The sequence below is a fragment of the Streptomyces sp. NPDC005533 genome (assembly GCF_042871845.1).
Taxonomy (GTDB): Bacteria; Actinomycetota; Actinomycetes; order Streptomycetales; family Streptomycetaceae; genus Streptomyces.
On the sequence record NZ_JBIAJH010000017.1, the window covers coordinates 56118 to 169277 of the forward strand.

The following is a 113160-nucleotide window of genomic DNA, read 5'->3' on the forward strand; positions in this document are numbered from 1 at the left end:
GTCGATGTCCATGATCTTCAGGAAGCGGATTACGGGGCTCAGCACGTCGTCGTGGTGGATCCGCAGGTTGTAGACCCCGCCGATCGCCATCTGCGCGGCCATGCGCTCGAAGCCGGGCATGCCGTGTCCGGGCATCCGGAAGTTGACCACGACGTCCCGCACGGCCTCCATGGTGAGGTCCGGGGCGAGCTCGAAGGCCGCGCCCAGCAGGTTGCGGTAGAAGACCATGTGCAGGTTCTCGTCCTGCGCGATGCGCGCCAGCATCCGGTCGCAGACCGGGTCACCGGACTGGTGGCCGGTGTTGCGGTGCGAGATGCGGGTGGCGAGCTCCTGGAAGGCCACGTACGCCACCGAGTGCAGCATGGAGTGGCGGTTGTCGGACTCGAACCCCTCCGACATGTGCTGCATGCGGAACGCTTCCAGCTTGTCCGGGTCCACGGCGCGCGAGGCCAGCAGGTAGTCGCGCATCACGATGCCGTGGCGGCCCTCCTCGGCCGTCCAGCGGTGCACCCAGGTGCCCCAGGCGCCGTTGCGCCCGAAGAGGGTGGCGATCTCGTGGTGGTAGCTGGGGAGGTTGTCCTCGGTCAGCAGGTTCACGACCAGCGCGATCTTGCCGATGTCGGTGACCTTGGACTGCTGCGGGTCCCAGGCCTCGCCGTCCTCGAAGAAGCCCGGGAAGTTCCGGCCGTCGCTCCACGGGACGTACTCGTGGGGCATCCAGTCCTTGGTGACCTTCAGATGGCGGTTGAGCTCCTTTTCGACCACTTCTTCCAGCGCGAACAGCAGCTTGGCGTCGGTCCACGCCTCCGAGCTGCCGAGGTGGGGAGAGGTGATCGTCACGGGTACTCCTGGGTGCAAAGCGAATTACCTACGGTTCCGTAGCCTACGGAGTCGTAGGTTAAGCGCGACATCAAGGCCAGCCAACCCCCGGGCAGGTGTATGTCCAGTTACATCCAGTTATCTGTGCAGTTTACGGGGGGTGCGAGAGGCCCCGGAAGGGGCAAAATCACGCCGTCAGGTGGATCGAAATTTTTACTTTTGACGCCCGGAACGGGTTCCGCTTCGCCGCCGCCCGCGGCGCGGGGCGTCCGCGGGCGGCGGCGAAACGGGCTCGCTCACCCGTGCCAGAGGGTCTCCCGGACCTCCTCGGCCGTGGTCGGCCGCAGCTCCCCGTCCATCAGCAGCCACCGGGTGATGCCGATCGACTCCAGGAACGGCACGTCGTGGCTCGCGACCACCAAGGCGCCCTCGTAGGACTCCAGCGCCCCGGTCAGCTGCCGCACGCTCGCCAGGTCGAGGTTGTTCGTCGGCTCGTCGAGCATGAGCAGCTGCGGGGCCGGCTCCGCCAGCAGCAGCGCCGCCAGCGCCGCCCGGAACCGCTCGCCGCCCGACAGGGTGCCGGCCGGCCGGTCCGCCCGGGCGCCCCGGAAGAGGAAGTGCGCGAGCCGTGCCCGGACCAGGTTGTTCGTGGCCTGCGGGGCGAAGCGCGCCACGTTCTCCACGACCGACCGGCTCTCGTCGAGCACGTCCAGCCGCTGGGGCAGGAACCGCGTGGTCACATGCGTCACCACCTCCCCGGACTCGGGCGCGAGCTGCCCCGCGACCGTGCGCAGCAGCGTGGTCTTGCCCGAGCCGTTGCGGCCCACCAGGGCGATCCGCTCCGGCCCCCGCAGCTCCCACTCGCCCGGTACGCGGGCCCCGTGGACCAGCCGCAGATCGCTCAGGGTCAGCACGCGGCGGCCCGGCGGGACCTGCGTGGCGGGCAGCTTGATGCGGATCTCGTCGTCGTCGCGCACCGCCTCCACCGCCTGGTCCAGCCGCTCCTTCGCCTGCGCCAGCTTCTCGGTGTGCATGATCCGGTGCTTGCCGGCCGACTCCTGCGCCGCCCGTTTGCGCGCGCCCATCACGATCTTCGGCTCGCGCTTGTTCTCGTACATCTTCTGGCCGTACCGCTTGCGGCGCGCCAATTTGACCTGTGCGTCGGCCAGTTCGCGCTTCTGCCGCTGTACGTCGCCCTCCGCGACGCGGACCATCCGCTCGGCCGCGTCCTGTTCGGCGGCGAGCATCTCCTCGTAGTCCGTGAAGTTCCCTCCGTACCAGCGGACTTCGCCGTCGCGCAGGTCGGCGATCTGGTCGACCCGCTCCAGCAGCTCCCGGTCGTGGCTGACCACGAGCATCACCCCGGACCACGACTCGACCGCCGCGTACAGCCGGCCCCGGGCCCGCAGGTCCAGGTTGTTGGTGGGCTCGTCCAGCAGCAGGACGTCGGGGCGCGCGAGCAGCAGGGCAGCCAGCCGCAGCAGCACGGACTCGCCGCCCGAGAGCTCGCCGACGGTGCGGTCCAGGCCGATCCCGGCGAGACCGAGCTGGTCGAGCGCGGCCAGGGCCCGCTCCTCCACGTCCCAGTCGTCGCCGACAGCGGTGAAGTTCGCCTCGGTGGCCTCGCCCGCCTCGATGGCGTGGAGGGCGGTGCGGGCGGCGCGGATGCCGAGGGCCTCGTCCACGCGCAGCGCGGTGTCGAGGGTGACCGTCTGGGGGAGGTAGCCGACCGAGCCGGAGACGGACGACTGCCCGCCGGACGGGGTCAGTTCACCGGCGATCAGCTTCAGCAGGGTGGACTTCCCGCAGCCGTTCAGGCCGATCAGACCGGTGCGGCCGGGGCCGACGGCGAGCTGGAAACCGTCGAAGACGGGAGTGCCGTCGGGCCAGTCGAAGGACAGGGCGGAGCAGGTGATGAATGCAGGGGCGTGGCTCATGGAGGCCTCCAGGTTGCGTGAGTGGTGCGTGCAACGCGGGGAGACAGCCGACGCTCAGCCGGTGACGACGGGGGTCACGGTGGTCGGTGGTCGGTGTCTCGGACCTCAGAAGAGCAACGTCCTACTCCGTTTCGACGGCAATGGGTCGTCAACGAAGCTACGGGCGGCCGGAGCCGCCCGCAATCGAATAACCGGCGGGCCCGGTTCAGCAGGTGTCGCGCATCAGCTCGGCCAGGCTGTGGTCCATGTCGAGGTAGAGGTGCTCCAGGCCCGGCGGCACCACGGTCGCCGCCCGCTCCAGGAAGCGGTGCAGCTCGGCCGTCAGCATCAGCACGATCGCGACGCCCTCCGCCGCGTGGAACTCGATCGTCGTCCGGTCACCGTCGTACGGGCGCACCCGTACGTCGCCACGGCCCGACGGGCGGTCCAGCCCGGACTCCAGCAGCTCCCGCGAGAAGGTCCACGACACCTCGATCCCCTCCAGCGTCGCCGGGGCGGGGAAGGCCATCCGCACGGCGAACGGATCCGCACGGTCGTAGCAGAGGGTGACGGGAACCGTATCGACCTTCGGCGCGGTGGCGACCAGACGGGCCTGTGCGGCCTGCTCGATGACAGTGATCAAGGCTCACTCCCTTGCGGCGGATCTGCTGCCGGACTTTGGGGTGGAGCCCGGCAACCCGATAGACGCCGGAATCGGCAAATCCGTGCATGGGTCGTTGCGTGAGCTGTGTCACCGATTGGCCGGAACCCAACTGTGTGATCGCACAGAGTGACCGCCAGAGGGAAGCAGCCCGAAGGACGGCCGGTGGTTCCCGCAGGACCCGGACGGGCCGCAGAAGGGCTGGTTACCGCTCACTCCACAGGCCCAAAGCACGGCCGGGGAGGCACTCTGGACGGCGAAACGGGGGTGCGTTAGCTTCCGGCGCCATGAGACTTCTGCATGTGGGAGCGGGCCTGTTCGCGGCAGCCCTGGTGGCGGTGGGGGCGCCGGCCGCCCCCGCCCGGGCCGGGACGGCCCCGGCGAGCCTGTCCGGGGAACCGTCCGAACGGTCCCAACCGTCCGCCGGGGCCGCGGTGGCGCAGGACTTACGGGGCGCCGGCTGGGAGTTGAAGGAGACCGGGAAGACCGCACGCTTCCGGGGGCTCGCTGCGGTCAGCCGCAGCACGGCCTGGGTGGCCGGCTCGCAGGGCACCGTGCTGCGCACCGTGGACGGCGGCCGCAGCTGGCAGGACGTGTCGCCGCCCGACGCGGTCGCGCAGGGCCTGGAGCTGCGCGACATCGAGGCCTTCGACGCGCGGCGCGCGGTGGCCCTGTCCATCGGGGAGGGCGAGGCCTCCCGGGTGTGGCGCACCGAGGACGGCGGCGCGACCTGGACCGAGACCTTCCGCAACCCCGACCCGCGCGCCTTCTACGACTGCCTGACCTTCTTCGACGCCCGGTACGGACTGGCGATGAGCGATCCGGTGGACGGACGGTTCCGGATCCTGTCCACGGACGACGGCGGGCGGAACTGGCGGGTCCTGCCCGCCTCGGGCATGCCCGACGCGTTGCCGGGCGAGGCGGGCTTCGCCGCGAGCGGCCAGTGCCTGGTCAGCGCGGGCCCGCGCGACGTCTGGCTGGCCACCGGCGGCGGGGCGAGCGCGCGGGTCCTGCACTCCGCCGACCGCGGCCTGCACTGGCGGGTCACCGAATCCACCGTCCCGGCCGGCGACCCGGCACGCGGGGTCTTCGCCCTCGCCTTCCGCGACCGTACGACGGGCCTCGCGGTAGGCGGCGACTACCGCACCGGGCAGGCCTCCCCGCAGGCCGCGGCCGTCTCCTCCGACGGGGGACGCAGCTGGCGGCAGGCGGCGACCCCGCCGTCGGCGTACCGCTCGGGCGCGGCGTGGTTCCCGTACGCCCGCGGGACGGCCCTCGCGGTGGGACCGACGGGCACGGACGTGACCACGGACGGCGGCCGCAGCTGGCGGGCGCTGGAGCCGGGCTCCTTCGACACGGTCGACTGCGCGGCGGACACCGGGTGCTGGGCGGCGGGGGAGAAGGGCCGGGTGGCACGGCTGGAGCGCCGCTGACCGGCGCGTCCTGCGCCGGGCGGACCCTCCACCGGTCGCACCGGCGTGCCGGCGAGGTCCGGAAGGGACGGCCTAGGTCGTCTCTTTCGGATCTTGTCGGCCTTGCCCGCGGTGGCTGGTGCCGTGCATGGCAAGGCGGAGGGGCGCCCGTGTACTGGACGTACGGGGGCGCTCCGACAGCGCGGCCAGGTGCGGTGCCGGTCGCACCGGCGTGCCGGCAAGGTCCGGAAGGGACGGCCTAGACCACCGGGTTCTCCCGCACCGTGGCCAGGTCCGCCGAGGTCTTCGTGGCGAGGAACTCGGTGATGCGGTAGGAACAGACGCCCGCCACCGTGAAGGGGTCCTCGGCCGCGATCTCCTCGATCTCGGCCCGGGACACCCCGCCGGCCAGGATCACGCCCCCGTCCCGGGGGACCTTGCGGCCCGACGCGAGGAAGACGCCCGCGGCGTAGTGGCCGTCCAGCCAGGCGATGTGGGCGTCCATCTCCTCCTCCACGGCCTCGACGGGTGCGGTGTAGGTGAGCTCCATGACGAACATGATCGTCAGGCTACTCTCACTCCATCATGACGAGTGTGAAGACTCCCGCCGACGAGGTCGAAGCCCGGGCGATACAGGACGAACTGCGCCATCGGGTCGTGCTCACCGAGTCCGGCCCGCCACCGGGCCACGGGCTGGTCACAGGGGTGGACGTGGCCTACGACGACGAGCGCGACCTGGTCGCCGCCGCGGCCGTGGTGCTCGACGCCGCCACCCTGGAGGTCGTGGAGGAGGCCACCGCCGTCGGGCACGTCAGCTTCCCGTACGTGCCCGGGCTGCTGGCCTTCCGCGAGCTGCCGACCGTACTGGCCGCCCTGGACGCCCTGACCACCGGGCCCGGCCTCGTCGTCTGCGACGGCTACGGCCTCGCCCACCCGCGCGGCTTCGGCCTCGCCTGCCACCTGGGCGTGGTGACCGGGCTGGCGACGATCGGCGTCGCGAAGAACCCGTTCACCTTCACCCATGAGGAGCCGGGCGCCCGGCGGGGCGACGCCGCCGCGCTGCGCGCGCCCGACGGGGCCGAGGTCGGGCGCGCGCTGCGGACGCAGGACGGGATCAAACCGGTCTACGTCTCCGTCGGGCACCGGGTCTCGCTGGACAACGCCTGCGCACACGCCCTGGCCCTGAGCCCCCGCTTCCGGATCCCCGAGACCACCCGGCACGCCGACTCCCTGTGCCGCCGCGCCCTGCGCGAGGCCACCGCCTGACGCACCGGCACCCCACCGCGCGTCAGCGGGCGTCGGCCACCCGGAAGGTGATCCCCGCCTTCTGCAGGCGGTCGAGGAGGGCGTCGCCCATCGCCACCGCCGTCGTCAGCTGTCCGGCGGCGTCCGGCAGGGCGTCGTGGGCCAGGCACAGCGCCGACTCCGCCAGCATCTTCGCCGTCTCCCCGTAGCCCGGGTCGCCGCCCGACACCTCGGTGAGCACCCGGCGGCCGCCGCCCTCGCCCACGAAGCGCAGGCTGAACCAGCTGCGCGCGCGGCGTTCCGCGTCCGGTCCGGAGCCGGGCTCCCAGCGGTTCATCAGCCACTGCCGGGCCGGCGGCACCTGGGCCAGGGCCACCGTCGCGCCCAGCGCCGCCGTACCGCCGACCGCGACCGGGAGGTGCTTGACGGAGGCGTAGTGGCGGTAGCGGAAGTCCGGGCCGTACCGCTCCAGGGCGGCCGCGGACCGGGCCACGATCCGCGGGTCGAGGGTGGGCAGGGGCAGCGCCCACGTGCCGGTCTCCCGGCTGAACCGCGGCGCGCCCGCCGGCCCGCGGGCCCGCCGCCCGAGCAGCCGCGGCTCGTGCAGCCGGCGCCGGCGGGCGGCCGCCAGGGTCTGGGGGCCGCGGGACAGCGCGGTCAGCGCGGAGGCCAGGGTCCCGCCGGAGAAGAGGGCGTTGGACCGGACGAACCCGTCGACCGTCAGCGGCACCCCCTCCGGCAGCTGCCGGACCGTGAAGTACGCCCCGAGGTCGGCCGGGATCGAGTCGAAGCCGCAGGCGTGCACGAGGCGCGCCCCGGTCTCCCGGGCCCGCGCGTCGTGCTCCACGTACATCCGGTCCACGAACTCCGGCTCGCCGGTGAGGTCCACGTAGTCCGTGCCCGCGCGGGCACAGGCGGCCACGAGCTCGGCCCCGTACCAGACGTACGGTCCCACGGTCGTGGCCAGCACCCGCGTGGACGCGGCCAGTTCGCGCAGGGCCCCGGCGTCGGCGGCGTCCGCCCGCAGCAGCGGCAGCGTCGCGCACGCCGGATCGATCGCGGCCAGCCGCTCGCGCAGCCGCTCCAGCTTCGCGAGGTCGCGGCCGGCGAGGGCCCACCGGCAGCCGGCGGGCGCGTGGGCGGCCAGGTACTCGGCGGTGAGCGCCCCCACGAACCCGGTGGCGCCGAAGAGCACGACGTCGTAGGCCCGTTCCGGCCGGTCCTGCGGGACCCGTGCGTTCATGAGCGCTCCTCCCGGGTGGGTTCGGTGTGTCGGTGTGTCGGTGTCGGTGGGGCGGGTCGTGTCGGTCGTGCCGGTGGCCGAGGCTAGCGTGACGCCCCGCCGTCCGCGCGGGCAGGTGGGGCGGGAACCGTCCCCTGATACGCGCAGCGCCCCGGGAACGGCCTTGCGGCCGCGCCCGGGGCGCTGCGGGAGCCACCTGTCGGTGGGTCAGCCCTGCTGGTACAGGCCGAAGAGGTCGACGACGAGGTCGATGTCCTCCCAGCCCTGGTTCCAGAAGTCGACGATGCCGTTGCTCCCGGTGCTCGCCTGGACCAGGTTCGGGACGGTGTCGCCCTTCGTCCAGTTCAGGTTCGAGGAGTTGGGCGGCGTTGGCCAGAACTCGGTGCCGTTGTCGTAGTCGTCCATCGAGTTCGGGTCGGGGGTGACCGTGAGGAACCCGTCGCCGTTCGTGTTGGTGACCGTGGAGTTCATCACGAAGCCCGTGATGCTCGGCGCGTTGTACGAGAGCGGCATGTAGACGTAGCTACGGGCGCCCAGCGGGCCCCAGGCCCAGGTCGCCGCGTCGCGGGTGTCGAGCAGACGCTCCGGCTCCAGCGGCACGAAGGCGCTCGTGCTGTCCTTGCTGTAGAAGCCCACGACGTCGACGACGACGTCGGTGCCCGCCCAGGCGCCGTTGAAGACGCTGATCTTGCCGTCCGCGCCGACGGGCACGATCACCGAGTTGGCGATCGTCTGACCGGGGGTGAAGTTCAGGTTGGACGCGGTCGGGGTGGCGCCGCCGCCCGGGAAGACCGACAGGTGGCCGGATTCCTTCGGGTTGGTGACGGTCACGTTCAGCGCCACGGCGGTGATGCCCTGGGGCACGCCGCGCAGGCCGCTGATCTGGGTGGAGAAGGTCTTGCGGCCGCCGAGCTGGCCCTTGACCGTGCCGAGGCCCTCGCGGGTGTCGACGAAGCGGGACGGGGTGATCGGGGTGTAGCCGCTGGACTGCGTGGAGCTGAAGTAGCCCGTGACGTCCGCGATCAGGTCGACCGACTGGCCGCCGCGGTTGGCCAGCTCGACGTAGCCGTTCTTGCCGACCGGCACGATGACCAGGTTCGGGACGGTCTGACCGGCCTTGAAGTTGACGTTCGAGGTGGTCGGACGCTCGGTGCCCTCGGGGAACGCCGTGATGTGACCGGCGCTCGTGGTGTTGGTCACCGTGATGTTGAGGACGACGGCGGTGACCCCGGCGGGGATCGTGCCGTTGCCGCCGACCTTCACGCGGGTGGAGCTGTACGGGGCGACCTTGCCCTTGACCGCGCCGGTCCCGTCACGGGTGTCGAGCAGGCGGGTGGGGGCGTACGGGGTGAAGTCGGAGCCCTGGGTGACGAACGCGACCTCGTTCACGGCCGAGACGGCGTTGGCGGTGTCCTTGACGGTGACCTTGACCGTGTAGGAGCCGACCTCGGCGTAGGTGTGGGCCGTGGTCAGCGTCGTGTCGCCGGACGCGCTCAGCACGTCCGTCTTGCCGTCGCCCCAGGCGATGGTGACCTCGAGCGTGCTGGGGGCGCTCGTGATGACGGTGTCCAGCTCGACCCCGTGCGCCGTGGTGCCGTACGCGTACACGCCGACCGCGAGGTCGGGGTTGGCGGCGACGGACTGCGCCTGCGGGGCGGCGGCCGCCCCGGTCTTCCCGGCGGGCAGGGCCTTGCGGACCGAGCGCTCGGCGGGGCTGGTGAAGGCGTGACCCTTCGACTTGGAACCCTTGGTCTTGCCCAGGTCCAGGTCGGGAACGGTCGCACCGTGAGCGTCGGGCTGGGCCGGGTCGGCGTGCGCCACGCCCGGGATGAGACCCACGCCTGCTGCTATTGCGGCAGCGGAAATTACAAGTCGGCGACTGCGCACCGGCCCCCCATGATTTCTGGTTGAACGCTTGAACAAGTTCGAAAGCGTGTTCAGAGTACACAGCCGCACGGGGATTGATCAGGGGGGTGGCCCTACATCTTGGACTCGCTTGCGCCGATCCAAACATCAGGCGCCGACCGATACCGGCCCAACCCCGCCCGGGGGCTTGTGCTGGGTGGAACACGTTCCTAGCATCACCGGTGTTACATCAGTTGTGTCACACAGTCGCACACCACGGACACCGTCCACGGACACGATCCACGGACACCATCCACACGGAGACGCTGGGGGCTCGATGGCAGTGACAGGCAACGGCGGCGGGGAAGCGCGCGGGCGGGGCCCGCTCGCCGGACTGCGCGTCGTCGAGCTGGCGGGCATCGGCCCCGGCCCCTTCGCCGCCATGCTCCTCGCCGACCTGGGCGCGGACGTCGTGCGCGTGGACCGGCCCGGCGGCGGCGGGCTCGCGGTCGATCCGGCCTACGACCTCACCAACCGCGGCAAGCGCTCCGTCATGGTCGACCTGAAGTCCGCCGACGGGCCCGCCCGCGTCCTGGACCTGGTCGAGCGGGCGGACGTCCTCGTCGAGGGCTTCCGCCCCGGGGTCGCCGAACGGCTCGGCGTCGGCCCCGCCGACTGCCAAGCCCGCAACCCGGGGCTCGTCTACGGGCGGATGACCGGCTGGGGCCAGCAGGGCCCGCTCGCGCAGAGCGCGGGGCACGACATCGCGTACATCGCCGTCACCGGCGCCCTCGGCATGATCGGCAACCCGGGGGAGCCCCCGGCCGTCCCCGCGAACCTGGTCGGGGACTACGCGGGCGGCTCGCTCTACCTGGTGATCGGGGTCCTCGCCGCCCTCCAGCACGCCCGGACCACCGGCACCGGCCAAGTCGTCGACGCGGCCATCGTCGACGGCACCGCCCACCTCACCGCCATGATCCACGGGATGATGGCGGCCGGCGGCTGGCAGGACCGCCGCGGGGCGAACCTGCTCGACGGCGGCTGCCCCTTCTACGGCACCTACGAGACCTCCGACGGCGGGTACATGGCGGTCGGCGCGCTGGAGCAGCAGTTCTACGACACCTTCGTGGAGCTCCTCGGCATCGCGGACCGGGCCCCGGCCCGCAAGGACCTCGCCCGCTGGGGCGAGCTGCGCGAGGTGGTCGCCGCACGCTTCAGGACCCGTACGCGCGAGGAGTGGACGGCGGTCTTCGAGGGCACCGACGCCTGCGTGGCGCCCGTGCTCTCGCTGCGCGAGGCCCCGCACCACCCGCACCTGGCCGCCCGCGGCACCTTCACCGACTTCGGCGGGATCACCCAGCCCGCGCCGGCGCCCCGCTTCTCCGCGACCCCGGCCGCCGTCGCCGGCGGCCCGGCCCTGCCGGGGGCCCACACCGCATCCGTGGCCGCCGACTGGGACGTACCGGCACTGCTCCCCAAGGACGTCTGATGGAACTGTCGATGATGCTCGACTACGCCGGTGACCCGCGACAGGCGGCGGACCGGGCGGCCGAGCTGGAGGCGGCCGGGCTCGACGCCGTGTGGGTGGCCGAGGCCTGGGGCTTCGACTCCCCGACGATCATGGGCTATCTCGCCGCACGCACCGAGCGGATGAAGATCGGCTCGGCCATCCTCAACGTCTACTCGCGCACCCCCGGCCTCATCGCCCAGACCGCCGCCGGCCTGGACGCGCTCTCCGGCGGCCGGGCCCTCCTCGGCCTCGGCGCCTCCGGCCCGCAGGTCGTCGAGGGCTGGCACGGGAAGCCGTACGACAAGCCCCTCGGCCGCACCCGCGAGACCGTCGAGCTGTGCCGCAGGATCTGGCGCCGCGAGACGATCGACCACCACGGCATCACCGACATGCCGCTGCCCCCGGAGCGCGGCAGCGGGCTCGGCAAACCCCTGAAGATCCTCACCCGGCCCGTGCGCGACGCGATCCCCGTCTACATCGCCTCCCTCGGCCCGGCCAACGTACGGATGACCGCCGAGATCGCGGACGGCTGGCTGCCGACCCTCTTCATCCCGGAGAAGGCCGCCGCGGTGTGGGGCGGACCCCTCGCCGAGGGCGCGGCCAAGCGGGCGCCTGAGCTCGGCCCGCTCCGCACCGTCGCGGGGGGCCTGCTCGCCATCGGCGAGGACGCGGCCGCCGTACGGGACCTGGCGCGCCCGCAGATCGCCCTGTACGTCGGCGGCATGGGCGCGGTGGGCAAGAACTTCTACAACGACCTCGCCGTGGCCTACGGCTACGAGGAGGAGGCCCGGACCATCCAGGAGCTCTACCTCTCCGGCCGCAAGCGCGACGCGGCCGCCGCCGTACCGGACGAGTTCTGCGAGCTGATGACCCTGTGCGGGCCCGAGGGCTACGTGCGCGAGCGCGTCGAGGCCTTCCGGGAGGCGGGCGTCACCATGCTCAACGTCACGCCCGTCGGGCCCGAGCCGGCCCGGCTGATCGAAACCGTCAAGAACTGGCTTTAGGGAGCCGACCGATGAAACGCCAGATCTTCGACGCCGACCACGAGGCGTTCCGCGAGACCGTGCGCACCTTCCTCACCAAGGAGGTGCTGCCGCACTACGACCAGTGGGAGAAGGACGGCATCGTCAGCCGCGAGGCCTGGCGGGCCGCGGGCCGGCAGGGGCTGCTGGGCCTCGCCGTCCCCGAGGAGTACGGCGGGGGCGGGAACACCGACTTCCGCTACGCCGCCGTGATCGCGGAGGAGTTCACCCGCGCGGGCGCCCCGGGGCTGGCCATCGGCCTGCACAACGACATCATCGGCCCGTACCTGACCTCGCTCGCCACCGAGGAGCAGAAGCGCCGCTGGCTGCCCGGATTCTGCTCCGGGGAGACCATCACCGCCATCGCGATGACCGAGCCGGGGGCGGGCTCCGACCTCCAGGGGATCCGGACCACCGCCGAGGACCGCGGCGACCACTGGGTGCTGAACGGCTCCAAGACCTTCATCTCCAACGGCATCCTCGCCGACCTGGTGATCGTGGTCGCCAAGACCACCCCCGAGGGCGGGGCGCACGGACTGTCGCTGCTGGTCGTCGAGCGCGGCGCGGAGGGCTTCGAGCGCGGCCGCAACCTCGACAAGATCGGCCAGAAGTCCCAGGACACCGCCGAGCTCTTCTTCCACGACGTCCGCGTCCCGAAGGAGAACCTGCTCGGCGAGCCGAACGGCGCGTTCGTCCACCTGATGACGAATCTCGCACAGGAGCGGATGGGCATCGCGATGGCCGGCATCGCGGCCGCCGAGCACCTGCTGGAGATCACCACGCAGTACGTGAAGGAGCGGGAGGCCTTCGGCCGTCCGCTGTCCAAGCTCCAGCACATCCGCTTCGAGATCGCCGAGATGGCCACCGAGGTCGCGGTCACCCGGACCTTCCTCGACCGGTGCATCACCGACCACTCGAACGGCGAACTGGACCACGTGCACGCCTCGATGGCCAAGTGGTGGGCCACCGAGCTGCAGAAGCGGGTCGCCGACCGCTGTCTGCAACTCCACGGCGGCTACGGATACATGACCGAGTACCGGGTCGCGCGGGCCTTCACCGACGGCCGCATCCAGACCATCTACGGCGGCACGACCGAGATCATGAAAGAGATCATCGGCCGTTCCCTCCTCGGCTGAACCTCCCCCGCAACCCTTCCGCCCAGAACACTCCGAAAGGCTTGACCAGTGAGCACCGAAGCTTACGTATACGACGCGATCCGCACCCCGCGCGGCCGCGGCAAGGCCAATGGCTCCCTGCACGGCACCAAGCCGATCGATCTGGTCGTCGGACTCATCGACGCCCTGCGCGAGCGCAACCCCGGCCTGGACCCCGCCGCCATCGACGACATCGTGCTGGGCGTCGTCGGCCCGGTCGGCGACCAGGGCTCCGACATCGCCCGGATCGCGGCCATCGCCGCGGGCCTCCCGGACACCGTGGCCGGCGTACAGGAGAACCGCTTCTGTGCCTCCGGCCTGGAGGCCGTCAACCTGGCCGCCGCCAAGGTCCGTTCCGGCTGGGAGGACCTGGTCCTCGCGGGCGGCGTGGAGTCCATGTCCCGCGTCCCGATGGCCTCGGACGGCGGCGCCTGGTTCAACGACCCGATGACGAACTGGGACGTCAACTTCGTCCCGCAGGGCATCGGCGCCGACCTGATCGCCACCATCGAGGGATTCTCCCGGCGGGACGTGGACGAGTACGCCGCCCTCTCGCAGGAGCGCGCCGCCGTCGCGATCAAGGAAGGCCGCTTCGCGAAGTCGGTCGTCCCGGTCACCGACCGCAACGGCCTGGTCGTCCTGGACCACGACGAGTTCGTCCGCCCCGGCACCACCGCCGACACCCTCGCCAAGCTGAAGCCCTCCTTCGCGGACATCGGCGAGCTCGGCGGCTTCGACGCCGTCGCGCTGCAGAAGTACCACTGGGTCGAGAAGATCGACCACGTCCACCACGCGGGCAACTCCTCCGGCATCGTCGACGGCGCCTCGCTCGTGGCCATCGGCTCCCGTGAGGCGGGAGAGCGGGGCGGGCTGACCCCGCGCGCCCGGATCGTCTCGGCCGCCGTGTCCGGCTCCGAGCCCACCATCATGCTCACCGGTCCCGCCCCCGCCACCCGCAAGGCCCTCGCCAAGGCCGGCCTGACCATCGACGACATCGACCTGGTCGAGATCAACGAGGCGTTCGCCGGCGTCGTGCTGCGCTTCGTCAAGGACATGGGCCTGTCCCTCGACAAGGTCAACGTCAACGGCGGCGCCATCGCGCTCGGCCACCCGCTCGGCGCCACCGGCGCGATGATCCTCGGCACGATCGTCGACGAGCTGGAGCGCCAGGACAAGCGCTACGGCCTCGTCACCCTCTGCGTCGGCGGCGGCATGGGCGTCGCCACCATCGTCGAGCGACTCTGAACCGTCCTGTCCCCAGACCCTCCTCCGCACGGACCGACACGAAAGCAGTGACCATGAGCGAGTCCACCACGATCCGCTGGGAACAGGACGAGACCGGCGTCGTCACCCTCGTCCTCGACGACCCGGACCAGTCCGCGAACACGATGAACCAGGCCTTCAAGGACTCCATCGCGGCCGTAGCCGACCGCGCCGAGGCCGAGAAGGACTCCATCCGCGGCATCATCTTCACCTCCGCCAAGAAGACCTTCTTCGCGGGCGGCGACCTCAAGGACATGATCCGGCTGCGCCCCGAACACGCGCAGCTCGCCTTCGACACCGGCACCGAGATCAAGGCCTCGCTGCGCCGCATCGAGACCCTCGGCAAGCCCGTCGTCGCCGCGATCAACGGCGCGGCCCTCGGCGGCGGTTACGAGATCTGCCTCGCCTCCCACCACCGCGTGGCCCTCGACGCCCCCGGCTCCAAGATCGGCCTGCCCGAGGTCACCCTCGGCCTCCTTCCGGCCGGCGGTGGCGTCACCCGCACCGTCCGCCTGATGGGCATCGCCGACGCGCTGCTCAAGGTGCTGCTCCAGGGCACCCAGTACAGCCCGAAGCGCGCCCTGGAGAACGGCCTGGTCCACGAACTGGCCGAGACCCCCGAGGACATGCTCGCCAAGGCCCGCGCCTTCATCGACGCGAACCCCGAGTCGAAGCAGCCCTGGGACGTACCCGGCTACAAGATCCCGGGTGGTACGCCGTCCAACCCGCGCTTCGCCGCGAACCTCCCGGCCTTCCCGGCCAACCTGAAGAAGCAGCTGAACGGGGCCCCGTACCCGGCCCCGCGCAACATCCTGGCCTGCGCCGTCGAGGGCGCCCAGGTGGACTTCGAGACCGCGCTGACCATCGAGGCCCGCTACTTCACCGAGCTGGTCACCGGGCAGACCGCGAAGAACATGATCCAGGCGTTCTTCTTCGACCTCCAGGCCGTCAACGCCGGCCGCAGCCGCCCGCAGGGGATCGAGCCGCGCCAGGTCCGCAAGGTCGCCGTCCTCGGCGCCGGCATGATGGGAGCGGGCATCGCCTACTCCTGCGCCCGCGCGGGCATCGAGGTGGTGCTGAAGGACGTCAGCGCCGAGGCCGCCGCCAAGGGCAAGGCGTACTCCGAGAAGCTCCTCGACAAGGCCGTCTCCCGCGGCCGGAGCACCGAGGCCCAGCGCGCCGAGCTGCTCGCCCGGATCACCCCGACCGCGGACGCCGCCGACCTGGCGGGCTGCGACGCCGTCATCGAGGCCGTCTTCGAGGACACCGCCCTCAAGCACAAGGTGTTCCAGGAGGTCCAGGACGTCGTCGCCCCCGACGCGCTGCTGTGCTCCAACACCTCCACCCTGCCGATCTCCGGCCTCGCGGAGGGCGTGAAGCGGCCCGCGGACTTCATCGGGCTGCACTTCTTCTCGCCCGTCGACAAGATGCCGCTCGTCGAGATCATCAAGGGGGAGCAGACCGGCGACGCGGCCATCGCCCGCGCCTTCGACCTGGTCCGCCAGATCAACAAGACCCCGATCGTGGTCAACGACTCGCGCGGCTTCTTCACCTCGCGCGTCATCGGCCAGTTCATCAACGAGGGCGTGGCCATGGTCGGCGAGGGCATCGAGCCCGCCTCGATCGAGCAGGCCGCCGCCCAGGCCGGCTACCCGGCCAAGGTGCTCTCCCTGATGGACGAGCTCACCCTCACCCTGCCGCGCAAGATCCGCAACGAGACCCGCAAGGCCTTCGAGGCCGAGGGCCGGTCCTGGACCGAGCACCCCGCCGACACCGTCATCGACCGCATGGTCGACGACTTCGGCCGCCCCGGCCGCAGCGGTGGCGCCGGCTTCTACGAGTACGACGAGAGCGGCAAGCGCACCCGCATCTGGCCGGGCCTGCGCGAGCACTTCGCCAAGCCGGACGCCGAGATCCCGTTCGAGGACATGAAGGAGCGGATGCTCTTCTCCGAGGCCCTGGACACCGTCCGCTGCCTCGACGAGGGGGTCCTCACCTCGATCGCCGACGCCAACATCGGCTCCATCATGGGCATCGGCTTCCCGGCCTGGACCGGCGGCGTGATCCAGTACGTCAACGGTTACGAGGGCGGCCTGCCCGGCTTCGTGGCCCGCGCCCGCGAGCTCGCCGCGCAGTACGGCGAGCGCTTCACCCCGCCGGCCTCCCTCGTGGAGAAGGCCGGGCGCGGCGAGACGTACGGCGACTGATCCCGCCCGCCCCGGGCCCGCCCGCGAGCGGGCCCGGGGCGCTCACCGCCTACCGGCCGGAGTCGGCCAGGGAGGCGAACGTCGTACGCGCCTCGGCGCCGTCCGGTGCGGCCCAGCGGGCCAGCAGCCGCCCCCGGACGCGGTCCGAGGCCGGAGCGGGTCCCGTACGCAGCTCCCGGGCCAGGGTCAGGGCCAGTACGGGCCGCTCCAGCCCCACCGGGCCCACCGTGACGACGGTGCCGTCGGCGGTGTCCGTCACGAGCCCGGGACCGGTCAGGCCCGCCGGCACCCCGGCCCCCTCGGAACGGATCTCGACCGTCGGGTCGGGAACCCCGCTCCGGTTCTGGTCCTGCGCCACGGCACGGCCCGCCAGCAGCGCCAGCAACTGCTCGACCAGGACCGGGTCGTGGGCGCCGTCGTAGATCCAGCGGCGGCCCAGCACCCCGTGCTCGGAGGTGCCGACGAGGCCCTCTCCCGCGCCCTCCAGGGGCGCCCCGCGGTAGGTGAGCGGGACCAGGTAGCTCACGGGGGCGTCCCCCGCGCCGTCGGTGACCACCATGAACTCGACGCCCACCTCGCCCTCGGGGTCGTCGAGCCGGAAGCCGCCGGCCTTGGTGAGGGCGGCGGGTCCCTGCGCGCCCCGGTACCAGGGCCGCGACGGGAGCCAGTCGGCGAGGAGTTCGAGTTTGCCGGGCGACATCGTGGTGCGGTGAATGACTGCCATGTGGCCTGAACCTACCCGGATTCGGAGGCGAACGCCGCCCGCAGTTCCTCGCGCAGGGACCGCTGGAAGGCCGTCACCAGCGCCTGGACCACCATCGGCTGCATGTGCGCCGACAGCGCCTTCATCGACTCCACCCGCTCCGGATCGCTCTCGTCCCGCGTGAACGGGCCCCACACCTCGTCCCGGAACAGCCCCGTCAGCTCGTGCGCGGCCGACCTGGCGTGCTCCATCAGCACCCTGCGCGCCGCCAGGATCGTCTCGTGCGCGATCGGTACGTCGAGCAGCGCGACCCCCAGCCGCAGCAGCCCCACGTCCACCCGGAACCCGTCACCCGAGGCGGCGAGCACGTTCATCGCCGTCAGCCGCCGCACGTCGGTGTCCGACAGTGCCCGGCCGGCCCGCTTCTCCAACTCCTCGCGCGAGGCCTCCCGGGCCGCGTCCGGAGCCCAACTGGCCACCATCGCCCGGTGGATCGCCAGGTCGTGGGCGCTCAGGTCGTCGGGCAGCGCGTCCAGATAGCGCTCGATGGCGGACAGGGTCATGCCCTGGTGCTGCAGCTCCTCGATCAGGGCCAGCCGGGACAGGTGCTCCGGCCCGTAGTGGCCGACCCGACGAGGGCCGATCACGGGAGGGGGCAAAAGCCCGCGGGTGCTGTAGAACCGTACGGTGCGCACGGTGACACCCGCCCTGGCCGCCAGCTCGTCGACGGTGAGCATCGGCTCGGGTGCCTGGTCGGCCATCGTCTGCGCCTCGCTCTCTGCTCCACAGCTTGGGTTCAACAGTATTGCTGTCGCACCAACGATGTGAAACGGCCAGGAGCTGCCCATGACCACGAACCTGCGACTGCCCGGACGCCCCGAGGAGATCACCCTCCCCGCCCTGCTGACCCGCAACGCCGCCGAGCACGGGGACCTGCCCGCCCTCTCGTGGCGCGCCGGCCGCGACTGCGCCGACTGGGCGACCCTCACGTGGAGCGAGGTCCGCCACAAGGTGGCCGTCCTCGCCTCCGGCTACGCCGCCCTCGGGGTCGAGCGGGGCGAGCACGTCCTGATGATGATGGGCAACCGCCCCGAGCACTGGCTCAGCGATCTCGCCCTCGTCCACCTCGGCGCCGTGCCCGTCACCGTGTACGGGACCTCCGCGCCCGAGCAGATCGCCCACATCGCCCGCCACAGCCGGGCCAGGGTCGCCGTCGTCGAGGGCGCCCGCGAACTCCTGCGCTGGGAACCGCTGCTGGCCGACGCGACCGTTCCGCTGGAGCGCCTCGTCGTGGCCGAGGCGGCCGACGCGGGCGGGCACTCCACGTACGCCTCCCTGCACGCGAGCGGGGCCCGGCTGCACCGCGCCGACGCCTTCGAGAAGGCCTGGCAGGAGACGCGCCCCGAGGACCCGCTGACCGTCGTCTACACCTCCGGGACCACCGGCGACCCCAAGGGTGTGCGGCTGACCCACCGCAACCTCATGCTCCAGGCGATCCGCCTCGACCGGCACGTGGACCTGCCCGAGCACGCCGAGCACCTCTGCTACCTGCCCTTCGCGCACATCGCCGAGCGGGTCCTCGGCATCTACCTGCCCCTGCTGCGGGCCGCGCACGTGCGGCTGTGCGCCGACCCCACCGCCGTGGCGGGGGCGGTCCGCGAACTGCACCCCGTGCAGTTCTTCGGCGTCCCCCGCGTGTGGGAGAAGCTCGCCGCCTCGGTCCGCGCGGTCCTCGCGCAGCTGCCGGAGGACCGGCGCACGGCCATCGAGGCCGCGAACGACCTGGCCCGCGCCCGGGCCGGTCACCTGGAGGGCGGCGAGGAGGCGCCGGCCGCGCTCGAGGCCTCGTACGCGGCGGCGAAGGAGCAGGTGCTGGACCCGCTGCTGCGGCTGGCCGGGCTGGACCGGCTGGTCTGGACGGCCAGCGCCACCGCGCCGATGCCGATCGACGTGGTCCGCTTCTGGGCCGGCTGGGGCATCACGATCATGGACGCCTGGGGGCTCACCGAGACGGCGGGCGTGTGCACGGTCAACAGCCCGGCCGGCTTCCGGCTCGGCTCGGTGGGCCGCCCGATCGAGGGGCTGGAGCTGAGGCTCGCCGAGGACGGGGAGATCCTCACCCGCGGCGCGACCGTCTTCGGCGGCTACCTGCGGCCGGACGGCACGGTGGAGAGCGCCTCCGACGACGAGGGCTGGTTCCCCACCGGGGACGTGGGCCGGCTCGACGAGGACGGGTTCCTCTGGCTGACCGACCGCAAGAAGGAACTGATCATCACCTCGAACGGCAAGAACGTCTCGCCGGCGCTGGTGGAGAACACGGTCAAGGAGCACCCTCTGATCGGCCAGGCCCTGGTCCACGGCGACGGCCGCTCCTACCTCGTCGCCCTGCTGGTCCTGGACCCCGAACTGGCCCCGGTCTGGGCCGCCGCCCGGGGCATCGAGGCCTCCTCCCCGGCCGAGCTCGCCGCGCACCCGGAGATCCGGGAGGAGATCGCCCGCGCGGTCGAGGCGGCCAACGCCCGGCTCAACCGGACCGAGCAGATCAAGCGGTACCGGCTGCTGACCGGGGAGTGGGGGCCCGACAGCGGGGAACTCACGCCCTCGCTGAAGCTCCGCCGCCGGGTGATCCGCGACAAGTACCGCGCACTGATCGACGGCCTGTACGAGGAGCCGTACGAGGAGCCGGACGCGGCCCCCTGACGGGTGGAGCCGACGCACCGCACCCGGGGGGACGGACCGGGTGCGGTGCGCGACCTGGGCCGAAAGAGACGACCTAGCGGCCGATCAGCGGGTAGTGGTCGCTGAGGTTGGTGTAGGTGTAGGAGGTGCCCCAGCTGAAGACCGTCCAGGGCGCCGACTGCTCCTTGACCACGTTGTTCTCCCAGCCCGCGGGGCGGGCGTTGCCCTTGCGGTAGAGGACGTAGTCCAGGTCCTCGCGCGGGTCGGTCGGGTAGCGGTAGTTCGCTATCGAGTTCAGCGCGGTGTCGAAGGAGTACGGGTGCCCCGTGCGCGTGTCGGAGCCCGCCAGGTCCGCGTTGGCGAGCAGGGCGGCGTACTCGGGCGTGCGCGAGTCGACGTTCAGGTCGCCCGCCACGATGACCTGCTCGTTCGCCGGGATGTTCTTCCCGTCGAGGAAGGCGTCGATCGCGCGGAACTGGCGGGCGCGCATGTCCGCCGCCTCGCCCGCACCGCAGCCCGGGTCGGTGGACTGCACGTGCGTGCCGACCACGTGCACCTTCGCGCCGTTCACGTTCAGCACCACGTAGGCGAAGCCCTTGTTGGACCACCAGTCGGCGCCGCAGGCGTCCTTGTAGACCACCTGCTCCTTGCGGACGATCGGCCACTTGCTCAGGATCGTGACGCCGCCGTCCTCCGGGGTGGTGGAGGAGTAGGCGCCGCCCGTGGCGTCCCAGCCGCTCTTGCTGCGGCCGACGACCGGGGTCTGGTACGGGTACTGCGCCGCCGAGCCCGCCTTCAGCGCGTCCGACGCGGCGTTGTCGAAGGCCTCCTGGAGCACGACCACGTCGTGGCCCTGGTAGAAGGAGGCCTTGGGGATCTCCGCGGCCCGGTGGTCCTGGCCCCAGTTCGGGTACAGGCTTTTGCTCATCAGGAACACGTTGTACGACAGGACGCTGAGCCGCGGGGCGGCGGCGCCCTCCGCGGCGGTGGCGGCGGGCGCGGAGGCGGCGGCCAGGGCGCCGGCGGCGACCGCCGCTACGGCCGCCGCGGCGGCGCGGCGCGAGCGGGGCGTGGAAAGCAGCATGGAGGTCTCCGTCATTCCTGCGGGGGAAGATCGACGCCGTCATACAAGCAGCAGCAGTTACCTCTGGGTAACACCCGTGCAGAGACTTTCTGTCCGTGAGACGGCCGTCCGGTGCTCGCATACTTGTCATATGACGACGACGGACTCAGCACACCCCGCCGGACCTGCGACCGGGCGCCGCACCGACCCCGAGCCGCCCCCGCCGGGCGGGGTGCTGTGGACCGTCGCCGGCGACGTCCGGGCCCTGCTGATGCTGCCCGCCGCCTTCACCCTGCAAGTCGCCCACCCCGCGATCGGGGCGGGCGTCGACCAGTACTCCGTCTTCCGCACCGACCCCTGGGGCCGCGGCGAGCGCTCGCTGCGCTCGGTCCAGCTGTGGGTGTACGGCGGGGAGAAAGCCGCCGAGGAGGGCCGCCGGGTCCGCCGCCTGCACAAGGAGATCCAGGGCACCGACACGCGCGGCCGCCGCTACCACTCCCTCGACCCCGCCTGCTACTCCTGGGTGCACGCCACCGGCTTCCCCGTCTACCTGTACGCCGGGCGCTACCTGCTGCGCCGCTTCACCCCCGCCCAGGAACGGCAGCTCTACCGGGAGTGGCTGCAGGTGGGCCGGATCCTCGGCATCCACGACCGGGACATGCCGCAGAGCATCGAGGAGTACTGGACGTACTGGGGCCGGATGCTGGCCGAGGAGATCGAGCCCACCAAGGTCGCCCGTGAGCTGATCGCCACCGACGTGCCGCTGCCCCGGCCCGAGACCGGGTCCCGCGCCGTACGCCTGCTGCTGCGCCTGACCTGGCCCGCCCTGCGGACGGCGTTCCTGCACCTGCGGGCCTTCGTCACCGTCGGCTACATGCCCCCCGAGGCGCGCGCCGCCCTCGGACTGGAGTGGAGCCCGGCCCAGGAGCGCAGGCTCCGGCGGTTCAGCACGGCCCTGCGCCTCCTCGTACCGCTGCTGCCGGAACGCCTGCGGTACCTGCCCATCGCGCGGGCGGCGCGCGCCCGATGGCGCGCCGCCGCCCGCTGAGGGGACTCAGTGCTCGTCGTGCGTGTGGATCGTGTTCGTCTCCGCGATCTTCTTCCAGGACTTCGGCTCCGCGGCCGGCTTCGCCGGCTTGGTGGGAGCGGCCTGCTGTGAGCGGGCCGCGGGCTTGCCGGCCGCCGGGTTCAGCGCCGACGCGTCGGGCTTGCCCGGGGTGTAGAGCCAGGTCTCGAACAGCTGGGCCAGCGGCTCGGCCGAGACCTTCTCCGCGTAGCGCACGAAGTCCCCGACCTTGGCGTTGCCGTAGGCCCGCTCGGTCGGCCAGCCCTTGAGGATCCGGAAGAACTTCTCGTCGCCGATCTGGTTGCGCAGCGCCTGCAGGGCGATGGCCCCGCGGTCGTAGACGGCGCCGTGGAACTGATTCTCCGGACCCGGGTCACCCGGCTTGACCTGCCAGAACGCGTCCTCGGCCGGGCGCAGGGCGTAAGCCCAGTCGGCGAGCTCCTGCGCGGTGCCCTCGCCCTGCTTCTCCGACCACAGCCACTGGCTGTAGCGGGCGAAGCCCTCGTTGATCCAGATGTCCTTCCAGCCGTCGACGGACACGCTGTCGCCGTACCACTGGTGGGCGAGCTCGTGCACGACCACCGAGACGTTGGCGCCGTTCTGGAACTGGCGCGGGCCGTAGAACGGCCGGGTCTGCGTCTCCAGCGCGTAGCCGGCGTTCACGTTCGGCACGTAGCCGCCCAGCGCGTTGAAGGGGTACGGGCCGAAGACCCCCTCCAGCCACTCGGTGACCTCGCCGGTGCGCTCCACGCTCGCGCGCGCCGCGCCCGCGTTGTCGCCGAGGTCCTTGCTGTAGGCGTTGACGATGGGCAGCCCGCTCGCGGTCGTGTCGGTGGTGATGTCGAACTTGCCGACGGCGAGGGTGGCGAGGTAGGTGGCCTGCGGCTTGTTGGACCGCCAGTTGTACCGGGTCCAGCCGAGGCGCGACGTCTGCGACTGGAGCACGCCGTTGCTGATGGCCTGGGTGCCGTCGGGGACGTTGACGGAGACGTCGAAGGTGGCCTTGTCCAACGGGTGGTCGTTGCTCGGGAACCACCAGGCCGCCGAGTCGGGCTCCTGCGCCGCCACACCGCCGTCGGGCGTGCGCTGCCAGGCGGTCCACCCGTCGACCTTGAACTCGGAGGGCTTACCGGCGTACTTGACGACGACGGTCAGCGGGGCGTTGCGGGCCAGCGGCTTCGCCGGGGTGACCTCCAGCTCGTGGGCGCCGGACGTGGCGAACTTCGCCTTCGCGCCGTTGACGCGGATCTCGCTGACCTCGAGGCCGAAGTCGAGGTTGAAGCGGGACAGGTCCTGCTTGGCGGTGGCGAGGAGGGTGGCGGTGCCTTCGAGCAGGTCCGTCTTGGGCTGGTACTGCAGGCGCAGGTCGTAGTGGGACACGTCGTATCCGCCGTTGCCGCTGGCCGGGTAATAGGGGTCGCCGATACCCGGGGCACCCGGACCGGCACTCGCCGCCGACGCCGGGATCACCAGCAGCAGGGAAGCGGCGAGCACGCTCGGGGCGATGACTTTGCGGTGCACGAATGACTCCAAGTGGTAGGGGAGGCAGGTCGGTTCCAGGTGTTGTGGCTCGACCGTATTCACCCGTGATCGCTCACGTCATGTCCATGGCCCCTGCTGTCACACGATCGCCATTCGGCCGTCACGGAAGGGCGGACGGGGCCGGGCGTGCGCGGGGGGCGCCGCGCGCCGGCCCACCCCGCCGCCGGCCCGGCACCCCGCACCCGTAGCCCACGACCTGCGGCGCAGCCCCTGGCTCCGCCCCGACGGCGCCCGCGCGGCCGATGCCGAGGAGGCGGCGAGCAGCGCTGCGACGTGTCGCGTCCCGCCCCGCGGATCGGCCGAATCGGGCCTGAGGCCGGGGGAGTCGGGCCCTTCCCCCGCCGGCGGGCCGGCGGCTCAGTCGTCGAGGAGGCGCCAAGCGATGAGGGCCAAGGCGGCCCGCTGCAGGCCCGTGGGCCCGGTGAGGTCGATGCCGAGGGTCTTCCCGATCTGGTCGATCCGGCGGGCGACGCTGCTGTGGTGCAGGTGGAGGAGGTCGGCGGCCCGGCGCAGGGAGCCGGTGGCGCAGTAGGCGTCGAGCGTCGCCAGGTCCTCCGGGTGGGCGGCCACGCGGGCGACCGCGGCCACGTCGGTGTTCGCGCGCGCCGCGGCCCGGGGTACGTCGGCCAGCAGGGCCAGCGCGCCCAGGTCCTCGTGGCGGACGACGGGTTCGCGCGCGGTGGTGAAGCGCAGGGCGGTGCGGGCCTGCCGCCAGGAGCGATCGGGGCTGCCCGCGGCGCCGATGCCCGCGCGGACGTCCGCCGGGAACCCGGCCGTGTCGACGGCCGTGGCCAGGATGACGCCCACGTCGGCGACCGATGCCGCCTTCACCGGGCGGGCCGGGCACACCAGGGCGCCCAGCCGGTCGAGCGGCAGCGGCGACCGCACGGCGACGGCGCGGACCGGCAGGCCGGCGGCGAACCCCAGCAGTCGCAACGCCCGGGCCCGGGCCGCCTCGTCGCCGTCGGAGCTGATCGCCAGTTCGACGAGCGCGGGGTCGGCCATGGTGGTGGGGGCGGGTCCGTACCGTTCGACGACGGCCGCTGCGGCGAGGGCCAGCCGGTCCAGGAGTACGTCGTCGAGAGGGTTCGGCGGGCCGGGGCGCTCCAGCCACACCGCGCCGACCTCCTCCTCGTCCAGGGTGATCGGCGCCGTGGAGGAAGCCGCGGGCGGTGGGGTCGACACCCGTCCGCCGTCGGGCGAGACCCGGACCACCCGTCCCGTTCCGTGGAGCCGCAGGCCCGCCACGCATTCGGCCAGGCCCGCCGAGGCCCGGGCGAGCGCCGGGAGGTCCACCCGCCGGCGCATCAACGTGTCGTAGAACGCGACGACGCGGATCGCACCCTCGGCGTACGAATCGAGTCCCGACAGCCGTACGGCCAGTGCCTCCATGGCGCAAGGATAGGCACCGTCCGGTGCGCCGGTCGGCGCACGAACGGGGCGCGATGCGCGACGGACGGCGGACGACCCGCCCGGGCGAGGGCCGTGAGGATGGGCGCCATGGATCCCGAACTCGAAGTCTTCATCCCGCTGCTCGCCCGGCTGGACCTGAGCGACCCGGTCACCGCCCGCAAGGACTTCGCGGCGCGTGCCGCGGCGGCGCCGGCGCCGGACACCACGAACATGGACGTCGAAGACCGCACGGTGCCCGCCGACCCGGACGTGCCGGTGCGGATCTACCGCCCGCACCGGGCGCAAGGAGCCGTCGTCTGGATGCACGGCGGCGGCGGGGTCTTCGGCGACCTCGACACCGAGCACCCCTGGGCCGCCCGGATCGCGGACCTCTCCGGGGCGGTGGTGATCTCGGTGGGCTACCGCCTGGCACCCGAGCACCCGTTCCCCGCAGCCCTGGACGACGCCTACGCCGTACTGGACTGGACGGCCGGCCACGCGGACGAACTCGGCATCGACCCGGCGCGGATCGCGGTCGGCGGACACAGCGCCGGCGCGAACCTCGCCGCCGCGACTGCGCTGCGGGCACGTGACGAGCAGGGGCCCGCGATCCGCTTCCAACTGCTCAACCAGCCGGGACTGGACGACCGCCAGGCCACCTGGTCGGCGCGGAACTTCACCGACACGCCCTGGTTCAACCACGACCAGATGGCGGCGGCCTGGCGGCACTACCTGGGCTCCCGGCCCGCCACCCCGTACGCCGCCCCGGCACGGGCCGCCGACCTGTCCGGGCTGCCACCCGCCTACATCGCCGCCGCGGAGTTCGACCCGAACCGCGACGAGGACATCGACTACGCGCGGCGCCTCCTGCAGGCGGGGGTGTCCGTGGAACTGCACCAGTGGCCCGGCACCTTCCACGGCTCCCAGGCGATCCTGTCCGCCGAGGTCTCGCAGCGGCAGAACGCCGAGCTCGCCGCGGCGCTGCGGCGCGCCCTCGCCGCATGAGCCGCGGACACCAACTCACCGATGACGAAAGGACGGACGTGTTGAAGATCCGACTGGTGGTATGCGCGAGCGTGGCCGCACTGAGCCTCTTTGCGGGCACGGCGTCGGCGGCTCCCGCGAGCCCGCCGACCGCTTCCGGTCCCGCGCAGCTGCAGTCCGCGCTGGACGGTGTCCACCGCGCGGGCGTCCCGGGGGTGTTCGCCGAGGTGCGCGATGCCGGCCGGACATGGCGCGGGGCCTCCGGAGTCGCCGACATCGGCACCGGCCGTCCCGTCAGGCCCGACATGAGGCAGCGCGTCGGCAGCATCACCAAGACCTTCACCGCCGCCGCGATCATGCAGCAGGTCGAGCAGGGCCGGATCCGGCTCGACGCGCCGATCGGCGACCACCTGCCGCAACTCGTACCGGGGGAACGCGGCAGGAAGATCACGGTCCGGATGCTCCTGAACCACACCAGTGGCCTTCCCGACTACATCCGCTACGCGTTCCCCTCCCTGCAGGAGATGTCACCCAAGAGCCTCGACGACAACCGGTTCAGGCGGTTCCGCCCGGCCGAGCTGATCGGGATGGGGGTCGACGCGCCCGCCGCGAGCGAGCCCGGAGCCACTCCGGGGGCGTACTCCAACACCAACTACCTGCTCCTCGGCGAGCTCCTGGAGCAGGTGACGGGCGTCCCGGCCGAGGAGTACATCGCCCGGAACGTCATCGAGCGTGCCGGACTCCGGCACACCGGGTTCCCGACCGGGCCGCGCATCGAGGGACCGCACTCGCGGATGTACGAGGCCCTGTGGGGCCTGCTCGACCCGCCGCGCGACTACAGCGTCTACGACATGTCCTGGACGGGGACGGGGGCGGCCCTCGTGTCGACCATGGACGATCTCAACCTCTTCTACGGCGAGCTGCTCGCCGGGAAGATCGTCAGCCGGTCCTCGTTGGCCCAGATGCAGCGCACGGTCGCGGTCGTCGCCCTGGACGGATCGACGATCGAATACGGCCTCGGTCTGCACAAGGTCGCCACCGAGGGGTGCGGAACCTTCTGGGGGCACGACGGCACGGTGTGGGGTGCCGGAACGATCTCCCTGACCCGGGACGACGGCAGGCGCCGGATGTCCGTCGCGGTCAACCTCCAGAGGTGGAACGGGCCGGACTCCTCGGGCGAGCCGCGGCACCACCCCGTCGACGACGCGCTGAAGGCCTTCTCCCGGCGGGCGATGTGCGGTGACGCCGGTGCCGGAGCCGGGCCTGCCGGAGGTGCGGGGGAGGTGTCCACGGGGTGAGACGCGCACCACGGGTCGGCGCCCTACCCGGCGTACCGAACAGTCGGTAGCGTGCGGCGCATGACCTCTCCCTTGCTCGCCGCCCGTCGCTGTTGGCACGCCGCTATCAACCCGCTGCACGCCACCGTGTACTTCTCGCCGGAGATCGCCAAGGAGTTCGCCGTCCTCGGCGTCACCGACCCGGTGGCCGTCAACCTCGCCCACCGGTCGGCCGCGATGGGCGCCGTCGGGGCGGGCGCGGTCACCGCCACCTTCTACAACTACCGCCACGACCTGGTCGCCCGGCACCTGCCCGCCGTCTGGGAGACCACCACCCCCGAGGAGGCCCTCGCCGCCCGGCTGCGGGCCGCCGACGGCTCCCTGCGCCGGCTCCTCGGCGCCGACACAATCGCCTCGCCCGAACTCGCCGAGGCCGCAGACCTGGCGATGCGCGCCACCGAGCGCTGCACCCGGCACGCCCGCACCCTCTACGCCGCCCACGCCGACCTCCCCGTACCGCGGGAGCCGCACCTGCGGCTGTGGCACGCCACCACCCTGCTGCGCGAGCACCGCGGCGACGGCCACCTCGCCGCCCTGCTCCTGGCGGGCCTGGACCCGGTCGAGGCACTGGTCAGCCACACCGCCACCGGCAAGGGCATGACCCCGAAGTGGCTCAAGGGCATGCGCGGCTGGGGGCAGGAGGACCTGGACGCCGCGGCCGACCGGCTGCGCGAACGCGGCGTGCTCGACGCCGCCGGCGAGCTGACCGAGCAGGGCGTCGCGCTGCGCGAGCGGCTGGAGGACGACACCGACCGCCTCGACGCCGCCCCGTACGAGCACCTCGGCGCGGACGGCGTGGCCCGCCTGACCGAGCTCGGCGGCGCCCTCGTGATCAAGGCCGTGACCGCCGGGGCCTTCCCCGCGGACCTCATGGGCAGGGGCTGACGGACAGGGCTCCCGCCGTCCGTCACCGCCACCTGCCACAATTGGCAGCCTTCCAGTGCAAACGAAGGCAGGCGGGACCCGATCGTGACGATGTCCATCGAAGGCAGGATCGCCGAGGAGCTCGGCGTACGGGAGCGGCAGGTCAAGGCCGCCGTCGAGCTGCTCGACGGCGGCTCCACCGTGCCGTTCATCGCGCGCTACCGCAAGGAAGCGACGGAGATGCTCGACGACGCCCAGCTGCGCACCCTCGAGGAGCGGCTGCGGTATCTGCGCGAGCTGGAGGACCGGCGCGCGGCGATCCTCGACTCCGTACGGGAGCAGGGCAAGCTCGACGCCGAGCTGGAGGCCCGGATCAACGCGGCCGACACCAAGGCCCGGCTGGAGGACATCTACCTCCCCTTCAAGCCGAAGCGGCGCACCAAGGCACAGATCGCCCGCGAGGCCGGCCTGGAGCCGCTGGCGGACGGCCTGCTGGCCGACCCGTCCGTGGAACCGGCCGCCGCGGCTGCCGCGTTCGTCGACGCCGAGCGGGGCGTCGCCGACCCGGCAGCCGCCCTCGAAGGCGCCCGCGCCATCCTCACCGAGCGGTTCGGCGAGGACGCCGACCTGATCGGCGAACTGCGCGAGCGCATGTGGGGCCGTGGCCGGCTCGCCGCGAAGGTCCGCGAGGGCAAGGAGGAGGCGGGCGCCAAGTTCGCCGACTACTTCGACTTCGCCGAGCCGTTCACCGCACTGCCCTCGCACCGCGTCCTCGCCATGCTGCGCGGCGAGAAGGAGGACGTCCTCGACCTCACTCTGGAGCCCGAGGCCCCCGAAGACGCGGCGACCGCCGGCCCGTCCACGTACGAGGGCATGATCGCCCGCCGCTTCGGGGTCGCGGACCGCGGCCGGCCGGGCGACAAGTGGCTGGGCGACACGGTCCGCTGGGCCTGGCGTACGAAGATCCAGGTGCACCTCGGCATCGACCTGCGGATGCGGCTGCGCCAGGCGGCCGAGGACGAGGCCGTACGGGTCTTCGCGGCCAACCTGCGCGACCTGCTGCTCGCGGCGCCCGCCGGCACCCGGGCCACGCTCGGGCTGGACCCGGGCTTCCGTACCGGCGTGAAGGTCGCCGTCGTGGACGCCACCGGCAAGGTCGTGGCCACGGACGTGATCCACCCGCACGTGCCCGCCAACAGGTGGGACGAGTCCCTCGCCAAGCTGGCCCGCCTCGCGAAGGAGCACGCGGTCGAGCTGGTCGCCATCGGCAACGGCACCGCCTCCCGCGAGACCGACAAGCTCGCCGGGGACCTCATCGCGCGCCACCCGGAACTGGGGCTCACGAAGGTGATGGTCTCGGAGGCGGGCGCCTCCGTGTACTCGGCCTCGGCCTTCGCCTCCCAGGAACTTCCCGGCATGGACGTGTCGCTGCGCGGCGCCGTCTCCATCGCCCGCCGCCTCCAGGACCCGCTCGCCGAGCTGGTGAAGATCGACCCGAAGTCGATCGGCGTCGGCCAGTACCAGCACGACCTGTCCGAGGTGAAGCTCTCGCGCTCGCTCGACGCGGTCGTCGAGGACTGCGTGAACGGCGTCGGCGTGGACGTCAACACGGCCTCCGCGCCCCTGCTTTCGCGCGTGTCGGGCATCAGCGGCGGCCTCGCCGAGAACATCGTGGCCCACCGCGACGCGAACGGCCCCTTCCGCAGCCGCAAGGGGCTCAAGGACGTGGCCCGCCTCGGCCCGAAGGCGTACGAGCAGTGCGCGGGCTTCCTGCGGATCCGCGGCGGGGACGACCCGCTCGACGGCTCGGCCGTGCACCCCGAGGCCTACCCGGTCGTGCGGGCCATGGGCAAGACGGCGGGCGGCGAGGTGGCGGCCCTGATCGGCAACACCTCCGTGCTGCGCTCCCTGCGCCCCGAGCAGTTCGTCACCGAGGCCTTCGGCCTGCCCACGGTCACCGACATCCTGCGCGAGCTGGAGAAGCCGGGCCGCGACCCGCGCCCCGCCTTCAAGACGGCCACCTTCAAGGAGGGTGTGGAGAAGATCGGCGACCTGGCCCCCGGGATGATCCTGGAGGGAGTCGTCACCAACGTGGCCGCCTTCGGTGCCTTCATCGACATCGGCGTCCACCAGGACGGCCTGGCCCACGTCTCGGCGCTGTCGAAGAACTTCGTCAAGGACCCGCGGGACGTGGTCAAGCCGGGCGACATCGTCCGCGTGAAGGTCCTGGACGTGGACATCCCGCGCAAGCGGATCTCGCTCACCCTGCGCCTGGAGGACGAGGCCGGGGCCGAGCGCGGCGCGGGCGCCCCGCGACAGCGCGAGGACCGGCGGGGCGGCGGCTCCGGCGGCGGCCGTCCCCCGCAGCAGCGGGGCGGAGGCGGCGGCGCCCGGGAGGGCGGCCGTGGCCAGGGCGAGCGCGGCCAGGGCCAGCGCCAGGGTCAAGGAGGCCAGGGCCAGGGCGGCCAGGTCCAGGGCGGTCAGGGCCGGCGCCAGGGCGGCGGCGGTGCCCCCGCCCCCGCGAACAGCGCGATGGCGGACGCGCTGCGCCGCGCGGGTCTGACGGCCCCCGAGGAGCGCCGCAAGCGGTAGGCACCGTCAAGGGCGGCTTGTGGCCACCCGGCGCGTCGGGGTCCCCCTACGCGATGGCCGAATAGGTTCCCCACCTGGGGACTTGTCTTGCCAACTCGCGTACAAGATCTGTAGGCATGGTGGAACGCCCGTTCGTCATCCGGCGGACGGGCTTCCGTGTTTCCCCCTCAGGACCGCATTCCCCGAGGCCGCCTTGAAGGCACAGGACGTCATGCCCATGCCCATACACGCCTACCGACGCTGCCCCGGAAAGGGTCCGAAGAGGGATCACATGCCCCACCGGCAACTCAGCCTTCGCAAAAGGTGCGAGAACATTCTCGGCCATCTGGATCTGACCCACCCCTTCTCCCTCGACGTGCTGTGCAGCCGGATAGCCGAGCAGCGGGGCCGCCCCATCCGCCTCCACCCGCTCCCGAAGGAGGCGGCGGAGTCCGGGGTCTGCGGTCTGTGGGTGGGCACGGACAGCGTCGACTACGTCTTCTACGAGGCGCAGACCACCCCGCTGCACCGGGAGCACATCGTCCTCCACGAGCTCGGCCACATCCTCTTCGGGCACAACTCGCTGGAGGGCGAGGAGACCGACGGCGAGGCCCCCACCGTGCTCGGGCGCACCAACTACACCACCCGCCAGGAGCAGGAGGCGGAGATGCTCGCCAGCATGATCCGCATCCGCACGGCGAACGCCGGCCCGCGCCCGGCCGGCCGGGACCGCGGCACCCTGGCCCGGCTGGAGTCGGCCATGGGCTACGAGCGGGGCAACGATGGCAGCTGACCTCACCGCCTTCGGCGACTGGCTCGCCGTCCCCAGCGTGGTGTGCCTGTGGGCCGCCGTCCTGCTGCGCGCCCCCGGCGCCCTGCGCTCCCCCCAGCAGCGCGGCCTGTGGCTGGCCGTCGCCACCGCCGCCGCCGCGATGACCCTGAACCTTCCGGACGTCGTCACCTACGCGATGAACCGCGGCGCCGGCTACGCCCACACCATCGGGCTCGTCCGCAACCTCATCGGCGTACTGTCGGCGGGCGCCGTGCTCTACTTCGTCGCCGCCGCCACCCGCGGCCGCCGGCTCCAACTCGGCTCCTGGATCGCCACGCTGGCATGGCTCGGCGCCCTCCTGGCCCTGGACGCGGCAGCCCCCGGCCACGGCACGCACACCATGCCGCCGGTCGGCGACCCGGTGCCCTCCCTCGCGTACTGGCTGGTCCTGATCGCCGCGCACGTCATCGCCAACACCGTCTGCGTGGCCCTGTGCTGGCGCTACAGCCGGCGCACCGAAAGCCGGGGCCTTGCCGCCGGCCTGCGCCTGTTCGGCCTCGGCACCGCGCTCGCCGGACTGTTCTGGCTGGCCTACCTGCTCAAGGCCCTGTTCGGCAGCACCTGGGCGATGCCCGCCCTGCCCCTGCTGATGAACCTGCACGGTCTGCTGCGCGCCGCCGCGATCCTCGTGCCCACCCTGTTCACCCTCCGCCGCACCGCCGCCGACACCGCCACCGCCTGGCGGCTGTGGCCGCTCTGGCGCGACCTGGTCGAAGCCGTCCCGCACGTGGCCCTGAACAAGCCGCGCGCCGGCCGGGTGGTGGAGCTGCTGTGGCCGCCGGTCCCGCGCAACCTGCTCGTGTACCGCAAGGTGATCGAGACGCGCGACGCGATCCTGATCCTGGGGGAGCACGTGGCCCCGGGCGCGCTGGAGCGGGCCCGCGGCCAGGCCGCCGGCCAGGGCGTTCCCGAGCAGCGGACCGCCGCGGCCGCGCTGGCCCGCGTACTGAAGGAGGCGCGGCAGGCGAAGCTCGACGGACTGCCCGGACAGCCGGGCGAGGCCGCCGCGCTGGAGCTGCCCGCCTCGATCCACACCTCGCAGGAGGGCGGGGACCTGGCGGACGAGGCCCGGTTCCTCGTCGACGTGGCCCGGGCCTACGCCTCGCCCGCCGGCACCACGCCCGTCAGCACAAGGAAGTGAACCCGTCGTGACCACCGCAGGAACCACCGTACTGATCACCGGGGCCAGCGCCGGACTGGGCGCGGCCTTCGCCCGCGGCTTCGCGGCCAAGGGCTGCGACCTGGTGCTCGTCGCCCGCGACAAGGACCGGCTCGAAGCCGTCGCCGCGCAACTGGGCCGCGAGTACGGCACCGAGTGCGAGGTGCTGCCCGCCGACCTGCTGGACGCGGGGGACTGCGCGGCGGTCGCCGAGCGGCTCGCCGACCGCTCCCGGCCCGTGGACATGCTGGTCAACAACGCCGGCTTCGGACTGCCCGCCCCCTTCCCCCACAGCCCGGTCGAGGACGAGGAGCGGATGCTCGACCTGCTGGTGAAGGTCCCGCTGCGGCTCACCCACGCCGTCCTGCCCGGCCTGCGCGAACGCCGCCGGGGCGCGGTCCTCAACGTCTCCTCGGTGGCGGGGCTCCTGCCGACCGGCACGTACGGGGCCGCCAAGGCCTGGATCACCGCGTTCAGCGAGTCCCTGCGGGTGGACATGGCGCCGTACGGGGTCCGCGTGCTGGCCGTGGTCCCCGGCTTCACCCGCACCGAGTTCCAGGAACGCGCCGGCATGGACGTCAGCGCGCTGCGCGACGCGGTCTGGCTGGAACCGGAGGCCGTGGTGGCCCAGGCCCTGAAGGACCTGGCCCTGCGCCGCCCGGTCAGCATCACCGGCCGCCGCTACCAGGCGTACGCCCTGGCGGTCCGGCACCTCCCGCGCGCCTTCGTGGCCCGGAAGCTGGCGCGCCGGCGCCGCCCCCCGGCCGACCCGGCCGCATGACGCCGCAGCATGACCCCGCCGGGGGGACGGCCGCGCGACCACGCGGCTACAGCTCGGTGACCCTGCCGTCCTCGACCCGGAGGCGGCGGGTCACGTGCACCGCGTCGAGCATGCGGCGGTCGTGGGTGACCAGCAGGAGGGTGCCCTCGTAGGCGTCGAGGGCCGACTCCAGCTGCTCGATCGCCGGCAGGTCGAGGTGGTTGGTGGGCTCGTCCAGGACCAGCAGGTTCACCCCGCGGCCCTGGAGCAGCGCCAGCGCGGCACGGGTGCGCTCGCCCGGGGAGAGGGTGGCCGCCGGGCGCAGCACGTGCGCCGCCTTGAGCCCGAACTTGGCCAGCAGGGTGCGCACTTCGGCCGGCTCGGTCTCCGGGACCGCCGCGCAGAAGGCCTCCAGCAGCGGTTCGTCGCCGAGGAACAGGCCGCGGGCCTGGTCCACCTCGCCGACCAGGACGCCGGAGCCGAGGGTGGCGGAGCCCGAGTCCGGGGCCAGCCGGCCCAGCAGGACCGCGAGGAGGGTCGACTTGCCGGCGCCGTTGGCCCCGGTGATCGCCACCCGGTCCGCCCAGTCGATCTGCAGGCTGGCCGGGCCGAAGGCGAAGTCGCCCCGCTTCACGGCCGCTTCGCGCAGGGTGGCCACCACCGAGCCGGAGCGCGGGGCCGCCGCGATCTCCATGCGCAGCTCCCACTCCTTGCGGGGCTCGTCCACGACCTCCAGCCGCTCGATCGCCCGCTGCGTCTGGCGGGCCTTGGCGGCCTGCTTCTCGCTGGACTCGCCGCGGAGGTTCTTGCCGATCTTGTCGTTGTCGGACGCCTTGCGGCGGGCGTTGCGCACGCCCTTGTCCATCCAGTTGCGCTGCATCTGGGCGCGGCCCTCCAGGGCCGACTTCTTGCCCGCGTACTCCTCGAACTCCTCGCGGGCGTGGTCGCGGGCGCGCTCGCGCTCCTCCAGGTACGCGTCGTAGCCGCCGCCGTAGAGGTTGATCTGCTGCTGGGCCAGGTCCAGTTCGAGGACCTTGGTGACGGTCCGGGTCAGGAACTCGCGGTCGTGGCTGATGACGACCGTGCCCGCGCGCAGCCCCTTCACGAACCGCTCCAGCCGCTCCAGGCCGTCCAGGTCCAGGTCGTTGGTGGGCTCGTCGAGGAGGAAGACGTCGTAGCGGGACAGCAGCAGCGAGGCGAGGCCCGCGCGCGCCGCCTGACCGCCCGAGAGCGCCGTCATGGGCAGGTCCAGTCCCACCATGAGGCCGAGCTCGGCGGCGACCTCCTCGGCCCGCTCCTCGAGATCGGCGCCGCCGAGGTCCAGCCACCGGTCCAGCGCGGTCGCGTACGCGTCGTCCGCGCCCGGCGTCCCGTCCACCAGCCCCTGCGTCGCCGCGTCCAGCTCCGCCTGCGCGGCGGCCACACCCGTACGGCGCGCCAGGAAGTCCCGGACCGACTCGGCGGGCCGGCGCTCCGGCTCCTGCGGGAGGTGGCCGACGGCGGCGGTCGGCGGGGAGAGCCGCAGCTCCCCGGTCTCGGGGGTGTCCAGCCCGGCGAGCAGGCGCAGCAGGGTGGACTTCCCGGCGCCGTTCACGCCGACGAGGCCGATGACGTCACCGGGGGCGACGACGAGGTCGAGATCGGCGAAGAGCGTGCGCCCACCGTGCGCGGCGGTGAGCTTCTTGGCGACGAGGGTTGCAGTCATGATGTGCCGATCCTATCCGGGCGCAGGGCCGACCCCCGGATGGCCGTATAGGTGGGAAGCACGTCACTGCGGCCCTCGGTCTCCGCGTCACACCATGGGGTCATGCCGACGCGAAACGTGCTCGTCGTCCTCTACGACGGGGTGCAGAGCCTGGACGTGACCGGGCCGGTGGAGGTGTTCGCCGCGGTGGCCCGGTTCCCGGGGCTGCCCGCCTACACGATCGAGACGGTGTCGCCGGGAGGAGCGCCGGTCCGTACCGGCAGCGGGCTGACGCTGGTGCCGGACGCGGACCTGGAGAGCGCCCGGCCCGGCGCCGGGACCACGCTGCTGGTGCCCGGGGGCCGGTACACGGGCGACTTCGAGCCGCGGCTCACCGACTGGCTGCGCGCCCACGGGGGTGGCGCCGAGCGGCTGGTGTCCGTGTGCACGGGCGGGCTGCTGCTGGCCGAGGCCGGGCTGCTGGACGGGCGGCGGGCGACGACGCACTGGTACGTCTGCGAGCAGATGGCGCGCGACTACCCGGCCGTGGAAGTGGAATCCGACCCCATCTACGTGCGGGACGGCCCGGTGGCCACCTCGGCCGGGGTCACGGCCGGGATCGACCTCGCCCTCGCGCTGGTGGAGGAGGACCACGGGAAGGACGTCGCCCTGACGATCGCCCGGCACCTGGTGGTCTTCCTGCACAGGCCCGGCAACCAGGCGCAGTTCAGCGCGCAGCTGGCGGCGCAGACGGCACGACGGGAGCCGCTGCGGGACGTGCAGCAGTGGGTCACCGAGCATCCGGACGGAGACCTCGGTGTCGAGGCGCTCGCCGCGCGGGCCCGCCTTTCGCCGCGCCACTTCGCGCGGGCCTTCCGGACGGAGACGGGGGTGACCCCGGGGCGGTACGTCGAGCGGGTGCGGGTGGAACACGCACGGCGTCTCCTGGAGGAGGGCTCCACGGGCATCGCCCAGATCGCCCGCGCCTGCGGGTACGGCACCCCGGAGGCACTGCGCCGCGCCTTCGTGAAGGCGCTCGGCCAGCCCCCGACGGAGTACCGCCGCCGCTTCGGCGCCCCCCGGACCGGCTAGGTCGTTCCGGGTCCGGCCGGGCCCGATTCGACGGCCGGAGAACACCACACGCATCGACCGCTCCGGAGGAGCCATGCAGATCGCCGTACTGCTCTACGACCGCTTCACCGCCCTCGACGCCGTCGGGCCCTTCGACACCCTCGGCCGGCTGCCGGGCTCCGAGGTCGTGTTCGTGTCCGAGCGGCCCGGACCCGTGCGCACGGACAACGGCTCGCTCGCGCTCGTCGCCGACCGGGCGCTCGACGAGGTCACCCGGCCCGACATCGTGGTCGTGCCCGGCGGGCCGCACCCGGAGGTGGAGATGAAGAACCCCGCCGTCACGCGGTGGCTGCGGACCGTCGACGCCACCAGTACGTGGACCACGTCCGTGTGCACCGGGTCGCTGCTGCTCGCCGCGGCCGGCCTGCTCGACGGGAGGCGGGCCGCCGGCCATTGGCTGTACCTCGACCAGCTGCCGCAGTTCGGGGCCGAGCCCACCGGGGAGCGGGTGGTCTTCGACGGGAAGTACGTCACCGCGGCCGGCGTGTCCTCCGGGATCGACATGGGCCTCACCCTGCTCGGCAGGATCGCCGGGGACGAGGTCGCCCAGACCGTCCAGCTGATGACCGAGTACGACCCCCAGCCGCCCTACGACGCCGGTTCCCCGGAGAAGGCGCCCGCCGGGCTCGTCGCCCGGCTGCGGGGGAGCAACCCCCTCGGGTAGGCCGGGGCGTCAGCGCCTCACGGGGTCCAGGTGAAGCGGGGCGCCCGGCGCTCCAGGAACGCGGCGACGCCCTCCGCGGCGTCGTCGCTCGCCGCCGCCCGGGCGTCCCAGTGCCCGTCCCGGTCCGTCCGGCCGTCCGCGAACTCCTTGGCCGCCGCCTGCGTCAGCTGCGAGCGCGAGGCCAGGATCCGGGTGAACTCGCGGACGCGCTTGTCCAGCTGCCCGGCCGGCAGCAGCTCGTTCAGGAACCCGGCGCGCAGCGCCTGGTCCGCGCCGATCAACTCCGCCGAGAAGAGGAGGTACTTGGCCCAGGAGGGGCCGACCAGGGAGGCGAGCCTGCGGGTGGAGGAGGCCGGGTAGACGATGCCCAGCTTCGCCGGGGTCACCCCGAACGACGCCCCCTCCTCCGCGAAGCGCAGATCGCAGGCCGCCGCCAGCTGGCTCCCGCCGCCCACGCAGAACCCGCGGATCGCCGCGAGCGTCGGCTTCGGGAAGGCGGCCAGGGCCTCCTCCGCCGTCACGGCGAGGGCCCGCGGGTCGTCGTCCCCGGTCAGCGAGGAGATGTCGGCGCCCGCGCAGAAGGTCGGTCCGGCGCCGGTCAGGACGAGCGCCCGGACCGCGGGGTCGCCCGCCAGGTCCGTCAGCAGCTCCGGGAGCGCCCGCCACATGGCGGCGGTCATCGCGTTGCGCTTGGCGGGGTGCGAGACGACGACGGTGGCGACCCCGTCGGCGACCGTGTGCAGGAGGGTGGCGTCGAGGTCTGCGTCCATGCGCCGGATGCTATCCCGGGCGGTCATACCTATGATCAAGGGAGTCCGTCCGGGGGGTGCGAGGAGGTGGCGCGTCCATGGGCACAGACCGCGCGGACCGTACCGCGGCCGGGGGCCCGGTCGCGGGCCGGGAGCCGCAGCAGGAGAAGAAGAAGCTCCACCGCAGTTTCGGGCTGCTGGCGCTGCTCGGGGTGATCCTCGTGCTGGCCGGTCTGGTCGGCCTCGTCTACACCGGCCTCGCCACGCTCACCTCGATGTTCCTCTTCGGCTGGCTGCTCCTGATCGGCGGGGTGGTGGGCCTGCTGCAGGCCGTGCAGTCGCGCAGGAGCAACTACTTCTGGCTCGCCGTCGTCGTCGCCGCGATCAACCTCGCGGCGGGCTTCGTGATCCTGCGCCGGCCCGAGGCGAGCGCCGAGGCGCTGACCATGCTCGCCGCGCTGCTCTTCCTGACGGGCGGCCTGTTCCGGCTGGTCGGAGCGCTGGTGGTGCGCGGTTCGCACTTCGGGCTCGCGCTCGTCCAGGGGGCCTTCGGGGTCCTGCTGGGGGTCCTGATCCTCTCCAATTGGCCCGGCAACAGTCTGTACGTGATCGGAACCTTCTTCTCCCTCGCCCTCCTGTTCGACGGCCTGAGCCTGATCGCCCTGGGCATGGGGGCCCGCCGCATCCTGGGCTTGGTCAGGGAAGACGAGGAGCCGGGGGAGGCGGCTCCGGCGGACGGGGCCCGTGAGGCGGACGTGAAGCGTCCGGCAGAAGATCAGGAACAGTCGAACAACTGACTCTGTCATACGCCAGCGGTCAGAATGTGTCCGAATGATGCTGACTTCTGGTCAGCCGTCGGGTCCGGACCAGCCCGTTCCCCACTCTTGACGCGTGGAGACGATCGAGCGCGAAGACGGGGGACGGAAGATGGACGTCAGCGGGAGTGTCCCGCCGGTCAGGGAGGGGGAGCCGGAGGCCCCGGCCGACCCCCTCGCGTACGAGGGCGTGTGGAGGTTCACCGCGCCCGCCGTAGAAGAATCCGTTCCGCAGGCCCGCCGGGCCGTCCGGGACCTGCTCGGGCGCCAGGGGGTGCCGGCCCACCAGGACCTCGTGTACTCCCTGCTCCTGATCGTCTCCGAGCTGGTGACGAACTCGGTCCGGCACGCCGCCCTGCTCTCGCCGGAGGTCGCGGTCGAGGTCGCGATCGGCCGCGAGTGGGTACGGGTGGCGGTCGAGGACAACCACCCGTACCGGCCCAAGGCCCTGGAGGCCGACTTCGGCCAGACCGGCGGCCGGGGTCTGCTCCTCGTACGGGAGGTGACGCTGGAGGCCGGCGGGGTCTGCGACGTCGAGCACACCTCGACCGGCGGCAAGGTCATCTGGGCGGCCCTGCCGCTCACCCCGCCGTCCCGTCCGTCCGCGGGCTGAGCGGCGGACGGACGGGACGGCGTACGGCCCCAGCGGGACGCCCCCAACGGGACGACGTCCGGACTACCAGCCGGCCGCGTCGCCGGTCAGCTCGCGGATCGCGGGCCGCGCCGCGTCCAGCACGGTCATGAACCAGGCCGAGAACGGCACTTCGGCGTGCCGCTTGGCGAGCTCCTCGGCGGTGACGAAGGCAGTGGCCTCGACCTCCTCCGGATCCGGCCGCACGGCGGTCTGCGCGAGTCCCACGAACAGGTGATTGAACTCCTGCTCCACCAGACCCGAAGCGGGGTCCGGGTGGTTGTAGCGCACCGTCCCCGCCTGCGCGAGCAGCGAGGGCGACAGCCCCAGCTCCTCGTGGGTCCGCCGGGCCGCGGCCGCGAACGGCGACTCCCCGGGATAGGGGTGACCGCAACAGGTGTTCGACCAGACGCCGGGGGAGTGGTACTTCCCGAGGGCCCGCTGCTGGAGCAGCAGACGGCCCTGCTCGTCGAAGAGGAACACCGAGAACGCCCGGTGCAACTGCCCGGGCGCCTGGTGGGCGGAGAGCTTCTCCGCCGTGCCGATGGTGTTGCCGGACTCGTCGACCAGTTCGAGCATGATCGGTCCTTGAGTACCGGTGCCGTTGGACGCGCTGTTCGCGGCGGTGGCTGGTGTGGTCGGCATACCCATCCTTCGCTTCGGACTTCGGCCTTCAGTCTGCCGTACAAAAGAGGCTTGTCCCCACTTCGGAGATCCGCGCATGTCCGCCCCCCGTCGCGTGCTAGGCGACGAGGGGCGGCTCACATCAGCGCGACATCACCCGACGTCGGGCGGGCGTCAGACCCCGAACGGGGCCGGGTAGCGGATCGTTCCCGCCGGCACCGGAACGGAGTCGTCCAGCACCAGCGCCATCATCGCCTCGTCCGGGACCTCGAAGGGCGCCCGGATCCCGAAGCGCGACGCCGGTGTGAAACCGAAGCGCGGGTAGTACTCCGGATGCCCGAGCACGAGGACCAGGGACTCCCCGCGCTCCCGGGCCGCCGCGAGCAGGGCCCGTACGACCGCGCTGCCCGCGCCCGAGCGCTGGAACGCGGGAGCGACGGCCACCGGGGCGAGCGCGAGCGCCCGTACCCCGCCGACCTCGCACGCGGTGAGCAGGGCGTGCGCCGCCACCGACCCGTCCGGGGCCTCGGCCACGTACGACAGCCCGGGCAGCCAGGCCCCGTCCGTACGCAGCGCGTCCACGAGGTCCGCCTCCAGCGGGGTCTCGAAGGCCGCCAGATTGACCTCCCGTACGGCGGCCACGTCGGCGGCTGCCTCCGGGCGGGTGGGCCAGGCGTCGCCGTCGCCGGCCGTCACCGGCCGCAGGACGTAGCCCGTGTACCCGTACTCGTGCCCGTGCCGCTCGCGCACGGCGAGCTCCTCGCGGGTCCCGGCCAGGGCCGCGGCCATCGCGGGGGCGTCGGCGCCGTCACCGGACAGGGCACGGACCCGCTCGGCGAGCGGTCCGTAGTACTCGGCCCAGTCCGAGTCGGGCAGGTGGTGCACGCCGAGCACCCGGTACCCGGCGGCCCGGGCGGCCGCGAGGTTGTCGGCGGTGGTGCGCAGCGCGTAGTGCGGGTCCCAGAAGGCGCGGGCGCCCGCGGACGGCTCGGGCACCGTCCACTGGCACTCGGTCAGGACGAGGGTGCCGCCCGGGGCGAGCAGCCGCTTCCACCGCGCGAGCGCGGCGTCGAAGCCGAGGACGTAGGCGGAGCCCTCCGCCCAGACGAGGTCGAAGGAGCCGTCCTCGAAGTCCTCGCCCGTGAGGGCGCCCATGTCCGCCTCGACGGTGCGGACGCGGCCGGCGAGCCCGCGGGCCGCGGCGACCGTGCGGAGCTCTTCGAGGAAGGGGGCGTACAGGTCGACGGCGGTCACCTCGGCGCCGTCGGCACCGCCCGCCTCGGCGGCGAGCAGCAGGGCGCTGCGGCCCGGACCGCAGCCCAGGTCGAGGACGCGCGGCCGCTCGGGCAGCGGTCCGCACAGGGACAGCAGCCGGCGGGTGCTCGCGTCGGAGCCCGGAGCCTGCCGGGGCAGGCCGCGGTGCACGGCGAAGAAGGCCCCGGTGAAGGCGTCGCCGGAGAAGGTGTCGTTTTCGGTGGAGCTGTGGTGGTCGGTCAACGTGAACCCTTGGAACGGGGGCTCCGGCCGACGAGGCCCGGCTGTGTGGTCAGGCCCGGCCGGATGCCCGGAGGAAAGAGGAAAGGGGGATGCACCGGAGTTCGCTGCGCATGGCCGCGACCACTACGACGGTCATCAACCCACCTCTTTCCACTCGACTCGTTCAGGGGCGTGTCCACCGTAACACCGGCGCCGTTTGTGGTACCGCGCCGTGATCACCGATGATGATCGCGACCCGGCCCGGGGCCGCGATAGGGGGCTGATCGGGGCGTAAACGGGTGATGAACCCCTGCTTCCATTCATCCGATAGCCTCTGCCGACGTGCCGCCGCGCCACGGGCGACCGTCCGCAATCCGTTACAAGGAGTGAGTTCGTCTGCCGACCGTCATCCTCACCGGCCTGCCGGTCCCCGGATCACCGCTCACGGACGAGCTGCGCTCCCTCGGCTTCGAGGTCCGCCCCGCCACCGGTCCCGAGGACGCCGCCGCCGCACTGGCCGCCGTACCCGCCGACGAGCGGGTGGCCGTCGTGGACAGCGCCTTCGTCGGGCACGTGCACGCGCTGCGCCTCGCGCTGACCGATCCGCGCTTCGACGCCTGCGCCGTCACCGGCGCCCTCGCCGTCCTGCCCGGTGCCCGTGACGCCCTCGACAAGGCCGCCGCTCTCGCCACCGGAGCCGGAGCCGACGGCCCCGGCCCGTACGCGGACCGGCTCGCCGCCTCGGTCGAGGCAGCCGGGACCGCCGTGCAGCGCCCCGAGCTCGGCACCCTCGTCGCCACGGTCCCCGCCGGTCCCGCGGACCGGGAGGCGGCGACCGCCGCCGTCGCCGCCGTCGACGACGAGGCCGTCCGCCTGCGGACCGCCGTGAAGTCCCGCGACGGCTTCTTCACCACCTTCTTCATCAGCCCGTACTCGCGCTACATCGCCCGCTGGTGCGCGCGCCGCGGCCTCACCCCGAACCAGGTCACCACCGCCTCGCTGATCACCGCGCTGATCGCGGCCGGCTGCGCGGCCACGGGCGAGCGCTGGGGCTACGTGGCGGCCGGCGTGCTGCTCCTGGTCTCCTTCGTCCTGGACTGCACCGACGGGCAGCTCGCCCGTTACTCGCTCCAGTACTCGACGATGGGTGCCTGGCTCGACGCCACCTTCGACCGCGCGAAGGAGTACTCCTTCTACGCGGGCCTCGCGCTCGGCGCCGCCCGGAACGGCGACGACGTCTGGGCCCTGGCGGTCGGCGCGATGATCCTCATGACCTGCCGGCACGTCGTGGACTTCTCCTTCAACGAGGCCAACCACGACGCCACCGCCAACACGAGTCCCACGGCGGCGCTCTCCGACCGGCTCGACAGCGTCGGCTGGACCGTGTGGGTCCGGCGCATGATCATCCTTCCGATCGGTGAGCGCTGGGCGATGATCGCGGTGCTGACCGCCCTCACCACCCCCCGGATCGTCTTCTACGCCCTCCTCGTGGGCTGCGCCTTCGGCGCGCTCTACACCACCGCCGGCCGGGTCCTGCGCTCCCTGACCCGCAAGGCCACCCGCACCGACCGAGCGGCCCAGGCCCTCGCCGACCTCGCCGACTCCGGCCCGCTCGCCGAGCTCCAGGGCCGGCTGCTGCGGGGCCGCGCCGGTTCCTTCGGATCCGTGTACGTGGCCGCCCTCGGCGCGGTGCTGATGATCGGGGCGGCGCTCTGGCTGCCGTTCGGCGACCCGAGGCTGATCGCCGCCGCCGTGATCTACGTCATGGCGTCCGGGGCGGCCGTCGCCGCCCCGCTCAAGGGCGCCCTGGACTGGCTGATCCCGCCGCTGTTCCGGGCCGCCGAGTACGTCACGGTCCTCGTGCTCGCCGCCAAGGCGGACGTCCCCGGAGCCCTTCCGGCGGCATTCGGCCTGATCGCGGCGGTCGCCTACCATCACTACGACACGGTGTACCGCATCCGCGGCGGCACCGGCGCGCCCCCGCACTGGCTGGTGCGGACGATCGGCGGCCACGAAGGCCGGGTCCTGCTGCTCACGGTCCTGGCGGCCGTCCTCGCCTCGCGCGAAGCGGACTTCCCCGTCGCGCTCACGGCCGCGGCCGTGTTCGTGGCACTCGTGGTGCTCGTCGAGAGCATCCGATTCTGGGTCTCCTCCGGAGCACCCGCCGTACATGACGAAGGAGAACCAGCATGATCGGCCTTGTACTCGCTGCCGGTGCCGGACGCCGTCTGCGTCCCTACACCGACACCCTGCCCAAGGCGCTCGTGCCGGTCGGCCCCGAGGGTGACGAGGAGAGCCTGACGGTCCTCGACCTGACCCTGGGCAACTTCGCCGAGGTCGGCCTCACCGAGGTCGCGATCGTCGTCGGCTACCGCAAGGAAGCCGTCTACGCGCGCCGGGAGGCCCTGGAGGCCAAGTACGGCGTCAAGATCACGCTGATCGACAACGACAAGGCCGAGGAGTGGAACAACGCCTACTCCCTGTGGTGCGCGCGTGACGTCCTCAAGCAGGGCGTGATCCTCGCCAACGGCGACACCGTCCACCCGGTCTCCGTCGAGAAGACCCTGCTCGCCGCCCGCGGCAACGGCCAGAAGATCATCCTCGCCCTCGACACGGTCAAGAACCTGGCCGACGAGGAGATGAAGGTCGTCACCGCCGACGGCAGCTCTTCCCGGACCGGCGTGCAGAAGATCACCAAGCTGATGGAGCCCTCCGAGGCCACCGGCGAGTACATCGGCGTCACCCTCATCGAGCCCGAGGCCGCCGAGCAGCTCGCCGAGGCCCTGAAGACCACCTTCGAGCGCGACCCCGACCTCTACTACGAGGACGGCTACCAGCAGCTCGTCAACGACGGCTTCACCATCGACGTGGCCCCCATCGGCGACGTCAAGTGGGTCGAGATCGACAACCACGACGACCTCGCCAAGGGCCGGACGATCGCATGCCAGTACTGACGAGGCTCATCCCCTCGCCCGTCGTCGTCGACATCAGTCGCGGGGCGATGGACGACCTGGCCGGCCTCCTCGCCGACCAGCGGATCTCCGCCTCCGGCAAGCTGGCCATCGCGATCAGCGGAGGCTCCGGCGTGGCGCTGCGCGCCAAGCTGGAGCCCGTCCTGCCGTACGCCGACTGGTACGCCGTCGTCGACGGCACCATCGACTCCGCGGTCAAGCTGGCCGACGACATAAAGGGCCGCCGCTACGACGCCGTCGTGGGCCTGGGCGGCGGCAAGATCATCGACGTGGCGAAGTACGCCGCGGCGCGGGTCGGCCTGCCCATGGTGGCCGTCGCCACCAACCTCTCGCACGACGGCATCTGCTCGCCGGTGTCCATCCTGGACAACGACAACGGCCGCGGCTCCTACGGCGTCCCGACCCCCATCGCCATGGTCATCGACCTCGACGTGATCAAGGAAGCGCCGGTGCGGTTCATCCGCGCCGGCATCGGCGACGCCATCTCCAACATCTCGGCGATCGCCGACTGGGAGCTCTCGCACCGGATCAACGGCGAGCCCGTCGACGGCCTGGCCGCCGCCATGGCCCGTACCGCCGGCGAGTCCGTGCTGCGCCACCCCGGCGGCTGCGGCGACGACGAGTTCCTCACCGTGCTCTCCGAGGCCCTGGTGCTCTCCGGCATCGCCATGTCGATCAGCGGGGACTCCCGCCCGTCGTCCGGCGCCTGCCACGAGATCAGCCACGCCTTCGACCTGCTCTACCCCGGGCGCTCCGCGCTCCACGGCGAGCAGGTCGGCATCGGCGCGGCCTTCGCGATGCACCTGCGCGGGGCCGCCGAGCAGTCCGGCCTCTTCACCGAGGTGCTGCGCCGGCACGGTCTGCCGGTGGCGCCCGAGGAGATCGGTTTCAGCGTCGACGAGTTCGTCACGGCCGTCGAGTACGCCCCCCAGACCCGACCGGGACGTTTCACGATCCTGGAGCACCTCAACCTGTCCGCCGCCGAGATCAGGGACGCTTACGCCGACTATGCCAAGACCATCCGTAGCTGAACTCCGGCCCGTCGTGCACCCGGCGGGCGTCAAGGACCGGGTCAGCGGCGAGCACTGGGGCGGGCGCCTCTACATGCGCGAGATCTCCCTGCGCATCACCCGCCTCCTGGTCACCACCAAGGTCACGCCGAACCAGCTGACCTACGTGATGACCCTCGCCGGCGTCCTCGCACTCCCGGCCCTGCTGGTGCCGGGCGTCCTGGGCGCCGTCCTCGGCGTGGTCGCGGTCCAGCTCTACCTGCTGCTCGACTGCGTCGACGGCGAGGTCGCGCGCTGGAAGAAGCAGTTCTCGCTCTCCGGCGTGTACCTGGACCGGGTCGGCGCCTACCTCTGCGACGCGGCCGTCCTCGTGGGCTTCGGCCTGCGCGCGGCGGACCTGTGGGGCCCCGGGCGGATCGACTGGCTCTGGGCCTTCCTGGGCACCCTCGCGGCGCTCGGCGCGATCCTGATCAAGGCCGAGACCGACCTGGTCGGCGTCGCCCGCCACCAGGCCGGCAAGCCGGTGGTCAAGGACGCGGCGGCCGAGCCGCGCTCGTCCGGCATGGCCCTCGCCCGCCGGGCCGCCGCCGCGCTCAAGTTCCACCGCCTGGTCCTCGGCATCGAGGCCTCGCTGCTCATCCTGGTGCTGGCCGTCCTGGACCAGATGCGCGGCGACCTGTACTGGTCCCGCGTCGGTGTGGCCGTGCTGGCCGGCATCGCGGTGCTCCAGACCGTGCTGCACCTGGTGTCGATCCTGGCCTCCAGCAGGCTCAAGTGACCGCCCCGATGCGGCTGGGCGCCGTGATCATCACCATGGGCAACCGGCCCGACGAGCTCAAGGCGCTCCTCGACTCGGTGGCCCGCCAGGAGGGCGACCCCGTCGAGGTCGTCGTCGTCGGCCAGGGCGTCGAGGTCACCGGCCTGCCCGAGGGTGTGCGCAGCATCACGCTGCCCGAGAACCTGGGCATCCCCGGCGGCCGCAACGTCGGCATCGAGGCCTTCGGCCCCGGCGGCGGCGAGGTCGACGCCCTGCTCTTCCTGGACGACGACGGACTGCTGGAGCGCACCGACACCGCCGAGCTGTGCCGCCAGGCCTTCACGGAGGACCCCGCACTGGGCATCGTCAGCTTCCGGATCGCCGATCCGGACACCGGCGAGACGCAGCGCCGGCACGTGCCGCGGCTGCGCGCCTCGGACCCGATGCGCTCCTCGCGCGTGACCACCTTCCTGGGCGGCGCCAACGCCGTCCGCACGAAGGTGTTCGAGCAGGTCGGAGCGTTGCCGGGAGAGTTCTTCTACGCGCACGAGGAGACCGATCTGGCCTGGCGGGCGCTCGACGCCGGGTGGCTGATCGACTACCGGGCGGACATGGTCCTGCTGCATCCGACCACTGCCCCCTCCCGGCACGCGGTCTACCACCGTATGGTGGCTCGTAACCGGGTGTGGCTCGCCCGCCGCAACCTGCCCGCTCCGCTGGTCCCGGTCTACCTGGGCGTCTGGCTCCTGCTGACGCTCGTACGCAGGCCCTCGGCACCGGCGCTCAAGGCCTGGTTCGGCGGATTCCGCGAGGGATGGACCACTCCCTGCGGACCCCGCCGCCCCATGAGATGGCGTACGGTCTGGCGGTTGACCCGTCTGGGCCGACCACCTGTCATCTGACCGGTCCGCGTCTGGGAACATGGCGCGATCAATGGGCCTCGCACCACCAGCCTGATGCCCACCTGGCCGCATCTTGAAGACGAAAGTTTCAACTTGTGAGTGACACAACCCACGACGGCGCCCTCGCCACGAGCAGGCCGCCGTCCGACGACGCGGGGCTCAGCGCCGCGGAGCTCGCCAGGAAGTACGGCCTCTCCGTCAGCGGTGCCCGGCCCGGCCTGGGCGAGTACGTGCGCCAGCTCTGGGGACGGCGCCACTTCATCATGGCCTTCTCCCGGGCCAAGCTGGTCGCGCAGTACAGCCAGGCGAAGCTCGGCCAGGTCTGGCAGGTGGCGACCCCACTGCTGAACGCGCTGGTCTACTGGCTGATCTTCGCGCTGATCCTGAAGGCGGACCGCGGCATGCCGAAGGGGGTCTACATCCCCTTCCTGGTGATCGGCATCTTCGTCTTCACCTTCACCCAGAGCTCGCTGATGGCGGGTGTCCGGGCGATCCCCGGCAACCTCGGCCTGGTCCGCGCGCTGCACTTCCCGCGCGCCTCCCTGCCGATCTCCTTCTCGATGCAGCAGCTCCAGCAGCTGCTCTACTCGATGATCGTCGTGTTCGTGGTCGTGATGGCCTTCGGGAACTTCCCGCAGCTGTCCTGGCTGCTGGTCATCCCGGTGCTGGTGCTGCAGTTCGTCTTCAACACCGGCCTCGCCATGGTCTTCGCGCGGATGGGTTCCAAGACGCCCGACCTCGCGCAGCTGATGCCGTTCGTCACGCGCACCTGGATGTACGCCTCCGGCGTCATGTTCTCGATCAGCACGATGCTCGAGGACAGGCCCACGTGGATCGCGGACGCGCTCCAGTGGAATCCGGCGGCGATCTACATGGACCTGATCCGCTTCGCGCTGATCGACAACTACGGCGCGGAGAACCTGCCGCCGCACGTCTGGGCCTTCGCCGTCGGCTGGGCCGTCGTGATCGGCCTCGGCGGGTTCGTGTACTTCTGGAAGGCTGAGGAGCGTTACGGCCGTGGCTGAGAACTCCATGGGGCGCGTCCCCACCGTCATCGCCGACGACGTCCACATCGTCTACCGGGTCAACACCGGCAGTTCCGGCAAGGGCAGCGCCACCGCGGCGCTGAGCAAGATAATCCGCCGGGGCAAGGGCGACGCCCCGGGCGTCCGCCGGGTCCACGCCGTGCGCGGCGTCTCCTTCACGGCGTACCGCGGCGAGGCGATCGGCCTGATCGGTTCCAACGGTTCCGGCAAGTCGACCCTGCTGCGCGCCATCGCGGGCCTGCTGCCCTGCGAGGCCGGCAAGGTCTACACCGACGGCCAGCCCTCGCTGCTGGGTGTCAACGCGGCGCTGATGAACGACCTGACCGGTGAGCGCAACATCGTCCTCGGCGGTCTCGCGATGGGCATGAGCCGCGAGCAGATCAAGGAGCGCTACCAGGGCATCGTCGACTTCTCGGGCATCAACGAGAAGGGCGACTTCATCTCCCTGCCGATGCGCACCTACTCCTCCGGCATGGCGGCGCGACTGCGCTTCTCCATCGCGGCGGCCAAGGACCACGACGTCCTGATGATCGACGAGGCCCTGGCCACCGGTGACCGCAGCTTCCAGGTGCGTTCGGAGAACCGCATCCGCGAACTGCGGGAGAAGGCCGGCACGGTCTTCCTCGTGAGCCACAACAACAAGTCCATCCGCGACACCTGTGACCGGGTGCTGTGGCTGGAAAAGGGCGAGCTCCTGATGGACGGGCCCACCGAGGAAGTCGTCTCGGCCTACGAGAAGGCCTCCAACGGCTGACCTCCGGGTCGCAGGGCGCCCCGCGCGGCGCTCGTCCGCTCCTCCCGAAGGCCCCCGCTGCCGTGCGTGGTGGGGGCCTTCGGCGTGCTTTCGCATTCCGCTGCGACATTCGACGCCGGAGCGAATACCCCAGAGGCCTCCGCGGCGTTCTACAGCGTAAGCTGAAGCGGTCCTGAATCGCGGCAAGAGGGGACGATTCCCCGCAGGTGAACGGCCCTGGGGCAGCCCCGGGGAAATCCCGGCGGCGTGTCCGAAATAGGATGTATTGGGTCGGCAGTGTAGAACGGGAGATGTGACGGCAATGGCTACGGGAATTCTCCGGCCCCCAGGCACGACGGCCGTCCCCGCCCCGGGCGGCGGGCGGTGACCGCGGCGCACGGCATCCGGCCCTCGTCCGACACGGTCCACGTGAGCGCCACCCTCGACAAGGCGGCGGCGGAGAACTTCCCCGTCGCCCCCGCCTTCCTCCCGCGCGCCTGGCGCGACGGGCTGACGGCCGTCTACGGATACGCCCGCCTCGTCGACGACATCGGCGACGGCGACCTCGCACCCGGCGGACGCGACGCCGTGCTCCTCGGCCTCGACCCGGCCGCGGCCGACGACCGGCTCGCCATGCTCGACGCCTTCGAGGCCGACCTGCGCCGCGTGTTCGGCGGCACGGACGGCCCCCCGCGGCACCCGCTGCTGCTCGCCCTCCAGCCCGTGGTCCGCGCCCACGACCTCACCCCCGAGCCCTTCCTCGGGCTCATCGAGGCCAACCGCCAGGACCAGCGGGTCACCCGCTACGAGACCTACGGGGACCTGGCCGGCTACTGCGAGCTCTCCGCCAACCCGGTGGGTCGCCTCGTGCTCTCGCTCACCGGCACCAGCACCCCCGAGCGCGTCCGCCGCTCCGACGCCGTCTGCACCGCCCTGCAGATCGTCGAGCACATCCAGGACGTCGCCGAGGACCTCGGCAACGACCGGATCTACCTGCCCGCCGAGGACATGCGGCGCTTCCACGTGAGCGAGGCCGACCTGGCGGCCCCGTCCGCCGGAGCGTCCGTACGCTCCCTGGTCGCATTCGAAACTGAGCGCGCACGCGAGCTGCTGAATGAAGGCACCCCGCTCGTGGGTAGCGTGCACGGCAGACTCCGGCTGCTGCTCGCGGGTTTCGTGGGAGGAGGGCGCGCAGCCCTGCGAGCCGTCACCGCCGCCGGCTTCGACGTACTCCCCGGCCCGCCCAAGCCCACCAAGAGCGGCCTGCTCCGCGAGGTTGCCGCCGTCCTGCGCACAGCGCCGAGAAAGGGGTGAGCCCGACCGTGGAGGGCCCCACACACGCGTCCGCACCGGCTGCGATGTCCGCACCGATTTCGGCGGCCTACAGCTACTGCGAGGCCGTCACCGGTTCACAGGCGCGCAATTTCGCGTACGGCATCCGGCTGCTGCCCACCGACAAGCGGCAGGCCATGTCGGCGCTGTACGCCTTCTCGCGGCGCGTCGACGACATCGGCGACGGCACGCTGGCACCCGAGGCCAAGCTGGCCCGGCTGGAGGAGACCCGCGCCCTGCTCGGGCGGGTCCGGGCCGAGGAGATCGACGAGGACGACACCGACCCGGTCGCCGTCGCCCTCGCGCACGCCGCCCGCCGCTTCCCGATCCCGCTCGGCGGCCTCGACGAACTCATCGACGGCGTCCTGATGGACGTCCGTGGCGAGACCTACGAGACCTGGGACGACCTCAAGGTCTACTGCCGCTGCGTGGCCGGGGCCATCGGCCGGCTCTCGCTCGGCGTCTTCGGCACCACGGCCGGCGCGGCCGACTCCGAGCGCGCCGCCGAGTACGCCGACACCCTCGGCCTCGCCCTGCAACTCACCAACATCCTCCGCGACGTTCGCGAGGACGCGGGCAACGGACGCACCTACCTGCCGGCCGAGGAACTCGCCAAGTTCGGCTGCTCGGAAGGCTTCCAGGGCGACCGGGCGCCCGCCGGCTCCGACTTCGCCGGGCTGGTCCACCACGAAGTCCGGCGCGCCCGCGCCCTGTTCGTCGAGGGTTACCGGCTGCTGCCCATGCTCGACCGGCGCAGCGGCGCCTGCGTGGCCGCCATGGCCGGCATCTACCGCCGCCTCCTCGACCGCATCGAGCGGGAGCCGGAGGCGGTGCTGCGCGGCCGCGTCTCGCTGCCCCCGCACGAGAAGGCGTACGTCGCCGTGCGCGGCCTGTCCGGCCTCGACGCACGGACCATCTCCCGCCAGAGCACGCGGAGGCGGCCCTGATGGCTCCCCCCACCCGGACCCCGGCGACGGCCCCGGCATGCGCGGCCGAGCCGCACGGGGCCGTACGGGCCGGCCGTACGCCGGTGTCCGTCACCGCGCGCCGCGCCGGCGGGACCGCCGCGGGCCCGCACGGCGCCCGGGCAACCAGCCGCCCGGCGGGCGCGTCTCTTCCCGCGGGCTCCGACCGCGCCGGGCGGGCCGCCGGACACGGGGCGGCCCCGGCCGCTCAGGACCGACCGGCCGGCCAGGAGGGCCACCGGACCACGGGGGAGGGCGCATGACCGGCACCGAGCACCACGCCGTCGTCGTCGGCGGCGGCCTCGCCGGGGTCACCACCGCCCTCGAACTCGCCGACGCCGGGCTCCGCGTCACCCTCCTCGAAGGCCGCCCCCGGCTCGGCGGCCTCGCCTTCTCCTTCAAGCGCGGCGACCTGAACGTCGACAACGGCCAGCACGTCTACCTGCGGTGCTGCACCGCCTACCGGTGGTTCCTCGACCGCGTCGAAGGCGCCGCCCTCGCCCCCCTCCAGGACCGGCTCGACGTACCCGTACTCGACGTCGCCCACCCCGGCGGACCGCGCCTGGGACGGCTGCGGCGCAGCGCCCTGCCCGTGCCCCTGCACCTGGCCGGTTCGCTGGCCCGCTACCCGCACCTGTCCCTCGCGGAGCGCGCGGGCGTCGGCCGCGCCGCCCTCGCACTGCGCCGCCTCGATCCCGCCGACCCGGCCCTGGACGGCCTGGACTTCGCGACCTGGCTCGGCCGCTACGGCCAGAGCCCGCGTGCCATCGAAGCCCTGTGGGACCTCGTCGGCATCGCCACCCTCAACGCCACCGCCGGCCAGTCCTCGCTGGGCCTGGCCGCCATGGTCTTCAAGACCGGCCTGCTCTCCGAGAACGGCGCCGCCGACATCGGCTGGGCCCACGTACCGCTGGGCGACCTGCACGACGGGCTCGCCCGCAAGGCCCTCGACGCGGCCGGCGTCCGCACCGAGCTGCGCACCCGGGTCACCGGCATCTCCCGTACCGCCGAAGGGAACTGGCGGATCGACACCGAGGACGAGTCCCTCGACGCCGCCGCGGTCGTCCTGGCCGTCCCGCAGCGCGAGGCGCACGGACTGCTGCCGGCCGGCGCCCTCGCCGACCCCGACAAGCTCCTCGACATCGGCACCGCGCCCATCCTCAACGTCCACGTCGTCTACGAACGCAAGGTGCTCAAGCAGCCCTTCTTCGCCGCACTCGGATCCCCGGTGCAGTGGGTCTTCGACCGCACCGAGTCCTCCGGACTCCCCGACGGCGGCCAGTACCTGGCGCTTTCCCAGTCCGCGGCCCAGGACGACATCGACGAGCCCGTCTCGGTCCTGCGCGCCAAGTACCTGCCCGAGCTGGAGCGGCTGCTCCCCGCAGCCCGGGGCGCCAAGGTACGGGACTTCTTCGTCACCCGGGAGCGGACGGCCACCTTCGCCCCCACCCCCGGGGTCGGCCGGCTGCGCCCCGGGGCGCGCACCGACACGCCGGGGCTCTACCTGGCCGGTGCGTGGACTGCCACCGGTTGGCCCGCGACCATGGAGGGCGCCGTCCGGAGCGGAATGAGCGCGGCGCACGCCGCACTCGCCGCGCTCGGCCGCCACCGCGACCACCCTCTCCAGGAGGCGGCATGACGATCACCACGAGCACGACGAGCATCACCAGCAACACCGGCACAGCAGGTACAGGAACAAGAGGAGAGCCAGTGAACCCGGGGAATCCGGCCGTCGAGAACACGGATGCCAGTACGGGCACGGCCGGAAGGGGCGCGGAGAAGGCGGACACGATCGCCCTCCTGGAGCGTGGCCGCACACTGTCGACCCCCGTGCTCCGCGCCGCCGTGGACCGGCTCGCCGCGCCCATGGACACCGTCGCCGCCTACCACTTCGGCTGGATCGACGCCCAGGGCAACGCCGCGGACGGCGACGGCGGCAAGGCCGTGCGCCCCGCCCTCGCGCTGCTCTCCGCCGAGGCGGCGGGCGCCGCGGCCGAGGTCGGCATCCCGGGCGCCGTCGCCGTCGAGCTCGTGCACAACTTCTCGCTGCTGCACGACGACCTGATGGACGGCGACGAGCAGCGCCGCCACCGCGACACGGTGTGGAAGGTGCACGGCCCCGCCCTCGCGATCCTCGTCGGCGACGCCCTCTTCGCCCTCGCCAACGAGGTGCTGCTGGAGCTCGGCACCGTCGAGGCCGGCCGGGCGACCCGCCGGCTGACCACCGCCAGCCGCAAGCTCATCGACGGCCAGGCACAGGACATCTCCTACGAGCACCGCGAGCGCGTCAGCGTCGAGGAGTGCCTGGAGATGGAGGGCAACAAGACCGGCGCGCTGCTCGCCTGCGCCGTCTCCATCGGCGCCGTGCTCGGCGGCGCGGACGACCGTACCGCCGACAAGCTGGAGGAGTACGGCTACCACCTGGGACTCGCCTTCCAGGCCGTCGACGACCTGCTCGGCATCTGGGGCGACCCGGAGGCCACCGGCAAGCAGACCTGGAGCGACCTGCGCCAGCGCAAGAAGTCCCTGCCGGTGGTCGCCGCCCTCGCCGCCGGCGGCCCGGCCTCCGAGCAGCTCGCCGAACTGCTCGCCACGGACGCCAAGGCCAGCGACTTCGAGAACTTCTCGGAGGAGGAGTTCGCGGCCCGCGCGGCGCTCATCGAGGAGGCCGGCGGCCGCCAGTGGACCGCCGACGAGGCACGCCGCCAGCACGCCATCGCGATCCGGGCCCTCGACGACGTCGACATGCCGCAGCGCGTGCGCGAACAGCTCGTGGACCTCGCCGACTTCGTCGTCGTGCGCAAGAGGTGACCGCCACCCGACAGCGGATATGAATCGCGAGTCGCCGGCCGGCGCCGCCACCTGAGCGTGGCGCGCACCGGCCGACGGCGGACCCCAGCACAGCAGAGGACACTGTTCTAAGGGGAAGCCATGACAGCGACGACCGACGGCAGCGCCGAGGGCGCTGCTGCGGGCAGCGAATCGGCCCCGGGCCTCCCGGCGGTCCCCGCCGTGGGACACGCCCGCGGCCCGGCCGCCGAAGCGGGGCCCCCGGCCCCGCCCCACGCGGTGCGGCCCGGCCTACGGGCCGAGTACGGCGACGCGCCCGGCGCCGCCGGCCCGCGCGCCGACTACGGCCCCCCGGGCGCGCCCGGAGCCGGCGGCGGCCGGATCCGCGTGGGCACGGCCGGGGACCGGCCGCCGGGCCCGGCGCGGCCACCGGGCGCAGCGGCGCCCGGCTTCGGCCCGGCGGCCGGTCCACCGGACGGGCTCGGGGCCCGCGTGCGCGTGAGCGTGCTCGCGGACGCGCCCCCCGGCCCGGGACCCGACCGGGCGGGCACGGCCCGGACGGCCGCGGACCTGCACGAGCCGCCGGACGGCGCCCCGCCCGGGGTGTACGAGGCCACCGCGCGGGCGACCCGGCACCTGCTGGACCGCCAGGACCCCGAGGGCTGGTGGAAGGGCGACCTGGAGACCAACGTCACCATGGACGCCGAGGACCTCCTGCTGCGGCAGTTCCTCGGCATCCGGGACGAGGCCACCACCCGGGCCGCCGCCCTCTTCATCCGCGGCGAGCAGCGGGAGGACGGCACCTGGGCCACCTTCCACGACGGGCCGCCCGAACTGTCCGCCACCATCGAGGCCTACGTCGCGCTCCGCCTCGCCGGGGACGCCCCGGACGCCCCGCACATGGCCCGCGCCTCGGCCTGGATCCGGGCCCACGGCGGGATCGCCGCCGCCCGCGTCTTCACCCGGATCTGGCTGGCCCTCTTCGGCTGGTGGAGCTGGGAGCACCTGCCCGAACTCCCGCCCGAGCTGGTGTTCCTGCCGCCCTCGGTGCCCCTGAACATCTACGACTTCGGCTGCTGGGCCCGCCAGACGATCGTGCCGCTCACCGTGGTCTCCGCGCTGCGCCCCGTCCGCCCGGCCCCCTTCGCCCTCGACGAGCTGCACACCGACGCACGGGTGCCGAACCCCGCCAGGCGCCCCGCCCCGCTGACCACGTGGGAGGGCGCCTTCCAGCGGATGGACAAGGCCCTGCACGTCTACCGGCGGTTCGCCCCGCGCCGACTGCGCAAGGCCGCGATGGCCACCGCCGGCCGCTGGATCGTCGAGCGGCAGGAGAACGACGGCTGCTGGGGCGGGATCCAGCCGCCCGCCGTGTACTCCGTCATCGCCCTGCACCTGCTCGGCTACGACCTCGGGCACCCGGTGATGCGCGCCGGACTGGAGTCCCTGGACCGCTTCGCGGTGTGGCGCGAGGACGGCGCCCGGATGATCGAGGCCTGTCAGTCCCCCGTGTGGGACACCTGCCTGGCCGCCATCGCCCTCGCCGACGCGGGCCTGCACCCCGCTCACCCGGCGCTCGTCAAGGCCGCCGACTGGATGCTCGGCGAGGAGATCACCCGCACCGGGGACTGGGCCGTGCGGCGGCCGGGGCTGGCCCCCGGCGGCTGGGCGTTCGAGTTCCACAACGACACCTACCCCGACATCGACGACACCGCCGAGGTCGTCCTCGCACTGCGCCGCATCCAGCACCCGGACCCGGCCCGCGTCGAGGGGGCCATCGCCCGCGGGGTGTCCTGGAACCTCGGCATGCAGTCGAAGGACGGCGGCTGGGGCGCCTTCGACGCCGACAACACCAGCCCCTTCCCGAACCGGCTGCCCTTCTGCGACTTCGGCGAGGTCATCGACCCGCCCTCGGCCGACGTCACCGCCCACGTCGTGGAGATGCTCGCCTTCGAGGGCCGGTCCGGTGACGCCCGGACCCGGCGCGGCATCGCCTGGCTGCTCGCCGAACAGGAGGCGAACGGCTCCTGGTTCGGCCGCTGGGGCACCAACTACGTCTACGGCACCGGCTCGGTGGTCCCGGCACTCGTCGCCGCCGGCATCCCGCCCGCGCATCCAGCCGTCCGCAGGGCCGTGCGCTGGCTGGAGACCGTACAGAACGAGGACGGCGGCTGGGGCGAGGACCAGCGCTCCTACAAGGACCCGTCCTGGGCCGGGAAGGGGGCCTCCACCGCCTCGCAGACCGCGTGGGCGCTGATGGCCCTGCTGTCGGCCGGGGAGCGGGACGGCAAGGCCGTCGAACGGGGCATCGGCTACCTGGTGGAGACGCAGCGGGAGGACGGCTCCTGGGACGAGCCGCACTTCACCGGCACCGGCTTCCCCTGGGACTTCTCCATCAACTACCACCTGTACCGGCAGGTGTTCCCGCTGACCGCGCTCGGCCGCTACCTGTACGGGGAACCGTTCGCCCCCGGCGGGGCCGTCTGATGTCCGCCGCACCACGGCGGAGCAAGGGGGAAGGGGCCGCGAACCCCGACCCGCTGCTGGTCGCCTGCGCGCTGCGCATCGAGCAGGCGGCGCTGCGCAGCGCCGGGCCCACATCGGCCCGCGCCCCGGCCGGGAGCTACGCCCTGCTGCGCACCGGAATCGGCCCGCGCGCGGCCGAGCGGGCCGTCGCCCGGGCACTGGACCGGCCCGGGATGGACCGGGCCGCCGTCCTCGCCACCGGCTTCTGCGCCGGCCTGGTCCCCGGGATGCACCCGGGCGACCTGGTCGTCGCCGAGGAGACCCGGGACCGGCAGGGCGCCGTCACCTGCACCGGCACCGCCCTGCTCGCCGAGGCACTGGCCCGTGCCGCGCCCGGCCGGACCGTGCACACCGGCGCACTGACCGGATCCGACCACGTCGTCCGCGGCCAGGAGCGCGCGCAGCTGCGCGCCACCGGCGCCATCGCGGTCGACATGGAGTCCGCGGCCACCCTGTGGACCGCCACCCGCGCCGGGCCCTCCCCGGGCGGCGGCCGCCCGGTTGCGGCCGTCCGGGTGATCGTGGACGCTCCGGAGCACGAGCTCGTCCGTATCGGCACGGTCCGCGGGGGAATATCGGCCTTCCGTGTTCTGCGTGCCGTACTGCCCGCGTTTTACGAATGGCACCGTTCTTTGCTGCTCCCCAGGAGGTGAGCCAGATGGCCATGCCGCTGCGCCAGTCCATCAGGGTCGGGACCTATCTTCTCGAACAAAAGCTCCGCAAGCGTGAGAAGTTCCCGCTGATCGTCGAGCTGGAACCGCTCTACGCGTGCAACCTGGCCTGTGAGGGGTGCGGGAAGATCCAGCATCCGGCCGGGGTGCTCAAGCAGCGCATGCCGGTCGCCCAGGCGGTCGGCGCCGTGCTGGAGTCCGGCGCGCCGATGGTGTCCATCGCGGGTGGCGAGCCCTTGATGCACCCGCAGATCCACGAGATCGTCCGACAGTTGGTGGCGCGGCGGAAGTACGTCTTCCTCTGCACCAACGCGATGCTCCTGCGCAAGAAGATCGAGAAATTCACCCCTTCCCCCTATTTCGCCTTCGCCGTGCACATCGACGGCCTGCGCGAGCGCCACGACGAGTCCGTGGCCAAGGAAGGCGTCTTCGACGAGGCGGTCGCGGCCATCAAGGAGGCGAAGAAGCGCGGCTTCCGGGTGACCACCAACTCCACCTTCTTCAACACGGACACCCCGCAGACGATCATCGAGGTACTCAACTACCTCAATGACGACCTCCAGGTCGACGAGATGATGATCTCCCCGGCCTACGCCTATGAAAAGGCTCCCGACCAGGAACACTTCCTCGGCGTCGACCAGACGAGGGAACTCTTCAGGAAGGCGTTCGCGGGCGGCAACCGGCGGCGCTGGCGGCTCAACCACTCGCCGCTCTTCCTGGACTTCCTCGAAGGGAAGGCCGATTTCCCCTGCACGGCCTGGGCCATTCCCAATTACTCCCTCTTCGGCTGGCAGCGCCCCTGCTATCTGATGAGCGACGGCTACGTGCCGACGTACCGGGAACTGATCAACGACACCGACTGGAGCAAGTACGGCCGCGGAAAGGACCCACGCTGCGCGAACTGCATGGCGCACTGCGGCTACGAGCCCACCGCCGTCCTCGCCACCATGGGCTCCCTCAAGGAATCCCTGCGGGCGGCCCGGGAGACGATCGGCGGCAACCGGGACACGTCGGCATGACCCCGGCGGAGGAGGGAGCGGGCGCCCGGGGCGAGGGCTTCGACCTCGGCGCCCTGCTCGCCGCGCGCGGAGGGGAGCGGTACGAGCTGCACGCCCGCCACCTCAACCACCAACTGCCCCGCATGCTGCACACCATCGGCTTCGACAAGGTCTACGAGCGGGCTGAGGGCGCCCACTTCTGGGACGCCGAGGGCAACGACTACCTCGACATGCTGGCCGGCTTCGGCGTCATGGGCCTGGGCCGCCACCACCCCGTGGTCCGCCGGGCCCTGCACGACGTACTGGACGCGCAGCTCGCCGACCTCACCCGCTTCGACTGCCAGCCGCTGCCCGGGCTGCTGGCCGAGAAGCTGCTCTCGTACAGTCCGCATCTGGACCGGCTCTTCTTCGGCAACAGCGGCACCGAGGCCGTGGAGACCGCCCTGAAGTTCGCCCGGTACGCCACCGGGCGGCCCAGGATCCTCTACTGCGACCACGCCTTCCACGGCCTGACCACCGGCTCCCTGTCGGTGAACGGGGAGGGCGGGTTCCGCGACGGCTTCGCCCCCCTCCTCCCCGACACGAAGATCGCCCTGGGGGACCTGGGCGCCCTGGAGCGGGAGCTCCGCAAGGGCGACGTCGCCGCCTTCGTGGTCGAGCCGATCCAGGGCAAGGGGGTCCTGGAGGCCCCGCCCGGGTTCCTGCTCGCCGCGCAGGAACTGCTGCACCGGCACAAGGCGCTGCTGATCGCGGACGAGGTGCAGACCGGCCTCGGACGTACCGGTGACTTCTACGCCCACCAGCACGAGCCGGGCGTGGAACCGGACCTCGTGTGCGTGGCCAAGGCGCTGTCGGGCGGTTACGTGCCGGTCGGCGCCACCCTGGGCAAGGACTGGATCTTCAAGAAGGTCTACTCGTCCATGGACCGGGTGCTCGTGCACTCCGCGAGCTTCGGGTCCAACGCGCAGGCGATGGCGGCCGGCCTGGCCGTGCTGTCGGTCATGGAGGACGAGGAGCTCGTCGCGCACGCCCGGGCGACGGGGGACCTGCTGCGCGGGCGGCTCGCGGCCATGGTGGACGAGTACGAGCTGCTGCACGAGGTGCGGGGGCGCGGGCTGATGATCGGCATCGAGTTCGGCCGGCCGTCCTCGCTGGGGCTGCGCAGCCGCTGGACGATGCTTCAGGCGGCCCGCAAGGGGCTCTTCGCCCAGATGGTCGTGGTGCCCCTGCTCCAGAAGCACCGCATCCTCACCCAGGTCTCCGGGGACCACCTGGAGGTCATCAAGCTCATTCCGCCGCTGGTCGTGGACGAGCGGGACGTCGACCGCTTCGTCGGCGCCTTCCGCGCGGTCATGGACGAGGCGCACGGCGGGTCCGGGCTGATGTGGGACTTCGGCAGGACGCTGGTGAAGCAGGCCGTCGCCCAGCGCTGACGGCCCGCTCCGGGCGGTCTACGCCAGCAGCCGGTCACGCAGCCGGCCGAGGGTCTCGGGCTTCAGCCCGAGGCCCTCCGCCAGGTACGGGTCCACCCCGCCCCAGGTCGCGTCGATGGTCTCGAATGCGGCGACGAGGTACTCGGCGCGGGCGTCGAAGAGCGGTGCGAGCAGCTCCATCACCTCGGGGGAGCGGGCCTCGTCGGTCGCGCTGCTGCGGTGCACGCGGTAGCGGCGGTGCGGGGCGTTCGACTCCAGGTAGTCCGCCACGATCGCCTCGCGCTCGACGCCGAGCGCGAGCAGGGTGACGGCGATCGACAGACCGGCCCGGTCCTTGCCGGCCGCGCAGTGCAGCAGGGCCGGGACGCTGTCCTCGGCGAGCGCGTGCACGACCCGGCTGTGTTCGGCCGTGCGCTGCTCGATGATCCTGCGGTACGAGTTCGTCATCCGGGCCGCGGCCTTGCCGTCGCCCAGGATCGTGCGCAGCTGGTCGAGGTCGCCCTCGCGGACCAGCCGCCAGAACTCCCGGCCGTCGGCCGGATCCGAGAGCGGGATGTTCACGTTCCGGACCCCGGGCAGTTCCACGTCCAGCCCCTCCAGCGCGTGGTCGGCGCCGTTGCGGAAGTCGAAGATGGTGTGGAGGCCGAGCGAGGCGAGGAACTCTGCATCGGTTTCAGTGGCATGTGCGAGATGTCCGCTTCGGAAGAGTCGTCCCGTCCTGACCCTTCGGCCATCAGAAGTCGGCAATCCGCCCACATCGCGGAAATTGCGCACTCCGGTCAGCTCCGGCTCCTGTATCTGCTGGGTCACGGGAACTCCTCCGCTTCAAGGTGAGACTTCTGTCCGAATTGAGCTGTTTGGCGCCAACTTGCCATATCCGGAGGCGAGATCGGGCACGTCCCCGTGAGCCAGATCATACGGTGACCGTGAGTGCCTGATCACGAATGCCGAATGGCCCCGTCGGAGCGGTTGTTGACGGCGGGTAATGGACGCAGGGTGACCAGAATTCCGCCGATTCCTCATCCCTGTGATTCCGTCAGGGAATTCATGGCTTGTTCCCCGCCGTCGCAAGGGTTTACCTTCGCGATCGATCCGGGTGGATCGCCGAATCCTGCCGCCGCCCGGAAACCGCACCCGACTATTCGCGCGGCAGGAGCGGGGGAACCAGGTAAGCCGCTGTCCCGGAGATCTTTTCGGAGATCTTTTCGCCGGGACGGCTCGGGGTGAAGACGTACAGGTCCAGTACAGGTACGTCCGGACATCTCCAGTCCGAACCCGACAGCTCACCTCGCAGGCGCCGGAGAGGAATTCGCCATGCCTGCAAAGGGTAAGCACCGCCGTCCCAAGTCCCTTTCGATATCGCGCGGTTTCGCCGTCGCAGGCACCGGTGGCGCGGCCCTCGCGCTGCCGCTGATGGGCGCCGCGGGCGCCCAGGCGGCCGGCGCCCCGGCCGCGGCGACCGCGGTGGCCCCCGCCGTGGCCCCGCAGGTCCCCGTCGCGCTGCAGGCCGCGCCCGTCGCCGCCGTGCAGGCCGCCCCGAGCGTCTACACGGTCGTGCCGGGCGACTACCTCTCCAAGATCGCCGCCGAGCGCCACCTCTCCGGCGGCTGGGAGCGCCTGTACGCCGACAACCGCGAGGCGGTCGGCAGCAACCCGTCGCTGATCCACCCCGGCCTCAAGCTGCACCTCGGCGGTCCGGGCGCGGCGGACCCGGCGGACGCCGCCCCGGAGGCGGAGGCCGAGCCCGCTCCGGAGTCCGCCCCCGAGGCGGCGCCGAAGCCGGCGCCGAAGCCGGCCGCGAAGGCCGCCCCCGCGGAGCAGGACTCCGAGGCCGGGGCGCCCGCCGCGCAGAAGTCGGCCTCCGGCTTCGTCGCCCCGCTCGCCTCCACCGGCGTCTCCACCCAGTACAAGGTCGCGGGCAGCATGTGGTCCTCCGGCTACCACACCGGCGTGGACTTCATCGCGAGCTCCGGCACCACCGTCCGGGCCGTCGGCGCGGGCACCGTCGTCTCCGCCGGCTGGAGCGGCTCGTACGGCAACGAGGTCGTCATCCGCCACGCGGACGGCAAGTACTCCCAGTACGCCCACCTGTCCCAGCTGTCCGTCTCCTCCGGCCAGAGCGTCACCGCCGGGCAGACCCTCGGCCTCTCCGGCTCCACGGGCAACTCCACCGGCCCGCACCTCCACTTCGAGATCCGTACGGGCCCCTCGTACGGCTCCGACATCGACCCGCTGGCCTACCTCCGCTCGAAGGGTGTGAGCATCTGACGGCACCCGCCGTCGGCGCAGGGACACACGTGAGGCCGGGGCCCGAGGGGGGTCCCGGCCTCACGTGTACTTATTCCTTATCCCCCACGTGGTACAGATCACGGTCCGTCAACCCCTCATTACGTTGGCGTAGGTTGGTTACGGGAGTGAAGGATGGTGTCCCGTGGCAGCGACGACGACGAAACTCAAGACCATCGGCTCGTACGCGGCGATCGGGGACAGCTTCACGGAGGGCGTGGGGGACCCGGGATCCGGGGATTCGTATCTCGGCTGGGCGGACCGGCTCGCCGTACTCCTGGCCGATCAGCGCGACGAGCACGACTTCCGCTATGCGAATCTGGCGGTGCGCGGAAAGCTCCTCGACCAGATCGTGGCCGACCAGCTTCCGAGGGCCAAGGCCCTCGCGCCCGACCTGGTCAGCTTCTGCGCGGGCGGCAACGACATCATCAGGCCCGGCAGCGACCCGGACGACGTGGCGGAACGGTTCGAGGCGGCCGTGGCCGACCTCGCCGGCGCGGTCGGCCAGGTCATGATCACGACCGGCTTCGACACCCGGGGCGTGCCGGTCCTCAAGCACCTCCGCGGCAAGGTGGCGACGTACAGCGCGCACGTGCGCGCCATCGCCGACCGCTACGACTGCCCGGTGCTCGACCTGTGGTCGCTGAGGTCCGTACAGGACCGGCGGGCGTGGGACACGGACCGGCTGCACCTCTCGCCCGAGGGACACACGCGGGTCGCGCTGCGCGCGGCGCAGGTGCTCGGGCTGGACGTGCCGACCGACCCCGACCAGCCGTGGCCGCCGCAGCGGCCGCGCGGCTCGGTGGACGTGACCCGCGACAACATCCAGTGGGCGCGCGACCACCTCGTGCCGTGGATCGGCCGGCGGCTGCGCGGGGAGTCCTCGGGGGACCACGTCGAGGCGAAGCGGCCCGACCTGCTGCCGCTGTAGCCGTACGTACGCGGACGGGGGACCGGGACGGGGACGAACGGGGGGACGGGGAACAGGGGGACTGGGGGACTGGGGGCAGGGGGACGGGTCGGTCGGCGGAATCCTTCGGGGCCGGTGTGCGTTGGGATGGTCGTAGAGAGACGACCACCCCTTACTCCATCCTCCCTGGAGGCGCTTTGACCGGCTCCCGTCCCCTGCGTCCCCGGCTGCGTGCCCTGCGGCCCGAAGCCTTCGGCGCGGACCCGTCCGGTGCCCGGCTGGAGCGCATCCGCCGCTCGCCGAACTTCGCCGACGGCGTCTTCCAGAACCCGGTCGGTGCCCGGAACAGACCCTCCGGCTCGATGGCGGAGTTCGCCAAGATCTACTTCCACCGGGAACAGCGGGTCCGGCGCGGTCCCGCCGCGCCCATCCCCGTCTACCCGACCACCCTCGCGGAGCTGGCGAAGCCGCCGGCGAGCGGTCTGCGGCTGACCTGGATGGGCCACTCCAGCGTGCTCGCGGAGATCGACGGCCGCCGGGTGCTGTTCGACCCGGTGTGGGGCGAGCGGTGCTCCCCCTTCCCCTTCGCCGGCCCCAAGCGGCTGCACCCGGTGCCCGTCCCGCTGGCCTCGCTGGGCGACGTCGACGTCGTGGTCATCTCGCACGACCACTACGACCACCTCGACCTGCCCACCATCAAGGCCCTGGCCGGTACGGACACGGTCTTCGCCGTCCCGCTCGGCGTCGGCGCGCACCTGGAGCGCTGGGGCGTGGCCCCCGACAGGCTGCGCGAGCTGGACTGGAACGAGACCACCAAGATCGCCGGCCTCTCCCTCACGGCCACCCCCGCCCGGCACTTCTGCGGCCGCGGCCTGCGCAACCAGCAGCACACCCTGTGGGCCTCCTGGGTCGTCGCGGGCGACGAGCACCGGATCTACCACAGCGGGGACACCGGCTACTTCCCCGGCTTCGAGGAGATCGGCGCCGAGCACGGGCCCTTCGACGCCACGATGATCCAGATCGGCGCGTACTCGGAGTACTGGCCGGACATCCACATGACCCCCGAGGAGGGCATGCGCGCCCACCTCGACCTCCAGGGCGGCGTCCCGCACGGCACGATGCTGCCGATCCACTGGGGCACCTTCAACCTGGCCCTGCACCCGTGGGACGAGCCGGGCGAGGGCACACTGGCCGCGGCCGAGGGGGCCGGAGCGGCCGTCGCGCTGCCGATCCCGGGGCAGCCGTTCGAGCCGGGCGCCGACGAAGCTCCGGCCCAGCCCTGGTGGCGACCGTTCGTCGCGGGTGGCGCGGTCACCGCCCCGGCCGCGACCCCCGGCCCGGTCACCGCGCAGGAGCTGCCGCGGGCCGTGACCCGCGAGGAACCCGAGGCCGTCGGGTCCTGACGTCGCCGCCGCCCGTCCCCGGGGGCGGGGCAGGCGGCGCATTCGGGCGGTTGTACGAGCGCTCCACCGGGAGCGGGAAGCACCCCCTCGAAGTTCCCCAACTGGCGTTCCGGGGCGGGACGGCGGGGTCTAGCGTGGGTATCCGGTGATCAACACCGGGCCCCGGAACGCTGGGGGCCGGGCCCCACGTACCGAACGTACCTAGGACGCCGATGTCCGGACTCCGCGCCGCCCGCCACGCCCCGTCGAGACACGCCGTCACCGGTCCCGGCCGGCAGATACGGCCCCAGTTGGTGCGCGCCGCCGTCCTGCCCACGCTCGCCGCCGCGCTCAGCGGCGCCGCCGCGGTGATCTTCACCCTCCAGCTCGGCGGGGGCGCGGGCGACCGTGACGCCCGACTCTGGCCGGTGCTCACGGGCTGCGCCCTGCTCGTGGTCGGGGCCCTCGCCGCGGCCCTCCTCGGGGCCCAGCGCGGGGCCAAGGCCGTACGGGACCGGTGCGAGGCGCTGCGGCGCTCCAGCGTGCGCGGCCGCCAGGAGCTGCGTACCGCCGCCGACCTGCTGGAACGGGGCGAGACCCCGCCCCGCCCGGTGCGGGGCGGGCCGACCGGGCCGCTCGTCGGGGGCGATCCGGCCGGCGTGGACGAGTTCTGGCTGCTCTCCCAGGAGCTGCGCGGTGCGCGGGAGCAGGCGCACGCGACCCTCGTACGGCTGGCCGGACCGGCCACGCCGTCCGACAGCGAGCGCAAGGTCGAGGTCTTCGTCAACCTCGCGCGTCGACTGCAATCCCTCGTCCACCGGGAGATCGCGCTCCTCGACGAGCTGGAGGACACGGTCGAGGACCCGGACCTGCTCAAGGAGCTCTTCCACGTCGACCACCTCGCCACCCGGATCCGCCGGCACGCCGAGAACCTCGCCGTGCTGGGCGGGTCCGCCTCCCGCCGCCAGTGGACCCGGCCGATCGACCTGAGCGAGGTGCTCCGCTCCTCGGTCGCGGAGGTCGAGCAGTACACCCGCGTCAAGGTCGTGCCCCCGGCCGGCGGCAGCGTCCGCGGGCACGCCGTCGCGGACGTGGTGCACCTGCTGGCCGAACTGGTCGAGAACGCCACGGTGTTCTCCCCGCCCGACACCGATGTGGTGCTGCGCGCCGAGCGGGTCACCGCGGGGATCGCGGTCGAGGTGGAGGACCGGGGCCTGGGCATGCCGGTGGAGGAACAGCACCGGATGAACGCCCTGCTCGGGGACCCCGACCAGATCAGCGTCCGGCACCTGCTCGCGGACGGGCGGATCGGGCTGTTCGTCGTGTCGGCGCTGGCCCGCCGGCACGGGATCGCCGTCGAGCTCAAGTCCAACATCTACGGCGGCGTGCTCGCCGTGCTCGTGCTGCCGCAGGAGCTGCTGGGCGCGGAGGCGCCGAGCGCCGCCGACGTCGCGGGTGGCTCCCGGCCGACCTGGTGGGGCACGGCCGAGCCGCCGCCGGCCCCCCGCCTGGAACCGGTCCCCGCACCGCAGGCCTGGTCGCCGACCCCACCCCGCGCCCCGGCGGTCCCCGCACCGCGATCGGGGCCGGCAGCTCCCACCGCCCCCGCCGTCCCGAGCAACGCCGAGCCCGACGCGGCGGCGGGCCCGCCGCCCGGGCCCTCGACGGGGCCCACGCACGCGGCTGCGGCCTGGCCGGTGCCGCTGCCCGCTGCTGCCGAGGACGACCCGGCCGCTGCCGTCCCGAGGGCCGAACCTCGGTCGGAGGAGACGTTTGTGCCCGTGCCCGCGGCGGAGGCCGGCTACCGGCCCCGGCCCGTGCCGGAGGGCGGACACTCGGCCTGGTCCGAGGCCGCGGCGCTTCCCCCTCCTGCCGTGGACGATCACGCAGCGGCCTCGACCGGTCCGGAGTCCGATCCCCGGCGGGAGGCCGGTGACCGGCCCGTCCCCAGGGACGAGCCCGCGGCCTGGCCTGTAGCCGGCGCCCCGGCGACGGCCGTGCCCGCGGCCGGCGCAGAAGCTCCGGCTACGGCTTCGGCTCCGCTCACGGACGTGACCGGTTCGGTCGCCGCGCCTTGGACTCGGATCCCGGGCGGGCTCCGGCCGGAGCCCGTGCTCCGGGGCGGAGCAGGTCCGGGAGATGTGGATCCGGCCCCGGCCGAGCCTTGGGCCGGGGACGCGTACGGCCCCGAGGCTGCGGCCGCGCCCGCGGCTCCGCCCGGGGCCGAGCCCTGGACCGCGGCCCCTGACGGGCCCGTGCCCGGCGACGGCGTGCCCCCGGGAGATACGGATCCGGCCTCGGCCGAGCCTTGGGCCCGGGACGCGTACGGCCCCGACGGCGGGGACGAGCGGATGGTCGCGTCCGCGCCGCTGCCCGCTCCCGCCGCGGCGGACCCGGCTCCGGCCGGGGGCGAGACCTGGGCCGGGGGCGCCGCGTGGGCCCGCAGTGGGCCGTCCGTCGGGGAGGCGGCGGGATTGCTGCCCCTGCAGCGGGGCGGCGAGCCCGAGCCCGAGGGCGGGGAGGAGCGGCCCTCGTTGCCCCGGCGGCGGGCGCAGCAGCACCTCGCACCGCAGCTGCGCGAGGCCCCCGTACCGCGGCCAGCCGCGGACGCCGAGCAGCCGTTGCACGATCCGGGCCTGATGGCCGCCTTCCAACGGGGCTTCGGCCTCGCCCAGTCGGAGAACGAGCGATGAACCCGACACCTCACCTCAGCAAGGAGCACACCCCCCATGGGCGGCGAAGTGGCGACGAAGACCGGCACCCGGCTCTCGGACCTCGACTGGCTGCTCAGCGGCCTGGTGCAGCGCGTGCCGTACACGCGCAGCGCCGTACTCCTCACCGCCGACGGCCTCGTCACCTGCGTGCACGGCCTGGACGCCGACAGCGCCGACCACCTGGCGGCCCTCGCCTCCGGCCTGTACTCGCTGGGCCGCAGCGCCGGCTCCCGGTTCGGCGCCGGCTCGGAGGTACGGCAGGTCGTCGTCGAGCTCGACACCGCACTCGTCTTCGTCTCCGCGGCCGGCTCCGGGACCTGTCTGGCCGTCCTCGCCGACCGCGAGGCCGATGCCGGAGTGCTCGGCTACGAGATGGCGATGCTGGTCAAGAGCGTCCGCCCGTACCTGGCCGCCCCGCCGCGGCGCCCCACCGCCGACCCGGAGCGATGAGGGTCCGCGTCACGGGGGCGTACGCGAAGGGGCGGGACACACCATGGCTCGACGACTCGGCGGGCCGGGTGATGCGCCCGTACACCGCCAGCGGCGGGCGGACCCGACCCGGCGTCGCGCTCGACCTGCTCTCGCTGGTGAGCGCGACCGGCGTGCGCCCGCGCATCGCGCTCGGGGCGGAGCACACCCTCGTGCTGCGGCTGTGCGCCGGCGCGGCCGCGGTCACCGTCGCCGAGGTGGCCGGGCAGCTGCGGCTGCCGGCCGCGGTGGTGAAGGTGCTGCTGTCCGACCTGATGGAACACGGGGCCGTCATGGCGCAGGCGCCGCGGTTCCCCGGCATCGGCGGCGACGGGTTCGCCGCCACCGACCAGTCACTCCTGAGGGCGGTGCTCGATGGCCTGCGAAAACGCCTGTGAAGCCCCCGCTGCCGCCCCCGCGACCCTGAAGATCCTGGTCGCGGGGGGTTTCGGCGCGGGCAAGACCACCTTCGTGGGCGCGGTCAGCGAGATCGAACCGCTGAGCACGGAGGAACTCCTCAGCGACCTCGGCTCGGCCACCGACCCGACGCACGGCGTCGAGACGAAGACCACCACGACCGTGGCCCTCGACTTCGGCCGGATCACCCTCGACGAGCGCCACGTGCTCTACCTCTTCGGCACGCCGGGCCAGCACCGCTTCTGGTTCCTGTGGGAGGAGCTGTGCGCGGGCGCGCTCGGGGCGGTGGTGCTCGCCGACACGCGCCGCCTCGAGGACTGCTTCCCCGCCGTGGACTTCTTCGAGCGGCGCGGGATCGGCTTCATCGTGGCCGTCAACGAGTTCGAGGACGGCCACCGCTACGCGCCCGAGGAGGTCCGCGAAGCGGTCGGGCTCGGGCCCGAGGTGCCCGTCGTACGGTGCGACGCGCGCCTGACCAGTTCGGGTACGGGCGCCCTGGCCGCCCTCGTCCATCACCTCCTCTGCATGTCCACATCCACTGTCAGCTCTTCGTCTTCGGAACCGGGGGAACCGCCATGACGTACTACGAATCGACCGGACACCTGCTGCTCACGCCGGTGGACCGGGAGGCACCCGCGCGCGCCGTCCGGCTGCGCGAGCTCGGTCTGGGGGAGCGGACGGACGCCGAACTGGACGCCTTCGCGCGGCGGGTCGCGGACGTGCTCGAAGCCCCGCACTCCGGGGTCAACTTCATCGGCGAGGAACGGCAGTTCTTCGCCGGGCTGCACCACGCGGCCGAGTCCCCGGCCGGCGGGTACCCGGCGCGGGTCCTGGCCCGTGACCACGGCTACTGCCCCTACGTCGTGGTCCGGCGGCGGGCGCTGGTACTGGAGGACGTACGGGACTTCGCGCGCTTCGCGGGCAACGCGGTCGTCGACGAGAGCGGGGTGCGCTCGTACGTGGGCGCGCCCCTCACGGACCGGCGCGGGATCGTCCTGGGCACGGTGTGCGCCGTGGACGTGGTGCCGCGGCGCTGGGGGACGGCGGGGCTCGCCACCGTCAAGGCGCTGGCCGCGGAGCTGGTGGCGCTGGTGCACGCACGGGAGGACCGGGCGCAGGCCCGGGCGGCGGACCGGCGGGGGTGAACGCCGCATGTCGGTGGCGGGGGCTACGGTCGTCGGACGAGGGTTCACCGGTGGCTGGAGAGGGGTCTCGGGGATGACCACGACCGCGCAGGACGTCCGTCTGATCGCACTGTCGCTCCCGGACAGCAGCGAGAAGCCCGCCTGGGGCAAGCCGACCTTCCGGGTCGGCGGGAAGATCTTCGTCGCGCTGGCCGACGACGACACCTCGATCGGGGTGAAGTGCCCCAAGGAGGACCGCGCCGAGCTGATCGCGGCGGAGCCGGAGAAGTTCTTCCTGCATCCGGGCCACGACGACAACTACGCCTGGATCCGCGTCCGCCTGGAGGCCCTGGCGGACGCGACGGAGCTGCGCTCCATCCTGACCGACTCCTGGCTCCAGACGGCCCCGAAACGACTGATCGCGGCCCATCCGGAACTCACCGGCACGGCGGGCTGAGAACCGGCCCACCGCCCGGCGCGGGACCGGCGGACGTCGCCGACGCGGCACCCGTGGAACCGGTAGCGGAAAAGGTGCGTGCGACCACCCGCTGAAATGCGGTATCGTTCTCATGCGCGTTCGGCCAGGAGGAAACCCCAGGTCAGCGGGCATCGGGACGTGGCGCAGCTTGGTAGCGCACTTGACTGGGGGTCAAGGGGTCGCAGGTTCAAATCCTGTCGTCCCGACTGTGCGGAAACGCAGGTCGGAGGCCGTTCTCTCATCCACGAGAGGGCGGCCTTTCGTGCGTCCGCTCGCGCACCGGTGGCATGCGACTCACCCGCTCCCCGGCCGTTCGCCCCGGCGGCCGGGGTGGCGCTTCCGGCCTAGCCTGGGATTGCGGTACGTACCTACGCGCGCACGATCGGAGCGGTGCGGTGGATCCTGGGACGGGTCGGCCGTGAGGCCGGCGGACGCCGTCGGCCCCGGTTGCGCCGACTGGCTGCTGGCCTCGGGTGAACGGGGCAACCCGGCGACGCGCCTGGACCGGCGCCGCCCGGACGGCACGGCCTGGTCGCGGGGCAATCACGTACGGCCCCTGGTCCACGGGGCCACGTACTTCGCCGAGCTGCTGGCGGAGATCCGCGCGCTGCGCGCGGGCGACTTGCTGCTGTTCACGGACTGGCGCGGCGATCCCGACGAGCGCCTCGACGGGCCCGGCACCGAGATCGGCACGGTCCTGTGCCGGGCGGCCGAGCGGGGGGTCGTCGTCAAGGGGCTGCTCTGGCGCTCCCACCTCGACAGCCTGCAGTTCAGCGAGGCGGAGAACCGCCACCTCGGCGAGGAGATCGAGGAGGCCGGCGGCGAGTGCCTGCTCGACATGAGGGTGCGGCCCGGCGGCTCCCACCACCAGAAGATGGTGGTGCTGCGCCACCCCGGCCGTCCCGGGCTGGACGTCGCCTACGTCGGCGGCATCGACCTCTGCCACAACCGCAACGACGACGCGGCGCACCGCGGCGACCGCCAGTCGGTGCCGCTGGCACCCGCCTACGGTCCGCACCCGCCGTGGCACGACGTCCAGCTCGCCCTGCGCGGGCCGGCCGTCGGTGACGTCGAGGCGGTCTTCCGCGAGCGGTGGGAGGACCCGGCGCCGCTCAGCCGCAGCCCGCTCACCCGCCTGCGGTCGCTGGCGCACCGCGAGGACACCGGCGGGGACGGGCTGCCCCCGCAGTCCGCCGATCCGGCGCCCTGCGGCCCGCACACCGTCCAGGTGCTGCGGACCTATCCGAACCGGCTGCTGGGCGGCTACCCCTTCGCACCCGACGGCGAACGCAGCATCGCCCGCGCCTACGACAAGGCCTTGCGGCGGGCCCGGGCGCTGATCTACCTGGAGGACCAGTACCTGTGGTCCCCGCGCGTGGCGGCCTTCTTCGCCCGGGCGCTGCGCCGGCATCCGGGGCTGCGGCTGATCGCCGTCGTCCCCACGGTCCCGGAGCAGGACGGCCGGCTCACCGGGCCGATGAACCTCATCGGGCGGATCGACGCCCTGGAGGAACTGCGCCGGGCCGGCGGCGGCCGCGTCGCGCTGTACGGCCTGGAGAACCACGCCGGGACCCCGGTCTACGTGCACGCCAAGGTGTGCGTGATCGACGATGTGTGGTCCTCCGTCGGCTCCGACAACATCAACCTCCGCTCGTGGACCCACGACTCGGAACTCGGCTGCGCCGTCTACGACGAGACCCCGGCCCCCCGGCTTCCGCGCGACCCGGCCGGCCTCGGCGACGGCGCCCGCGCCTTCGCCCGCGCACTGCGCCTGGGGCTCATGCGCGAGCACCTGGACGCGCCGACCGAGTCAGCCGGGGCCGGCACCCCGGACGCGGCGGACCCGCTGTGCGATCCGGTGGCCGCGTTCGAGGCCTTCGCGGCGTCGGCCGCCGCGCTGGACGCCTGGCACGCGGGCGGCCGCCGCGGTCCCCGGCCGCCGGGCCGGCTGCGCCGCTACGTCCCGCCGGACCTCGCCCCCGCGCAGCGGCTGCTCGCGGCTCCGCTGAACCACCTCCTGGTCGACCCGGACGGCCGCCCGATGCGGATGCGCCGCCGCAATGCCTTCTGAGGTCAAACCACCGCAACCAGGGGCACCTTTACGGCACACACCGCACGTTCCCGGCCGCGGCGGGTACCGCCTGAGGGGCCAGAGCGACGTCGGGTTAGCATATGAGCACCGCCTAGCTCGAAAGATAATCTTGTGACTGTCAATGAGGACTCGTTCACCAGCTGGAAGAACCGCGAGGAGATCGCGGAGTCGATGATCCCGATCATCGGGAAGCTGCACCGGGAGCGGGACGTCACGGTCCTGGTCCACAGCCGCTCCCTGGTGAACAAGTCGGTGGTCAGCATTCTCAAGACCCACCGGTTCGCCCGCCAGATCGCCGGTGAGGAGCTCTCGGTCACCGAGACGCTGCCGTTCCTGCAGGCGCTCACCACCCTCGACCTCGGCCCGTCGCAGATCGACATCGCCCTGCTCGCCGAGGCGTACAAGACGGACGACCGCGGCCTGTCGGTGGAGGAGTTCACCGCCTCGGCCGTCGTCGGCGCCACCGGTGAGAACAAGATCGAGCGCGGTGCCGGCCGCGACGTCGTCCTCTACGGCTTCGGCCGCATCGGCCGCCTCGTCGCCCGCCTGCTCATCGAGAAGGCCGGCTCCGGCAACGGCCTGCGCCTGCGTGCCATCGTCGTCCGCGGCGGCGGCGAGCAGGACCTGGTCAAGCGCGCCTCCCTGCTGCGCCGCGACTCCATCCACGGCCAGTTCCAGGGCACCATCACCGTGGACGAGGCGACGAGCACGATCATCGCCAACGGCAACAGCATCAAGGTGATCTACGCCAACGACCCCTCCGAGGTCGACTACACGGCGTACGGCATCAAGGACGCCATCCTCATCGACAACACGGGCAAGTGGCGGGACCGCGAGGGCCTGTCGAACCACCTGCGCCCCGGCATCGACAAGGTCGTCCTGACCGCCCCGGGCAAGGGCGACGTCCCGAACATCGTCCACGGCGTCAACCACGACACCATCAAGCCGGACGAGCGGATCCTGTCCTGCGCGTCCTGCACCACCAACGCGATCGTCCCGCCGCTGAAGGCCATGGACGACGAGTACGGTGTCCTGCGCGGTCACGTGGAGACCGTCCACTCGTTCACGAACGACCAGAACCTGCTGGACAACTACCACAAGGCCGACCGCCGTGGCCGCAGCGCGCCGCTGAACATGGTGATCACCGAGACCGGTGCCGCCTCCGCCGTCGCCAAGGCGCTGCCCAACCTGAAGGCGCCGATCACCGGCAGCTCGATCCGCGTCCCCGTCCCGGACGTCTCGATCGCCATCCTCAGCCTGCGCCTGGGCCGCGAGACCACCCGCGAGGAAGTCCTCGACTACCTCCGCGACGTCTCCCTGCACTCGCCGCTGAAGCGTCAGATCGACTTCACCACGGCCCCCGACGCGGTCTCCATGGACTTCGTCGGCTCGCGCCACGCGTCGATCGTGGACGCCGGTGCCACCAAGGTCGACGGCGACAACGCCATCCTCTACCTGTGGTACGACAACGAGTTCGGCTACTCCTGCCAGGTCATCCGCGTGGTCCAGCACGTGTCCGGCGTGGAGTACCCGACCTACCCGGTCCCGGCGGTCTGATCCCGGCACACCGCTCCACCGCTCCTCCCGTCAGGCCCGGCCGTCAGGCCGGGCCTGACGTGCTCCCGACCCGTACCGGCCGGCGCAGCAGGTAGGCCGCCGCCCCCGAGACGAGCACGGCCATGCAGGCGATGAAGACCAGACCGGCGCCCTCCAGGCCGAGCGGGTCGGCCAGCAGTCCTACGCCGATCACCGGCACCGAGATGCCCGCGTACGCCACCACGAACAGCGTCGAGATCACCGCCGCGCGCCGGTCCGGTGGCGAGGCGGCGGCCACCGCGGACAGCGCCCCGCGGAAGGCGAGGCCCTGCCCGGCGCCGCCGACGAGCGCGCTCGCCACCACCAGCGCCAGCAGGTCCCACACCAGCGCGCCCGCGAGCAGCGCCAGCCCGGCGAGGAGCCCGGCGCAGCCCAGCGGGAGCGAGCGCCCCACCCCGACCCGGCCGACCGCCAGCTGTCCGGCGGTCGAGGCGAAGAAGGCCAGGGCGACGACCGTCCCGCTCACGGCGCGGTTGTGCACGTCCAGGGACTGGGCGAGGAACGCCGGGCTGACCGAGGTGAACACCCCGAACAGGGCGAAGCCCACGAACGCGGCGGTCGCCGCGGGCGCGAACACCGCCCGCACCTGCGGCGGCAGGCCGGGCCGCTGCGGTCGTACGGTGCGCAGCGGCCGCAGCTCCGTCACGGTCTCCGGCAGCCCCAGCAGGACGCCGGCCGAGGCCGCCACCAGGACGAGGTGCACGGCGAAGGTCAGGTAGAGGGGCCAGGGGGCGTACTGCGAGAGCACCCCGGCGAGCAGCGGACCGCAGCCCAGCCCGCCCATGTTGGCGGCCGTCGCGACGAGCGTGGCCCGCGAGGCGCCGCCGCGGGGTGCCAGCTCCATCACGTACGCCGTCGCCGCGCCGGTGAACAGCCCGGCGGACAGCCCCGACAGCAGCCGTCCCGCGTACAGCCAGCCCATGCCGGTGGCGCACAGGAAACAGACGGCACTGGCCGCCGCGAAACCCAGGCCGACCAGCAGCACCGGCCGTCGGCCGACGGCGTCCGAGGCGCTGCCCGCGAGCAGCAGTACGCCGATCACCCCGAAGGCGTACACGGCGTACACCACGGTCACCATCAGCTCGGAGAACCCGAACTTCTCCTGGTAGAGGCCGTAGAGGGGGGTCGGCAGGGTAGTGCCGGCCATGCACACGGCGAAGACCGCCCCGCCGAGCAAGCACTGGCGCCACGTTCGGCGATCACCGTCCATGCCGCCGACGGTAACCCGGCGGCCGTGGCCCGGCGCGCCGGGCGGGACCCGCCCCTCAGGGCCGGCCGGCGTGCAGCTCCAGCGGGCCGGTGCCCGTGTCGCGGGCGGTCAGGCAGGCGGTGATCTGGCGTCGGAGGGCCGGTTTGACCAGGCCCGACAGCTCGGCGGGCGGCACGGCGCGCCACTGGAGGAGTTCGGTGTGGTCGAGGCGGATCCGGGCGAGGACGGCGGCGTCGAGGACGCCGCCGTCGTAGAGGAAGCGGATGCGTGCCGGACGGCCGGGCTTGTGCGACCAGTTCACGGCGAGCAGCCGGCCCGGGGCGAGGCCGAGGCCCAGTTCCTCGTGGACCTCCCGCCGGGCGGCGGCGCGCGGCGTCTCGCCGAGGTCGCTGTCGATGCCGCCGCCCGGCAGGTTCCAGCGGTCGCTGCGGCCATACGCGGGCTGCACCAGCAGGACCCGGCCGTCGGCGGCGGTGAACACCACGCTCGCGGCGGTCACGGCCTTGGGCCGGCTGGCCCGGTGGCTGGCCGAGTCGAGGGCGCCGGAGTGTTCCAGGGCGAGCCGCCGGGCCGGGTCCAGGCCGGCCGGGGAGCCGGGCTGCGGCACGCCGTCGACGAGGTGGGCGAAGGAGCCGGTGTGCAGGGCGGCCAGACCCGCCCGCAGCCGGGGCGCGACGCGGGCCGGCAGGACCTCGCAGGCCTCCTGCGGCCGCAGCCAGCGCGCCTCGGTGACCCCGCCGTCCCGGAAGGAGAGCGCCGCGGCCTCCTCCGGGGTCAGCGGCCCGACGAGGTGCAGGTGGACGACGAGGGCGCGGTCGAGTGCCCCGGGCGGCCGGGAGTCGACCGCCAGCAGCCGGCCGGCGGGCAGGTGGAGGTCGAGGTCCTCGCGCAGGGCGCGGGCCAGCCCGGCCTCCGGGGTCTCGGCGGCCGAGACGGCGCCGCCCGGGAGCTCCGGATCCGCCCTGGCCGCGGTGGACAGGACGAGGACCCGCCCACGGGTGTCGAGCACGATCCCGGTGGCGGCCACGAGCGGGGCCGGCCGGGCGGCGTGGTACGCGCGCACCGCGTCGGGGGAGGGGCGGTCGGGCACAAGAACTCCTGGCATCGGGTGGTCGGGCGGTCGCCCTCGGGTCGGCAGGTCGGCGGGGCGTCGGGGCGTCGGCAGCAGCACTATGCCGGGCTCCCGCCGACGACCCGCGTCGACATGCGGCTCAGGCGCGGGCCAGCAGCAGGCCGCCCATGGTGACCATGGTCGCCGCGACGAGCCCGTCCATGATCCTCCAGGCCGAGGGCCGGGCGAGCACGCCGCTCAGCAGCCGGGCCCCGTACCCCAGGCTGGTGAACCAGGTCAGGCTCGCGAGGACGGCCCCGATGCCGAAGGCCCAGCGCAGGTCGCCGCGGTCGGCGGCGAGGGAGCCGACGAGCAGGACGGTGTCGAGGTACACGTGCGGGTTGAGCCAGGTCATCGCCAGACAGGTCAGCACGGCCCCGCGGGCGGATCCGGCGGCGGCCCCCTCAGCGGTGAGGGCGGCCCCCGGGGTGGGACGCAGCACCCGGCGGGCGGCCAGGACCCCGTAGCAGACGAGGAAGGCGCCTCCGGCCAGGCCGACCGCGGTCAGGGCGGCAGGCCAGGCGGTGACGAAGGCACCGACACCGGCGACGCCGAGGGCGATGAGGGCCGCGTCGGAGAGTGCGCAGATGGCGACCACGGCGAGGACCGCATGGCGGCGCGCGCCCTGGCGCAGGACGAAGGCGTTCTGCGCGCCGATGGCGACGATCAGGGAGAAGCCGGTGCCGAAGCCGGCGAGGGCCGCGGTGAGGATGCCGTGTGTCATGTCGTCGACCGTAGGCAGCGCAGCCGATTCAGTACAGCTAATGATTTTTACGTACCATTAGTGCTCGTGATGGACGAGCTTCCCCTGGACCAGGTGCGCACGCTGCTCGCGGTGGTGGACGAGGGCACCTTCGACGCGGCGGCCGCCGCCCTGCACGTGACGCCCTCCGCGGTCAGCCAGCGCGTCAAGGCGCTGGAGCAGCGGACCGGGCGGGTCCTGCTCCTGCGGACGAAACCGGTGCGGGCGACGGAATCGGGGGAGGTGGTGGTCCGCTTCGCGCGGCAGCTGGCCCGGCTGGAGCGGGACGCGCGCTCCGAGCTGGGCATGGCCGAGGGGACGGGCCCGGTGCGGCTGCCGATCGCGGTGAACGCGGACTCCCTCGCCACCTGGTTCCTGCCGGCGCTGACCCGCGTGCCCCAGGACCCGCCGGTCTCCATCGAACTGCACCGCGAGGACGAGTCGCACACGACGGCGCTGCTGCGGGAGGGGCAGGTGATGGCGGCGGTGACCTCCTCGCCGGACCCGGTGGCGGGGTGCAGCGTACGGATGCTGGGCCTGGCGCGGTACCTGCCGACGGCCAGCCCCGGGTTCGCCGCCCGGTACCTGACCGGGGCGCCCGAGCGGGACCTGCGGGAGGCGCCGACCATCGTGTTCGACCGGAAGGACGACCTCCAGGACGCCTTCGTCCGGTCGCTGACCGGCGACGCGGCGGCCGTGGCGGGAAGGGTGCGGCACTACGTTCCGACCTCCGAGGGGTTCCGGGACGCGGTGGTCGCGGGACTGGGGTGGGGGCTGGTGCCGGAGCAACAGGCAGGCCCGCTGGTGCGGACGGGGAAACTGGTGCTGCTGGAACCCCTGAGGCCCCTGGACGTACCGCTGTACTGGCAGCAGTGGAAGCTCGACTCGCCGGCCCTGTCCACAGTGGCGCAGGTGATCGCGGTGGCGGCCGGGGAGGCGCTGCGCAGCCCCGCACACCGGGGGCTCTAAGCTGCGGGCCATGGAGTCCTACACGATCGGACAGGCGGCCCGGCTGCTCGGCGTCAGCGTCGACACGGCCCGTCGCTGGGCGGACGCGGACCGGTTCCCCACCCGCCGGGAGGGCACGCGGCGGATGGTGGACGGGCCGGACCTGGCCGCGTTCTGCGTCGAGGCCGCGCGAGAGGCCGCCGAGGGCGAGGACGCCCCGTACACCTCGGCGCGCAACGCCTTCCCCGGGATCGTGACCGGCGTGAAACTGGGCACGGTCGACGCGCAGGTGGAGATCCAGGCCGGCCCGCACCGCGTCGTCTCGCTGCTGACGCGCGAGGCGGTGGAGGAGCTCGGGCTGGAGGTGGGCGCGCGGGCCACGGCGCGCGTGAAGTCGACGAGCGTGTTCATCGACCGCCTCTGAGCCCTGACGGGGGACGTCCCGGAGGCGATGGCAGACTGGCCGCTGATCCGCCGAAGGGGAGTACGTCCTTGTCCATGTTCAGCAACCTGCGCCGGGCCGTTCGCCGCAGCTACCGCCGTGCCGTCGACCTCAGCCACCCGGCCCGCTCCCCGCTCGGCAGCGCGGTGGTCAACTGCATCGTCTACCGCGACGGCGTGCGCCAGGCGGACTGCGCCGAGGTGGAGGAGGCGCTGCGCCGGGTCCGCAAGGCGGGCGACGGCTTCGTCTGGATCGGCCTGCACGAGCCGTCGCAGTCCGAGCTCGCGGGGCTCGCCGAGCTCTTCGGCCTGCACCCCCTCGCGGTCGAGGACGCCGTGAACGCGCACCAGCGCCCGAAGGTGGAGCGGTACGACGACACGCTGTTCTCCGTGTTCAAGACCGTGCGGTACGTGGAGCACGAGGAACTGACCGCGACCAGCGAGGTGGTGGACACCGGCGAGCTGATGGCGTTCACCGGTGAGGACTTCGTCATCACCATCCGGCACGGCGGCCGCGGCACCCTCGGCCCCGTCCGCGAGGAGCTGGAGGCCTCCCCGGACCAGCTGGCCAAGGGGCCCGCGGCGGTCCTGCACGCGATGGCCGACCACGTGGTCGACGACTACGTGGCCGTGACGGACGCCGTGCAGAACGACATCGACGCCGTCGAGACGGCGGTGTTCAGCGAGAACGGCGGCCGCGGCGACGCCGGCCGGATCTACCAGCTCAAGCGTGAACTCCTGGAGCTGCGGCGGGCGGTGGCGCCGCTGAGCCGTCCCCTGGAGCAGCTGGCCACGCAGCCGATACCGGTCATCCCGCCGGAGATCCGGGCGTACTTCCGCGACGTAGCCGACCATCTGACCCGGGCCACCGAGCAGATCGGCGCCTACGACAACCTCCTCGACTCCATCCTCCAGGCGCACCTCGCGCAGGTGACCGTCGCCCAGAACGAGGACATGCGCAAGATCACGGCGTGGGCGGCCATCGTCGCCGTCCCGACCATGGTCTGCGGGGTGTACGGCATGAACTTCGACCACATGCCCGAACTGCACTGGACCTACGGCTATCCGCTCGTCCTCGGTGTCATGGCCCTGGCCTGCTTCGTCATCCACCGCGGCTTCCGCCGCAACGGCTGGCTCTGACCGGACGGGTCCATTCCCTGTGGTGCGCACGGGTCTTGAGCTGTCGTCAGCTCTGGTAGTAAAGTTTCCTAACGAAGTCGGGACGCCTCAACTACCCCACGGAGGCCTTGTGTTCACCCCCCACCGCAAGACGCTCGCGATCGGCGCGCTGCTCGGCAGCGCCCTGCTCGCCGTCCCCCTCGCCGCCCACGCCACCGCGGCCCCCGCCCCCACGGCGCAGACCGTGGCGGCAGCGGCCGCAGGGCTCGACGATCCGGCGAAGAAGGAGATCGCCATGAAGATCGTCTCCAGTGCGGAGAACTCCTCGCTGGACTGGAAGGCGCAGTACAAGTACATAGAGGACATAGACGACGGTCGCGGCTACACGGCCGGCATCATCGGCTTCTGTTCCGGCACCGGCGACATGCTCGACCTCGTCGAGTACTACACGCAGGTCAAGCCCGGCAACGTCCTCGCCAAATACCTTCCCGCCCTGCGCAGGGTCGACGGCACGGACTCGCACGCCGGCCTCGACCCCAACTTCACCAAGGACTGGGCGAAGGCCGCCCAGGACGCCGAGTTCAAGAAGGCCCAGGACCACGAGCGCGACCGGGTCTACTTCAACCCGGCCGTGCAGCAGGGCAAGTCCGACGGGATCGGCGTGCTCGGCCAGTTCGTCTACTACGACGCCATCGTCATGCACGGTGACGGCACCGACTCCACCAGCTTCCGCAACATCCGCAAGCGCGCCCTGTCCAAGGCCAAGCCCCCGTCCCAGGGCGGCAACGAGACCGCGTATCTCAACGCCTTCCTCGACGCGCGGGTCTGGGCCATGAAGCAGGAGGAGGCGCACAGTGACACCAGCCGGGTCGACACCGCCCAGCGGGTCTTCCTCAAGAAGGGCAACCTGAACCTCAACACCCCGCTCGACTGGAAGGTCTACGGGGACTCGTTCCACATCGGCTGACGGCCGATCGCCCGCCGCGGCCCGGGAGGGGAGCTCTTCCCCGTCCGGGCCGCGGTGTCGCGGCGCGGTAACGATGTGGATAACGATCCAGGCGGCTGCCGGGCTGTCAAGTGGGCCCATGGTGCGGACGTTTCGGGTGACTTCGGACAACACGGTTCTGAAGTGTCCCGAACTCGTAACCGTGGTGCCGGAAATCGGGCACCCTGGCCGATTTGGCTCCGCGTCAACTGGCTTGACCGTGACGTAAAGGGGGCATAAGTTCTGCCCCGGCTTGCTCCAGCAGGACGGGCCGACCAACCGTCCTCTGGGGGGACCCCATGAACTACTACGTAGACGTTCTGAAGAAGTACGCCGTCTTCTCGGGCCGCGCCCGCCGCCAGGAATTCTGGATGTTCTTCCTGTGCAACCTGGCCGTCTCGATCGTCATCGGGATCATCGACACCGTCATCGGTGCCAACAGCATCCTCTCCGGCCTGTACAGCCTGGCGGTCCTGCTGCCGTTCCTCGGTCTCGCGGTCCGTCGTCTGCACGACACCGACAAGTCCGGCTGGTGGCTCCTGCTGTACTTCATCCCGATCCTCGGCTGGATCGCGCTGATCGTGATGTGGGCCCTCGAGGGCAACGCGCAGCCGAACGAGTACGGCCCGAACCCGAAGGCCGTCATGGCCTGATCTGGCCCCTGGGTCAGTAAGCCTGAGCGCCGTCCCGGCTGGAAACAGCCGGGGCGGCGCTTTCGCCGTTCCGAGGGCCCGGGCGTGACACGCGTCTCCCGCACTGGCGGCAGGGGGCTGTCCAGACCGGCCCGATCACGAGATATCTTGATGTCGAGCAATGTTGCAGACGAGAGACGCAGACTGTGGAGCGGAGCATCCGGTGACTGACTCGACCATCATCTACACGCACACTGACGAGGCCCCGGCCCTCGCGACGTATTCCTTCCTGCCTGTGATCCAGGCGTACGCGTCGACGGCCGGTGTGAATGTCGAGACCCGTGACATCTCCCTGGCCGGTCGGATCATCGCCAGCTTCCCCGAGCACCTGGAGGAGAGCCAGCGGATCGCCGACGCCCTCCACGAGCTCGGTGAGCTGGCGAAGACCCCCGAGGCCAACATCATCAAGCTGCCCAACATCTCGGCGTCGATCCCGCAGCTCAAGGCCGCGATCGCCGAGCTCCAGGGCCAGGGCTACGCCCTCCCGGACTACCCGGACGACCCGAAGTCCGACGAGGAGCGCGAGATCCGCGCGCGCTACGACAAGGTCAAGGGCAGCGCCGTCAACCCGGTCCTGCGCGAGGGCAACTCCGACCGCCGCGCCCCCGCCTCGGTGAAGAACTACGCCAAGGCGCACCCGCACCGCATGGGCGCCTGGACCCCCGAGTCGAAGACGAACGTCGCCACCATGGGCGCCAACGACTTCCGCTCCACCGAGAAGTCCGCCGTGATCGCCGAGGCCGGCACGCTCCGCATCGAGCACGTCGCCGCCGACGGCGCCACCACCGTGCTGCGCGACTCCGTACCGGTCCTCGCCGGCGAGGTCGTGGACGCGTCCGTCCTGCACGTCGACGCCCTGCGCACCTTCCTGAACGACCAGATCGAGCGTGCCAAGGCCGAGGGCGTGCTCTTCTCCGTGCACCTCAAGGCCACGATGATGAAGGTCTCCGACCCGATCATCTTCGGTCACGTGGTCCGCGCCTTCCTCCCGAAGACCTTCGCCCGCTACGGCGAGACCCTCGCCGCCGCCGGCCTGTCGCCCAACGACGGCCTCGGCGCCATCCTGAACGGCCTCGGCGCGCTGCCCGACGGCGACGCGATCAAGGCGTCCATCGACGCCGAGATCGCCGAGGGCCCGGCCCTGGCGATGGTCGACTCCGACAAGGGCATCACCAACCTGCACGTGCCGTCCGACGTCATCGTCGACGCCTCCATGCCGGCCATGATCCGCACCTCCGGCCACATGTGGGGCCCGGACGGCGCCGAGGCCGACACCCTCGCCGTCCTCCCGGACAGCAGCTACGCCGGCGTCTACCAGGTCGTCGTCGACGACTGCCGCGCCCACGGCGCCTTCGACCCGGCCACGATGGGCTCGGTGCCGAACGTCGGCCTCATGGCCCAGAAGGCCGAGGAGTACGGCAGCCACGACAAGACCTTCGAGATCGCCGCCGCGGGCACCGTCCGCGTCGTCGACGCCGCGGGCAACACGGTCCTGGAGCAGGAGGTCGCCGCCGGCGACATCTTCCGCGCCTGCCAGACCAAGGACCTGCCGATCCAGGACTGGGTCAAGCTCGCCGTCACCCGCGCCCGCGCCACCGGCGTGCCGGCCGTCTTCTGGCTGGACGAGGACCGCGCGCACGACGCGCAGCTGATCGCCAAGGTCAAGACGTACCTCGCCGACCACGACACCGACGGTCTCACCATCGAGATCCTCTCCCCGGTCAAGGCCACCGCGTACTCCCTGGAGCGCATCCGCCGCGGCGAGGACACCATCTCGGTGACCGGCAACGTGCTGCGCGACTACCTGACCGACCTCTTCCCGATCCTGGAGCTGGGCACCAGCGCCAAGATGCTGTCGGTGGTCCCGCTGATGAACGGCGGCGGCCTCTTCGAGACCGGCGCCGGCGGCTCGGCCCCGAAGCACGTCCAGCAGCTCGTCAAGGAGAACTACCTCCGCTGGGACTCCCTCGGTGAGTTCCTCGCGCTGGCCGTCTCCTTCGAGCACCTCGCCACCACCACCGGCAACGCCCGCGCCCAGGTCCTCGCGGACACCCTGGACCGCGCGACCGGCACCTTCCTCAACGAGGACAAGTCGCCGAGCCGCAAGCTGGGCGGCATCGACAACCGCGGCAGCCACTTCTACCTCGCCCTGTACTGGGCGCAGGAGCTGTCCCGCCAGACCGCCGACCCGAAGCTGGCGGCCGCCTTCGACCCGCTGGCCAAGACGCTGGCCGAGTCCGAGGAGAAGATCGTCGGCGAGCTGATCGCGGTGCAGGGCTCCCCGGCCGACATCGGCGGGTACTACCAGCCCGACGCCACGAAGGCCGCGGCGATCATGCGCCCGTCCGCGACCTTCAACCAGGCGATCGCGACCCTGGGCTGATCCCGGCCCCGCGCAGTCGTACGTGTTCCGCCCCGGCCGGCCTCGCGCCCGGCCGGGGCGGACCCGTATCCCGGCCCCGGTGCGCCGGGCCCGCGCAGCGGCTCAGAGGTGGTGGATCCGTTCCTGGTCGAACGCGAGCGGGGAGCGGCCGGCGGCGAGGATCCGCAGCCCCGGGGCCACGGACAGCAGGTTCCGCAGCCAGGCCAGGGCGTCCGGGCCGAGCTGTTCCGCGCCGTCCAGGACGAGCAGCATGTCCCGTTCGGCCAGCCACGAGGCGGCGTTCGCCGTTCCGCGGGGGAGGGCGCGCGTGCCGGGTGGGCAGCCCGGCTCGGCCCTCGGCCCGGCCGTCAGCTCCGCCGTGAGTTCGCGGAGGCCGTAGCCCCCGTGGAGCGGGTCCATGGCGACGACGGCCACCCCGTCGTAGAAGTTGGACGCGAGGCGTCGCGCGATCTCCCGCACCAGCAGGCTCCGCGGCTCGCGCAGGCCGCCCGCCACGGTGAGCACCCGTCCCCGCCGGACGGCGGTGAGCAGGCGGGACATCTCGGCGGAGGTCGCCGGAAGCGTTCCGCTCGACAGGGATTCCCTCATCGGCACGATGCCCCCCATTGCATGCGTGACCAAGTGCGGCAAGAGGGTTCGTTCGAGCCGCGTGACGACGATTATGCGCCACTTGTGCCGCAAGACCAGGGGAATGTCGCATTCCGGCAAGGAGGTCTTCAGCCCCGCAGGTCACGAACCGCTGGGCCTGGTCGGATATCCCCCTCCGATCCCCTCCAGCTCACGCAGAAGCCGGTCCGGCGGCTTGCCGACGGGCGGGGGACGCCTCTTCCATCGGGCCCCTGGAGAACGCCGGCGTCGCCCCGCGTCGGCGCGGCGGCGTAGTTCCGGTGGTCCGGGTGACGTAGGTGCCCGGGCCGGGGCACTTGGGAACGGTTGTCCGCACGCCGGTATTGGGCTCTACTGCTGTGCAGCCCCCGCTCGGGGCATATGCGCGGGAGGGACGAGCATGACAGCGGACCGGCGAACGGAGCACGGGACGGGGCACGGGAGGGGCCGCGGGAGGCGGCGCCCGACCCGCACGGCCGGCGTACCCGGCGTGCCCGGCGTGCCCGGCGTGCACCGGCCCGTGTCGCACCGGCGTCGGCCGGTCTTCCGCGGCCGAAGACCGCTGCTCGCCCTGCTGCTCTCCGCCTTCTTCCTGGTGGGTGTCTGCGCGGCCACCGGCATCGCCTGGGACCCCCTCGACGGGACGTCCGTACAAGGCGGTTCGGTCCCGCCCGTCGACGTCCCCCGGGCCACCGGGCCCGTCGGCGGCGCCACGGCCGGCGCCACCGAGCCGGGCACCCCGTCGCCGGCCGGCACCCCGGCCCCCACCAAGGGCGCGGCCGCGAAGGGCAACCCCCGGGGCGCCGTGGACACCGGGGCCGAACGCCCCTCCGGCGCCCTGCCCTTCGACATGCCGCAGCCGGCCGTCCTGCGCTCCGGCGAAGCGGGCAAGAAGCTGGTGTTCGCCCACTACTTCACGCCGTACCCGCTGTCCCTCGACAACGCGAGCGCGGACAACGACTACTACACCCGCAACTACCTCGACCCCGACGGCGAGAGCGGGAAGCACGGCAGGTACGGCGGGCTGCTGCGCGACCGGCCCCTGCCCGTGGCGCCGAAGAGCGGCGACTGGGAGTACGCCAACCTCCAGCAGGAGGTGCGCACGGCCCGCGCGGCGGGCATCGACGGCTTCACCCTCGACCTGCTCTCCCTCTCCGGCAAGAACTGGGACCGCTCCAACCTGCTGATGGCCGCGGCCCGTTCCGTGGACCCGGCGTTCAAGATCATGCTGATGCCGGACATGACCTCGCTGAAGACCGACGACCCCCGCGAGCTCGCGACGGCGATCGCGACGCTCGCCGACGCCCCCGCCGCGCACCGGCTCCCCGACGGCCGGCTCGTCGTCTCCCCGTTCAAGGCGGAGACGAAGGGCGTGGCCTGGTGGACCGAGGTGATCGGCGCCCTCAAGTCCGACCACGGCATCCGTACCGCCTTCGTCCCGCTCTTCCTCGACTTCGGTGCCCACAGCGCCGAGTTCGCCCCGATCAGCCACGGGTTCTCCGAATGGGGCAGCCGCAGCTACGTCGGCCAGGAGAGCTCCACGCGCGACGTGCAGCGGGCCCACGACATGGGCAAGATCTGGATGCAGCCCGTGTCGGTCCAGGACGCCCGCCCCAACCAGGGCATCTACGACGAGGCCGGCAACACCGCGACGCTCCGCTCCACCTGGACGCACGCCATCGAGGACGGCGCGGACTGGGTGCAGCTCACCACCTGGAACGACTACTCCGAGGGCAGCCAGTTCGCACCCTCCCTGCACAACGGGTACGCCTACCTGGACCTGACCTCGTACTACCTGACCCGGTTCAAGACGGGCAGCCGGCCCACCATCGTCCGCGACACCCTGTACCTCACCGCGCGCACCCAGTTCGCGAACGCCGACCCGACGGGCGACCAGTCGCTGGTGATGTCGCTGCGCAAGGGCAGCGCCCCGCCCCGGGACACGGTGGAGGTGCTCAGCTTCCTCTCCGGCCCCGCCACCGTCCGTACGACCGTCGGATCCGTGAAGGGCAGCCATGAGGCCCCCGCCGGGATCCACTCCCGGCTGCTGCCGCTGAAGGCGGGCAGCAGCTCGGCGCACGCCGTCCGCGACGGCGAGGCCACGGCGAAGGTCGACCTGCCGTACCGGGTCGACCCCACGGTGGAGGTCCAGGACCTCCAGTACTACGCGGCGACGAGCGGCCGCGAGCCGTAGACGCAAACCTCGGCCCCGCCGGCGTTCGCGGCGCGGGGCCCCCGGGCGGAGGGTCCGGAGGAGGGGCCGGGGGAGGGCCCGGGGCGGCGCCCCTCGGGGCCCGCGCGGCAGCGCGGCCGTCGGCGGCGGTCTACCGGCCGTGGCGGCCGCCGGGAGATGATCCGGGCGACACCCGCGCCGCACCCCCGGAGGTCGCATGCCCGCGCCGACCCGCTCCGCCCCTTCCCCCGCCGAGCCGCCCGCAGGGTTCCCCGGCGGGCCCGCCCTGTTCCGCCTGGACCCCCGCGTCGCCCACCTGAACCACGGCTCCTTCGGAGCCGTCCCCCTCCCCGTCCAGGAGACCCAGGCCGCGCTGCGCGCCGAGGCGCACGCCGATCCCGACGCCTTCTTCCTCTCCGTCCCGGACCGCCTCGCCGCGGCCCGCGCCCGGATCGCCGCGCACCTGGCGGCCGACCCCGACGGGCTCGCGTTCGTCTCCAACGCCACCGAAGGCGCCAACCTCGCCCTCGACGCCGTCCCGCTCGCCGACGGCGACGAGATCCTGGTGACCGACCACGGCTACGGCACCGTCGTCGCGGCCGCCGCCCGCCGCGCCCCGGTCACCACCGTCGCCCTCGATCCCCACCTGCCCGACGAGGACGCCGTACGCGAGACGGTACTGGCCGCGCTGACGCCCCGTACACGGGTGGCCGTGCTCGACCAGGTCAGCTCACCCACCGCCCGGATCATCGCCTCCCCCCGGCTCCTCGCCGACCTGCGGGAGCGCGGGGTCACCACCGTCGTCGACGGCGCGCACGCCCCCGGCATGCTCGCCGACCCCCTCGCCGGCGGCGCGGACTTCTGGTTCGGGAACCTCCACAAGTGGGGGTACGCCCCCTCCGGCAGCGCGGTCCTCGCCGTCGCCCCGCAGCACCGCCCCCGCGTGCGCGCGCTCGTACCGTCCTGGGAGGACCACCACGGCTTCCCGCGCTCCGTCGAGAACCGCGCCACCGCCGACTACACCGGCTGGCTCGCCGCCCCCGACGGACTGGACCTGATCGAACGCCTCGACGCGGCCAAGGTCCGGGCCCACAACAGCGCCCTCGCCGCCCACGGCGCGGCGCTGCTCGCCGACCTGCCGGGGCTCACGCCCCTCCCGCACACCGACGGCCTCGCCATGCGCGCCCTGCTGCTGCCGCCGGGCGTCGCCGAGACCCTGGACGACGCCTGCGCCCTGCGCGAGGAGCTCGCGGCGCGACTGCGCGTCCGGGTGCTGATCTGGCCCCGGCCGGGCGGCGGCGGCATCCGCGTCTGTGGGCAGATCTACAACCGGCCCGAGGAGTACGCCCGCCTCGCCGCGGCCCTGCCCGAGTACCTCGACCGGGCCGTCAGCCGCGCCTGAGCAGGTACGTGTCCATGATCCAGCCCTTGCGGGCGCGGGCCTCGGTGCGCAGCTCCTCGATCCGCCCCGCGACCTCCGCGAGCTTCCCCGAGACCAGGATCTCGTCCGGGGTGCCGACGTAGGCCCCCCAGTAGATGTGGAGGTCCTGGTCGAGGTGGGCGGTGAAGGCGTGGCGCGCGTCCAGCATCACGACCACGTCGTCCACGTCGTCCGGCCAGCCCTCGGCGAGCCGGCGCCCGGTGGTGATCTGGACCGGGCGCCCGACCCGGTTCAGATTGGTCCGGTGCCGCGCGAGCAGCGCGGAGACGCTGCTGATGCCCGGCACGACCTCGTGCTCGAAGGCCACCCGGCCGTGTTCCAGCACCTCGTCGAGGATCGCGAGCGTGGAGTCGTAGAGCGAGGGGTCGCCCCACACCAGGAACGCCCCGGTCTCGCCCTCCGCGAGGTCCTCCGCGATGAACCGCTCGAAGATCTCGGCGCGCGCGCTGCGCCAGCCGTCCACCGTCGGTGCGTAGTCGGCGGGGGCCCGGTCCCGGTCCGGGTCGCGGCCCTCCACCAGCCGGTGGCCGGGCCGGGCGTGCGCGTCGAGCATCGCCCGCCGCAGCCCGGTCAGGTCCGACTTCTCCTCGCCCTTCTCGAGGATGAGGAATGCGTCCGCCGCGCCGATCGCCCTGACCGCCTGGAGGGTCAGGTGGTCCGGGTCGCCCGCGCCTATGCCGATCACTGAGAACTTCTTCACCCGGCTATTCTGCCCGTCATGCGCGTCGCCCTGTTCGTCACCTGCGTCAACGACGCGCTGTACCCGCGCACCGGCGTCGCCGTCGTACGTCTGCTGGAGCGCCTCGGCGTCGACGTGGACTTCCCGACGGCCCAGAGCTGCTGCGGGCAGCCGCAGTACAACACCGGCTACCGGCACGAGACGGAACCGCTCGTCCGGCGTACCGCGGAGGCCTTCGCCGGCTACCCGTACGTGGTCACCCCCTCCGCCTCCTGCGCCGCGATGATCCGCGAGCACTACCCGCGCATCGGCCGGAAGGCGGCGGCGGAGGGCCGCGGCAGCGCGCTGGCGCAGGCCGCCCGGTCCCTGGCGCCCCGGGTATACGAGCTGACCGAGTTCCTGGTCGACGTGCTCGGGGTGACCGACGTGGGCGCCTACTTCCCGCACACCGTCACCTACCACCCCTCCTGTCACGGCCTGCGCGGTCTTGGCCTCGGGGACCGGCCGCGCCGCCTGCTGGCCGCCGTCAAGGGCCTGGAACTGGTCGAGCTGCCGGGCGCCGAGGAGTGCTGCGGATTCGGCGGCACCTTCGCCGTCAAGAACCCGGACGTGTCCACCGCGATGGGCACCGACAAGATCACGGCCGCCACGGCCACCGGCGCGCAGGTGCTGTGCGGGGCGGACAACTCCTGCCTCGCCCACCTCGACGGGCTGCTGCGCCGCGCGGACGCCCCGCTGCGGGCCGTGCACCTCGCGGAGATCCTGGCCGCGACCGAGGAGGAGCCGCTGTCGTGACCGGAGTCGACCTGGGCATGCCCGCCTTCCCCGCCTTCCCCGGGGCGGCCCGCGAGGCCGTACGGGACGGGGTGCTGCGCGCCAACCTCCGGCACGCCACGCACACCATCCGCGACAAGCGGGCCCGGGCCGTCGCCGAACTGGCCGACTGGGACCGGCTGCGCGCCGCGGGCAAGGCAGTCAAGGACCACACCCTGCGCCACCTCGACCGCTACCTGCTGCAGTTGGAAGCGGCGGTGACGGCCGCCGGCGGCACCGTCCACTGGGCCGCCGACGCGGACGAGGCCAACCGGATCGTCACCGACCTCGTCCGCGCCACCGGAGAGCGGGAGGTCGTCAAGGTCAAGTCCATGGCCACCCAGGAGATCGGGCTCAACGAGGCCCTGGAGGCCGCCGGGATCACCGCGTACGAGACCGACCTCGCCGAACTCATCGTGCAGCTCGGCCACGACCGCCCCTCCCACATCCTGGTCCCCGCCATCCACCGCAACCGGGCCGAGATCCGCGACATCTTCCGCGCCGAGATGGGGAAGTGGGGACGGCCCGCGCCCGAACCGCTCGGCGACGACCCCCGGGAACTCGCCGAGGCGGCGCGGCTGCACCTGCGCGAGAAGTTCCTGCGCGCCAAGGTCGCCGTCTCCGGCGCCAACTTCATGGTCGCCGAGACGGGCACCATGGTCGTCTTCGAGTCCGAGGGCAACGGCCGGATGTGCCTGACCCTGCCCGAGACCCTGATCTCGGTCGTGGGCGTGGAAAAGGTCGTCCCGACCTTCCGGGACCTGGAGATCTTCCTCCAGACCCTGCCGCGCTCCTCGACGGCCGAGCGGATGAACCCGTACACGACGATGTGGACCGGTCTGGGCCCTTCGAAGGGGGCGGACGGCGACGGTCCCGCCGCCTTCCACCTCGTCCTCCTCGACAACGGCCGCACCGACACCCTCGCCGACGAGACCGGCCGGCAGGCCCTGCGCTGCATCCGCTGCTCCGCCTGCCTCAACGTCTGCCCGGTCTACGAACGCGCCGGCGGCCATGCGTACGGCTCCGTCTACCCCGGCCCCATCGGCGCCATCCTCAGCCCCCAACTGCGCGGCACGGGCAGCGAGATCGACGCCTCGCTGCCCTACGCCTCCACCCTGTGCGGCGCCTGCTACGAGGTCTGCCCGGTCGCCATCGACATCCCCGAGGTCCTCGTCCACCTGCGCGAACGGGTGGCCCAGGGCGGCCCCGTGACCCGGGACGGCGTCCGCGTACGGATCCGCCCGGCCCACGGTCACACGGCCGAACGGGCCGCCATGCGCGCCGCCCGGCTGCTCCTGGACCACCCGGGCGCACTGCGTGCGGGGGAGCGGCTGCTGGCCCGCGCCCGCCGGCTGGCGCCCCGCCGGCTCCCCGGCCCGGGGCGCGCCTGGACCGACAGCCGCGACCTGCCCGCCGTACCCGCCGAATCCTTCCGCGACTGGTGGGCCCGAGAACGGGGGAACCCGCAGTGACGAGCAAGGACCGCATCCTGGCCCGCATCCGCCGGGCACTGTCGGAGCCGGAGCGGCCGTCCGGCGCGGAGCCCGTCGGGGACGTCCCGCGCGACTACCTCCACGTGCACGCCGACCGCACCCCGGCCGAGAGCGCCGACCTGCTGGCCGCGCACCTGTCCGAATACCGGGCGAAGGTCCACCGCACCGACGGGGCCGGCCTCCCGGCGCTCCTCGCCCGACTGCTCGCCGCGCGCGGAGCCCGGACCGTCCTCGTCCCGCCCGCCCTGCCCGCGCACTGGCTCGCGGCCGCCGACGCCGCCCTCGTCCCGGACCGCGCCGAGTCCACCCCGTACGAACTGGACGCCGTCGACAGCGTGGTGACCGGCTGCGCCCTGGCCGTCGCCGAGACCGGCACGATCGTCCTGGACGGCGGCCCGGACCAGGGCAGGCGCCGCATCACCCTGATCCCCGACCACCACGTCTGCGTGGTCCGCGTCCCCGAGCAGCTGGTCGACTCCGTTCCGCAGGCCCTCGCCCGCCTCGACCCCACCCGCCCGCTGACCTGGATCTCCGGCCCCTCGGCGACCAGCGACATCGAACTGGACCGGGTGGAGGGCGTCCACGGCCCCCGCACCCTGGAGGTCGTCCTCCTCGGCGCACAATAGGGCCATGCCCTCCCACATCGCCCTCACCGCCCTGGTCGTCAACGACTACGACGAGGCCATCGACTTCTACACCCGCGCCCTCGGCTTCGACCTCGCCGAGGACACCGCCCGCCCGGACGGCTCCCGCTGGGTCGTGGTCCGCCCGCCCGGCGCCACCGAAACCGCCCTGCTGCTGGCCCGCGCCAAGGACGAGGCCCAGCGCTCCCGCGTCGGCGACCAGACCGGCGGCCGCGTCGGCTTCTTCCTCTACACCGACGACTTCGCGCGCGACCACGCCCGGATGACCGCCGAGGGCGTCCGCTTCCTGGAGGAGCCGCGCCACGAGACGTACGGCTCCGTCGCCGTCTTCGAGGACCTGTACGGCAACCGCTGGGACCTACTCCAGCCCGCCGCCGGCTAGCCGCGGCGCCTCCCGTACGGGATCGACCGCCGAACCGCGGCCTTCCGCCGACCCGTGGTCCTGGGCCGAACCGCGGTCCTCGGCCGACCCGCGGTCCTCCGCCGAACCGCCGCCCTGCGCCGAACTGCCGCCCTCCACCCGCCCGGCCAGCTCCCGCGCCCACCGCACCAGCCCCGGCACGTCGATCCCGTACGGCCCCGCGTCCAGCCCCTCGATCCCGGCGGCGCCGCGCCGCAGCAGCCGCGCCCCGCCGACCGCGTTCCCGCGCGCGGCGTGCGTCAGTCCGACCGCCAGCTGCGCCAGCCCCCGCCAGAGCGGGGCGTCAACCGCGGGCCCCGACTTCCAGGCGTCCTCGAACACCTCGTGGGCGTGGAACGGCATCCCCGCGTCCAGCAGCCGCTGCGCCTCCCGCACGGTCTCCCCGGGCGAGCGCACCACCCCCTCCGGCTGCCGCTCCACCCCGGCCTCCCCGTACGGCAACGGCCGCCCCAGCCCGTCCCGGGGCCGCGCACTGCGCGCCCGCCCTTCCACATCCCGATCCCGTGCGTTCACCACCCCATCCTCCCCTCCGGGGGTCACCCGTGCATGCACACCCCTCAGCGTGGGGTAATGTTCTGCATGTGCCACCGAGCAGGGGAAACCCCAGGTCGCAGGCACATCGGGACGTGGCGCAGCTTGGTAGCGCACTTGACTGGGGGTCAAGGGGTCGCAGGTTCAAATCCTGTCGTCCCGACTTTGCTTTGAGCAGGTCGGAGGTCGTTCTCTCATCCGTGAGAGAACGACCTTTCGTGCGTCCGGGGCCACGCCGGGCGGCTCGCGTCGGCGCCGGCCTTCTCGGCTCCGGTGAGGGTGCGCGATGGCTTCGCGGGCGGCCTGCCGGGTGGGGGTTGAATGCCGCAGCGTCATGGAGACCACGGCGAGGGGGACGCCGGCGGTGATGGTGATGGTGGCGGCCAGGTGCCGCAGGTCGTGGACGGTGATCCGCGGGACATCCACATCCTCGGACAGTTGATGAAGGCGGTCGAGGACGTGGTGGGGCCGAGAGGTCGGCGGTCGGGTCGGTGAGCGGAGCGTCAGGGTCACTCCGCGTGCGGGTCGTTGTGATCGCGCGGGGCCGGAGGGCGGTGGCGACGCGCGGTGAGATGGCGACCCAGCCTCGGCTGGAGCGGGTCTTCGTTGCCGTGATGAAGGTGGGTGCTGTCGAGGGCGGAGGGAGGTTGGCTCGGGAGATCGACGGGCTCCGTGTCAGGCCGGCCGGCGCCGGGACCAGGATGTGCCACGCCCACGCGACCTTGAAAGGCCAGTCCTGCTCCCCACTGGCCAGGCCGTAACGAGCGGTCCGCAGTCATGCAACCGGCTGCTGCGCCGAGACCTCATCCGGGTGGAGGCGGCCGAGCTCCGGCGGCTCTACGACGAACAGCACGCCAGTGACACCACCCGCCGGTGGCTCCAGCGCTCCCTGGACCTGGAGGAGGCGCGTCTCGACCTCGCCAGCGGAGGCCGACAGCCATTGATCAGGGCGCCGTATGAGGGGCGTCAAGACGGTGAGCCCACTCGACGTACGCGCAGGTGCCGTGTCTATGATCACGAGCAGGTCAAGGGGGAGGACACGGGACGTGTCTGGGGAGTTCGAGAGTGAGAGGGGCGCGTTACGCGCCCGCTCTGCCAATCAGCAAGCGGACATGCGGTTGAACGGCACGGGTGCTCCCGCAGGTCCACTCGCACCAGGGGGATCGGGGACCTTCGGGTCGACACCGGTCGAGAAGACGGCGGCGGCGAACACGATCGAGACCGAGCTGGAGCCGCACACCAAGACGGCCACGAAGCACGCGGACGAGGCGACCACCACCGCCGTGAAGGGTTTCGACGGCTGGAACACCGTCTCCGGCTTGAAGAAGCTCGCGGACACGTGGGACAAGCAGGTCAAGGTCCTGGTGGGCCGTCTCGGCTCCGAGAAGAGCGCCCTGCGCGGCGCATCGGGCCTGTTCGTGCGCAACGGCTCAGGTCTGGGTGACCAGTTCCGGCCGATCGGTCAGTCCCGGCTCAACGGGATCCAGGGGCACTGGTGCTGACCTACTACGAAGTGATGACCACGGACCTGGATCTGCTGACAGCGGCCGCCGACAAGTGGGATTCCATGGCCGGCGAGTTGAAGAAGGTCGAAACCCGCTACGGCGACAGCATCCAGAAGATCACCATGGGTCAGAACTGGACCGGTATCAGCGTCGGTGTGGCCCATACGAGCTTCGCGGCCACTCGCTACGAATATTCCGCCGCGCAGATCCAGGCCAAGGCCGTCGCGAGCCTCCTGCGCGATGCGCATCGTCGTCGGCGACTGGGACAACCGTGCCCGCCACGTCGGTGAGGTCTTCGGAGCGATGAACGCGATCGGTTCCGACATCACCCTCGACGACCGCGACACCAAGATCGGCACCATGAACGACGCCGCCCGGTACGGTTACCACGGCTTCGGTGGACTCTTCACCCAGTTCCCGATCATCGGCGACCCGGCACAGCGATTGATCGACGCCGCCACCTACGAATGGTCGAAAGACGTCGCGGCGGAGCACGAGGCCATGGCGCTCAAGAAGGAGAGCAAGGACGCCGCAGCCGGCGTGGGCGCGACGAACTCCTTGATCGACTCTTTTGCTACAGGGCAGGGCGCCAACGGGTCCGTGGCTCACGAACATGCCAAGGGCGAGGCCAAGCAGAGTTACATCACCGGACGCGAGGACGCCTACTCCGCCCTCCGAACAAGGAAGTAGAGCACCGTGACCACGTCCCCGCAGCGGGTGGCCACGTTCCCGCGCACGGTGCTCGCCGCCGCCGTTGCCGCCATGGCCGTAGTGGGCGGTCTGCATCTGTGGCTGAACACGAACACGTTCGGCGACTCCGCCCTCTGCGGGGGCGTGGTGTCGGCCCATGACGCCGAAGCCGTACTCACCGGCGCGGGCAGGATCACCAGCCGTCCGGGCGCGCTGAGCGGGTCGGACGACGGCAGGACCCGGTTCGACTGCGTCATCGAGCGCAGCGCAGCCGCGCAGCCGGGATCCGTCACGCAGAAGCTCTTCGTCCGCGGAACGAGCGAACGCGGCGACTTCGCCTTCACCGGCGGCACCTGGCCTGACGCCTCGACGGCGTCGTTCTTCCCGGGCGGGGGCGTCGCCCCCGGCCGCGCCTGGGTCCAGCTCCCGGCGGCCTGTACGGACAGTCAGGCGGGTCTGGTGTGGGGAAGCGCCGCCGAGACCGCGGACTCCGAGAAGTTGGTCCGCTTGCTGACCGGCGCCGCGAACCGGATCAGCGCCCGGGCCGGCTGCACCGCGCCCGCCCCGCTTTCGGCCCCCGACCGCATCGCCCCGGCGGCGGAGCAGCGACCGGCCGCCGCGGGCAGCGTGTGCGCCCTGCCCGGCTTCACACTCCCTGCCGTCCTGAGGGAAACCGTCCAGGACTCAGGTGCCACCTGGGCATGCCGAACGGCGACCGGGGAGGGTGCGAAGCAGACCTATGTCACCTTCTCCGCGACCCAGGACCCCGCCGCCATCTCAGGAATACGCAAGTCGAAGGGTTTCTCGGGGCAGGGCTTCGACGCCACCCACACCCTCTCCGATTGTTCGGGCAAGCCCACGTACTTCGCCATGGAGACCGGCACCCGGTACACCGAATCCCTCGGCGCAGGCGCACCCGCTCCCCAGGACCTGTTCACCGCCTTCACCAAGGCGGCCGCAGCGAAGTTCGGCTGCGCCACGTCGTAGCGGCCCGCAGACAGCACGGTCGTCCCTCCGAAGCGCCAGTTCATCCTCCGACGGCACCCCCGCGGTGGATGAGCCCCGGCTGCACCTGCTCGGCGCACGCAGGTGAGGGGGGCTGCACCACTCTGAAGAGGACCTTGTGCTTGTTGACATAGAACGGGTCGGCGCGCTTGAGCTCGGCGCGGACGCTCGCGCCCAGCGTGAGGGGCGTGTCGGACGTGATCTTGCCCATGACGGCGGGCTCCGCCAGGTGCGCCGTGCCCTCCTTCGGACTGCCGGCTTCCTTTTCGGTGTTGATGATCGTGACGTCGAAGACCTCGCCCAGGCGGTTCTTCAACACCGCGGCCTCCGCCAGGTCCACCGATTCGCGGTCGGCCACCTTGCCCTTCCCCCGCTCCATGTCGCAGGGCAGGCAGTACAGGGCCTCCAGCACCCAGTCCGGCGGTGGCTTCCCGGCGCACGCGGCCACGCACAGTTCACCGGCGTACCGGTCGACCAGGCGCCGGAGCGGAGCCGTGCAGTGCGCGTAGGGGGCCGCGATGGCCGCGTGGTGCTTGTCGTCCGGGATCTGGTGGTCGCGGAAGACGGTGTACTTCGCCTTGAGCAGCATCGCCGTGGCTTCGCTGAGGAAGGCCATGTGCTGGTGGTCGTGCGGATCGAGCTTGCGCACCAGCTGGGCGTACGTGAGGCCGGCCGGCCAGTCGATGCCCAGGGACGCGGCGTTTTCGTGCACGCGCTGTACGACGTCCTGATCGGACGTCTCCTTCTGCGTCCGCAGGATGCCGGTACCGCTGTCCAGCATGATCTGGGCCGCCGCCATCCCGGTCATGAGGGAGATCTGCTCGTTCCAGCCCTCCACGGGCAGCGTGGCCACGTAGCTCAGCTGGAACGTTCCGTCCTTGAGGGTGACCTCCTGGTCCGGCAGGTTCACCGAGATCCCGCCACGGTCTGCCTCGACGGCCTCCAGCAGCTTGCCGATCTCGCGCAGCAGCAAGATGGAGTCATGGGCCGTTCCGGCGTCGATGTCCTGCTGGACGCCCTGGTAGTTGAGCTTCGCCTGGCTGCAGACCTTTGCGCGGCGCACGGACGAGGCGGTGACCTTGCCGTAGGCGTCGAGGTCGTGCTGCCACAGCAGGGCCGGAACGACCCGGCCGGGCAGCAGGCTCGCCGGTCCCTCGGAGATGACCGGCGGGTACAGGGGGACCTTGAGGTCGGGGAAGTACAGCGTCTCGATCCGGTCGTGGGCCTCGGCGTCCAGCGGCCTGCCGGCCTCGACGAAAGCGGCCACGTCGGCGATGGCGTAGTACACGCGGTAACCGCCGCCGGCCCGCCGTTCCAGGTGCATGGCCTGGTCGAGGTCCATGGACTGCGGCGGGTCGATCGTGAACAGCGGCAGGTCGGTGCGGTCCTCGGCGGCCGGCTGCCGTTTGGCCGCGGCCTCGTCGGCCGCCGCGAGCACGCGCTTGGGGAACTTCGTGGGGATCTTCAGTTCCGTCCGGAGTTCCTGCAGCGCGGACAGCAGGACGGCCTGCGCCTCGTCGGACATGTGCATCTGGCGGCGTCGCATGCCCCGAGCGTAGATCTGGGGCCACAGGCGGGCACGGTGAGCGTGTCCGGTCGGGGGAGGCGCTGCAACCACGCATGGTGATCGCCTCCGGGAGGCGGAGCGGAGTGCCGCTCGGACGGCGAGCTCAGCTGGTCGTGAGGACCATGCGGAAACGGGCCGCACCCGAAAGCATCTTCCGGTAGGCGTCCTCGGCCTCTGTCAGCGGCACGGTCTCCACCATGGGACGAATGCCGTGCAGAACGCTGAACGCCATGGTGTCCTGCACGTCCCGTGCGCTGCCGGACGGGTGCCCGCGTACGGTCCTGCCGCGCATGATCAGCTGGAGCGGGCTGACGCCCAGCGGGTCGGGGCTCGCTCCGATGACGACGAGTTCGCCCCGGTGCGTCATGCCGTCGACCGTTGCCGCGATGGCCTCGGAGCTTCCGGCCGTGGCCAGTACGGCCCTGGCACCGCCCAGGGACAGGAGGGAATCCGCGACCGGTGTCGGCCCCGTGCTGTCGATGTAGTGGTGCGCTCCCAGTTGCTTGGCGAACTCGGCCTTCTCCGTACCTCGGGCGATGGCCACGGTCTCGAAACCCATGGCCACGGCATACCGGACCCCCAGGTGACCGAGGCCACCGAGGCCCAGGACGGCCACGACGTCGCCGGGCCGGGCGGAGCTGCGCCGCAGACCGTTGTACGTGGTGACGCCCGCGCAGGCCATGGGTGCGGCGTCGGACGCCTGCAGGGCGTCGGGGATCCGGGCCAGGGCGTCGATCGGGGCGATCAGGGCCTCGGCGAACCCTCCGTCGTAGGAGTAGCCAGGGATCTTGAGGTTGTCACAGACGATGTAGTCGCCCTGCCGGCAGGGGGTGCAGTGACCGCAACTCCCTCCGAACCAACCCACCGTGACCCGGTCTCCCACGCTCCAGTTGCCGGCCTCGGCTCCTTCTCCGAGTTCCTCGATGCGCCCGGCGACTTCGTGGCCCGGAACCAGGGGGAACCGCGTGCCGGGCATGCCGCCGGTCACGAAGACGGCGTCGCTGTGGCAGATTCCGCAGGCCTCGACGGCGATCCGTACGTGACGGGGGCCCGGACGCGGTACCTCGCGCTCGACGATCCGGAAGGGTCCGTTCGCGGTGTCGACCTGCGCGGCTCGATAGGTGCTCATGCGTTTCTCCGGTGCCGAGAGCGGGTTGCGGGCGCGGTCCTTCAGAGGCGCGGTGCACCTACGTCGTGTGCAGGGGTTCCCTGAACGACTTGCGGAACACCGGCCCGGCGAAGGGAATGATCGAGGACGTTATTTTTGCCTTGAGCGAGGTGGGGTGCCGATCGAGTCTGACGTCCCGTTCGTAGCGTGCGCGCTCCCACGACTTGCCGTTCCCCTCGGTCACCTCCGCCCAGGTGTCGCCCCGCTCGTGGACCTGGAAGAGCTCGGCATCGATGGACGGCCACTCCTCGACGCGGGAGGGGCCGAAGTTCGTCAGCACTCCCATCACCTCGGCTGGGCTCATCGAGGAGTCCACGTGGAAACGTAGGGGTGGCATGACCTGCTCCCTGGTCCGGGACGGTTCGGGGAAACCGCTTGTGCCCGGCAGCCTCGGTGCGCGTCTCGCGGGAGCCCGGCTCGTTCGCCGACGCGGTTCGCAGGCCGCACCCCGCTGCGGTCCGGGGCCTCGGCTTCGTAGGGGTCTCCGGGGCAGGCTCACCGACCTGAGCGGCCCCATTCCTCAGAATGCACCTTCGCCCGGCACTCCGCAGGCCGTACCCTCCTGGGCGACCCGATCACCGTGACCACCCCGGTGGGACACCCCATCGGCAGACAGAGCGGCCGGCGGAAACATCATCAACAGCGGCGTCGACGCGGCCCTGGGTTACACCGACAACGAGATCGGACCCTGGCACACGCCGACCCGGAACGTGGCGGCCGCCATGAGCACCGCAACGGCGATGGCCTCCGGCATGGACGTGCGGGCCGCACCCTCGGGTGAAGGGGCCGCCGAGAACGCGGGGCGCGGGTGGCTTGGCGCCTCGGGCAGAGGGCAGGCGCACAGGTACCAGGCCGCCTGGACCGGCCGGGTGGCCGATCGATCCTCGGGAGGCGGATCGTGACTACCGCACGCGAGATCATGACGCCGGACGCCACGTGTATCGGTGCAGACGACAGCATTCTGGACGCGGCGAAGAAGATGACCGACCTCGGGGTGGGTGCGCTGCCGATCTGCGGCAGCGACCAGCGCCTGAAGGGCATGCTGACCGACCGCGACATCGTCGTGAAGGTTCTCGGCGCCGGGAAGGACCCCGCCACCTGCACGGCCGGTGAGCTCGCCCAGGGCGAGGTGGTCACCATCGGGGCCGACGACGACGCCGCCGAGATCCTGCGGACCATGACCGAGCACAAGGTCCGCCGCCTGCCCGTGATCGACGGCCACACCCTCGTCGGCGTCGTCGCCCAAGCCGACGTCGCCCGCTCTCTGCCCGACCCGCAGGTCGGCGAGCTCCTCGAAGCCCTCTCCACCTGACACCCGCGCACGGGCGGCCCGAAGCCCGACGGGACCGGGGACGCGAGCGCCGTCACCGGCGCCGATCCCCGGGCCCGCAAGAGGTCGAGCGCCTGCCCCGCGAACGAAGACGTCGCAGCGCCGGCTTACGTAAACGTGACCGAGGAGGAGTGATGAGAGCCGTGACCTGGCAGGGCCGCCGCAAGGTCGAGGTGGCAACCGTTCCGGACCCGCGGATCACCGATCCCACGGACGCCGTGATCAAAGTGACGACGACGGGCCTGTGCGGATCGGATCTGCATCTGTACGAGGTGCTGGGGCCGTTCCTGGACGCGGGGGACGTCCTGGGGCACGAGCCGATGGGGGTGGTGGCCGAGGTGGGGCCGGAGGTCCGGGATCTGAAGGTCGGCGACAGGGTGGTCGTGCCCTTCAACGTGTCCTGCGGGACCTGTTTCATGTGTGAGCGTGGTCTGCACTCGCAGTGCGAGACGACGCAGGTCCACGAGCACGGCAGCGGTGCGAGCCTGTTCGGATACACGAAGCTCTACGGGCAGGTGCCCGGCGGGCAGGCCGAGTACCTGCGTGTCCCCTTCGCCGACACCCTCCCGATCCGGGTTCCCGAGGGGCCGCCGGACGAACGGTTCGTGTACTTGTCGGACGTCCTGCCGACCGCCTGGCAGGCGGTCGCCTACGCCGACGTCCCGCCCGGCGGCAGCGTCGCCGTCCTGGGCCTCGGCCCCATCGGTGACATGTGCACTCGCATCGCTGCCCACCGGGGAGCCGGCAAGGTGATCGGCATCGACCTGGTTCCCGAACGGCTGGCCCGTGCGGCCGGCCACGGCGTCCAGGTCTACGACCTCACCCACTACGGAAACCAGCTCGTCGACGCGGTCCGCGACGCCACCGGCGGCCGGGGCCCCGACGCCGTGATCGACGCCGTCGGCATGGAGGCCCACGGCAGCGCCGGCGTCAAGGCCGCGCAGACCGCGACCGGCCTGCTCCCGGACCCCCTGGCCGCCGCACTGCTGAAGAAGGCAGGTGTGGACCGCCTGGGCGCCCTGAAGTCGGCCATCGAGCTCGTGCGCCGCGGCGGCACCATCTCCCTTTCCGGCGTCTACGGAGGAGCCGCCGACCCGCTCCCCCTGCTCACGATGTTCGACAAGCAGATCCAACTGCGCATGGGACAGGCCAACGTCCGCCGCTGGGTCGACGACCTGATGCCCCTGCTGACCGACGGCGACTCCCTCGGTGTCGAAGGCTTCGCCACCCATCACCTGTCCCTGGACGACGCCCCGCAGGCGTACGAGGACTTCCAGACGAAGCGGGACAACATGGTGAAGGTCCTCTTCCACCCCTGAGGACCGAGCCTGCGCCTTACCCCAGGGCCGCGGTCTGCTTGTCCAGCAGGTTCAGCAGCGGTGCCCGATGGAGGGCGGCGATGGGTTCGAGCAGGTCGGGGTGGCGCAGCAGGGGCGCGGCGTCGTGTTCGTGGTTGCCGGGGCTGGTGAGACGCGTGAGCTCGCCCGCCTGGCCGCGGTCGGCGAGGGGGTGGGCGTCCGCGGCGAGGGCGGGGGCGGCGAGGAGGCAGGCGGCCCAGCTGACGACGGTCTCGTCGACCCAGGTGCGCCAGCCGGCGTCGGCGTCGTCGCCGTGATCGGCGCCGGTCAGCCAGTCCAGCCGGGCGCTCCCGCCAGGGCCGAGGAGGTGCAGGATCTCGGCGTCCAGCGGGGTGGGGTACCGCAGGGCGGCGGCGAGGGTGACGGCCTGCTGGGCCTGGGCCTCGGCCAGGGCCCGGTTGAAGGCGCCCGGGGCGGGCGGGAAGGCGGTCAGGAGCCAGCGGGTGCCGGCGGCTATGACGGGTGCGAGATCAGCGGACACGGCGGCTTCCTCGGGGCGTGCTCGCCCCTGGTCCGTGCCGGGTCCGCGAGCTGCGGCGCGAAGCTGCGCCGCTCCGCTGGTGGCCGACCAGCGTAGCCCGGAGCGGCAGGCGTGCGGCATGACGTACGTCACCGTCCGTCCCGGGCGGCGGACCCGTACCTGCGGCCCGCCGCCCTGGACGTGGGATCAGGACTTGCCGCGGCCGGTCACGAAGTCGCGTGCCCGGTCCACCAGACCGGCGCCCGGGGCCAGGATCTTGCTGGCCGCCGGGCTACTGGGTGCGGCCGGGTGCGGGCGGGTGGGCGCCATGGCCTTGGCCCGGCGGATCTTGTCACCGAGATCGTCCAGCTGCTGCGGGGTACAGGCTCGTCGCAGCATCGGAAAGAGGTTGCGCTCCTCGTCCTGGACGTGGGCGGAGACCTCCTCCATGAGCTGCTGGAGCAGCGGGCTCATCTGCGCGTCGTCCGTACTCATCTTCTCCAGCCGCTTGAGCAGCTTCTCGACGCGGCCGTGGTCCTCGATCTCCTTGTCCGCCATCGGGCCGCCTCCCTCTACGTGCTCGCGCACCGCCGGGTAGAGGTACTGCTCCTCGGCGACCGAGTGCCGCACCAGCTCGATGGTGATCTCGTCGATGAGATCACGGAGCTCCTGACCGGTACCGGTCATGGCCTGGACCCGGGCGAACATCTCCTCCACTTCCCGGTGGTCGGCCATCAGCTCGTCGATCACATTTCCGCCGTGTCCCATGTCGCCTCCATGCGTTTCGTGGTCGGGCCGCTCCGGCCCGATCCCATCGGTTCCCCGCCGGGCCTGAAGGCGCCGTGCCATGCGGGGTGTCTCACCCGCTCGGCGGAGGCGATCACCCGCCGTGAGCCGGGGCGGCGCGCGAAGGGAGGCGGCCGGGCGGGCGCTGTCGGCTGCTTTTGGCCCTCAGGAGCTGCCCGAGCGGCCAGGTCGTGATCAGCCGGTCCGCGCCCAGGCCCATCCGCGCCGCGCGGGCGTAGCCCGTGCTCTGCCAGTGCAGCTGTTGGGGGGCGTGGGCGTCGGTGTCCACGGCGAAGAGGCAGCCCGCGGCGGTGGCCTGCGCGAGCAGGTCGTCCGGCGGGTCGCGCCGTTCGGGCCGGCAGTTGATCTCCACCGCGGTGCCGGCCTCCGCACACGCGGCGAAGACGGCCCGGGCGTCGAAGCGGGACTGCGGGCGCCCCCGGCCGGTGATGATCCGTCCCGTGCAGTGCCCCAGGACGTCGACGTGCGGGTTGCGCACCGCGGCCAGCAGGCGGGCGGTCATCGGATCGGGTTCCGACCGGAGCTTGGAGTGCACGGACGCCACGACGACGTCGAGCCGGTCGAGCAGGTCTTCCTCCTGATCGAGCGAGCCGTCGTCCAGGATGTCGCACTCGATGCCGGTGAGCAGCCGGAAACCCGGGCCCATCCTGGAATTCACGTCCGCCACCACTTCCAGCTGGCTCCTCAGCCGGTCCGGGCTCAGCCCGTGGGCGATCGTCAGCCGCGGGGAGTGATCGGTCAGAACGGCCCACTGATGACCCAGGGCGCGGGCCGCGGCGGCCATGTCCTCGATCGGGCTGCCGCCGTCCGACCAGTCGGAGTGCAGGTGGCAGTCCCCGGTGCTCGCGGCCGCCAGGTCCCAGCCGGCGCCGGCGGCCGGGTCCGCCTCGGCCAGGAGGCGGGCGAGGTAGCTCGGTACCGCCCCGGTCGACGCCTGCGAGATCACCTCGGCGGTGACCGGACCCACCCCGCGCAGCCGTTCCGCCTGCGCGGCGTCCACCCGTCCCGGTGGCAGGTCGCGGACGGCGTCGGCCGCCGTGTGGAAGGCCCGCACCCGGTACGGGGACGCCCCGCGCCATTCGAGGAGGAAGGCGATCTTCCGCAGGGCCTCGTCGGGGGTCACGGGAGGGGGGTTCCGCCGGTGGCGTTGACGATCTCGCCCGTGATGTACGAGGCCTGGTCGGAGGCGAGGAACACGTAGGCGGGTGCCATCTCCGCCGGCTGCGCGGGCCGGCCCAGCGGCGACTGCTCGCCGAACTTCGTCGGGTCGGGCATCGTCGCGGGGATCAGGGGGGTCCATACCGGTCCGGGGGCCACGGCGTTGGCGCGGATGCCCCGCTCGGCGAGCATCTGGGCCAGGCCGTGGGTGAAGGAGATGATCGCGGACTTGGTCATGGCGTAGTCGAGGAGGTGCGGGCTGGGCTGGTAGCCCTGCACCGAGGCGGTGTTGATCACTGAGGCGCCGCGCGGCATGTGGGCCAGGGCGGCCTTGGTGAGCCAGAACATTCCGTACAGGTTGGTCTTCATCACCCGGTCGAACTGCTCGGTGGTGATCGCCTCGATCCCGTCGGGCTGGGACATCTGGTAGGCGGCGTTGTTGACGAGCAGGTCGATGCCGCCCAGCGCGCCCACCGCCTTGTCGACGAGGCCGGTGCACTCGGCTTCGTACCGGATGTCGCAGGCGACGGCCACCGCCGTACGGCCCGCGTCGCGGATCAGGCGGGCGGTCTCGTCGGCCTCGTCGGCTTCCTCGGGCAGGTGGGTGAAGACGACGTCGGCGCCCTCCCTCGCGAAAGCCAGGCAGACGGCCCGGCCGATCCCGGAGTCTCCTCCGGTGACCAGCGCCTTGCGGTCGCGCAGCAGGCCGTGGCCCTGGTACGTGTCCTCGCCGTGGTCGGGGCGGGGATCCATCTCCTCGGTCGAGCCGGGATGGTCCTGGTCCTGGTCGGGGAACGGGGGACGGGCGTGGCGTGATACCGGATCGGTGAGGCGGGACTGGTCTGGGGAGGGCATCGTGGTCTCCTTCCGGCAGGTCCACGGGAGTCACGTGGGCGGCGGTCGGGCGGCGGCCGTGAGGCGGCGCGCGAGGTGTGTGCCGTGTCCCGCGTCTACCCCACCTGCGCGCATCATGTCCCGGCGTACCCGTCGCCCCGGGGGCGTTCGACGAGGCGGAGGGCGGCCGCCGCGGTCTTGAACTGCGACTGCTTGGAGACGGGGTCCCCGAGGGTGGGTCGTCACCACTGGCTGATCAGGGGCGTGTCCGGTCCGTGCTGCCGCCAGGCTTCGGCGAGGCGGACCAGGCGGGCGGGGGCTGCGATTCCGCGCACGGTTGCGATCTTCCCGCCCGCGAGGTCGAACGTCACCGCGCCGACGACCCGGTCGCCGACCACGAAGAGCACGGCGGGGGAGCCGTTGACGAGCGCGGAATGGACGGCGGGAGTGCCGCCGGCAAGCCGCCGTTTCGCGGGTGTGGGCTTGAAGCCGGCCCGGGCGATGGCGGCGACGCGCCGCGGAGTGTCGTACCGCAGCAGCTTCCCGGCCAGGCCGGCGCCGTCGGAGATCGCGATCACGTCGTCGGTGAGCAGCGCCACCAGCCGTTCGGTGCGGCCAGAGGAGGCGGCGGCGATGAATTCCTCCACGATCCTGCGGGCGGACGCCGGGTCCGCTTCGCCGCCGCCGCGGCGGGCTGTGGTGAGGTGGCGCCGGGCCCGGTGGAGGTGTTGCTGGCTTGCGGACTCGGTGATGTCGAGGATCTCGGCGCACTCGGCGTGGCTGTAGGCGAACGCTTCGCGCAGGACGTACACGGCCCGCTCGACGGGTGACAGGCGCTCCATGAGCGTCAGCACGGCCAGGGTCACCGATTCGCGCTGTTCGAAGGTGTCGGCCGGGCCGAGCATCGGGTCGCCGTCGAGGAGCGGTTCGGGCAGCCAGGCGCCGGCGGTGCGTTCGCGGCGGGCGAGCGCCGAGCGGAGCCGGTCGAGGCACAGGTTGGTGACGACCTTGGTCAGCCACGCCTCCGGCACCTTGATCAGCTGCCGGTCGGCGGCCTGCCAGTGCAGGAACGCGTCCTGCACGGTGTCTTCGGCGTCGACGGCGGAACCCAGCAGTCGGTACGCCAGCGAGGCCAGCCGGTTCCGGCTGGCCTCGAACCGACTGGTGTCGAAGCGATCGGTGGTGGTGCTGTCCACGCGGGTCACCCTAGATGATCATGACGTGAGGGGCTGGGCGATCGCCGTCTCGGCTGACGCGTCCGGTACGGCGTCCAGGCGGTGCCGGCGCTTGGGCAGCCCGAACGTCGGGTGCGAGGTGGCCCACAGGGACACCGTGAGGATGCCGGCCTTGATCCGCGCGGCTTTCCGGCCGCCCATGTACGTCGGCTTCGCCTGCGCATCGCGGTCGACCATCTGCAGGATCCCGTCCCGCCGCCCGAGGCTGATGTGGTTGCCGTGGTAGTCCAGCCTGGTGTGCGGGATCTTGCGGCCGGTCAGGCGTGCCACGATCGCGACGGTGGCCTGCATGCCGGTGTAGCCGGCCGAGGCGCAGGACATCGGCAGCGGCCGGCCGTGGTCACCGATCGCGTAGGCGCTGTCGCCGACGGCGTAGACGTTCGGGTGCGAGCGTGACCGCATGGTGCGGTCGACGACGATCCGGCCGCTCTCGGTGACCTCGAATCCGGCGGCAGCGGCGATGGGGTGGACCGCGAACCCCGCCGTCCACACGGTCGCGTCGGACGCCGACGCGGTGCCGTCGTCACACCACACCCGTGTCGCTTCGACGGCCTTGACGCTGGTGTGCTCCAGGACGGTTATGCCCAGCCGGTCGCAGGCCCGGCGCAGGTGGCCGCGGGCCCCGGCGGAGAGCGGCGCCCCCAGCTCGCCGCGGGCGACCAGCGCCACCGACAGGCCGGGCCGGGACTCGGCGATCTCGGTGGCGGTCTCGATGCCGGTCAACCCGTCGCCGACGACCAGCACCCTCCCGCCATCGCTGCGCCTGCTCAGGTCGTCCAGGCGCTCGCGCAGGCGCAGCGCCGAGGGCCTGGCGGCGACGTCGAAGGCGTGCTCGGACACCCCGGGGACGGCGCGGTCGTCGCCGAGGCTGCCGAGCGCGTACACGAGCGTGTCGTATCCGATCTCGTCGCCGCCGTCGGTGTCGGCCACGGCGACGATCCGGCGCTCGGGGTCGACGGCGGTGACACGGGCCTGGCGCAGCCGTATCCCCGTGCCCGCGAAGACGTCGGCGAGCGGTGGAGCCTCGATCTCCTGGCCCGCCGCGAGCTGGTGCAGCCGCAGCCGCTGGACGAAGTCCGGCTCGGCGTTGACCACGGTGATCCCGGCGTCCGCCGGGGACAGCCGACGGGCCAGGGTCCCGGCCACGTAGGCCCCGGCATAGCCGGCGCCGAGGACGACGATGCGGTGCTTCATGTGATGCTCCCGTCAGTTCGCTTGTTCCTGCCGACCTGAGCGGAACAGCACCCCGATTCCTGACAGGAACCGCATGTGACGTGGGTCACGCGGTGGCGGTAGCCGGCGGGGAGGAGGGGGGCGAGGACGGCTTCCGGCCGTGCGACTGCCCGGCACAGGCCATTTCGCCGTGCACGCCGTTTTTTACAAGCACGTCGGCCGCCGCTGGGCCATGATCACTCCGCCACCGGTCCGGTGATGATCAACAGGCCTCTGAGCAGGGGGAATCCGGCATGTCCGTAAGCATCCGCACCACCGTACGACGTACCGTGGTCTGGCGCCGCGCCATGGCCGCCACCGCGGTCCTCGCGTCGACCGGCTCCATCCTCGCCCTCACTCCGGCGCCCGCGCAGGCCGCGCTGCCGGCCCAGTCGATCGTAGACCCGGTGCACTACTGGAACGACGTGTTGCAGGAGGCCTTCCGCAGGACGGGTGGCGGGCCCGTGCCGATGGCGCGGGCGGCGGCGATGATGAACGCCGCGATCTACGACGCGGAGAGCTCGTACCAGCTCAAGTGGAAGGGGCGGATGACCTCCGCCGCCTACATCAAGGCCGAGAGCTACGCCGGCATCGCCGAGGGACCCGACGAGGAGGAGCGGGTCATCGGCCGCACCGCCTACAACATCCTGCTCAACCTGTACGGGCTGAACCGGCCCAACAAGGAGACGACGGTCGACCTGACCTCCTTCCTGGACCAGAGATTCACCCAGCGTTTCGGCACCTCCCCAACCGCCTTCGACCTCCTGGACGTCACCGTCGTCAACAAGATGGTCACCCAGATGATGACCAAGCGGGCGGGCGACGGATCGGACAACCAACAGCTCTACGTCCTGAACAACGAGCCCGGGGCGTGGCGGCCCACCAGCTACCCCGACATGGTGGACGACAAGTGTGACGACGCCTCCGACGCCGTCAATCCGTTCTGGGGACAGGTCAGGCCCTTCTCCCTGACGTCGGGCTCACAGTTCCGCCCCGCCCGCCTCGGCCAGTTCGCGACCTACGCGAACCTGGTCGCCAGCCCCGAGTACAAGGCGCAGGTCGAGGCCGTACGCACGGCGGGCGCGGCCGCACCCACCGCGGCGACCCCGGTGATCAACCGGACCCCGGACCAGGTGAACGCCGCCTGGTTCTGGGCCAACGACAACGACGGCACGTACAAGCCGCCGGGCCAGATGCTCCAGGCCACACGCGAGGTCTCCAAGGCGCGGGGGCTCACCGTCTACCAGAACGCCCGGCTCTTCGCGCTCGTCTCGATCGCCCTCGCCGACACGGGCATAGCCGTCCGCGATGCGAAGTTCGCCACCCCGATCGACCTGTGGCGCCCGGTCTCCGCGATCCGAGAGGGCGGCTTCGACCCGCAGTGGAAGCCGCTCCTGAAGAACAACGCCGGCGTCAACGCCAACCCCTGCTTCCCCGCCTACGTCTCCGGCCACGCCTCCTTCGGTGCCGCCTGGGCCGGCGTGATGAAGCGGTACTTCGGCAGTGACGACCTCGCCTTCGACCTCACCACCGACGAGCCGCTCGCCCCGGTCAAGACACGGCACTTCACCAGCTTCAGTGCTGCCGCGAAGGAGGACGCCGACAGCCGGATCTGGCTCGGTGTGCACTTTCCCTGGGACGCCACCGACGGTCTCACTCTCGGAGAGCGGATAGCGAACCAGGTGTTCACCACCCAGCTCCGCACCTTGTGACGCGCGGCGGCGGGGGCGGCCCGGTACCCCGCCCCCGCCGCCCCCGCCGTGCCTCCCCGTGTCGGAGTCAGCGGCACAGGACGGGGACTCGCTGGACGGCGTTGTTGCCGAAGCCGCCACGGTTCCACGGCTGTTCGAGGGGCTGGGTGCGGCCTGAGGCGTCCGAGGCCCGGACCGTCAGGGTGTGGTGGCCCGGGGTGGCCGTCCACTCCGTGTGCCAGGCCTGCCAGGCCGCCGGATGCGGTCCGCGCGGCCTGACCTCGGCGTCGGCCCACGTCAGCCCGCCGTCAGGACTGAACCCGACCCGTACGACCGGCCCGTACCCCGACCAGGCACGGCCCTCCAGCCGTACGGGCCCCGGGCGCACGACGCGGGTGCGCGACATGAAGTCCGGGAATCCGGGCGGTACGAGCAGGGCGCGCGGAGCGATCCGCGTGACCGGTTCGCCGGGCTCCTCCGGGGTCTGCCGGTAGCGGTAGGCGACGGTCTGCTGGAAGCCGGTGAACGGGCGGTCGACGAGGGTGATGTCGCGCAGCCACTTCACGTGGGCCATGCCGTACCAGCCGGGGACGACCAGACGGATCGGGTACCCGTGCTGCGGGGGCAGTGGCGTGCCGTTCATGGCGTAGGCGATCAGTACGTCCTCGCCGACGGGCAGCGCAAGACTGCGCTGGTAGTCCTGCTCGACGCCCCGCTCCACGCCGTGGTCGGCGCCGGTGAAGACGGCTTCGACGGCATCGGCCCGTACGCCGGCCGCGTCGAGCACCGCCCGCAGGGGCACGCCCGTCCAGTCGGCGGTGCCGACGGCCTCGACCAGCCAGGGCTGGCTGACGGGCCTGGGGGACAGCCGGGCCCGGCCGTTGCCCGCGCACTCCATGGTGACCCGGGTCGTGACGGCCGGGAGCGCGCGCAGTGCGGCCAGGTCCAGCCTGAGCGGCGTGCGGACGGTCCCGTCGACGGTCAGCCGCCACTCGTCGTCGTCCGCCACGGGGATGTCGTAGTGGACCAGTCCGTAGTGCAGCCCCGCCGGAGTGACCTCGTAGCGCAGCGCCTCCAGCGGCATGCCGTGGTTGCGCGCGGCGAGCGCCAGCTCGTCGGCGCCGATGCCTTCACCGGCATCCGCCACACGACCGGGGCCGCTGACATCGCTCAGGGACGGCGGGTCCATGTCCCCATGGTCGCGCGCGGCGCTCCGCCCGGCACGTCGCAGGCCCTGCGGGTCCGGACCGGGCCGAGGAGACGCCCGGCCGGCCGCAGGCCCGGCCCATGGACTGCACCGGGCGCCCGATGTGCGGCTGGTGCAGTCGATCAGCCCTGAGGTCAGGCACGCCTGACCTCAGGGGCTTCGGCCTGCCTGCCGTGGGTGCCGTCACTCGTCCGCCCGCATCGCAGCGGGCGCGGCGGCCGCGTCCCAGGGGGGCGCCGCCTGCGACTCCGTCCACGCGGCCAGGGCGTCCCCGTCGACGCAGACGATGTCGCACGCGGCGGCGTACTCCAGGGCCGGAGCGGTGTAGTCGCTGGTGGTCACGACGATGGCCACATCGGCCTCGTGGACGGCGAAACAGGTGCCGCCGAAGCGCTGGAGGTCCTGGGAGCCGACCCGATGGCCCTCGCCGTAGTGCTTGCACTGGATGACCACGCGCAGTCCGTCCGCCGTCGTGGCGATCACATCCGCGCCCAAGTCCCCAGCTCCGCCGACCACTTCCACCTGCGGGCAGCCGTCCCGAGCGCACAGCGCGGCGACCGTGTGCTCGAAGCCGTCGGCGTCCACCGCCGTGTGGTCCAGGGCGGTGGAGTCGACCTCGGGCAGAGCGGCGGCCGCCGGCTCGGCCTCCCACGGAGCACAGGGTGCCGAGGGCGCAGGCTCCATCGGGCCGGGCGGAACCGGCCGGGGCCCGGTGGGCCGGCCCAGGAACGGGGCGATGCTCCACCGCGCCAGCGCCACTCCGGCGGCCAGCAGCAGCACGGTGGCGATCGGCAGGACCGGTGCGCCTCCGCCCGTCTCCACCGCCGTCTTGACGAAGACGGCCGCTCCGCCCAGGCAGATCCCCACCAGACCCACCGCCAGCACGACGTCCCGTCCCAACGACGCAACGCGCACGCTCCCCTCGCGCCGACGCCCTGCCGATGCCGTCATCCGGGCCCCTCCCTCACTCGTCACGAGCCTCGCCCCCTCCGCGCCGTCCCGGGCATGGCGCGCCCGGTGCATTCCCTCCTCGTCTGATCAAGATCGCCGGATCCAAACGGTCCTTGTCCCCGGCGGGTGGCCCGAGCAGCGTGCAGCCCCGGGGAGCGGTGTGCTCGCTCCCCGGGGCCGCGCTTCCCCGCGCTCTAGCGGGCGGAGTATCCGAAGGCCACGCCGTTCGCCGGCAGGCCACCCGAGCCGGGCTTGTACGTGGTCACCGGAGCGACCTTGCCGCCCTGGGTGACGTTGGACATCGGCAGCGCGTACAGGGCACCGGCCGCGTTCGGCCCGAAGGGCATCCCCACGTACAGCTTGGTCGCCGTGAAGTGGATGTTCTTGCCGAGCTGCTGGTTGGCCCCGGGCGTCCCGGGGATCCCGTCGCCGTCGCCGGCCTCGATCCAGCGGTCGTTCGGTCCGGCCGAGCCGGCCATGGAGAACGTGTGGATCGCGCCCGCCTTCGTCGCGGTGCCGAGCGTCTCGCCGGGCGTGCCGACCGCGAGCCGCATGGAGGCCACGGTGCTCACCGAGCCCGGGGCGGTGTTGACGGCGGTCAGCGTCTCGCCCATGCGGTCACCGGTCTCGGAGGTGCCGGAGACGTCGTCGCCCGCGGTGCCCTGCTTCAGCTCGCGCAGGTAGCTCCAGCTCCCGTCGGCCTTGATCCGGATCAGCACCACGCGGCCCGCGTTGAGCCGGTTCTCGGTGCCCACGACCACGCCCTCACCGGGCGACCCGATCGCGAGGATGGACTCGGTCGGGGCCGGGGAGCCCGTCGGCCGGAACGGCGCGATGGCCACCGCGTAGCCGAACTGGTCGCCCGCCTCGGCGTCACCGGAGATGGCGGCGCTGTCCTGGTCGAGACCGGCCAGCGGCGCCGGCCGCCCCTCGGCGTCGAAGGCGTTGGCGTCGAAGATGACGACACTGCCGGCCTTCGCCTTGGTGCCGAGCGCCTCGTTGGGGGAGCCGATGGCGATGTAGTTGGCGTCCGCGGTCAGGGCGAGGCCGAAGTTGTCGTCCTTCTCGGGGTCGCCGGGAACACCGGGCTTGTCCTGGTTCATGGTCAGGCTCGTGTTGCCGTACACGTAGAAGGCGGTGCCGGCGCCGGTGAGCGAGCCGATGGCCTCGCCGGGCGAACCGATCAGCAGGTACGGTCGGCCGGCGTCGTTGACGGCCGTCGCCAGCGACTGGCCCATCCGGTCGTTGGCCTCGGCCGTCGACGCGGCGATCGCGCCGGTGCCCGCGCCCTGCTCGAAGTGCGTGGCCTTGAGGGTGCCGGCGCCCAGGCCGCCCGCGGAGCCGTACAGGATGTCGACCATGCCGGCGTTCGCGGCCGTACCGACGTCCTCGCTCGGAGTGCCGACCACCAGGTCGGTGAAGCCGTCCTTGTTCCAGTCGATGGTGGCGAGGCTCTCGCCGAAGTAGTCGTCCTTCTCGGAGCCGCCCGGCACCCAGTCCAGGTCCTGGCTGAGCTCCGCGGTGCCCTTGCCGGCGCCGTACACGACACGGATCAGGCCGGCGTTGGCGTTCGTGCCGACGGTGGCCTGGGTGTCGGAGATCGCGACGTCCTCGGCGCCGTCACCGTTGAAGTCGGTCATACCGACCGGCTTCGGGGTGTTGCCGCCGCCGCCGAGCGCCGCGCCGAGGTCGATCCGGGCGGTGGTGGCATCCGTGTAGATGACGGGCCGGCCGCTGCTCTTCAGGAGGGCCGTGAGGTCCGCGACGCTCTTGGTGGGGTATGCCTGCTTGAGCACGGCGAAGGCTCCGGCCACGTGCGGGGCCGCCATCGAAGTGCCGCTCTTGGAGGCGTAGTTCCCACCGGGCACCGAGGAGACGATGCTCGTCCCCGGGGCGAAGAGGTCGAGGAGCGGGCCCCGGTTGGTGAAGGTGGACAGCTCGTCGTCGTCGGTGGTGGAGCCGACCGTGACGGCGGTGGAGATGCAGCCGGGGACGCTCACCGCGTCGGCGTAGCCGTTGTTGCCGGCCGCGATCACGGTGGCGACTCCGGCGGCGAGCAGGTTGTCGACGGCCGCCTTGCGCGGGTCGGCGTCACAGGCGGCCGTGTAGTGGCCGCCACCCAGGCTCAGGTTCGCCGCGATGACCGGCGTCCCGGCCTGCTTGATCTGCAACACCTTTTCCAGGCCAGCCAGTTGGGCACTGGGGAAGCTGGCGACGCAGGGCACTTCGCCGGCGCAGGAATCGGCCGTGTTGAACTGCGAGAACACCTGGATCGCGACGATGTCGGCGCCGGGGGCGACACCCGTCTTCGGGGCGCCGGTGGCACCCGTGCCCTTGCCCGCGGCGATGCCGGCCACATGGGTGCCGTGGTCGCAGGCGGTCAGGGTCGCGCAGGGCCCGGAGTCGGTGTCGGCGGAGCCGGGACCCTCCTGCTCGGCGGCACCGTTCGGGCAGAGGCTGGTGGCGCCCAGATCCGGATCGATCGGCGAGAAGCACGCCTCGGCCTTCACCCGGCCCTTCAGGAAGGGGTGTTGGGTGGCGACACCGGTGTCCAGCACGGCGATCGCGGTGCCCGTGCCGGTCTTCCCCGCCGCGGCCGCCGCGTCCCCGCCGATGAGCGGCACGCTCTCGTCCAGGGTCGCCGGCTCCGGCTTGTCCTCGGTGACGGCGACCACGCCCGGCTGCGCGGCGAGCCGGTCCAGGCCCGCCTTGTCCACCTTGAGCGTGACCAACGGCAGAGACTCGAAGTCCTGCTTCGTCTCACCCGCGGCGGCTGCCTCGGGGATGTCCGTGCGGCTCTTGGTGAGCACGTTGACGCGGACCGTGCCGGCATCGGCGGCCCGCTCGTACAGCGGCGGGTCGACGACCCCGCCCGGGACCGCGGCCTTGACGACGTCGGGGACGCTCGCCGGCGCGGCGGCCCGGGCCGGTATCGCGCCGAGGGCCGTTGTCATCGCGACGGCGACGACCGTGGCCCAGATCTTCTTCTTCATGGTGCCTCGGGGAGCAGGGGGCCCGGCGTGGCCCGTGGAGGGGCCGGCACGGCCGGACCCGTGGACATGGGGGGAAGAGGTGGGGCGCGAAGGGGCCGGGTGGCGCGGCTGCGGCGCCACCCGGCCCGATTCCCTCCCGAGGGCGTGGCCTCAGGGGGCAGGGCGAGGGAAGATCAGGAGTCCGCGCCCGTCATCAGGTGGCGTTCGCGCCGTTCTTGGCCCGCCCGAAGATGGTCACCGCGCCGTAGTACGTGTTGGCGAGGGAGCGGCAGGTGCTCTTCCAGAAGTAGCCGGGGCAGGTCTTGCTGTAGAGCGTGCTGTAGAACACGGCGTCCACGGCCAGCCCCTTGTTGCGCGACAGGTAGTACCTGTAGCCCTTGTACGAGTTGCCGATCAGGCCGTAGCCGTAGTCGTGCATGTCGCAGGCCGGGACGAAGTTGTAGCCCAGCGGCTTGTCGGGCGCGGTGGTGCAGTGGTCGTGGTCGATGCCCCGGACCCAGTAACCGGTCTTGGTCTGCTCCCACCTGGGGGAGTGCCACCCGTAGTGCGCCACCTTGGAGGTGCAGCCGGTCTTCCAGTAGTACATCCAGTGCCGCGCCCAGCTGCACTTCGACGGGTACGACGTCGGGTCGGTGATCTCGCCGCCGGGGAAGTCCGAGGCGGGCGGCGGGGTGGTGACGCCGCTGCCGTCGGCCGGGGCGTCGCCCTCGACGGGCAGGCCCGGGGTCGGGACGGCCTCGCCGTCGAGGGTGGCGGTCGGGGCCGCGGAGTCCGCCGGGAAGCTCAGGTCCCAACTGCCGTTGCTGGGCGAGCTGATGTCGGAGAGGCGTCGGGTCGCGTCGTAGGCGTAGGTGGCCTGCGGCTCGGCGGCCTCGCTCGGGTTGGTCACGGTGCGCAGCAGACCGGAGGAGTCGTAGGCGTACCGGGCGAGG

At 72.5% G+C, this 113160-nt stretch carries 102 protein-coding genes, 2 tRNA genes and 1 riboswitch (2 of these 105 running past the window's edge); of the genes, 68 read left to right on the forward strand and 36 right to left on the reverse strand.

Annotated elements, in window-relative coordinates; all coding sequences use genetic code 11:
* The 3 genes from ACFYP3_RS18975 to ACFYP3_RS18985 form a co-directional block, all read right to left on the reverse strand.
* A protein-coding gene (locus tag ACFYP3_RS18975) for an acyl-ACP desaturase (RefSeq protein ID WP_388833525.1) crosses the window boundary here: on the reverse strand, window positions 1–840 show its 5' portion. It extends 132 nt beyond the left edge of the window; 840 of the gene's 972 nt are visible here — the first part of the coding sequence; it begins with the start codon at window positions 838–840; the stop codon falls past the left edge of the window.
* A 275-nt stretch (window positions 841–1115) separates the two neighbouring features.
* Window positions 1116–2756 carry an ABC-F family ATP-binding cassette domain-containing protein gene (locus ACFYP3_RS18980; protein ID WP_388833527.1) on the reverse strand — a complete coding sequence of 547 codons (1641 nt, stop codon included), beginning with the start codon at window positions 2754–2756 and terminating at the stop codon, window positions 1116–1118.
* Window positions 2757–2961: 205 nt separating this feature from the next.
* The gene (locus ACFYP3_RS18985; protein ID WP_388833529.1) at window positions 2962–3378 is read right to left on the reverse strand and encodes an SsgA family sporulation/cell division regulator; all 417 of its coding nucleotides are present in this window, start codon (window positions 3376–3378) and stop codon (window positions 2962–2964) included.
* Window positions 3379–3683: 305 nt separating this feature from the next.
* Here ACFYP3_RS18985 and ACFYP3_RS18990 point away from each other — a divergent pair, with 305 nt between their 5' ends.
* A complete protein-coding gene (locus tag ACFYP3_RS18990) occupies window positions 3684–4829 on the forward strand; it encodes a WD40/YVTN/BNR-like repeat-containing protein (protein WP_388833532.1) in 1146 nt (381 codons plus the stop codon).
* A 238-nt stretch (window positions 4830–5067) separates the two neighbouring features.
* Here the strand turns inward: ACFYP3_RS18990 and ACFYP3_RS18995 are convergent, their stop codons facing one another.
* Entirely contained in the window at window positions 5068–5367 is a 300-nt protein-coding gene (locus ACFYP3_RS18995) for a YciI family protein (RefSeq protein ID WP_388833534.1), read from the reverse strand.
* Between the two features lie 26 nt (window positions 5368–5393).
* Here ACFYP3_RS18995 and ACFYP3_RS19000 point away from each other — a divergent pair, with 26 nt between their 5' ends.
* The gene (locus ACFYP3_RS19000) at window positions 5394–6074 is read left to right on the forward strand and encodes an endonuclease V (protein ID WP_388833536.1); all 681 of its coding nucleotides are present in this window, start codon (window positions 5394–5396) and stop codon (window positions 6072–6074) included.
* Between the two features lie 22 nt (window positions 6075–6096).
* Here ACFYP3_RS19000 and ACFYP3_RS19005 read toward each other — a convergent pair whose 3' ends face one another.
* Window positions 6097–7296 carry a saccharopine dehydrogenase family protein gene (locus ACFYP3_RS19005; RefSeq protein ID WP_388833538.1) on the reverse strand — a complete coding sequence of 400 codons (1200 nt, stop codon included), beginning with the start codon at window positions 7294–7296 and terminating at the stop codon, window positions 6097–6099.
* A 207-nt stretch (window positions 7297–7503) separates the two neighbouring features.
* On the reverse strand, window positions 7504–9135 hold the full coding sequence (locus ACFYP3_RS19010; RefSeq protein ID WP_388833540.1) for a PKD domain-containing protein: 1632 nt from the start codon (window positions 9133–9135) through the stop codon (window positions 7504–7506).
* A gap of 343 nt (window positions 9136–9478) precedes the next feature.
* On the opposite strand from ACFYP3_RS19010, the gene ACFYP3_RS19015 reads away from it, so the two are divergent.
* From ACFYP3_RS19015 to ACFYP3_RS19035, 5 genes are read left to right on the forward strand one after another with little or no spacing between them, the layout of a single operon-like run.
* Complete coding sequence (locus ACFYP3_RS19015; RefSeq protein WP_388833543.1) at window positions 9479–10630, forward strand: CaiB/BaiF CoA transferase family protein; 1152 nt, start codon at window positions 9479–9481, stop codon at window positions 10628–10630.
* The gene (locus tag ACFYP3_RS19020; RefSeq protein ID WP_388833545.1) at window positions 10630–11655 is read left to right on the forward strand and encodes an LLM class F420-dependent oxidoreductase; all 1026 of its coding nucleotides are present in this window, start codon (window positions 10630–10632) and stop codon (window positions 11653–11655) included. The genes ACFYP3_RS19015 and ACFYP3_RS19020 overlap by 1 nt, the downstream gene beginning before the upstream one ends.
* 11 nt (window positions 11656–11666) lie before the next feature.
* A complete protein-coding gene (locus ACFYP3_RS19025; RefSeq protein WP_388833547.1) occupies window positions 11667–12809 on the forward strand; it encodes an acyl-CoA dehydrogenase family protein in 1143 nt (380 codons plus the stop codon).
* Between the two features lie 48 nt (window positions 12810–12857).
* Complete coding sequence (locus ACFYP3_RS19030) at window positions 12858–14072, forward strand: acetyl-CoA C-acetyltransferase (protein WP_388833550.1); 1215 nt, start codon at window positions 12858–12860, stop codon at window positions 14070–14072.
* Between the two features lie 53 nt (window positions 14073–14125).
* On the forward strand, window positions 14126–16297 hold the full coding sequence (locus ACFYP3_RS19035; protein WP_388833551.1) for a 3-hydroxyacyl-CoA dehydrogenase NAD-binding domain-containing protein: 2172 nt from the start codon (window positions 14126–14128) through the stop codon (window positions 16295–16297).
* Between the two features lie 49 nt (window positions 16298–16346).
* Here ACFYP3_RS19035 and ACFYP3_RS19040 read toward each other — a convergent pair whose 3' ends face one another.
* A complete protein-coding gene (locus ACFYP3_RS19040; RefSeq protein ID WP_388833554.1) occupies window positions 16347–17021 on the reverse strand; it encodes a 1,4-alpha-glucan branching protein in 675 nt (224 codons plus the stop codon).
* Window positions 17022–17032: 11 nt separating this feature from the next.
* Window positions 17033–17761, reverse strand: a complete 729-nt coding sequence (locus ACFYP3_RS19045; protein ID WP_388833556.1) for a MerR family transcriptional regulator — start codon at window positions 17759–17761, stop codon at window positions 17033–17035.
* Between the two features lie 85 nt (window positions 17762–17846).
* Here ACFYP3_RS19045 and ACFYP3_RS19050 point away from each other — a divergent pair, with 85 nt between their 5' ends.
* Window positions 17847–19700 (forward strand): AMP-dependent synthetase/ligase, encoded by a 1854-nt coding sequence (locus ACFYP3_RS19050; RefSeq protein WP_388833558.1) that lies wholly within the window; start codon window positions 17847–17849, stop codon window positions 19698–19700.
* A 73-nt stretch (window positions 19701–19773) separates the two neighbouring features.
* Here ACFYP3_RS19050 and sph read toward each other — a convergent pair whose 3' ends face one another.
* Window positions 19774–20763 (reverse strand): sphingomyelin phosphodiesterase, encoded by a 990-nt coding sequence (sph, locus tag ACFYP3_RS19055; RefSeq protein ID WP_388833561.1) that lies wholly within the window; start codon window positions 20761–20763, stop codon window positions 19774–19776.
* Between the two features lie 130 nt (window positions 20764–20893).
* On the opposite strand from sph, the gene ACFYP3_RS19060 reads away from it, so the two are divergent.
* Complete coding sequence (locus tag ACFYP3_RS19060) at window positions 20894–21790, forward strand: oxygenase MpaB family protein (RefSeq protein WP_388833563.1); 897 nt, start codon at window positions 20894–20896, stop codon at window positions 21788–21790.
* A gap of 6 nt (window positions 21791–21796) precedes the next feature.
* Here ACFYP3_RS19060 and ACFYP3_RS19065 read toward each other — a convergent pair whose 3' ends face one another.
* Both ACFYP3_RS19065 and ACFYP3_RS19070 read right to left on the reverse strand, forming a co-directional pair.
* Entirely contained in the window at window positions 21797–23329 is a 1533-nt protein-coding gene (locus tag ACFYP3_RS19065; RefSeq protein ID WP_388833566.1) for a M1 family metallopeptidase, read from the reverse strand.
* A gap of 378 nt (window positions 23330–23707) precedes the next feature.
* On the reverse strand, window positions 23708–24742 hold the full coding sequence (locus ACFYP3_RS19070; RefSeq protein WP_388833569.1) for a PucR family transcriptional regulator: 1035 nt from the start codon (window positions 24740–24742) through the stop codon (window positions 23708–23710).
* Between the two features lie 108 nt (window positions 24743–24850).
* On the opposite strand from ACFYP3_RS19070, the gene ACFYP3_RS19075 reads away from it, so the two are divergent.
* The 7 genes from ACFYP3_RS19075 (at window position 24851) to ACFYP3_RS19105 (ending at window position 33270) form a co-directional block, all read left to right on the forward strand.
* Entirely contained in the window at window positions 24851–25747 is an 897-nt protein-coding gene (locus ACFYP3_RS19075; RefSeq protein WP_388833572.1) for an alpha/beta hydrolase, read from the forward strand.
* A gap of 71 nt (window positions 25748–25818) precedes the next feature.
* A complete protein-coding gene (locus ACFYP3_RS19080; protein ID WP_388833575.1) occupies window positions 25819–27024 on the forward strand; it encodes a serine hydrolase domain-containing protein in 1206 nt (401 codons plus the stop codon).
* A gap of 60 nt (window positions 27025–27084) precedes the next feature.
* Window positions 27085–27948, forward strand: a complete 864-nt coding sequence (locus ACFYP3_RS19085; protein ID WP_388833578.1) for a hypothetical protein — start codon at window positions 27085–27087, stop codon at window positions 27946–27948.
* 84 nt (window positions 27949–28032) lie between these two features.
* Complete coding sequence (locus ACFYP3_RS19090; protein ID WP_388833581.1) at window positions 28033–30519, forward strand: Tex family protein; 2487 nt, start codon at window positions 28033–28035, stop codon at window positions 30517–30519.
* 271 nt (window positions 30520–30790) lie between these two features.
* Window positions 30791–31291, forward strand: a complete 501-nt coding sequence (locus tag ACFYP3_RS19095; RefSeq protein ID WP_388833584.1) for a hypothetical protein — start codon at window positions 30791–30793, stop codon at window positions 31289–31291.
* On the forward strand, window positions 31281–32471 hold the full coding sequence (locus tag ACFYP3_RS19100; RefSeq protein ID WP_388833587.1) for an MAB_1171c family putative transporter: 1191 nt from the start codon (window positions 31281–31283) through the stop codon (window positions 32469–32471). The genes ACFYP3_RS19095 and ACFYP3_RS19100 overlap by 11 nt, the downstream gene beginning before the upstream one ends.
* A gap of 7 nt (window positions 32472–32478) precedes the next feature.
* A complete protein-coding gene (locus tag ACFYP3_RS19105) occupies window positions 32479–33270 on the forward strand; it encodes an SDR family NAD(P)-dependent oxidoreductase (protein ID WP_388833590.1) in 792 nt (263 codons plus the stop codon).
* Window positions 33271–33316: 46 nt separating this feature from the next.
* Here the strand turns inward: ACFYP3_RS19105 and ACFYP3_RS19110 are convergent, their stop codons facing one another.
* Window positions 33317–34954: an ABC-F family ATP-binding cassette domain-containing protein gene (locus tag ACFYP3_RS19110; RefSeq protein WP_388833593.1), complete on the reverse strand. Its 1638-nt coding sequence runs from the start codon at window positions 34952–34954 to the stop codon at window positions 33317–33319.
* 102 nt (window positions 34955–35056) lie between these two features.
* On the opposite strand from ACFYP3_RS19110, the gene ACFYP3_RS19115 reads away from it, so the two are divergent.
* Window positions 35057–36025, forward strand: coding sequence for a GlxA family transcriptional regulator (locus ACFYP3_RS19115; protein WP_388833596.1), 969 nt, complete (start codon window positions 35057–35059; stop codon window positions 36023–36025).
* A 73-nt stretch (window positions 36026–36098) separates the two neighbouring features.
* Window positions 36099–36728 (forward strand): DJ-1/PfpI family protein, encoded by a 630-nt coding sequence (locus ACFYP3_RS19120; RefSeq protein ID WP_388833599.1) that lies wholly within the window; start codon window positions 36099–36101, stop codon window positions 36726–36728.
* Between the two features lie 17 nt (window positions 36729–36745).
* On the opposite strand, the gene ACFYP3_RS19125 is transcribed toward ACFYP3_RS19120, so the two are convergent.
* Window positions 36746–37498 carry an enoyl-CoA hydratase/isomerase family protein gene (locus tag ACFYP3_RS19125; protein WP_388833601.1) on the reverse strand — a complete coding sequence of 251 codons (753 nt, stop codon included), beginning with the start codon at window positions 37496–37498 and terminating at the stop codon, window positions 36746–36748.
* Window positions 37499–37575: 77 nt separating this feature from the next.
* Between ACFYP3_RS19125 and ACFYP3_RS19130 the strand changes: the two genes are divergently transcribed.
* Together ACFYP3_RS19130 and ACFYP3_RS19135 are read left to right on the forward strand one after the other, a co-directional pair.
* Window positions 37576–38274, forward strand: coding sequence for an HdeD family acid-resistance protein (locus tag ACFYP3_RS19130; protein ID WP_388833604.1), 699 nt, complete (start codon window positions 37576–37578; stop codon window positions 38272–38274).
* Window positions 38275–38404: 130 nt separating this feature from the next.
* A complete protein-coding gene (locus ACFYP3_RS19135) occupies window positions 38405–38905 on the forward strand; it encodes an ATP-binding protein (RefSeq protein ID WP_388833798.1) in 501 nt (166 codons plus the stop codon).
* Between the two features lie 63 nt (window positions 38906–38968).
* Here the strand turns inward: ACFYP3_RS19135 and idi are convergent, their stop codons facing one another.
* The 3 genes from idi to ACFYP3_RS19150 form a co-directional block, all read right to left on the reverse strand.
* Entirely contained in the window at window positions 38969–39568 is a 600-nt protein-coding gene (gene idi, locus ACFYP3_RS19140) for an isopentenyl-diphosphate Delta-isomerase (RefSeq protein ID WP_388833607.1), read from the reverse strand.
* A gap of 153 nt (window positions 39569–39721) precedes the next feature.
* On the reverse strand, window positions 39722–41044 hold the full coding sequence (locus ACFYP3_RS19145) for a GNAT family N-acetyltransferase (protein WP_388833610.1): 1323 nt from the start codon (window positions 41042–41044) through the stop codon (window positions 39722–39724).
* A gap of 414 nt (window positions 41045–41458) precedes the next feature.
* A complete protein-coding gene (locus tag ACFYP3_RS19150) occupies window positions 41459–41596 on the reverse strand; it encodes a hypothetical protein (protein ID WP_362852378.1) in 138 nt (45 codons plus the stop codon).
* Here ACFYP3_RS19150 and ACFYP3_RS19155 point away from each other — a divergent pair.
* The 16 genes from ACFYP3_RS19155 (at window position 41573) to ACFYP3_RS19230 (ending at window position 59158) form a co-directional block, all read left to right on the forward strand.
* Complete coding sequence (locus ACFYP3_RS19155) at window positions 41573–43216, forward strand: DUF5941 domain-containing protein (protein WP_388833613.1); 1644 nt, start codon at window positions 41573–41575, stop codon at window positions 43214–43216. The genes ACFYP3_RS19150 and ACFYP3_RS19155 overlap by 24 nt on opposite strands.
* Window positions 43213–43977, forward strand: a complete 765-nt coding sequence (locus ACFYP3_RS19160) for a sugar phosphate nucleotidyltransferase (RefSeq protein WP_388833615.1) — start codon at window positions 43213–43215, stop codon at window positions 43975–43977. Before ACFYP3_RS19155 ends, ACFYP3_RS19160 begins: the two co-directional genes overlap by 4 nt.
* Window positions 43965–45026, forward strand: a complete 1062-nt coding sequence (locus ACFYP3_RS19165) for an iron-containing alcohol dehydrogenase family protein (protein ID WP_388833617.1) — start codon at window positions 43965–43967, stop codon at window positions 45024–45026. The genes ACFYP3_RS19160 and ACFYP3_RS19165 overlap by 13 nt, the downstream gene beginning before the upstream one ends.
* On the forward strand, window positions 45004–45783 hold the full coding sequence (locus tag ACFYP3_RS19170; RefSeq protein WP_388833620.1) for a CDP-alcohol phosphatidyltransferase family protein: 780 nt from the start codon (window positions 45004–45006) through the stop codon (window positions 45781–45783). Before ACFYP3_RS19165 ends, ACFYP3_RS19170 begins: the two co-directional genes overlap by 23 nt.
* Before the next feature lie 8 nt (window positions 45784–45791).
* A complete protein-coding gene (locus ACFYP3_RS19175) occupies window positions 45792–46664 on the forward strand; it encodes a glycosyltransferase family 2 protein (RefSeq protein ID WP_388833800.1) in 873 nt (290 codons plus the stop codon).
* Window positions 46665–46759: 95 nt separating this feature from the next.
* Entirely contained in the window at window positions 46760–47689 is a 930-nt protein-coding gene (locus ACFYP3_RS19180) for an ABC transporter permease (protein WP_388833622.1), read from the forward strand.
* A 7-nt stretch (window positions 47690–47696) separates the two neighbouring features.
* Window positions 47697–48464 carry an ABC transporter ATP-binding protein gene (locus ACFYP3_RS19185; RefSeq protein ID WP_362798131.1) on the forward strand — a complete coding sequence of 256 codons (768 nt, stop codon included), beginning with the start codon at window positions 47697–47699 and terminating at the stop codon, window positions 48462–48464.
* A gap of 363 nt (window positions 48465–48827) precedes the next feature.
* Window positions 48828–49757, forward strand: coding sequence for a squalene synthase HpnC (gene hpnC, locus ACFYP3_RS19190; protein WP_388833625.1), 930 nt, complete (start codon window positions 48828–48830; stop codon window positions 49755–49757).
* 44 nt (window positions 49758–49801) lie between these two features.
* Window positions 49802–50722 carry a presqualene diphosphate synthase HpnD gene (hpnD, locus tag ACFYP3_RS19195; RefSeq protein ID WP_388833628.1) on the forward strand — a complete coding sequence of 307 codons (921 nt, stop codon included), beginning with the start codon at window positions 49802–49804 and terminating at the stop codon, window positions 50720–50722.
* Window positions 50722–51003, forward strand: a complete 282-nt coding sequence (locus tag ACFYP3_RS19200; protein ID WP_388833631.1) for a hypothetical protein — start codon at window positions 50722–50724, stop codon at window positions 51001–51003. Before hpnD ends, ACFYP3_RS19200 begins: the two co-directional genes overlap by 1 nt.
* Window positions 51000–52379: a hydroxysqualene dehydroxylase HpnE gene (gene hpnE / locus ACFYP3_RS19205; protein ID WP_388833633.1), complete on the forward strand. Its 1380-nt coding sequence runs from the start codon at window positions 51000–51002 to the stop codon at window positions 52377–52379. Before ACFYP3_RS19200 ends, hpnE begins: the two co-directional genes overlap by 4 nt.
* On the forward strand, window positions 52376–53551 hold the full coding sequence (locus ACFYP3_RS19210) for a polyprenyl synthetase family protein (protein ID WP_388833636.1): 1176 nt from the start codon (window positions 52376–52378) through the stop codon (window positions 53549–53551). The genes hpnE and ACFYP3_RS19210 overlap by 4 nt, the downstream gene beginning before the upstream one ends.
* 120 nt (window positions 53552–53671) lie before the next feature.
* A complete protein-coding gene (shc, locus tag ACFYP3_RS19215) occupies window positions 53672–56017 on the forward strand; it encodes a squalene--hopene cyclase (protein WP_388833639.1) in 2346 nt (781 codons plus the stop codon).
* Window positions 56017–56709 carry a 1-hydroxy-2-methyl-2-butenyl 4-diphosphate reductase gene (locus tag ACFYP3_RS19220; protein WP_388833642.1) on the forward strand — a complete coding sequence of 231 codons (693 nt, stop codon included), beginning with the start codon at window positions 56017–56019 and terminating at the stop codon, window positions 56707–56709. Before shc ends, ACFYP3_RS19220 begins: the two co-directional genes overlap by 1 nt.
* 5 nt (window positions 56710–56714) lie before the next feature.
* Window positions 56715–57746 (forward strand): adenosyl-hopene transferase HpnH, encoded by a 1032-nt coding sequence (hpnH, locus tag ACFYP3_RS19225; protein WP_388833645.1) that lies wholly within the window; start codon window positions 56715–56717, stop codon window positions 57744–57746.
* Window positions 57743–59158: an aspartate aminotransferase family protein gene (locus ACFYP3_RS19230; RefSeq protein ID WP_388833647.1), complete on the forward strand. Its 1416-nt coding sequence runs from the start codon at window positions 57743–57745 to the stop codon at window positions 59156–59158. The genes hpnH and ACFYP3_RS19230 overlap by 4 nt, the downstream gene beginning before the upstream one ends.
* 18 nt (window positions 59159–59176) lie before the next feature.
* Here ACFYP3_RS19230 and ACFYP3_RS19235 read toward each other — a convergent pair whose 3' ends face one another.
* Complete coding sequence (locus tag ACFYP3_RS19235; protein WP_388833649.1) at window positions 59177–59968, reverse strand: tyrosine-protein phosphatase; 792 nt, start codon at window positions 59966–59968, stop codon at window positions 59177–59179.
* A 282-nt stretch (window positions 59969–60250) separates the two neighbouring features.
* Window positions 60251–60468, forward strand: a riboswitch (cyclic di-AMP (ydaO/yuaA leader).
* A 4-nt stretch (window positions 60469–60472) separates the two neighbouring features.
* Between ACFYP3_RS19235 and ACFYP3_RS19240 the strand changes: the two genes are divergently transcribed.
* The 12 genes from ACFYP3_RS19240 to ACFYP3_RS19295 all read left to right on the forward strand — a co-directional run bounded on the left by ACFYP3_RS19240 (window position 60473) and on the right by ACFYP3_RS19295 (window position 72586).
* Window positions 60473–61426 (forward strand): peptidoglycan DD-metalloendopeptidase family protein, encoded by a 954-nt coding sequence (locus ACFYP3_RS19240; protein WP_388833651.1) that lies wholly within the window; start codon window positions 60473–60475, stop codon window positions 61424–61426.
* Window positions 61427–61589: 163 nt separating this feature from the next.
* Window positions 61590–62375, forward strand: coding sequence for an SGNH/GDSL hydrolase family protein (locus ACFYP3_RS19245; protein WP_388833654.1), 786 nt, complete (start codon window positions 61590–61592; stop codon window positions 62373–62375).
* Window positions 62376–62551: 176 nt separating this feature from the next.
* Window positions 62552–63757 (forward strand): MBL fold metallo-hydrolase, encoded by a 1206-nt coding sequence (locus tag ACFYP3_RS19250; protein WP_388833657.1) that lies wholly within the window; start codon window positions 62552–62554, stop codon window positions 63755–63757.
* Window positions 63758–63969: 212 nt separating this feature from the next.
* Window positions 63970–66429, forward strand: coding sequence for an ATP-binding protein (locus ACFYP3_RS19255; protein WP_388833660.1), 2460 nt, complete (start codon window positions 63970–63972; stop codon window positions 66427–66429).
* Between the two features lie 36 nt (window positions 66430–66465).
* On the forward strand, window positions 66466–66900 hold the full coding sequence (locus ACFYP3_RS19260) for a roadblock/LC7 domain-containing protein (RefSeq protein ID WP_388833663.1): 435 nt from the start codon (window positions 66466–66468) through the stop codon (window positions 66898–66900).
* A complete protein-coding gene (locus ACFYP3_RS19265; RefSeq protein ID WP_388833666.1) occupies window positions 66897–67316 on the forward strand; it encodes a DUF742 domain-containing protein in 420 nt (139 codons plus the stop codon). Before ACFYP3_RS19260 ends, ACFYP3_RS19265 begins: the two co-directional genes overlap by 4 nt.
* The gene (locus ACFYP3_RS19270) at window positions 67294–67914 is read left to right on the forward strand and encodes an ATP/GTP-binding protein (protein ID WP_388833668.1); all 621 of its coding nucleotides are present in this window, start codon (window positions 67294–67296) and stop codon (window positions 67912–67914) included. Before ACFYP3_RS19265 ends, ACFYP3_RS19270 begins: the two co-directional genes overlap by 23 nt.
* Entirely contained in the window at window positions 67911–68480 is a 570-nt protein-coding gene (locus tag ACFYP3_RS19275) for a GAF domain-containing protein (protein ID WP_388833670.1), read from the forward strand. The genes ACFYP3_RS19270 and ACFYP3_RS19275 overlap by 4 nt, the downstream gene beginning before the upstream one ends.
* Before the next feature lie 73 nt (window positions 68481–68553).
* Window positions 68554–68916 carry an MmcQ/YjbR family DNA-binding protein gene (locus tag ACFYP3_RS19280; protein WP_388833673.1) on the forward strand — a complete coding sequence of 121 codons (363 nt, stop codon included), beginning with the start codon at window positions 68554–68556 and terminating at the stop codon, window positions 68914–68916.
* Window positions 68917–69069: 153 nt separating this feature from the next.
* Window positions 69070–69143 (forward strand) — tRNA-Pro (locus ACFYP3_RS19285).
* A gap of 212 nt (window positions 69144–69355) precedes the next feature.
* The gene (locus ACFYP3_RS19290) at window positions 69356–71008 is read left to right on the forward strand and encodes a phospholipase D family protein (RefSeq protein WP_388833677.1); all 1653 of its coding nucleotides are present in this window, start codon (window positions 69356–69358) and stop codon (window positions 71006–71008) included.
* Between the two features lie 132 nt (window positions 71009–71140).
* Window positions 71141–72586: a glyceraldehyde-3-phosphate dehydrogenase gene (locus tag ACFYP3_RS19295; protein WP_388833680.1), complete on the forward strand. Its 1446-nt coding sequence runs from the start codon at window positions 71141–71143 to the stop codon at window positions 72584–72586.
* Window positions 72587–72629: 43 nt separating this feature from the next.
* Here ACFYP3_RS19295 and ACFYP3_RS19300 read toward each other — a convergent pair whose 3' ends face one another.
* The 3 genes from ACFYP3_RS19300 to ACFYP3_RS19310 all read right to left on the reverse strand — a co-directional run bounded on the left by ACFYP3_RS19300 (window position 72630) and on the right by ACFYP3_RS19310 (window position 75670).
* Window positions 72630–73835 (reverse strand): MFS transporter, encoded by a 1206-nt coding sequence (locus ACFYP3_RS19300; RefSeq protein ID WP_388833683.1) that lies wholly within the window; start codon window positions 73833–73835, stop codon window positions 72630–72632.
* Window positions 73836–73890: 55 nt separating this feature from the next.
* The gene (locus ACFYP3_RS19305; RefSeq protein ID WP_388833686.1) at window positions 73891–74925 is read right to left on the reverse strand and encodes an NUDIX domain-containing protein; all 1035 of its coding nucleotides are present in this window, start codon (window positions 74923–74925) and stop codon (window positions 73891–73893) included.
* Between the two features lie 121 nt (window positions 74926–75046).
* The gene (locus ACFYP3_RS19310) at window positions 75047–75670 is read right to left on the reverse strand and encodes a LysE/ArgO family amino acid transporter (RefSeq protein WP_388833689.1); all 624 of its coding nucleotides are present in this window, start codon (window positions 75668–75670) and stop codon (window positions 75047–75049) included.
* Between the two features lie 69 nt (window positions 75671–75739).
* Between ACFYP3_RS19310 and ACFYP3_RS19315 the strand changes: the two genes are divergently transcribed.
* From ACFYP3_RS19315 to ACFYP3_RS19340, 6 genes are all read left to right on the forward strand, one after another.
* Window positions 75740–76657 (forward strand): LysR family transcriptional regulator ArgP, encoded by a 918-nt coding sequence (locus ACFYP3_RS19315; protein WP_388833692.1) that lies wholly within the window; start codon window positions 75740–75742, stop codon window positions 76655–76657.
* Window positions 76658–76667: 10 nt separating this feature from the next.
* On the forward strand, window positions 76668–77060 hold the full coding sequence (locus ACFYP3_RS19320; RefSeq protein WP_388833695.1) for a molybdopterin-binding protein: 393 nt from the start codon (window positions 76668–76670) through the stop codon (window positions 77058–77060).
* Between the two features lie 74 nt (window positions 77061–77134).
* Entirely contained in the window at window positions 77135–78217 is a 1083-nt protein-coding gene (corA, locus tag ACFYP3_RS19325; RefSeq protein ID WP_388833802.1) for a magnesium/cobalt transporter CorA, read from the forward strand.
* Window positions 78218–78326: 109 nt separating this feature from the next.
* A complete protein-coding gene (locus ACFYP3_RS19330) occupies window positions 78327–79163 on the forward strand; it encodes a chitosanase (RefSeq protein WP_388833698.1) in 837 nt (278 codons plus the stop codon).
* Window positions 79164–79480: 317 nt separating this feature from the next.
* Entirely contained in the window at window positions 79481–79834 is a 354-nt protein-coding gene (locus ACFYP3_RS19335) for a DUF805 domain-containing protein (RefSeq protein WP_388833701.1), read from the forward strand.
* Window positions 79835–80036: 202 nt separating this feature from the next.
* Window positions 80037–82256, forward strand: a complete 2220-nt coding sequence (locus tag ACFYP3_RS19340) for an NADP-dependent isocitrate dehydrogenase (protein ID WP_388833704.1) — start codon at window positions 80037–80039, stop codon at window positions 82254–82256.
* Between the two features lie 102 nt (window positions 82257–82358).
* Here ACFYP3_RS19340 and ACFYP3_RS19345 read toward each other — a convergent pair whose 3' ends face one another.
* On the reverse strand, window positions 82359–82850 hold the full coding sequence (locus ACFYP3_RS19345; protein ID WP_388833707.1) for a hypothetical protein: 492 nt from the start codon (window positions 82848–82850) through the stop codon (window positions 82359–82361).
* 502 nt (window positions 82851–83352) lie between these two features.
* On the opposite strand from ACFYP3_RS19345, the gene ACFYP3_RS19350 reads away from it, so the two are divergent.
* A complete protein-coding gene (locus tag ACFYP3_RS19350; RefSeq protein WP_388833710.1) occupies window positions 83353–85056 on the forward strand; it encodes an endo-1,3-alpha-glucanase family glycosylhydrolase in 1704 nt (567 codons plus the stop codon).
* Between the two features lie 196 nt (window positions 85057–85252).
* Window positions 85253–86437, forward strand: a complete 1185-nt coding sequence (locus ACFYP3_RS19355) for an aminotransferase class V-fold PLP-dependent enzyme (RefSeq protein WP_388833713.1) — start codon at window positions 85253–85255, stop codon at window positions 86435–86437.
* Here the strand turns inward: ACFYP3_RS19355 and cobF are convergent.
* A complete protein-coding gene (cobF, locus tag ACFYP3_RS19360) occupies window positions 86424–87176 on the reverse strand; it encodes a precorrin-6A synthase (deacetylating) (RefSeq protein ID WP_388833716.1) in 753 nt (250 codons plus the stop codon). The two genes, ACFYP3_RS19355 and cobF, sit on opposite strands and share 14 nt — an antisense overlap.
* 18 nt (window positions 87177–87194) lie before the next feature.
* On the opposite strand from cobF, the gene ACFYP3_RS19365 reads away from it, so the two are divergent.
* Genes ACFYP3_RS19365 through ACFYP3_RS19380 form a run of 4 tightly spaced genes read left to right on the forward strand, consistent with a single transcriptional unit; the run spans window position 87195 to window position 90487 of the window.
* Window positions 87195–87950: a (Fe-S)-binding protein gene (locus ACFYP3_RS19365; RefSeq protein WP_388833719.1), complete on the forward strand. Its 756-nt coding sequence runs from the start codon at window positions 87195–87197 to the stop codon at window positions 87948–87950.
* 17 nt (window positions 87951–87967) lie between these two features.
* Window positions 87968–89440, forward strand: a complete 1473-nt coding sequence (locus ACFYP3_RS19370) for a lactate utilization protein B (RefSeq protein WP_388833805.1) — start codon at window positions 87968–87970, stop codon at window positions 89438–89440.
* The gene (locus ACFYP3_RS19375) at window positions 89437–90087 is read left to right on the forward strand and encodes a lactate utilization protein C (protein WP_388833721.1); all 651 of its coding nucleotides are present in this window, start codon (window positions 89437–89439) and stop codon (window positions 90085–90087) included. Before ACFYP3_RS19370 ends, ACFYP3_RS19375 begins: the two co-directional genes overlap by 4 nt.
* A gap of 4 nt (window positions 90088–90091) precedes the next feature.
* Entirely contained in the window at window positions 90092–90487 is a 396-nt protein-coding gene (locus ACFYP3_RS19380; protein ID WP_388833724.1) for a VOC family protein, read from the forward strand.
* On the opposite strand, the gene ACFYP3_RS19385 is transcribed toward ACFYP3_RS19380, so the two are convergent.
* Window positions 90464–91042, reverse strand: coding sequence for a DUF309 domain-containing protein (locus tag ACFYP3_RS19385; RefSeq protein ID WP_388833727.1), 579 nt, complete (start codon window positions 91040–91042; stop codon window positions 90464–90466). The two genes, ACFYP3_RS19380 and ACFYP3_RS19385, sit on opposite strands and share 24 nt — an antisense overlap.
* 104 nt (window positions 91043–91146) lie before the next feature.
* Between ACFYP3_RS19385 and ACFYP3_RS19390 the strand changes: the two genes are divergently transcribed.
* The 5 genes from ACFYP3_RS19390 (at window position 91147) to ACFYP3_RS19410 (ending at window position 94239) form a co-directional block, all read left to right on the forward strand.
* Window positions 91147–91220: transfer RNA gene (locus ACFYP3_RS19390), tRNA-Pro, on the forward strand.
* 949 nt (window positions 91221–92169) lie between these two features.
* Window positions 92170–92559, forward strand: coding sequence for a hypothetical protein (locus ACFYP3_RS19395; protein ID WP_388833730.1), 390 nt, complete (start codon window positions 92170–92172; stop codon window positions 92557–92559).
* Complete coding sequence (locus tag ACFYP3_RS19400) at window positions 92553–92852, forward strand: hypothetical protein (RefSeq protein WP_388833733.1); 300 nt, start codon at window positions 92553–92555, stop codon at window positions 92850–92852. The genes ACFYP3_RS19395 and ACFYP3_RS19400 overlap by 7 nt, the downstream gene beginning before the upstream one ends.
* Entirely contained in the window at window positions 92803–93252 is a 450-nt protein-coding gene (locus ACFYP3_RS19405) for a hypothetical protein (protein WP_388833736.1), read from the forward strand. Before ACFYP3_RS19400 ends, ACFYP3_RS19405 begins: the two co-directional genes overlap by 50 nt.
* A 6-nt stretch (window positions 93253–93258) precedes the next feature.
* The gene (locus tag ACFYP3_RS19410) at window positions 93259–94239 is read left to right on the forward strand and encodes a hypothetical protein (protein ID WP_388833739.1); all 981 of its coding nucleotides are present in this window, start codon (window positions 93259–93261) and stop codon (window positions 94237–94239) included.
* A 40-nt stretch (window positions 94240–94279) separates the two neighbouring features.
* Here the strand turns inward: ACFYP3_RS19410 and ACFYP3_RS19415 are convergent, their stop codons facing one another.
* The 3 genes from ACFYP3_RS19415 to ACFYP3_RS19425 all read right to left on the reverse strand — a co-directional run bounded on the left by ACFYP3_RS19415 (window position 94280) and on the right by ACFYP3_RS19425 (window position 97329).
* Window positions 94280–95803: an RNB domain-containing ribonuclease gene (locus tag ACFYP3_RS19415; protein ID WP_388833742.1), complete on the reverse strand. Its 1524-nt coding sequence runs from the start codon at window positions 95801–95803 to the stop codon at window positions 94280–94282.
* Window positions 95804–95927: 124 nt separating this feature from the next.
* Window positions 95928–96953, reverse strand: a complete 1026-nt coding sequence (locus tag ACFYP3_RS19420) for an alcohol dehydrogenase (RefSeq protein ID WP_388833745.1) — start codon at window positions 96951–96953, stop codon at window positions 95928–95930.
* A 58-nt stretch (window positions 96954–97011) separates the two neighbouring features.
* On the reverse strand, window positions 97012–97329 hold the full coding sequence (locus tag ACFYP3_RS19425; RefSeq protein ID WP_388833748.1) for a hypothetical protein: 318 nt from the start codon (window positions 97327–97329) through the stop codon (window positions 97012–97014).
* A 561-nt stretch (window positions 97330–97890) separates the two neighbouring features.
* Here ACFYP3_RS19425 and ACFYP3_RS19430 point away from each other — a divergent pair.
* Window positions 97891–98304 (forward strand): CBS domain-containing protein, encoded by a 414-nt coding sequence (locus ACFYP3_RS19430; protein WP_388833751.1) that lies wholly within the window; start codon window positions 97891–97893, stop codon window positions 98302–98304.
* A 152-nt stretch (window positions 98305–98456) separates the two neighbouring features.
* Window positions 98457–99641, forward strand: a complete 1185-nt coding sequence (locus ACFYP3_RS19435) for a zinc-dependent alcohol dehydrogenase (RefSeq protein ID WP_388833754.1) — start codon at window positions 98457–98459, stop codon at window positions 99639–99641.
* Between the two features lie 16 nt (window positions 99642–99657).
* On the opposite strand, the gene ACFYP3_RS19440 is transcribed toward ACFYP3_RS19435, so the two are convergent.
* From ACFYP3_RS19440 to ACFYP3_RS19465, 6 genes are all read right to left on the reverse strand, one after another.
* Entirely contained in the window at window positions 99658–100161 is a 504-nt protein-coding gene (locus ACFYP3_RS19440; RefSeq protein ID WP_388833757.1) for a hypothetical protein, read from the reverse strand.
* Window positions 100162–100347: 186 nt separating this feature from the next.
* Window positions 100348–100908: a hemerythrin domain-containing protein gene (locus tag ACFYP3_RS19445; protein ID WP_388833760.1), complete on the reverse strand. Its 561-nt coding sequence runs from the start codon at window positions 100906–100908 to the stop codon at window positions 100348–100350.
* Window positions 100909–101020: 112 nt separating this feature from the next.
* Entirely contained in the window at window positions 101021–102070 is a 1050-nt protein-coding gene (locus ACFYP3_RS19450) for a PHP domain-containing protein (RefSeq protein ID WP_388833763.1), read from the reverse strand.
* Window positions 102067–102960: an SDR family oxidoreductase gene (locus ACFYP3_RS19455; RefSeq protein WP_388833766.1), complete on the reverse strand. Its 894-nt coding sequence runs from the start codon at window positions 102958–102960 to the stop codon at window positions 102067–102069. The genes ACFYP3_RS19450 and ACFYP3_RS19455 overlap by 4 nt, the downstream gene beginning before the upstream one ends.
* A 221-nt stretch (window positions 102961–103181) precedes the next feature.
* Window positions 103182–104135 carry a sigma-70 family RNA polymerase sigma factor gene (locus tag ACFYP3_RS19460; RefSeq protein WP_388833768.1) on the reverse strand — a complete coding sequence of 318 codons (954 nt, stop codon included), beginning with the start codon at window positions 104133–104135 and terminating at the stop codon, window positions 103182–103184.
* Window positions 104136–104153: 18 nt separating this feature from the next.
* Window positions 104154–105368, reverse strand: coding sequence for an NAD(P)/FAD-dependent oxidoreductase (locus tag ACFYP3_RS19465; RefSeq protein ID WP_388833771.1), 1215 nt, complete (start codon window positions 105366–105368; stop codon window positions 104154–104156).
* A 272-nt stretch (window positions 105369–105640) separates the two neighbouring features.
* Here ACFYP3_RS19465 and ACFYP3_RS19470 point away from each other — a divergent pair, with 272 nt between their 5' ends.
* Window positions 105641–107098 (forward strand): vanadium-dependent haloperoxidase, encoded by a 1458-nt coding sequence (locus tag ACFYP3_RS19470; RefSeq protein ID WP_388833774.1) that lies wholly within the window; start codon window positions 105641–105643, stop codon window positions 107096–107098.
* Window positions 107099–107165: 67 nt separating this feature from the next.
* Here the strand turns inward: ACFYP3_RS19470 and ACFYP3_RS19475 are convergent, their stop codons facing one another.
* From ACFYP3_RS19475 to ACFYP3_RS19490, 4 genes are all read right to left on the reverse strand, one after another.
* Window positions 107166–108266, reverse strand: a complete 1101-nt coding sequence (locus ACFYP3_RS19475) for a sulfite oxidase (RefSeq protein ID WP_388833777.1) — start codon at window positions 108264–108266, stop codon at window positions 107166–107168.
* A 201-nt stretch (window positions 108267–108467) separates the two neighbouring features.
* Window positions 108468–109235 (reverse strand): restriction endonuclease, encoded by a 768-nt coding sequence (locus ACFYP3_RS19480; RefSeq protein WP_388833780.1) that lies wholly within the window; start codon window positions 109233–109235, stop codon window positions 108468–108470.
* Window positions 109236–109429: 194 nt separating this feature from the next.
* Complete coding sequence (locus ACFYP3_RS19485; RefSeq protein ID WP_388833783.1) at window positions 109430–112228, reverse strand: S8 family serine peptidase; 2799 nt, start codon at window positions 112226–112228, stop codon at window positions 109430–109432.
* A gap of 193 nt (window positions 112229–112421) precedes the next feature.
* Window positions 112422–113160, reverse strand: the final stretch of a protein-coding gene (locus tag ACFYP3_RS19490; protein WP_388833786.1) for a phospholipase A2. 914 nt of this gene lie beyond the right edge of the window; the window shows 739 of its 1653 coding nt (coding positions 915–1653); its start codon lies beyond the right edge, outside the window; its stop codon occupies window positions 112422–112424.

Excerpts from the sequence above, each read along its gene's own strand:
- ACFYP3_RS18980 (WP_388833527.1), bottom strand. The coding sequence starts at position 2,756 with ATGAGCCACGCCCCTGCATTCATCACCTGCTCCGCCCTGTCCTTCGAC.
- ACFYP3_RS18990 (WP_388833532.1), top strand. The coding sequence starts at position 3,684 with ATGAGACTTCTGCATGTGGGAGCGGGCCTGTTCGCGGCAGCCCTGGTG.
- ACFYP3_RS18995 (WP_388833534.1), bottom strand. The coding sequence starts at position 5,367 with ATGTTCGTCATGGAGCTCACCTACACCGCACCCGTCGAGGCCGTGGAG.
- ACFYP3_RS19000 (WP_388833536.1), top strand. The coding sequence starts at position 5,394 with ATGACGAGTGTGAAGACTCCCGCCGACGAGGTCGAAGCCCGGGCGATA.
- ACFYP3_RS19005 (WP_388833538.1), bottom strand. The coding sequence starts at position 7,296 with ATGAACGCACGGGTCCCGCAGGACCGGCCGGAACGGGCCTACGACGTC.
- ACFYP3_RS19015 (WP_388833543.1), top strand. The coding sequence starts at position 9,479 with ATGGCAGTGACAGGCAACGGCGGCGGGGAAGCGCGCGGGCGGGGCCCG.
- ACFYP3_RS19020 (WP_388833545.1), top strand. The coding sequence starts at position 10,630 with ATGGAACTGTCGATGATGCTCGACTACGCCGGTGACCCGCGACAGGCG.
- ACFYP3_RS19025 (WP_388833547.1), top strand. The coding sequence starts at position 11,667 with ATGAAACGCCAGATCTTCGACGCCGACCACGAGGCGTTCCGCGAGACC.
- ACFYP3_RS19035 (WP_388833551.1), top strand. The coding sequence starts at position 14,126 with ATGAGCGAGTCCACCACGATCCGCTGGGAACAGGACGAGACCGGCGTC.
- ACFYP3_RS19040 (WP_388833554.1), bottom strand. The coding sequence starts at position 17,021 with ATGGCAGTCATTCACCGCACCACGATGTCGCCCGGCAAACTCGAACTC.
- ACFYP3_RS19045 (WP_388833556.1), bottom strand. The coding sequence starts at position 17,761 with ATGGCCGACCAGGCACCCGAGCCGATGCTCACCGTCGACGAGCTGGCG.
- ACFYP3_RS19050 (WP_388833558.1), top strand. The coding sequence starts at position 17,847 with ATGACCACGAACCTGCGACTGCCCGGACGCCCCGAGGAGATCACCCTC.
- sph (WP_388833561.1), bottom strand. The coding sequence starts at position 20,763 with ATGCTGCTTTCCACGCCCCGCTCGCGCCGCGCCGCCGCGGCGGCCGTA.
- ACFYP3_RS19060 (WP_388833563.1), top strand. The coding sequence starts at position 20,894 with ATGACGACGACGGACTCAGCACACCCCGCCGGACCTGCGACCGGGCGC.
- ACFYP3_RS19070 (WP_388833569.1), bottom strand. The coding sequence starts at position 24,742 with ATGGAGGCACTGGCCGTACGGCTGTCGGGACTCGATTCGTACGCCGAG.
- ACFYP3_RS19075 (WP_388833572.1), top strand. The coding sequence starts at position 24,851 with ATGGATCCCGAACTCGAAGTCTTCATCCCGCTGCTCGCCCGGCTGGAC.
- ACFYP3_RS19085 (WP_388833578.1), top strand. The coding sequence starts at position 27,085 with ATGACCTCTCCCTTGCTCGCCGCCCGTCGCTGTTGGCACGCCGCTATC.
- ACFYP3_RS19095 (WP_388833584.1), top strand. The coding sequence starts at position 30,791 with ATGCCCCACCGGCAACTCAGCCTTCGCAAAAGGTGCGAGAACATTCTC.
- ACFYP3_RS19100 (WP_388833587.1), top strand. The coding sequence starts at position 31,281 with ATGGCAGCTGACCTCACCGCCTTCGGCGACTGGCTCGCCGTCCCCAGC.
- ACFYP3_RS19110 (WP_388833593.1), bottom strand. The coding sequence starts at position 34,954 with ATGACTGCAACCCTCGTCGCCAAGAAGCTCACCGCCGCGCACGGTGGG.
- ACFYP3_RS19115 (WP_388833596.1), top strand. The coding sequence starts at position 35,057 with ATGCCGACGCGAAACGTGCTCGTCGTCCTCTACGACGGGGTGCAGAGC.
- ACFYP3_RS19120 (WP_388833599.1), top strand. The coding sequence starts at position 36,099 with ATGCAGATCGCCGTACTGCTCTACGACCGCTTCACCGCCCTCGACGCC.
- ACFYP3_RS19125 (WP_388833601.1), bottom strand. The coding sequence starts at position 37,498 with ATGGACGCAGACCTCGACGCCACCCTCCTGCACACGGTCGCCGACGGG.
- ACFYP3_RS19130 (WP_388833604.1), top strand. The coding sequence starts at position 37,576 with ATGGGCACAGACCGCGCGGACCGTACCGCGGCCGGGGGCCCGGTCGCG.
- ACFYP3_RS19135 (WP_388833798.1), top strand. The coding sequence starts at position 38,405 with ATGGACGTCAGCGGGAGTGTCCCGCCGGTCAGGGAGGGGGAGCCGGAG.
- idi (WP_388833607.1), bottom strand. The coding sequence starts at position 39,568 with ATGCCGACCACACCAGCCACCGCCGCGAACAGCGCGTCCAACGGCACC.
- ACFYP3_RS19160 (WP_388833615.1), top strand. The coding sequence starts at position 43,213 with ATGATCGGCCTTGTACTCGCTGCCGGTGCCGGACGCCGTCTGCGTCCC.
- ACFYP3_RS19165 (WP_388833617.1), top strand. The coding sequence starts at position 43,965 with ATGCCAGTACTGACGAGGCTCATCCCCTCGCCCGTCGTCGTCGACATC.
- ACFYP3_RS19170 (WP_388833620.1), top strand. The coding sequence starts at position 45,004 with ATGCCAAGACCATCCGTAGCTGAACTCCGGCCCGTCGTGCACCCGGCG.
- ACFYP3_RS19175 (WP_388833800.1), top strand. The coding sequence starts at position 45,792 with ATGCGGCTGGGCGCCGTGATCATCACCATGGGCAACCGGCCCGACGAG.
- ACFYP3_RS19185 (WP_362798131.1), top strand. The coding sequence starts at position 47,697 with ATGGGGCGCGTCCCCACCGTCATCGCCGACGACGTCCACATCGTCTAC.
- hpnD (WP_388833628.1), top strand. The coding sequence starts at position 49,802 with ATGTCCGCACCGATTTCGGCGGCCTACAGCTACTGCGAGGCCGTCACC.
- ACFYP3_RS19200 (WP_388833631.1), top strand. The coding sequence starts at position 50,722 with ATGGCTCCCCCCACCCGGACCCCGGCGACGGCCCCGGCATGCGCGGCC.
- hpnE (WP_388833633.1), top strand. The coding sequence starts at position 51,000 with ATGACCGGCACCGAGCACCACGCCGTCGTCGTCGGCGGCGGCCTCGCC.
- ACFYP3_RS19210 (WP_388833636.1), top strand. The coding sequence starts at position 52,376 with ATGACGATCACCACGAGCACGACGAGCATCACCAGCAACACCGGCACA.
- shc (WP_388833639.1), top strand. The coding sequence starts at position 53,672 with ATGACAGCGACGACCGACGGCAGCGCCGAGGGCGCTGCTGCGGGCAGC.
- ACFYP3_RS19220 (WP_388833642.1), top strand. The coding sequence starts at position 56,017 with ATGTCCGCCGCACCACGGCGGAGCAAGGGGGAAGGGGCCGCGAACCCC.
- hpnH (WP_388833645.1), top strand. The coding sequence starts at position 56,715 with ATGGCCATGCCGCTGCGCCAGTCCATCAGGGTCGGGACCTATCTTCTC.
- ACFYP3_RS19230 (WP_388833647.1), top strand. The coding sequence starts at position 57,743 with ATGACCCCGGCGGAGGAGGGAGCGGGCGCCCGGGGCGAGGGCTTCGAC.
- ACFYP3_RS19240 (WP_388833651.1), top strand. The coding sequence starts at position 60,473 with ATGCCTGCAAAGGGTAAGCACCGCCGTCCCAAGTCCCTTTCGATATCG.
- ACFYP3_RS19255 (WP_388833660.1), top strand. The coding sequence starts at position 63,970 with ATGTCCGGACTCCGCGCCGCCCGCCACGCCCCGTCGAGACACGCCGTC.
- ACFYP3_RS19260 (WP_388833663.1), top strand. The coding sequence starts at position 66,466 with ATGGGCGGCGAAGTGGCGACGAAGACCGGCACCCGGCTCTCGGACCTC.
- ACFYP3_RS19265 (WP_388833666.1), top strand. The coding sequence starts at position 66,897 with ATGAGGGTCCGCGTCACGGGGGCGTACGCGAAGGGGCGGGACACACCA.
- ACFYP3_RS19270 (WP_388833668.1), top strand. The coding sequence starts at position 67,294 with ATGGCCTGCGAAAACGCCTGTGAAGCCCCCGCTGCCGCCCCCGCGACC.
- ACFYP3_RS19275 (WP_388833670.1), top strand. The coding sequence starts at position 67,911 with ATGACGTACTACGAATCGACCGGACACCTGCTGCTCACGCCGGTGGAC.
- ACFYP3_RS19280 (WP_388833673.1), top strand. The coding sequence starts at position 68,554 with ATGACCACGACCGCGCAGGACGTCCGTCTGATCGCACTGTCGCTCCCG.
- ACFYP3_RS19300 (WP_388833683.1), bottom strand. The coding sequence starts at position 73,835 with ATGGACGGTGATCGCCGAACGTGGCGCCAGTGCTTGCTCGGCGGGGCG.
- ACFYP3_RS19310 (WP_388833689.1), bottom strand. The coding sequence starts at position 75,670 with ATGACACACGGCATCCTCACCGCGGCCCTCGCCGGCTTCGGCACCGGC.
- ACFYP3_RS19315 (WP_388833692.1), top strand. The coding sequence starts at position 75,740 with ATGGACGAGCTTCCCCTGGACCAGGTGCGCACGCTGCTCGCGGTGGTG.
- ACFYP3_RS19320 (WP_388833695.1), top strand. The coding sequence starts at position 76,668 with ATGGAGTCCTACACGATCGGACAGGCGGCCCGGCTGCTCGGCGTCAGC.
- corA (WP_388833802.1), top strand. The coding sequence starts at position 77,135 with ATGTTCAGCAACCTGCGCCGGGCCGTTCGCCGCAGCTACCGCCGTGCC.
- ACFYP3_RS19335 (WP_388833701.1), top strand. The coding sequence starts at position 79,481 with ATGAACTACTACGTAGACGTTCTGAAGAAGTACGCCGTCTTCTCGGGC.
- ACFYP3_RS19355 (WP_388833713.1), top strand. The coding sequence starts at position 85,253 with ATGCCCGCGCCGACCCGCTCCGCCCCTTCCCCCGCCGAGCCGCCCGCA.
- ACFYP3_RS19365 (WP_388833719.1), top strand. The coding sequence starts at position 87,195 with ATGCGCGTCGCCCTGTTCGTCACCTGCGTCAACGACGCGCTGTACCCG.
- ACFYP3_RS19370 (WP_388833805.1), top strand. The coding sequence starts at position 87,968 with ATGCCCGCCTTCCCCGCCTTCCCCGGGGCGGCCCGCGAGGCCGTACGG.
- ACFYP3_RS19380 (WP_388833724.1), top strand. The coding sequence starts at position 90,092 with ATGCCCTCCCACATCGCCCTCACCGCCCTGGTCGTCAACGACTACGAC.
- ACFYP3_RS19395 (WP_388833730.1), top strand. The coding sequence starts at position 92,170 with ATGCGGTTGAACGGCACGGGTGCTCCCGCAGGTCCACTCGCACCAGGG.
- ACFYP3_RS19405 (WP_388833736.1), top strand. The coding sequence starts at position 92,803 with ATGCGCATCGTCGTCGGCGACTGGGACAACCGTGCCCGCCACGTCGGT.
- ACFYP3_RS19415 (WP_388833742.1), bottom strand. The coding sequence starts at position 95,803 with ATGCGACGCCGCCAGATGCACATGTCCGACGAGGCGCAGGCCGTCCTG.
- ACFYP3_RS19420 (WP_388833745.1), bottom strand. The coding sequence starts at position 96,953 with ATGAGCACCTATCGAGCCGCGCAGGTCGACACCGCGAACGGACCCTTC.
- ACFYP3_RS19425 (WP_388833748.1), bottom strand. The coding sequence starts at position 97,329 with ATGCCACCCCTACGTTTCCACGTGGACTCCTCGATGAGCCCAGCCGAG.
- ACFYP3_RS19435 (WP_388833754.1), top strand. The coding sequence starts at position 98,457 with ATGAGAGCCGTGACCTGGCAGGGCCGCCGCAAGGTCGAGGTGGCAACC.
- ACFYP3_RS19445 (WP_388833760.1), bottom strand. The coding sequence starts at position 100,908 with ATGGGACACGGCGGAAATGTGATCGACGAGCTGATGGCCGACCACCGG.
- ACFYP3_RS19455 (WP_388833766.1), bottom strand. The coding sequence starts at position 102,960 with ATGCCCTCCCCAGACCAGTCCCGCCTCACCGATCCGGTATCACGCCAC.
- ACFYP3_RS19465 (WP_388833771.1), bottom strand. The coding sequence starts at position 105,368 with ATGAAGCACCGCATCGTCGTCCTCGGCGCCGGCTATGCCGGGGCCTAC.
- ACFYP3_RS19470 (WP_388833774.1), top strand. The coding sequence starts at position 105,641 with ATGTCCGTAAGCATCCGCACCACCGTACGACGTACCGTGGTCTGGCGC.
- ACFYP3_RS19475 (WP_388833777.1), bottom strand. The coding sequence starts at position 108,266 with ATGGACCCGCCGTCCCTGAGCGATGTCAGCGGCCCCGGTCGTGTGGCG.
- ACFYP3_RS19480 (WP_388833780.1), bottom strand. The coding sequence starts at position 109,235 with ATGACGGCATCGGCAGGGCGTCGGCGCGAGGGGAGCGTGCGCGTTGCG.
- ACFYP3_RS19485 (WP_388833783.1), bottom strand. The coding sequence starts at position 112,228 with ATGAAGAAGAAGATCTGGGCCACGGTCGTCGCCGTCGCGATGACAACG.